Origin of the sequence: Demequina sp. B12 (assembly GCF_028823635.1) — a bacterium.
Lineage (GTDB): Bacteria > Actinomycetota > Actinomycetes > Actinomycetales > Demequinaceae > Demequina.
The window spans coordinates 57,672-173,014 of record NZ_JAPEHU010000004.1 but is presented as its reverse complement, the minus strand read 5'-3'; the positions used below and the strand labels follow the sequence as shown (position 1 = coordinate 173,014).

Annotated in this window: 104 protein-coding genes, 4 tRNA genes and 1 pseudogene (2 of these 109 cut by a window edge); 30 read left to right on the top strand and 79 right to left on the bottom strand. The window is 64.1% G+C overall.

The annotated features are described in order from the left end of the window. Positions 1–2,640 carry the 5' portion of a transcription-repair coupling factor gene (gene mfd, locus ON058_RS10185; protein ID WP_274668939.1) on the bottom strand. It extends 900 nt beyond the left edge of the window, so the window shows 2,640 of its 3,540 coding nt (coding positions 1–2,640); it begins with the start codon at positions 2,638–2,640; its stop codon lies beyond the left edge, outside the window. A gap of 57 nt (positions 2,641–2,697) precedes the next feature. Here mfd and ON058_RS10180 point away from each other — a divergent pair, with 57 nt between their 5' ends. From ON058_RS10180 to ON058_RS10155, 6 genes are all read left to right on the top strand, one after another. Beyond that, positions 2,698–4,182 carry an adenosylhomocysteinase gene (locus tag ON058_RS10180; protein WP_274668938.1) on the top strand — a complete coding sequence of 495 codons (1,485 nt, stop codon included), beginning with the start codon at positions 2,698–2,700 and terminating at the stop codon, positions 4,180–4,182. 9 nt (positions 4,183–4,191) lie between these two features. Beyond that, positions 4,192–5,499 (top strand): amidohydrolase family protein, encoded by a 1,308-nt coding sequence (locus ON058_RS10175; RefSeq protein ID WP_274668937.1) that lies wholly within the window; start codon positions 4,192–4,194, stop codon positions 5,497–5,499. After that, positions 5,496–5,933, top strand: a complete 438-nt coding sequence (locus ON058_RS10170) for a cupin domain-containing protein (protein ID WP_274668936.1) — start codon at positions 5,496–5,498, stop codon at positions 5,931–5,933. Before ON058_RS10175 ends, ON058_RS10170 begins: the two co-directional genes overlap by 4 nt. 71 nt (positions 5,934–6,004) lie before the next feature. Next, positions 6,005–6,904, top strand: a complete 900-nt coding sequence (locus tag ON058_RS10165; RefSeq protein ID WP_274668935.1) for an ABC transporter substrate-binding protein — start codon at positions 6,005–6,007, stop codon at positions 6,902–6,904. A 12-nt stretch (positions 6,905–6,916) separates the two neighbouring features. Continuing rightward, positions 6,917–7,780, top strand: a complete 864-nt coding sequence (locus ON058_RS10160) for an amino acid ABC transporter permease (protein WP_274668934.1) — start codon at positions 6,917–6,919, stop codon at positions 7,778–7,780. Continuing rightward, positions 7,777–8,511: an amino acid ABC transporter ATP-binding protein gene (locus tag ON058_RS10155; protein WP_274668933.1), complete on the top strand. Its 735-nt coding sequence runs from the start codon at positions 7,777–7,779 to the stop codon at positions 8,509–8,511. Before ON058_RS10160 ends, ON058_RS10155 begins: the two co-directional genes overlap by 4 nt. Positions 8,512–8,678: 167 nt before the next feature. Here ON058_RS10155 and ON058_RS10150 read toward each other — a convergent pair whose 3' ends face one another. The 9 genes from ON058_RS10150 to ON058_RS10110 all read right to left on the bottom strand — a co-directional run bounded on the left by ON058_RS10150 (position 8,679) and on the right by ON058_RS10110 (position 20,306). Beyond that, a complete protein-coding gene (locus ON058_RS10150) occupies positions 8,679–11,228 on the bottom strand; it encodes a glycoside hydrolase family 65 protein (protein WP_274668932.1) in 2,550 nt (849 codons plus the stop codon). After that, the gene (locus ON058_RS10145; protein ID WP_274668931.1) at positions 11,225–11,965 is read right to left on the bottom strand and encodes an HAD family phosphatase; all 741 of its coding nucleotides are present in this window, start codon (positions 11,963–11,965) and stop codon (positions 11,225–11,227) included. Before ON058_RS10145 ends, ON058_RS10150 begins: the two co-directional genes overlap by 4 nt. Before the next feature lie 152 nt (positions 11,966–12,117). After that, a complete protein-coding gene (pth, locus tag ON058_RS10140; RefSeq protein WP_274668930.1) occupies positions 12,118–12,690 on the bottom strand; it encodes an aminoacyl-tRNA hydrolase in 573 nt (190 codons plus the stop codon). Between the two features lie 159 nt (positions 12,691–12,849). Continuing rightward, positions 12,850–13,461 (bottom strand): 50S ribosomal protein L25/general stress protein Ctc, encoded by a 612-nt coding sequence (locus ON058_RS10135; RefSeq protein WP_274668929.1) that lies wholly within the window; start codon positions 13,459–13,461, stop codon positions 12,850–12,852. Between the two features lie 154 nt (positions 13,462–13,615). Then, a complete protein-coding gene (locus ON058_RS10130) occupies positions 13,616–14,695 on the bottom strand; it encodes a glycosyltransferase family 1 protein (RefSeq protein WP_274668928.1) in 1,080 nt (359 codons plus the stop codon). After that, complete coding sequence (locus tag ON058_RS10125; RefSeq protein WP_274669099.1) at positions 14,695–17,184, bottom strand: sodium-translocating pyrophosphatase; 2,490 nt, start codon at positions 17,182–17,184, stop codon at positions 14,695–14,697. Before ON058_RS10125 ends, ON058_RS10130 begins: the two co-directional genes overlap by 1 nt. Before the next feature lie 315 nt (positions 17,185–17,499). Continuing rightward, a complete protein-coding gene (locus ON058_RS10120; protein ID WP_274668927.1) occupies positions 17,500–18,480 on the bottom strand; it encodes a ribose-phosphate diphosphokinase in 981 nt (326 codons plus the stop codon). Further along, a complete protein-coding gene (glmU, locus tag ON058_RS10115) occupies positions 18,477–20,042 on the bottom strand; it encodes a bifunctional UDP-N-acetylglucosamine diphosphorylase/glucosamine-1-phosphate N-acetyltransferase GlmU (RefSeq protein WP_274668926.1) in 1,566 nt (521 codons plus the stop codon). The genes ON058_RS10120 and glmU overlap by 4 nt, the downstream gene beginning before the upstream one ends. Positions 20,043–20,231: 189 nt before the next feature. Next, a tRNA-Gln gene (locus ON058_RS10110) sits at positions 20,232–20,306 on the bottom strand. A gap of 98 nt (positions 20,307–20,404) precedes the next feature. Here ON058_RS10110 and ON058_RS10105 point away from each other — a divergent pair. Both ON058_RS10105 and mscL read left to right on the top strand, forming a co-directional pair. Then, positions 20,405–21,004, top strand: a complete 600-nt coding sequence (locus ON058_RS10105) for a TetR/AcrR family transcriptional regulator (protein WP_274669098.1) — start codon at positions 20,405–20,407, stop codon at positions 21,002–21,004. Between the two features lie 64 nt (positions 21,005–21,068). Beyond that, positions 21,069–21,458 carry a large conductance mechanosensitive channel protein MscL gene (gene mscL, locus ON058_RS10100; RefSeq protein ID WP_274668925.1) on the top strand — a complete coding sequence of 130 codons (390 nt, stop codon included), beginning with the start codon at positions 21,069–21,071 and terminating at the stop codon, positions 21,456–21,458. A gap of 42 nt (positions 21,459–21,500) precedes the next feature. Here mscL and ON058_RS10095 read toward each other — a convergent pair whose 3' ends face one another. From ON058_RS10095 to metG, 5 genes are all read right to left on the bottom strand, one after another. Further along, positions 21,501–22,430, bottom strand: coding sequence for a 4-(cytidine 5'-diphospho)-2-C-methyl-D-erythritol kinase (locus ON058_RS10095; protein ID WP_274668924.1), 930 nt, complete (start codon positions 22,428–22,430; stop codon positions 21,501–21,503). Between the two features lie 48 nt (positions 22,431–22,478). Continuing rightward, on the bottom strand, positions 22,479–23,321 hold the full coding sequence (gene rsmA / locus ON058_RS10090; RefSeq protein ID WP_274668923.1) for a 16S rRNA (adenine(1518)-N(6)/adenine(1519)-N(6))-dimethyltransferase RsmA: 843 nt from the start codon (positions 23,319–23,321) through the stop codon (positions 22,479–22,481). Between the two features lie 3 nt (positions 23,322–23,324). Beyond that, entirely contained in the window at positions 23,325–24,113 is a 789-nt protein-coding gene (locus ON058_RS10085; protein WP_274668922.1) for a G5 domain-containing protein, read from the bottom strand. A gap of 157 nt (positions 24,114–24,270) precedes the next feature. Beyond that, positions 24,271–25,107 carry a TatD family hydrolase gene (locus ON058_RS10080; protein ID WP_274668921.1) on the bottom strand — a complete coding sequence of 279 codons (837 nt, stop codon included), beginning with the start codon at positions 25,105–25,107 and terminating at the stop codon, positions 24,271–24,273. Beyond that, complete coding sequence (metG, locus tag ON058_RS10075) at positions 25,104–26,900, bottom strand: methionine--tRNA ligase (RefSeq protein ID WP_274668920.1); 1,797 nt, start codon at positions 26,898–26,900, stop codon at positions 25,104–25,106. Before metG ends, ON058_RS10080 begins: the two co-directional genes overlap by 4 nt. A gap of 306 nt (positions 26,901–27,206) precedes the next feature. Between metG and ON058_RS10070 the strand changes: the two genes are divergently transcribed. Next, positions 27,207–28,685, top strand: a complete 1,479-nt coding sequence (locus ON058_RS10070; protein WP_274668919.1) for a hypothetical protein — start codon at positions 27,207–27,209, stop codon at positions 28,683–28,685. Between the two features lie 14 nt (positions 28,686–28,699). Here ON058_RS10070 and ON058_RS10065 read toward each other — a convergent pair whose 3' ends face one another. Together ON058_RS10065 and rsmI are read right to left on the bottom strand one after the other, a co-directional pair. Beyond that, entirely contained in the window at positions 28,700–29,566 is an 867-nt protein-coding gene (locus tag ON058_RS10065; RefSeq protein WP_274668918.1) for a M15 family metallopeptidase, read from the bottom strand. Then, positions 29,563–30,402: a 16S rRNA (cytidine(1402)-2'-O)-methyltransferase gene (gene rsmI / locus ON058_RS10060; RefSeq protein WP_274668917.1), complete on the bottom strand. Its 840-nt coding sequence runs from the start codon at positions 30,400–30,402 to the stop codon at positions 29,563–29,565. Before rsmI ends, ON058_RS10065 begins: the two co-directional genes overlap by 4 nt. A gap of 99 nt (positions 30,403–30,501) precedes the next feature. Here rsmI and ON058_RS10055 point away from each other — a divergent pair, with 99 nt between their 5' ends. Beyond that, positions 30,502–31,980 carry a dolichyl-phosphate-mannose--protein mannosyltransferase gene (locus ON058_RS10055; RefSeq protein WP_274668916.1) on the top strand — a complete coding sequence of 493 codons (1,479 nt, stop codon included), beginning with the start codon at positions 30,502–30,504 and terminating at the stop codon, positions 31,978–31,980. 73 nt (positions 31,981–32,053) lie between these two features. Here the strand turns inward: ON058_RS10055 and ON058_RS10050 are convergent, their stop codons facing one another. Further along, entirely contained in the window at positions 32,054–32,455 is a 402-nt protein-coding gene (locus ON058_RS10050; RefSeq protein ID WP_274668915.1) for a rhodanese-like domain-containing protein, read from the bottom strand. Positions 32,456–32,652: 197 nt separating this feature from the next. On the opposite strand from ON058_RS10050, the gene ON058_RS10045 reads away from it, so the two are divergent. After that, the gene (locus tag ON058_RS10045; protein ID WP_274668914.1) at positions 32,653–33,285 is read left to right on the top strand and encodes a DUF4395 domain-containing protein; all 633 of its coding nucleotides are present in this window, start codon (positions 32,653–32,655) and stop codon (positions 33,283–33,285) included. 98 nt (positions 33,286–33,383) lie between these two features. Here ON058_RS10045 and ON058_RS10040 read toward each other — a convergent pair whose 3' ends face one another. Then, positions 33,384–33,821 (bottom strand): Lrp/AsnC family transcriptional regulator, encoded by a 438-nt coding sequence (locus tag ON058_RS10040; protein ID WP_274668913.1) that lies wholly within the window; start codon positions 33,819–33,821, stop codon positions 33,384–33,386. A gap of 168 nt (positions 33,822–33,989) precedes the next feature. Here ON058_RS10040 and ON058_RS10035 point away from each other — a divergent pair, with 168 nt between their 5' ends. Beyond that, entirely contained in the window at positions 33,990–35,105 is a 1,116-nt protein-coding gene (locus ON058_RS10035; RefSeq protein WP_274669097.1) for an ornithine cyclodeaminase, read from the top strand. 52 nt (positions 35,106–35,157) lie between these two features. Here the strand turns inward: ON058_RS10035 and ON058_RS10030 are convergent, their stop codons facing one another. After that, entirely contained in the window at positions 35,158–36,786 is a 1,629-nt protein-coding gene (locus ON058_RS10030) for an HNH endonuclease signature motif containing protein (protein ID WP_274668912.1), read from the bottom strand. 140 nt (positions 36,787–36,926) lie between these two features. Here ON058_RS10030 and ON058_RS10025 point away from each other — a divergent pair, with 140 nt between their 5' ends. Then, positions 36,927–38,141 (top strand): AI-2E family transporter, encoded by a 1,215-nt coding sequence (locus ON058_RS10025; protein WP_274668911.1) that lies wholly within the window; start codon positions 36,927–36,929, stop codon positions 38,139–38,141. A 90-nt stretch (positions 38,142–38,231) separates the two neighbouring features. On the opposite strand, the gene ON058_RS10020 is transcribed toward ON058_RS10025, so the two are convergent. Further along, positions 38,232–39,215 (bottom strand): FKBP-type peptidyl-prolyl cis-trans isomerase, encoded by a 984-nt coding sequence (locus ON058_RS10020; protein ID WP_274668910.1) that lies wholly within the window; start codon positions 39,213–39,215, stop codon positions 38,232–38,234. Positions 39,216–39,528: 313 nt separating this feature from the next. Between ON058_RS10020 and ON058_RS11145 the strand changes: the two genes are divergently transcribed. Next, on the top strand, positions 39,529–39,939 hold the full coding sequence (locus ON058_RS11145) for a helix-turn-helix domain-containing protein (protein ID WP_369334910.1): 411 nt from the start codon (positions 39,529–39,531) through the stop codon (positions 39,937–39,939). Here the strand turns inward: ON058_RS11145 and ON058_RS10015 are convergent. The 9 genes from ON058_RS10015 to ON058_RS09975 form a co-directional block, all read right to left on the bottom strand. Beyond that, positions 39,930–41,405 (bottom strand): UvrD-helicase domain-containing protein, encoded by a 1,476-nt coding sequence (locus tag ON058_RS10015; RefSeq protein WP_274668909.1) that lies wholly within the window; start codon positions 41,403–41,405, stop codon positions 39,930–39,932. The genes ON058_RS11145 and ON058_RS10015 overlap by 10 nt on opposite strands. Further along, a complete protein-coding gene (locus ON058_RS10010) occupies positions 41,398–43,179 on the bottom strand; it encodes an ATP-dependent endonuclease (protein ID WP_274668908.1) in 1,782 nt (593 codons plus the stop codon). Before ON058_RS10010 ends, ON058_RS10015 begins: the two co-directional genes overlap by 8 nt. 11 nt (positions 43,180–43,190) lie before the next feature. Further along, the gene (locus ON058_RS10005; RefSeq protein ID WP_274668907.1) at positions 43,191–44,531 is read right to left on the bottom strand and encodes a Shedu immune nuclease family protein; all 1,341 of its coding nucleotides are present in this window, start codon (positions 44,529–44,531) and stop codon (positions 43,191–43,193) included. 5 nt (positions 44,532–44,536) lie between these two features. Continuing rightward, positions 44,537–47,641, bottom strand: coding sequence for a type I restriction endonuclease subunit R (locus tag ON058_RS10000; RefSeq protein WP_274668906.1), 3,105 nt, complete (start codon positions 47,639–47,641; stop codon positions 44,537–44,539). Further along, on the bottom strand, positions 47,634–48,881 hold the full coding sequence (locus ON058_RS09995; protein WP_274668905.1) for a restriction endonuclease subunit S: 1,248 nt from the start codon (positions 48,879–48,881) through the stop codon (positions 47,634–47,636). Before ON058_RS09995 ends, ON058_RS10000 begins: the two co-directional genes overlap by 8 nt. Continuing rightward, a complete protein-coding gene (locus tag ON058_RS09990) occupies positions 48,878–49,894 on the bottom strand; it encodes a virulence RhuM family protein (RefSeq protein ID WP_274668904.1) in 1,017 nt (338 codons plus the stop codon). Before ON058_RS09990 ends, ON058_RS09995 begins: the two co-directional genes overlap by 4 nt. Continuing rightward, positions 49,894–50,364 carry a hypothetical protein gene (locus tag ON058_RS09985; protein ID WP_274668903.1) on the bottom strand — a complete coding sequence of 157 codons (471 nt, stop codon included), beginning with the start codon at positions 50,362–50,364 and terminating at the stop codon, positions 49,894–49,896. Before ON058_RS09985 ends, ON058_RS09990 begins: the two co-directional genes overlap by 1 nt. Then, positions 50,361–51,929, bottom strand: coding sequence for a type I restriction-modification system subunit M (locus tag ON058_RS09980; protein WP_274668902.1), 1,569 nt, complete (start codon positions 51,927–51,929; stop codon positions 50,361–50,363). Before ON058_RS09980 ends, ON058_RS09985 begins: the two co-directional genes overlap by 4 nt. A 153-nt stretch (positions 51,930–52,082) precedes the next feature. Next, positions 52,083–52,158, bottom strand: a tRNA-Ala gene (locus tag ON058_RS09975). A 178-nt stretch (positions 52,159–52,336) separates the two neighbouring features. Here ON058_RS09975 and ON058_RS09970 point away from each other — a divergent pair. From ON058_RS09970 to ON058_RS09960, 3 genes are all read left to right on the top strand, one after another. Beyond that, on the top strand, positions 52,337–52,978 hold the full coding sequence (locus tag ON058_RS09970) for an HdeD family acid-resistance protein (protein WP_274668901.1): 642 nt from the start codon (positions 52,337–52,339) through the stop codon (positions 52,976–52,978). Between the two features lie 213 nt (positions 52,979–53,191). Then, complete coding sequence (locus ON058_RS09965) at positions 53,192–55,450, top strand: glycoside hydrolase domain-containing protein (protein WP_274668900.1); 2,259 nt, start codon at positions 53,192–53,194, stop codon at positions 55,448–55,450. Beyond that, a complete protein-coding gene (locus ON058_RS09960; protein ID WP_274668899.1) occupies positions 55,447–56,790 on the top strand; it encodes a glycosyltransferase family 4 protein in 1,344 nt (447 codons plus the stop codon). The genes ON058_RS09965 and ON058_RS09960 overlap by 4 nt, the downstream gene beginning before the upstream one ends. 97 nt (positions 56,791–56,887) lie before the next feature. Here the strand turns inward: ON058_RS09960 and ON058_RS09955 are convergent, their stop codons facing one another. Genes ON058_RS09955 through glp form a run of 3 tightly spaced genes read right to left on the bottom strand, consistent with a single transcriptional unit; the run spans position 56,888 to position 59,827 of the window. Beyond that, positions 56,888–57,988, bottom strand: a complete 1,101-nt coding sequence (locus ON058_RS09955; RefSeq protein ID WP_274668898.1) for a hypothetical protein — start codon at positions 57,986–57,988, stop codon at positions 56,888–56,890. A gap of 52 nt (positions 57,989–58,040) precedes the next feature. Next, a complete protein-coding gene (locus ON058_RS09950) occupies positions 58,041–58,616 on the bottom strand; it encodes a GNAT family N-acetyltransferase (protein ID WP_274668897.1) in 576 nt (191 codons plus the stop codon). Positions 58,617–58,621: 5 nt separating this feature from the next. Further along, positions 58,622–59,827, bottom strand: a complete 1,206-nt coding sequence (gene glp / locus ON058_RS09945; RefSeq protein ID WP_274668896.1) for a gephyrin-like molybdotransferase Glp — start codon at positions 59,825–59,827, stop codon at positions 58,622–58,624. A 110-nt stretch (positions 59,828–59,937) separates the two neighbouring features. On the opposite strand from glp, the gene ON058_RS09940 reads away from it, so the two are divergent. Next, the gene (locus tag ON058_RS09940) at positions 59,938–60,561 is read left to right on the top strand and encodes a 5-formyltetrahydrofolate cyclo-ligase (protein WP_274668895.1); all 624 of its coding nucleotides are present in this window, start codon (positions 59,938–59,940) and stop codon (positions 60,559–60,561) included. A 10-nt stretch (positions 60,562–60,571) separates the two neighbouring features. Next, positions 60,572–60,757, top strand: a pseudogene (locus tag ON058_RS09935) (FmdB family zinc ribbon protein); the annotation flags it as partial. Positions 60,758–60,808: 51 nt separating this feature from the next. Here the strand turns inward: ON058_RS09935 and ON058_RS09930 are convergent. From ON058_RS09930 to manA, 8 genes are all read right to left on the bottom strand, one after another. Further along, positions 60,809–65,029, bottom strand: a complete 4,221-nt coding sequence (locus ON058_RS09930; RefSeq protein ID WP_274668894.1) for a hypothetical protein — start codon at positions 65,027–65,029, stop codon at positions 60,809–60,811. A 226-nt stretch (positions 65,030–65,255) separates the two neighbouring features. Then, entirely contained in the window at positions 65,256–65,810 is a 555-nt protein-coding gene (locus ON058_RS09925) for a hypothetical protein (RefSeq protein WP_274668893.1), read from the bottom strand. A gap of 66 nt (positions 65,811–65,876) precedes the next feature. Continuing rightward, a tRNA-Arg gene (locus ON058_RS09920) sits at positions 65,877–65,949 on the bottom strand. An 84-nt stretch (positions 65,950–66,033) separates the two neighbouring features. Beyond that, positions 66,034–67,017 carry an aldo/keto reductase gene (locus ON058_RS09915; RefSeq protein ID WP_274668892.1) on the bottom strand — a complete coding sequence of 328 codons (984 nt, stop codon included), beginning with the start codon at positions 67,015–67,017 and terminating at the stop codon, positions 66,034–66,036. Positions 67,018–67,147: 130 nt separating this feature from the next. After that, the gene (locus ON058_RS09910) at positions 67,148–67,834 is read right to left on the bottom strand and encodes a C40 family peptidase (RefSeq protein WP_274668891.1); all 687 of its coding nucleotides are present in this window, start codon (positions 67,832–67,834) and stop codon (positions 67,148–67,150) included. A 158-nt stretch (positions 67,835–67,992) separates the two neighbouring features. Next, entirely contained in the window at positions 67,993–68,697 is a 705-nt protein-coding gene (locus ON058_RS09905; RefSeq protein WP_274668890.1) for a metal-dependent transcriptional regulator, read from the bottom strand. Continuing rightward, positions 68,694–70,025 (bottom strand): UDP-glucose/GDP-mannose dehydrogenase family protein, encoded by a 1,332-nt coding sequence (locus ON058_RS09900; protein WP_274668889.1) that lies wholly within the window; start codon positions 70,023–70,025, stop codon positions 68,694–68,696. Before ON058_RS09900 ends, ON058_RS09905 begins: the two co-directional genes overlap by 4 nt. A gap of 10 nt (positions 70,026–70,035) precedes the next feature. After that, positions 70,036–71,208 (bottom strand): mannose-6-phosphate isomerase, class I, encoded by a 1,173-nt coding sequence (manA, locus tag ON058_RS09895; protein WP_274668888.1) that lies wholly within the window; start codon positions 71,206–71,208, stop codon positions 70,036–70,038. 41 nt (positions 71,209–71,249) lie between these two features. On the opposite strand from manA, the gene serC reads away from it, so the two are divergent. Beyond that, complete coding sequence (gene serC / locus ON058_RS09890; RefSeq protein WP_274668887.1) at positions 71,250–72,374, top strand: phosphoserine transaminase; 1,125 nt, start codon at positions 71,250–71,252, stop codon at positions 72,372–72,374. After that, positions 72,371–73,234, top strand: a complete 864-nt coding sequence (locus tag ON058_RS09885) for a CAP domain-containing protein (RefSeq protein WP_274668886.1) — start codon at positions 72,371–72,373, stop codon at positions 73,232–73,234. Before serC ends, ON058_RS09885 begins: the two co-directional genes overlap by 4 nt. Before the next feature lie 22 nt (positions 73,235–73,256). Here the strand turns inward: ON058_RS09885 and ON058_RS09880 are convergent, their stop codons facing one another. Both ON058_RS09880 and ON058_RS09875 read right to left on the bottom strand, forming a co-directional pair. Next, positions 73,257–74,216, bottom strand: coding sequence for a DUF3027 domain-containing protein (locus ON058_RS09880; RefSeq protein ID WP_274668885.1), 960 nt, complete (start codon positions 74,214–74,216; stop codon positions 73,257–73,259). A gap of 9 nt (positions 74,217–74,225) precedes the next feature. Further along, positions 74,226–74,609 carry a cold-shock protein gene (locus tag ON058_RS09875; protein WP_274668884.1) on the bottom strand — a complete coding sequence of 128 codons (384 nt, stop codon included), beginning with the start codon at positions 74,607–74,609 and terminating at the stop codon, positions 74,226–74,228. A 170-nt stretch (positions 74,610–74,779) separates the two neighbouring features. Between ON058_RS09875 and ON058_RS09870 the strand changes: the two genes are divergently transcribed. From ON058_RS09870 to ON058_RS09860, 3 genes are all read left to right on the top strand, one after another. Further along, positions 74,780–75,472, top strand: coding sequence for a hypothetical protein (locus ON058_RS09870; protein ID WP_274668883.1), 693 nt, complete (start codon positions 74,780–74,782; stop codon positions 75,470–75,472). Between the two features lie 152 nt (positions 75,473–75,624). Beyond that, positions 75,625–75,918 carry a WXG100 family type VII secretion target gene (locus ON058_RS09865; protein ID WP_274668882.1) on the top strand — a complete coding sequence of 98 codons (294 nt, stop codon included), beginning with the start codon at positions 75,625–75,627 and terminating at the stop codon, positions 75,916–75,918. A gap of 50 nt (positions 75,919–75,968) precedes the next feature. After that, complete coding sequence (locus tag ON058_RS09860; RefSeq protein ID WP_274668881.1) at positions 75,969–76,238, top strand: DUF4031 domain-containing protein; 270 nt, start codon at positions 75,969–75,971, stop codon at positions 76,236–76,238. Positions 76,239–76,371: 133 nt separating this feature from the next. On the opposite strand, the gene groL is transcribed toward ON058_RS09860, so the two are convergent. The 3 genes from groL to ON058_RS09845 all read right to left on the bottom strand — a co-directional run bounded on the left by groL (position 76,372) and on the right by ON058_RS09845 (position 79,160). Then, positions 76,372–77,997: a chaperonin GroEL gene (gene groL, locus ON058_RS09855; RefSeq protein ID WP_274668880.1), complete on the bottom strand. Its 1,626-nt coding sequence runs from the start codon at positions 77,995–77,997 to the stop codon at positions 76,372–76,374. A gap of 238 nt (positions 77,998–78,235) precedes the next feature. Continuing rightward, positions 78,236–78,871: a LytR C-terminal domain-containing protein gene (locus ON058_RS09850; RefSeq protein WP_274668879.1), complete on the bottom strand. Its 636-nt coding sequence runs from the start codon at positions 78,869–78,871 to the stop codon at positions 78,236–78,238. Positions 78,872–78,881: 10 nt separating this feature from the next. Continuing rightward, positions 78,882–79,160, bottom strand: coding sequence for a DUF3263 domain-containing protein (locus ON058_RS09845; RefSeq protein ID WP_274668878.1), 279 nt, complete (start codon positions 79,158–79,160; stop codon positions 78,882–78,884). Positions 79,161–79,283: 123 nt separating this feature from the next. Between ON058_RS09845 and ON058_RS09840 the strand changes: the two genes are divergently transcribed. Then, positions 79,284–79,964 (top strand): uracil-DNA glycosylase, encoded by a 681-nt coding sequence (locus ON058_RS09840; RefSeq protein WP_274668877.1) that lies wholly within the window; start codon positions 79,284–79,286, stop codon positions 79,962–79,964. A gap of 2 nt (positions 79,965–79,966) precedes the next feature. Here ON058_RS09840 and ON058_RS09835 read toward each other — a convergent pair. The 4 genes from ON058_RS09835 to ON058_RS09820 all read right to left on the bottom strand — a co-directional run bounded on the left by ON058_RS09835 (position 79,967) and on the right by ON058_RS09820 (position 83,259). Next, positions 79,967–80,039, bottom strand: a tRNA-Thr gene (locus tag ON058_RS09835). A gap of 86 nt (positions 80,040–80,125) precedes the next feature. Beyond that, on the bottom strand, positions 80,126–80,941 hold the full coding sequence (locus ON058_RS09830) for a thioredoxin domain-containing protein (RefSeq protein WP_274668876.1): 816 nt from the start codon (positions 80,939–80,941) through the stop codon (positions 80,126–80,128). A 21-nt stretch (positions 80,942–80,962) separates the two neighbouring features. After that, positions 80,963–81,493, bottom strand: a complete 531-nt coding sequence (locus tag ON058_RS09825; RefSeq protein WP_274668875.1) for a MauE/DoxX family redox-associated membrane protein — start codon at positions 81,491–81,493, stop codon at positions 80,963–80,965. 122 nt (positions 81,494–81,615) lie between these two features. Beyond that, entirely contained in the window at positions 81,616–83,259 is a 1,644-nt protein-coding gene (locus ON058_RS09820) for a serine/threonine-protein kinase (protein ID WP_274668874.1), read from the bottom strand. Between the two features lie 162 nt (positions 83,260–83,421). On the opposite strand from ON058_RS09820, the gene ON058_RS09815 reads away from it, so the two are divergent. Both ON058_RS09815 and ON058_RS09810 read left to right on the top strand, forming a co-directional pair. Further along, positions 83,422–84,567, top strand: coding sequence for an ABC transporter ATP-binding protein (locus ON058_RS09815; protein WP_274668873.1), 1,146 nt, complete (start codon positions 83,422–83,424; stop codon positions 84,565–84,567). A 155-nt stretch (positions 84,568–84,722) separates the two neighbouring features. After that, positions 84,723–86,051 (top strand): DUF4032 domain-containing protein, encoded by a 1,329-nt coding sequence (locus ON058_RS09810; protein WP_274668872.1) that lies wholly within the window; start codon positions 84,723–84,725, stop codon positions 86,049–86,051. 11 nt (positions 86,052–86,062) lie between these two features. On the opposite strand, the gene rlmB is transcribed toward ON058_RS09810, so the two are convergent. The 5 genes from rlmB to ON058_RS09785 all read right to left on the bottom strand — a co-directional run bounded on the left by rlmB (position 86,063) and on the right by ON058_RS09785 (position 90,154). Continuing rightward, a complete protein-coding gene (gene rlmB, locus ON058_RS09805; RefSeq protein ID WP_274668871.1) occupies positions 86,063–87,016 on the bottom strand; it encodes a 23S rRNA (guanosine(2251)-2'-O)-methyltransferase RlmB in 954 nt (317 codons plus the stop codon). Between the two features lie 74 nt (positions 87,017–87,090). Continuing rightward, complete coding sequence (cysS, locus tag ON058_RS09800; protein WP_274668870.1) at positions 87,091–88,506, bottom strand: cysteine--tRNA ligase; 1,416 nt, start codon at positions 88,504–88,506, stop codon at positions 87,091–87,093. A 9-nt stretch (positions 88,507–88,515) separates the two neighbouring features. Next, positions 88,516–88,995 (bottom strand): 2-C-methyl-D-erythritol 2,4-cyclodiphosphate synthase, encoded by a 480-nt coding sequence (gene ispF / locus ON058_RS09795; protein WP_274668869.1) that lies wholly within the window; start codon positions 88,993–88,995, stop codon positions 88,516–88,518. Further along, the gene (locus tag ON058_RS09790) at positions 88,992–89,675 is read right to left on the bottom strand and encodes a 2-C-methyl-D-erythritol 4-phosphate cytidylyltransferase (RefSeq protein ID WP_274668868.1); all 684 of its coding nucleotides are present in this window, start codon (positions 89,673–89,675) and stop codon (positions 88,992–88,994) included. Before ON058_RS09790 ends, ispF begins: the two co-directional genes overlap by 4 nt. Further along, on the bottom strand, positions 89,672–90,154 hold the full coding sequence (locus ON058_RS09785; RefSeq protein ID WP_274668867.1) for a CarD family transcriptional regulator: 483 nt from the start codon (positions 90,152–90,154) through the stop codon (positions 89,672–89,674). Before ON058_RS09785 ends, ON058_RS09790 begins: the two co-directional genes overlap by 4 nt. 156 nt (positions 90,155–90,310) lie before the next feature. Here ON058_RS09785 and ON058_RS09780 point away from each other — a divergent pair, with 156 nt between their 5' ends. Next, positions 90,311–90,781 (top strand): hypothetical protein, encoded by a 471-nt coding sequence (locus ON058_RS09780; protein ID WP_274668866.1) that lies wholly within the window; start codon positions 90,311–90,313, stop codon positions 90,779–90,781. A gap of 199 nt (positions 90,782–90,980) precedes the next feature. On the opposite strand, the gene pstB is transcribed toward ON058_RS09780, so the two are convergent. The 6 genes from pstB to ON058_RS09750 all read right to left on the bottom strand — a co-directional run bounded on the left by pstB (position 90,981) and on the right by ON058_RS09750 (position 97,102). Beyond that, a complete protein-coding gene (gene pstB, locus ON058_RS09775; RefSeq protein WP_274668865.1) occupies positions 90,981–91,760 on the bottom strand; it encodes a phosphate ABC transporter ATP-binding protein PstB in 780 nt (259 codons plus the stop codon). Between the two features lie 25 nt (positions 91,761–91,785). Then, on the bottom strand, positions 91,786–92,745 hold the full coding sequence (gene pstA / locus ON058_RS09770) for a phosphate ABC transporter permease PstA (RefSeq protein ID WP_274668864.1): 960 nt from the start codon (positions 92,743–92,745) through the stop codon (positions 91,786–91,788). Continuing rightward, a complete protein-coding gene (gene pstC, locus ON058_RS09765; protein ID WP_274669096.1) occupies positions 92,745–93,665 on the bottom strand; it encodes a phosphate ABC transporter permease subunit PstC in 921 nt (306 codons plus the stop codon). The genes pstA and pstC overlap by 1 nt, the downstream gene beginning before the upstream one ends. A gap of 170 nt (positions 93,666–93,835) precedes the next feature. Continuing rightward, on the bottom strand, positions 93,836–94,972 hold the full coding sequence (locus ON058_RS09760; protein ID WP_274668863.1) for a phosphate ABC transporter substrate-binding protein PstS: 1,137 nt from the start codon (positions 94,970–94,972) through the stop codon (positions 93,836–93,838). A gap of 325 nt (positions 94,973–95,297) precedes the next feature. Then, positions 95,298–95,993, bottom strand: a complete 696-nt coding sequence (locus tag ON058_RS09755) for a response regulator transcription factor (RefSeq protein ID WP_274668862.1) — start codon at positions 95,991–95,993, stop codon at positions 95,298–95,300. After that, positions 95,990–97,102: a cell wall metabolism sensor histidine kinase WalK gene (locus tag ON058_RS09750; protein ID WP_274668861.1), complete on the bottom strand. Its 1,113-nt coding sequence runs from the start codon at positions 97,100–97,102 to the stop codon at positions 95,990–95,992. Before ON058_RS09750 ends, ON058_RS09755 begins: the two co-directional genes overlap by 4 nt. A gap of 143 nt (positions 97,103–97,245) precedes the next feature. Here ON058_RS09750 and phoU point away from each other — a divergent pair, with 143 nt between their 5' ends. Then, on the top strand, positions 97,246–97,905 hold the full coding sequence (gene phoU, locus ON058_RS09745) for a phosphate signaling complex protein PhoU (RefSeq protein WP_274668860.1): 660 nt from the start codon (positions 97,246–97,248) through the stop codon (positions 97,903–97,905). 91 nt (positions 97,906–97,996) lie between these two features. Here phoU and ON058_RS09740 read toward each other — a convergent pair whose 3' ends face one another. The 8 genes from ON058_RS09740 to ON058_RS09705 form a co-directional block, all read right to left on the bottom strand. Continuing rightward, positions 97,997–98,740, bottom strand: coding sequence for a phosphoglyceromutase (locus ON058_RS09740; protein ID WP_274668859.1), 744 nt, complete (start codon positions 98,738–98,740; stop codon positions 97,997–97,999). An 80-nt stretch (positions 98,741–98,820) separates the two neighbouring features. Next, positions 98,821–99,900 carry a beta-propeller fold lactonase family protein gene (locus ON058_RS09735; RefSeq protein ID WP_274668858.1) on the bottom strand — a complete coding sequence of 360 codons (1,080 nt, stop codon included), beginning with the start codon at positions 99,898–99,900 and terminating at the stop codon, positions 98,821–98,823. 96 nt (positions 99,901–99,996) lie between these two features. Then, the gene (locus ON058_RS09730) at positions 99,997–100,308 is read right to left on the bottom strand and encodes an Lsr2 family protein (RefSeq protein WP_274668857.1); all 312 of its coding nucleotides are present in this window, start codon (positions 100,306–100,308) and stop codon (positions 99,997–99,999) included. 101 nt (positions 100,309–100,409) lie between these two features. Then, on the bottom strand, positions 100,410–100,634 hold the full coding sequence (locus tag ON058_RS09725) for a hypothetical protein (protein WP_274668856.1): 225 nt from the start codon (positions 100,632–100,634) through the stop codon (positions 100,410–100,412). Continuing rightward, positions 100,634–102,097, bottom strand: a complete 1,464-nt coding sequence (gene lysS / locus ON058_RS09720) for a lysine--tRNA ligase (RefSeq protein ID WP_274669095.1) — start codon at positions 102,095–102,097, stop codon at positions 100,634–100,636. Before lysS ends, ON058_RS09725 begins: the two co-directional genes overlap by 1 nt. Before the next feature lie 125 nt (positions 102,098–102,222). After that, complete coding sequence (gene nadC, locus ON058_RS09715) at positions 102,223–103,092, bottom strand: carboxylating nicotinate-nucleotide diphosphorylase (protein WP_274669094.1); 870 nt, start codon at positions 103,090–103,092, stop codon at positions 102,223–102,225. A gap of 112 nt (positions 103,093–103,204) precedes the next feature. Then, positions 103,205–103,681, bottom strand: a complete 477-nt coding sequence (locus ON058_RS09710; protein ID WP_274668855.1) for a riboflavin kinase — start codon at positions 103,679–103,681, stop codon at positions 103,205–103,207. A gap of 30 nt (positions 103,682–103,711) precedes the next feature. Then, on the bottom strand, positions 103,712–104,239 hold the full coding sequence (locus ON058_RS09705; RefSeq protein ID WP_274668854.1) for a flavin reductase family protein: 528 nt from the start codon (positions 104,237–104,239) through the stop codon (positions 103,712–103,714). 103 nt (positions 104,240–104,342) lie between these two features. On the opposite strand from ON058_RS09705, the gene ON058_RS09700 reads away from it, so the two are divergent. Next, positions 104,343–104,909: a PadR family transcriptional regulator gene (locus ON058_RS09700; protein ID WP_274668853.1), complete on the top strand. Its 567-nt coding sequence runs from the start codon at positions 104,343–104,345 to the stop codon at positions 104,907–104,909. Positions 104,910–104,929: 20 nt separating this feature from the next. Here ON058_RS09700 and ON058_RS09695 read toward each other — a convergent pair whose 3' ends face one another. The 10 genes from ON058_RS09695 to ON058_RS09650 form a co-directional block, all read right to left on the bottom strand. Then, positions 104,930–105,805, bottom strand: coding sequence for a PfkB family carbohydrate kinase (locus ON058_RS09695; protein WP_274668852.1), 876 nt, complete (start codon positions 105,803–105,805; stop codon positions 104,930–104,932). A gap of 11 nt (positions 105,806–105,816) precedes the next feature. Further along, on the bottom strand, positions 105,817–107,169 hold the full coding sequence (locus ON058_RS09690; protein ID WP_274668851.1) for an NtaA/DmoA family FMN-dependent monooxygenase: 1,353 nt from the start codon (positions 107,167–107,169) through the stop codon (positions 105,817–105,819). A 98-nt stretch (positions 107,170–107,267) separates the two neighbouring features. Then, positions 107,268–108,098, bottom strand: a complete 831-nt coding sequence (locus tag ON058_RS09685) for an ABC transporter permease (protein WP_274668850.1) — start codon at positions 108,096–108,098, stop codon at positions 107,268–107,270. After that, complete coding sequence (locus ON058_RS09680; RefSeq protein ID WP_274668849.1) at positions 108,091–108,885, bottom strand: ABC transporter ATP-binding protein; 795 nt, start codon at positions 108,883–108,885, stop codon at positions 108,091–108,093. Before ON058_RS09680 ends, ON058_RS09685 begins: the two co-directional genes overlap by 8 nt. Then, a complete protein-coding gene (locus tag ON058_RS09675; RefSeq protein WP_274668848.1) occupies positions 108,885–109,994 on the bottom strand; it encodes an ABC transporter substrate-binding protein in 1,110 nt (369 codons plus the stop codon). The genes ON058_RS09680 and ON058_RS09675 overlap by 1 nt, the downstream gene beginning before the upstream one ends. A gap of 96 nt (positions 109,995–110,090) precedes the next feature. Further along, complete coding sequence (locus ON058_RS09670; RefSeq protein WP_274668847.1) at positions 110,091–111,785, bottom strand: L-aspartate oxidase; 1,695 nt, start codon at positions 111,783–111,785, stop codon at positions 110,091–110,093. Between the two features lie 55 nt (positions 111,786–111,840). Then, complete coding sequence (panD, locus tag ON058_RS09665; RefSeq protein ID WP_274668846.1) at positions 111,841–112,308, bottom strand: aspartate 1-decarboxylase; 468 nt, start codon at positions 112,306–112,308, stop codon at positions 111,841–111,843. Beyond that, positions 112,305–113,180, bottom strand: coding sequence for a pantoate--beta-alanine ligase (panC, locus tag ON058_RS09660; RefSeq protein WP_274668845.1), 876 nt, complete (start codon positions 113,178–113,180; stop codon positions 112,305–112,307). Before panC ends, panD begins: the two co-directional genes overlap by 4 nt. Next, positions 113,177–114,061, bottom strand: a complete 885-nt coding sequence (locus ON058_RS09655) for a Rossmann-like and DUF2520 domain-containing protein (RefSeq protein WP_274668844.1) — start codon at positions 114,059–114,061, stop codon at positions 113,177–113,179. The genes panC and ON058_RS09655 overlap by 4 nt, the downstream gene beginning before the upstream one ends. Next, on the bottom strand, positions 114,054–115,343 hold the 3' portion of the coding sequence (locus ON058_RS09650; RefSeq protein WP_274668843.1) for a PH domain-containing protein. 399 nt of this gene lie beyond the right edge of the window; 1,290 of the gene's 1,689 nt are visible here — the last part of the coding sequence; its start codon lies off the right edge, out of view — the gene reads right to left on this strand; the stop codon is at positions 114,054–114,056. The genes ON058_RS09655 and ON058_RS09650 overlap by 8 nt, the downstream gene beginning before the upstream one ends.

The following is a 115,343-nucleotide window of genomic DNA, read 5'->3' as shown; positions in this document are numbered from 1 at the left end:
TTGCTTTTCGCTCATCTGACCGTGAGCCACGGCAATGCGTGCCTCCGGAACGAGTTCGCTGAGACGTTTCGCGGCAGACGTGATGGTCTTCACCGAGTTGTGGATGTAGAACACCTGGCCGTCGCGCAACAGTTCACGCCTGATCGCGGCCGCCACCTGCGGGTTCTCATGCGGTCCCACATAGGTGAGGATGGGGTGACGCTCCTCCGGCGGCGTCGCCAGCGTCGACATCTCACGGATGCCCGTCACCGCCATCTCCAAGGTGCGCGGGATGGGTGTGGCCGACATTGCCAACACATCGACATCAGTGCGCAGAGCCTTCAAGGTCTCCTTGTGTTCCACACCAAAGCGCTGTTCCTCATCAATGATGACCATTCCCAGGTTCTTGAAACGCACCTGGCCGGTGATCAGCCTGTGTGTACCAATGACCAAGTCCACTGAACCGTCGGCCAGCCCCTCGATGATCTCTTTCGCTTCCTTATCCGTCTGGAAACGCGACAGCGCCTTCACGGTGACGGGGAACTGCGCAAAACGATCCGTGAACGTGTCCACGTGTTGTTTCACCAACAACGTGGTGGGGCACAGCACCGCCACCTGAGTCCCGTCCTGAATGGCTTTGAACGCGGCCCGCACCGCAATCTCCGTCTTTCCAAAGCCCACATCGCCGCACACCAGACGGTCCATGGGCACGGAACGCTCCATGTCCCCCTTGACCTCATCAATGGTGGACAACTGGTCCGGGGTCTCCACAAACGGGAAGGCCTCTTCCAGTTCGCGCTGCCATGGGGTGTCCGGAGCAAACTCGCGGCCCGTGGTCGCCATGCGGGCGCTGTAGAGGCGAATCAGTTCGGCAGCGATCTCCTTCACTGCCTTGCGCGCACGCGTCTTGGTCTTGGCCCAGTCGGAGCCACCCATCTTGTTGACGGAGGGCGCTTCACCGCCCACATACTTGGTGACCTGATCAAGCTGATCGGTGGGAACCGAAAGGCGGTCCGCCGGTCCACCGCGCTTCGACGGCGCGTACTCAATCACCAAATACTCACGTTCAATGCCGCGCACATTACGCTTGGTGAGTTCCACGAAGCGACCCACACCATGAGCCTCATGCACCACAAAGTCACCGGTGCGCAGCTGCAGCGGATCCACCGCATTGCGCCTGCGGCTGGGGACCTTCACCTTGGGCCCCGCGGCCACCGCGGCACGCCCCGTCAGGTCCGCCTCGTGCATGACCAAAACGCGGTCGCCCTCGCTGAAGAATCCCGCACCCGTGATCTGCGGCACCACGGAGATGGCGCCCTCGATGGGCTCATACTCGGTCTGGACGCGGGCAGGGATGTCGGCATCAGCCAACTGCTCCGCAAGCCGATGCGCGGAACCCGTTCCCGCGGCCGTCACGACCACATGCCAGCCCTCGTTCAGGCGACGACGCAGCAGGTCGAGTGCCTCCCGCAGGCGACCACGGTGCCCCTCAAGGTCGTGCAAGGCGGTGCCCGCGGCATCGGCCCCACCGAAGGGCCCCATGGTGCTGACGGTGATGCCTCGCTCGTCGGCGGATTCACGCAACTGGTCCAGGCTCAGGAACGAGCCTTCGGAGGGCTCCAGCGGGCTGTCCGCCCCGGCCGCTGCCGACACCCAGGCTGCCGCCAGGAACTCGTCTGCCGTGCGGGCCAAGTCCTCCGCCCTACGAGCGAGTCGTTCGGGTTCCACCAACAGCACGCGCGTGTGGCGCGGCAGGACCTCCGGGAGCGGCTGCAGTCGCTCCACGAGTAGCGGAATCAGGGACTCCATGCCCTCGACTGCCTGACCGTCCGCGATGCGGGTCAGCATGTCCGCGGCAGTAGGCAACGTGTCCACCAAGGCACTCGCCTTGGCACGCACCGTGGGCGTCAGCAGGAGTTCACGGCACGGCGGCGCCCACAGGCGCTCTACCGGCTCCAAGGACCGCTGATCCGCGATGGAGAAGGACCGGATCGCATCTACCTCATCGCCAAAGAACTCGATGCGCACCGGGTGCGGATCGGTGGGCGCGAATACGTCCACGATGCCGCCACGGACCGCGAACTCGCCGCGCCGCTCCACCATGTCCACCCGCGTGTAGGCGGCGGCCGCGAGCGCCTCCGTCAACTCGGTGAGGTCGCGCTCCTCCCCCACGGCGACGTGGACGGGTTCCAGGTCTGCCAGCCCCGCCACAAGTGGCTGCAACAACGCACGGATCGGAGCCACCACGAACTCAAGCGGCGGCAGTCCCGCTTCCTTCTGGACCTCCTGGGGATGCACCAGGCGGCGCAGGGTGGCGAGCCGGCGTGCCACGGTGTCCGAGCGTGGGCTCAGGCGCTCGTGGGGAAGCGTCTCCCAGGCGGGCATGACGGAGATGCGCGCCGGATCGCGGAAAGCACTCAGGGCGGCGGCGAAGGTGTCGGCGTCCCCGCCGGACGCGGTCACGATCAGCACGGGTCCGCCGTCAGGGTCCCCAGCGGTGACGCTTTGCGCCGCGGCAATCGCGGGGCCAGCGGACGCGGGTGCGGTGAGGTGCGCTCCATCACCAATCGACGGCAAGGTCAGGTGCTGCAGCAGGCTGCTCAGTGGCTGGTTCACGCTTCTCCAGGCATGCCAAAGGACCGGAATTTCCGGCGTGCTCATCCTACGTTCCCAGGTGCGAAGCGTGTGCGTCAGGCCAGGGAACTTAGACTTGTGGATATGACCGATGCGCGCAGCGATGCGGAGCGACTGCTGCGTCGCTTCGCCTCCGACACCAACCTGCTCATCGCCGGACGACCCATGCGAGTCGCCGGTGAAGGGCCCGTGGCGGAAGCCCTCACCGGCATGCTTGCGGCGATGGGTGCCCGCGTCGACGTGACTGACGCCCCGGCCCACGCGGAGCGGGACCTCACCCGCGACACGGTCGTATTCGACATCGACACCGGCGCCATCACCATGGGCGGTGAGCCCACAGGCGGGCGTGGGGACGCTGCAGGCCGCCTCGACTTCGCCGCCGCACACATGCCCGTCTCCACCGCGATTGCCGCCGAACTCGCCCAACAAGGGACGGTGCGCGGCCTGTCGGTCGGGGTGTCGATGACGCTCGAGCCCAAGACTGCGAACTTGGCCCTGCTCTTGGCTCAGGCCGGCGCAACGGTCGCGGTGTACGCCCACCCGGACGAAACCGACACTGCCGTGGCACAGGCACTGCGTGACCGCGGGGTACCCGTCGACGCATCCGCCGAGGTCACCCCCGCGCAGGAGCTCGAGGCCGCGCTGCAGTTCATTGACCGCGGCTTCGATGTGCTGGTCGACGACGGCTCGCACATCACCCGCCTATCCCACGAACACCGCCCCCATCAGGTGAGCCGCTGGATAGGCGCCACCGAAGAAACCACCAGCGGACTCGCCCCCTTGCGCCATATGCAAGACGCGGGAGTGCTCGCCACGGGGGTGATCGCTGTGAACGACGCCATCACCAAGACCGGCTTCGACAACCGCTATGGCACCGGCCAAAGCTGCGTGCTCGCCATCGCAGACCTGTTGGCCGATGCCGGGGTATCTGTCCGCGATCAGCCCGCCCTGGTCATCGGGTATGGGCCGGTGGGAGTAGGCGTGGCCGCGCATCTGCGGGCACTCGGCGTGGACGTGTCCGTCAGCGAGATTGACCCGGCCCGAGCGTTGCTGGCACTCCACGACGGCTTCCGCGTCGACACCGCCGATGCCCTGGCTGAGGGAGCGCTCGTGGTGTCCGCAACCGGATGGCCGGCAACGGTCAGCGCAGACCTGACGGATGCCGCAGCCGCCGTCGCAGTCGCCGGCGGCGTGCCCGGCGAGATTGCCTGGCACGGTGCGCTCACACCCGTCGCACCCCATGTGGAACGCACCGCCACCGGAACCCTGATCGTGGACCGTGGCGGATGCATCAACGTCACCGCCGCAGAAGGCAACCCCATCGAGATCATGGACCTGTCTTTTGCGACCCAACTCGCGGCCATCGCAGAAGTAGTGCAAACCCGGCCCACCGTCGGTGTCCACCCCCTGTCAGACTCGGCGGTCACGCACGTCGCCGCCACCGCAGCCCACGTACGTGGCATCGCACTCGAACCTGGCGCGACCCGCGCATCGGCCGGAAGCACGGACTGGCGTTCCCCGCGCTACACCGTTGGCCGCCCACCCTTCCCCTCCCCTGACGGCTCTTAAGGAGAACCGATGGCAACGTTCCCCGTCACGCTGTACTCAGCGGACCTTGTCCTCCCCATCACCGCCCCACCCATCCTGGACGGCGCGATCGCGGTGCGCGGCGAACGCATCCTGCACGTAGGCGAACGCTCCTGGGTTGAAGCGTCCCTCGCAGAACGCGGCATCCCCGTCGAACATGTGCGCTGGCCCGGCGTCCTCATGCCTGGACTCGTCAACGCCCACACACACCTGCAGTACACCGGCATGGCGGAAGTAGCGACCCGCCAGTACAACGGGTTCGAAGACTGGGTCACCGGCTTCAACCCCGTGTACGCCCGCGCACACGACTGGGCTGCAGACGCGGCTGCCGGTGCGCAGATGATGATCGCCGCAGGCGTCACCGCTGCCGCGGACATCGTGACCAACCCTGAAGCCGCCACCGCGCTCCACGACGCTGGGCTAGCAGGAATCGCGTACTGGGAAGTCATCGACTGGTCCAACGACGAATGGCGCAAGCACGGCCGCGCAGAAGTTGAAGCAGCCCTGGACTCCATGCCCGACCGTCCCGGCTCCGGGCTCAGCCCCCACGCCCCGTACTCGCTTGAGATTGTGCCGCTGCTGGAAATCCCGGACATCGTCCGCGAACGTGGCCGCCGCATCCACATCCACCTAGGCGAATCCGGCATTGAACGCGAGTTCGAAGCGGACCTGGGGCCCTGGCAGTCACAAGGTCTGGGAAGCCTGCGAGAACTGCGTCAAGCGGGCTACGGCACCTCCGCCACGGACTACGTGGACCACTTGGGCGTGTTGGGGCCCGACTGCCACGTGGCACACGGCGTCTACATGTCCGAACGCGACCGCGCCATCCTGCGCGCACGCGGCACCACCGTGGCTCTGTGCCCCCGCTCCAACGAGATCATCGGCCTGGACAACCCACCCATCGCCGCCTACCTACGCGAAGGCAGCCCCATCGCAATCGGCACAGACTCGCTGTCCTCATCCCCGTCACTGGACCCCATGGGTGAAGTCGCGACGCTCATGGCGATCGCACGCAACCAGGGCTACTCCCACGACGACCTCGCGGAACGCCTCCTCACCGCCGCCACCTTGGGCGGCGCACACGCCATGGGAATCGACGAAGGCCCCCGCCGCACCGGCTACCTCGCAGTCGGCGCCATGGCAGACCTCGCGTTCTTCGACGTCCCCGTGACAGACATCCCGTCCACCATCCAGACACTCGCAGAAGCAGGCGACGGCCACACCGCCGCAACCGTCACCGCCGGCCGAGTCCGCCACACCACCGAACGGTTCCGCACCGAAACAGGAGTAACGGGATGAACGCCACGCCAACCACAGCATCGGCCCTGGGCCTGAAACCCCACCCCGAAGGTGGATGGTTTCGCCGCGTCTGGACCGGCGCCGTCCCCGTGGACACCGCCGGCGGGATCCGTCCCGCAGCCACCTGCATCCACTACCTGCTACCGCCCGGTGAAGAATCCGCCTGGCACGTGGTCAGCTCCGACGAACTTTGGCTGTGGCACGGTCCAGGCACGCTCGAACTGCGCCTGGGCGGCGAAGGCCAGCAACCGGCCGATGCTGTGGAAACCTTCATTCTGGGCCCAGACCTCACGGCTGGCCACGTACCCATGGCCGTCGTACCAGCGGGAACGTGGCAAGCCGCACGCCTCGCGGCGAGCGACGAGGTGCTCGTCAGTTGCGTGGTCAGCCCCGGATTCGACTTTGCCGACTGGGCGCTCGCCGCTGACCGTTAGACTTAACGGCGCTATCAGGGAGCGATCAGCGTCGACCCCGCTCCGCCTCACCTGAACAATCTGGAGAAAGCATGACTGCACGCACCCTGAGCCGCGCCTCCCTCGTGGCCGTCGCCGTGTCCGCCCTCGCACTCGCCGGCTGCTCGTCGGCCAGCGACGCTGACACCTCGGCAACCCCCACCGACGCCGCGACCGGAACCCCCGAGTCGACCGCGACCTCGACCGTCACCGGCGAAGCGCCCCTGGACACCGTTACCGACGGAGTCCTCACTATCGCTACCGGAAACCCCGTCTACCAGCCCTGGATGGTGAACGACGACCCCGCCAACGGTGAAGGCTTCGAGTCCGCTGTGGCATACGCCGTGGCAGAAGAGCTCGGCTACACCCCCGAGCAGGTCGTCTGGGTCCGCACGTCCTTCGAGTCGGCCATCGCGCCCGGCCCCAAGGACTGGGACATGAACATCCAGCAGTTCTCCATCACCGACGAGCGTAAGAACGCCGTGGATTTCTCCTCGCCGTACTACACCACCACCCAGGCGATCATCGCGGACGCCGACTCGACGCTTGCTGGCGCCGACACTCTCGCAGACCTCGCGGGCTACAAGCTGGGCGTGCCCTCCGGCACCACCAGCTACACCGTCGCAGAGCAGGAGATCGGCAAGGACGCCCTGGCCGTCTTCAACTCCGCAGAAGACACCGTCGCCGCCTACAACTCGGGCCAGGTTGACGCGTTCGTCATCGACCTCCCCTCCGCGTTCTACCTGACGGACGTCGAACTCGACAACGCGATTGTCGTGGGCCAGGTCACCTCGCGCCTGTTCGGCGACGACTTCGGCTTCGTCCTGCCCAAGGACTCGCCCAACACCGAGGCCGTGACCGCTGCCGTTGACGCACTCGACGCAGACGGCACCCTCGCTGCCATCGAAACCGAGTGGCTGTCGACCGCGGTCGACGTGCCCGTCCTCAACTAACAGGATCGCCGCATGACGGATGGAGCGCCGCAGGCGCATCAGGTCAGTGAGCTCGAGCTCGAACGTCGCCACTACCGGAGCAACGCCTCCCGGCGCTCCATCCTCATCGCGGTGACCTCCACGGTGGCCTTCGTGGCCGTCGTGTGGGTTGTCCTGGTCAACACTCCCGGCTGGGAGGACGTGAAGTACACGTTCTTCAACTGGGAAATCGGCAAAGACGCCTTCCCCTCGATTCTCGAGGGCCTGTGGCTCAACATCCGGGCGTTGTTCTTCGCCGCGATCGGTGTCGCCGTGTTCGGCACCCTGCTGGCGGTCCTACGTTCGCTGCGCGGCCCGGTCTGGTTCCCGCTGCGCGCACTCGCCACCATCTACGTCGATATGTTCCGCGGCGTACCCGTGCTCATCGTGCTGTTCCTGGTGGGCTTCGGCATCCCCGCGCTCGACATCTTTCCCCGCATGGACGCCGCCGTGTGGGGCACCATCTCCATCACGCTGTGCTACTCCGCCTACGTCGCTGAGGTGCTCCGCGCCGGCATCGAATCCGTGCACTCGTCCCAGCGCATTGCCGCGCGCTCGCTTGGACTCAGCCACGGAAAAACGCTGCGTATGGTCGTCATTCCTCAGGGTGTGCGCCGCGTGATTCCCGCCCTCATGAACGACTTTGTGTCGATGCAGAAGGATGTGGGCCTGATCTCCGTGCTCGGTGCCGTGGACGCGATCCGCGCCGCACAGATTGAGGTCGCTGCGACGTACAACTTCACGCCATACGTGATCGCAGCACTGCTCTTCATCGTGATCTCCGTTCCTCTGACCCGCCTGACCGACTACGTCGCCGCGCGCATGAACAGCCGCGAGCAGATCGGAGGCGTCGTATGAGCGTCCTCGACGTCCGCAACGTCTGGAAGAGCTTTGGTGACAATGCTGTGCTCCAGGGCGTGGACCTGACCCTCAACAATCACGATGTCGTGGTGTTGATCGGGGCCTCCGGCTCCGGCAAGTCCACCCTCCTTCGCACCATCAACCTCATCGAGCGTGTGGACGACGGCCAGATTCTGCTGTCCGGCGACGACATCACCGACCCCCGCATCGACACGGACGCCGTGCGCGCGCGCATCGGTGTGGTGTTCCAGCAGTTCAACCTGTTCCCCCACATGCGGGTCATCGACAACGTCACCCTCGCGGCCCGCAAGGTCCACGGAGAAGACGCTGACTCTGCCCGCGCACGCGGAACCGAGCTTCTGGAGCGCTTTGGCTTGGGCGAGAAGCTCCGCGACTACCCCGACCGACTCTCCGGCGGCCAGCAGCAGCGTGTTGCGATCGTGCGCGCCATCATGACGGACCCGGAACTCCTGCTCCTGGACGAAATCACGTCCGCGCTGGACCCCATGCTGGTCGGCGAGGTGCTCGACTTGGTTCGCGGGCTGAAGGACGCCGGCTCCACGATCCTGATGGCCACCCACGAGATGGCCTTCGCTCGTGAAGTCGCGGACCGCGTGGTGTTCATGCACGGCGGCAGGATCATCGAGGCGGGCACCCCGGAAGCGATCTTCGACAGCCCTCAGCAGCCGGAAACCCAAGAGTTCCTGGCACGCGTCACCCACCGCTAACAGCATCGGCGATGGCCGCCACCAGAGTGCACCTCTGCGCCCTCCCTCTTCCGTCAAATGGCTCCATTTAGCTGTTTTAGCTCACTAAAACAGCTAAATGGAGCCATTTGACGCGTACGGCGGCGGCGGGGCGGGGGCGGGCAGGTAAGCGCGGGCCGCCGCCACGTTTACTGCGGGTGCAACTGCCCTGACTCCGGGAGCTCAAACTCAGAGGTCTCGGCGATCTCCGTGGGCAAGGACGGCGTGATGACCGTTCCATCGGCACGCACCGTCCCGTGGAAGGCCTCCGCATCGGGGGCGCCCGGAATGCGTTCCCCCTGACCGTCCAACGGCACCTCAAGTTCCGACAACTGAGTCAGGCTGTGGCGCTCACCGCGGACATCAATAGTCAGGCCGGGGCCTTCCTCGATCGCGAACGCGATGGACTCTTCACGCACAGTCACCTTCACTCGGGTGCCTCGCTGCGTGAGCCGGAACGTCAGCGACGTCCAGCCCTCAGGCAGGCGGGGATCAAAGCGCAGCACGTCGCCGTGGTCGCGGAAGCCACCAAAGCCGTACACCAGTGCAGACCACACGCCACCGGTCGACGCCGTGTGGACGCCATCGGCGGCGTTGTCGTGAAGGTCTCCCAGGTCCACGTACAGGCTGTCCCAGAAGTACCGCAGGGCAAGCTCGTGGTAGCCCACCTCGGCCGCGATGATCGACTGCACCACGCCCGACAGAGTCGAGTCACCCGTCGTGATCGGGTCGTAGTACTCGAAGTCCTTGCGTTTTTGCTCAGGTGTGAAGTGCTCGCCTTGGAGGAACAACGCGAGCACCACATCGGCCTGCTTGAGAACCTGGAAGCGGTAGATCACCAGCGGGTGGAAGTGCAGCAGGAGCGGCCGCTTCTCCGGTGGGGTGTTCGCCAGGTCCCAGACCTCGCGCTCGTTGAACAGCGCGTCCTGCGGGTGGATACCCAGGAGGTCATCCCACAGCACGGCCATGCCGTCGGCAGCACGCGTCCATTCGGTGACCTCGTGCTCGGTGAGGTTGAGGCGGGCCACCATTTTGTCGTGCTGTTCGGGCCATCGGTCCTTGAGTTTCTGCACGGCTTGGGCGGCGCAGCGCAGATTGAAGCGGGCCATCACGTTGGTGTACAGGTTGTCGTTGACGACGGTGGTGTACTCGTCGGGGCCGGTCACTCCGTGGATACGGAAGGACTCCCCCTTGCCTTCCACCTTGCGCCAGAACCCTAGGTCCGCCCACATACGTGCGGTTTCGACAAGGATGTCGATGCCGTTGCGCGCCAGGAACTCGTCGTCGCCGGTGGCGCGCACATACTTGTCGATCGCATAGGAGATATCTGCGTCGATGTGATACTGCGCGGTTCCTGCCGCATAGTACGCCGATGCTTCCTCACCATTGATGGTGCGCCACGGATACAACGCGCCGTGCTGAGCGAGTTCACCGGCACGGCGCCGGGCTGCGGGCAGCATCTGGTAGCGGTAGCGCAGCGCGTTGCGGGCAATGATGGGCGACGTGTATGTGAAGAACGGCATCACATACACCTCGGAGTCCCAGAAGTAATGGCCTCCGTAGCCGGAACCTGTCACACCCTTCGCGGGCACTCCCAGCCCGTCACCGCGGGCGGCGGCCTGCGCCAGCTGGAACAGGTTCCAGCGCACCGCCTGCTGGATGTGGTCGAGTCCTTCGACTTCGACATCGGACCGGTTCCAAAAGTCTTCGAGCCAGCCGCGCTGGTGTTCGAACTGTGTCTCGACACCCTCGGCCTGGACACGGTCCAGGGTGCGGTGGCAGCGGTCGGCGAGTTCCCGCGGCGGGACCAGGCGGGACGTGTGATAGCTGACGACTTTGGTCAGGCTGAAGGTCTGGCCGGGTTCCATTCGGGTGCGGAACACATGCTTGGCGTAGTCAGGATCCACCTCCTCGACCATGTCGTACTTGCCGTCGTAGTCCACGGTGTGTTCCATCGCGGCGGCGAGAGTCATGTGGGAGTTCTTCGCCTTGTACCCCAGGACAACGCGGGGGCCATCGGCGTGCTGCAGACGCGGCTCCAGCACGCGTTCTTCCAAGTTGGAGCCTTTGCGCGGGTCAAGCATTCCGGAATGCACCGGTGTGGCACGGTACTCGTCGAGTCCCGCTTGGCGGTTGAGGAGTTGGGAGGACAGCGCGATCGGAGCAGCCGAATCCAGCAGTTCCACCTCGTAGGTCATGACAGCCAGGTGGCGCTGGGAGAACGACACCATGCGTCGCGACCGGACTCGCACGCGGTTACCTGAGGGTGTACGCCACAGCAGTTCGCGGGTGATGACGCCTTCGCGCATGTCGAGCACGCGTTCGTATTCGATGAGGTCAGCGGTGGACAACAGCAGCGGCTCGTCGTTGACGTACAGACGGATGATCTTGGCGTCGGGGACGTTGACGATGGTCTGCCCGGTGCGCGCGAATCCGTAGGCCTCTTCTGCGTGCTGGATGTCCCAGGTCTCGTGGAAGCCGTTGATGAACGTGCCGTGGGCGTGCGCGTCGTGGCCGTCTTCGACGTTGCCGCGCAACCCCAGGTATCCGTTGCCGACCGCGAACAGGGTCTCGGTCACACCCAGGTCATCCTTGGAGAACTCGTTCTCGATCAGTCGCCACGGGTCGACGGGGAACCTGAGCCGGTCCATGTAGTCCGGAGCCGAGGTGTCTCCGTTGCCACGTTGTGCCGCCTTCATGCCATCAACTCCTCAAGGTCGTCCACCACAATCTCGGCGCCACGCGCCAGTAACTCGTCCGCGCCCGCTCCCCTGTTCACGCCAACGACCAGACCGAAGTCGCCAGCCGCGCCCGCCTCCACTCCGCTGAATGCGTCTTCGATCACCACGGCATCGGCCGTCTCAACGCCGAGCCGCTGGGCGGCCAGGGTGAACATGTCCGGGGCGGGTTTGCCCGCGATTCCTTCTGCGGCGACCGTGTTGCCGTCCACGACCACGGGGAAGTACGTGCTGAGGGCCGATGCCGCCAAGACTTCCGTGGCGTTGCGTGAGCTGGAGACGACGGCCATCGGCACGCCCGTGTGGGCGAGGTGGAGTACGAGGCGGAGCGACCCTGGGTAGGGGTCAACGCCGTCGCGCCGCAGCACCTCCATGAACGCGTCATTCTTCACGTTGCCGATGCCGCACACGGTCTCGGTGCCGGCAGTGTCGGTCGGTTCTCCCCATGGCAGTTCCACGCCGCGCGACCGCAGGCATGCGTCCACTCCGTCATAGCGGGGCTTGCCGTCGACGTACGCAAAGTAGTCGGCATCGGTGTACTGCGGGGTGATGCCGTGGCGGTCAAAGTACTGAGTGAACATCGCAGCCCACGCCTTCATGTGGACCTCAGCGGTGGGGGTGAGCACCCCGTCAAGGTCGAACAGTGCTGCGGCGTAGGTGCGGTCGGGGGTTGCGGGGATGGTCCACTGGGCGGTCATGCTTACTCCCTTGAGGTTCGGGATAGGGCACGGTCACAAACGGGTGGGCTAGCCGCACGCTAGGTGTGGCAGGAACCCTCGGTACTACCTGCTTCGATACTAATGACGCTCATGGGGGTGCTGTCCATTCCCGTGAGTTTGTTTGGCTGTTCTTAGCGTGGCGAGTGGAAGTATTGCTGCGCGGCCTCGAGTCCGTCCGTCACGACTGCTTCGGCGGCGTCTGCGGCGCGCGAGATCAGCAGGTCGAGTTCTTTGCGTTCGGCTGCGGAGAACGGCTTGAGCACAAAGGTTGCCGCATCCATGCGGCCTGGAGGACGGCCGATGCCCACCCGGATCCGTACATAGTCTGGGGTGCCCAGGGCTTTGGTGATGTCTTTGAGGCCATTGTGTCCGCCGGAGCCGCCGCCACGTTTGATTTTGACTTCTCCGAACGGGATGTCGAGCTCGTCGTGGACGACGACGACATCGCGCGGGGCTACGGACTGGTAGTTGGCGAGTGCATGGACGGGCCCGCCGGAGACATTCATGTACGACATCGGTACCGCGACCACGACCGCTTCACCGCCGAGCCGCACGGTTGCGGCGCGGGTGCGGGACTTCTTGTGCACGCTGAGCGACGCGCTTCCGCGGGACGCGAGTTCGTCTGCGACCATCTGGCCGATGTTGTGGCGGGTTCCCGCATAGTTCTCACCGGGGTTACCCAGTCCCACGATCAGTGCGCTCACGTTGTCGCCTTTCTTGTCCTTGCTAGTGTCCCGCGACCATCCGAGTCTTGCGAACAGCGACATCGTTGACCCTCCAGATTCGAGTAAGAAAGCGCATCGCGCCCGCCACCGATGGTGACGGGCGCGATGCGGTACAGATCAGTGTGAAGCGGGAAGCGCTTACGCCTCTTCGCCCTCGGCAGCGGCCTCTTCGGCGCTCGCTGCGGCGGGAGCCTCGTCCTCGGCAGCGGCGGTGCGCGGAACCGAGATGTGGATGATCAGCAGTTCGGGGTCACCAGCAAGCTCGGTGCCCTTGGGCAGCTCGAGGTCGGAGGCAACCTTCTTGTCGCCCTCTTCCATGCCTTCGATGTTGACGGTGAGGACCTCGGGCAGGTGGGTGGCCTCGGCCAGCACCTGGAGCGATGCGTTCTCGAGCACGTGGATGGTGCCGGGTGCGGACTCGCCTTCAACGTGGACGGGCACGTCAACGGTGATCTTCTCACCCTTCTTGACGAGCAGCAGGTCAACGTGGTCGATGACGGGCTTGATGGGGTCGCGCTGGATGTCCTTGGCGACGGCGAGCTCTTCCTTGCCGTCGAGCTGGATCGCGAGCAGTGCGTTGGGGTGCTTGAGCGCCATCATGGTCTCGTGACCGGGCAGCAGCATGTGCACGGGGTCGGTGCCGTGACCGTAAAGGACGGCGGGGATCTTGCCAGCAACGCGAGCGCGGCGTGCCGAGCCCTTACCGAATTCGTTGCGCGCCTCTGCGGCGAGCACCAGCTTGTCAGCCATGGGGTTCTCCTTGGGAGTGATCAGTGTGTGGAGCCAGGCAAGGCAGGCATCAACAATCACACTGCCGCGTCGATCACGCCAGCGCCCTGATGGGCCTAGCCTCGCCGTGGAACTGGAACAGGATACCTGTTGTGGGGTCCGTTGGCGAGTTCGGCTATGAGGGTTCGGCTTTGGCGATCAGGCTTGCGCCAGGAAACCAGCGTTCCAGCGCAGCCACGAAGCCCTCTTCGAACTGAGTGTCGTCGTGGCGTTCGCGCAGCCAGCGCGCGAAGTTGCCACCCGCGGCGGCGTCGAGTTGTGCGCGGCAGCCGTCGGAATCGGTGACTGCCCGAGTGAGGAGTTGTTCCGCTTCCCGCACATCCGCGTACAGCAGGGGGTACTTGTCTGGCAGGAGCGCACGTGCCCAGGGCAGATCGGGGAACACACCCACGGCTCCCGCGACCATCGCTTCGACGTACTCCAGGCCGTAGGACTCGTCCTGCGCGGTGGCAAGAAACGCCGTGGTGCGGGCGAGCCGGTAGTAATAGTCCTCACGGGTCGCGGTCAGCGGACCCACCCATGCCCACTCTTTGCGGGACAGGCGGATAGCGCGTTCGGAAATGAGGTGGGACTCTTCCAGACGCATCTCCACCTGGATGGGTGTGTGGCGACGGACGCGGTCCACGACGTCCAGGAACAACTCTGGCCGCTTGCGCGGCGACAGTCTGATGGCGGGGTACAGCACGACCGGGGTGTGGGGAGTTTCGCGTGCTTGCACGTGGTTGAGCCGGATACCGAGGTTCGCCCAGTCGATGCGGGCTTTGTCGGCGACCGCGGGCACAGTGGCCGATGCGACGATCTCGCTGATTTCCGTGGCGGTTCGGCGTGAGTTCGCGAACGTGGGGAACAGTGCGCACGACAACGCGAGTGAGAGTCGCTGCACGGGGTGGGTGAACTGCGTGGTGTTCCACCACACAAAGTTCACGATGCTTGGTTCGATTCCGCCCACGGACAAGGTTCGCCAGACCGAAGGCGACGTCACGACATCCATGTTGATGACGAGTGTCCGGCGCGGGTCGACCAACTCGAGCGGCACTACTTCAAAGCCTTCCCCGCGCTGCGCTCGTGGTCCCACGAGCGCAGCGCCAGGAAAGAGTCGCAAGAGCCGGCGCACCAGCGTCGCTCCTGCATCGTGGCCCGCAACCCTGCCATCGGCAACGGTGATGCCGTCACAGATGATTGCGAGCCGGTCCATTAGTGAGCCTCCTCCAGTGAAGCCTTCTTGGCTTCTACGTCAGTGTCACCTGAGGCTGTGCGAGCCGCAGCGTCATCACCATCCGTAGAGGGCGAGTCAGTGGTGACCTCGTCTTCGTCGTCGCCGGTCAGGCTTGCCTTGATGCGCATCCCGTAGAAGGAGCGGTGGACGAAGAACACAGAGACGGCGAAGAAGCCAGCCGCGAGCCAGTACACGAGGGCCTGGTTGCCTTGATGGGTGAGCCCCACCGCGAGCTCCACGGCAAGCAACCCGAACAGGGTCGTGAACTTGATGACTGGGTTCAGGGCCACAGACGAGGTGTCCTTGTAGGGGTCACCGACGGTGTCACCCACAATGGTGGCCTCATGCAGCGGCGTGTTCTTTGCATGAAGATCAACTTCCACGATCTTCTTCGCGTTGTCCCATGCGCCACCTGCGTTCGCCATGAAGATGGCCTGGTAAAGACCAAACAGTGCGATCGAGATCAGGTAGCCGATGAAGAAGTACGGCTCCACGAACGCGTAGGCCAACGTGGCGAAGAACACCGCGAGGAAGATGTTCAACATACCCAACTGCGCGTACTGGGTGCAGATCTCCACAACCTTGCGCGAATCCTCGGTGGAGGCCTTCGTGACACCGTCGAGCTTGATGGTGTCCTTGATGTACTCCACCGCACGGTACGAACCCGTCGTGACCGCCTGGATTGAGGCGCCAGTGAACCAGAAGATGGTGGCACCACCGGCAATCAGTCCCAGCAGGAACGGCGGGTGGACCAGCGACAGGTTCTCGATGCCGGTGGTGAGACCGTCCGTGAGCGAAATGATGATCGAGAAGATCATGGTGGTGGCGCCCACCACGGCAGTTCCGATCAACACCGGCTTAGCGGTTGCCTTGAAGGTGTTGCCGGCGCCGTCGTTCTCTTCGAGCATGCGCTTGGCAGGCTCCCACTCCGCGCGGATTCCGAAGTCACGCTCGAGTTCCGCATCGATGCCATCGATGTCCTCGATCTGCGACAGTTCGTACACGCTTTGCGCGTTGTCCGTCACGGGACCGTAGGAGTCAACCGCAATCGTGACCGGACCCATTCCCAGGAAGCCGAACGCCACCAGACCGAAGGCGAACACTGCCGGAGCCAGCATGAGTTCTTCCAGACCCATGCCGGAGATAAGGAACGATGCGCCCATGAGCGCCACGATCGCCATGCCCAGCCAGTAGCCAGAGAAGTTACCTGCCACCAGGCCGGACAGGATGTTCAGCGATGCGCCGCCTTCACGCGAACTCTTCACGACCTCGCGGACGTGGCGGCTGGAGGTGGACGTGAAGACCTTCACCAGTTCCGGGATCAGAGCACCGGCGAGAGTTCCACAGGACACGATGGTCGACAGCTTCCACCACATGCCGTCCTGCATGTCACCGATGACCCAGTAGGCGCTCAGGTAGGTGGCGACGATCGACACCACGGAGGTGAGCCACACCAGCGACGTCAGCGGGTGTTCGAAGTTCATCCGGTCAGCATCGCGGTACCGGGCCTTCACCCAGGCATCATTTGCCAGGTAGGACGCGGCGGAGGCGAGAAGCATCGCCGCACGCACCACAAAGATCCACACCAGCAAGGCCGCCTGGGTTGCCGGGTCGTGCACCGCAAGCAGCAAGAAGGTCACGAGTGCCACACCTGTGACGCCGTACGTTTCGAAACCGTCGGCAGACGGGCCTACCGAGTCACCTGCGTTGTCGCCCGTGCAGTCGGCGATGACGCCGGGGTTACGCGCATCGTCCTCCTTGATCTTGAAGGCGATCTTCATGAGGTCTGAGCCGATGTCCGCGATCTTGGTGAAGATACCTCCCGCGATACGGAGGGCGGCGGCACCAAGAGACTCACCGATGGCGAAGCCGATGAAGCAGGCTCCCGCGATGTCACGCGGCAGGAACAGCAAGATGACGAGCATCATCAGCAGCTCGAGGCTGATCAGCACCATGCCGATGCTCATGCCGGCCTTCAAAGGGATGCGGTGAACTGCCAGCGGCTTGCCATCGAGGGCAGCGAAGGACGTGCGGGAGTTCGCATAGGTGTTGACGCGGATACCGAACCACGCCACCGAATACGAACCCGCCATACCGATCAGGCTGAAAGCGATCACCGTGGCCGTGCGACCCCAGGCGAAACCCACGAGGACGCCGTAGTACAGGACGATGACGGCCGCGATCACGAGCCACAGCATCATCAGGAACTTGCCCTGCTGAATCAGGTACGCCTTGGAGGTGGCGTAAATCAGTTCCGACACCTTGCGCATGGACTCATGGACGGGAAGATTACGGATCTGGCGAAGAACGGTGACGCCGAAGGCGAGGCCGAGCACCGTGATCGCGAGTCCCACCATGAGCAATACCGTCCCGGACATGCCCGAGGACGTGGTGACTCCACCGAGTTCAGGCAGTGCGAGGCTAGCCTCACCGCCGTCGATGTGCCCACCGGTACCGCAGCCAGACAAGGCAAGTGCACTCGCGCCCGCGAGTGCGAGAGCGCCGAGTTTCCTTCTGGCCGGACGCCGCGACACACGCGGCGCACTGGTAAGTTGTTGATTCCACCTTTGGAACATTATTACCCCTGCAACGTAGCGACTTTGCTGTCGCATCGCAGGCTAGGGCCGCCGCACGCAACCCAAGGGTGACCAAAGGCCTAGGCGCCCATCCCCCACCACGCATCGTCCCTGGTCACAAGCACCACCACAGGCCCAGCGCGGCGTTACACGCACGAATGCCGCCACCCCGTGAGGGATGACGGCATTCGTGTCAGTACAGAAAACTCAGACGTTGCCCTGGAACAGGCTGGTCACCGAACCGTCGTCGAAGACCTCACGCACCGCACGCGCCAGCAGCGGCGCAATCGACAGCACCGTGAGGGAGTCAAACTTCTTGTCCTCATCGATGGGCAGCGTGTCCGTGATGACGACCTCAGAGATACCCGAGTCACGCAGACGCTCCACCGCAGGACCGGACAGCAGGCCGTGAGTCGACGCCACGATCACTTCCTTGGCGCCATTCTCAAACAGTGCCTCTGCAGCCTGGACGATGGTGCCACCGGTGTCGATCATGTCGTCCACCAGCACACACGTACGGCCCTGCACCTCACCGACCAGCTCGTGAACCTTGACCTGGTTAGGAACGGACGGGTCGCGACGCTTGTGGATGATCGCCAGCGGCGCACCCAGGTGGTCGGACCACTGATCTGCGAGACGCACGCGGCCAGCATCGGGCGACACAATCGTCAGGTTGTCGGGAGCCACGCGGGTCCGGACGTACTGCGCGAGCAGCGGCATGGCCCACAGGTGATCCACGGGGCCATCGAAGAAGCCCTGAATCTGCGAGGTGTGGAGGTCAACCGACATGATGCGGTCCGCACCCGCGGTCTTGAACAGATCTGCCATGAGACGAGCCGAGATGGGCTCGCGGCCCTTGTGCTTCTTATCCTGACGGGCGTAGCCGTAGCAAGGCATGATGACCGTGACCCGCTTGGCCGACGCACGCTTGAGCGCGTCCACCATGATGAGCTGCTCCATGATCGCTTCATTGATCGGGGCAGCGTGAGACTGCAACACAAACGCGTCGGCGCCACGGACCGACTCACCAAAGCGCACATACAGCTCGCCATTGGCGAAGGTGTACGCGGTGGTCGGCAGCAGCTCGATACCCATCTCCTGGGCTACGGCCTGGGCAAGCTCCGGGTGGGCACGGCCTCCGGCCAGCACCATCCGCTTCTCGCTCGCATGCGAGATCTCTGAGCTCATGACTCTCCTTCAGTCTTCTTGTTGGCCGCAGCACGCTCGACGCGAGCGCCCTCCGACAGTCCATCATCGTGAGTGCGAAGTGCTTCCTGTGCGGCGGAAGCGGACTTGGTCCCGGGGCGACGGTCGAGTACCCATCCCTCAACGACCTGCTGGGGCGAACTGTTGCGTCCCAACGCTCCGGCAGGAACATCGCGCCGGATCACGGCACCTGCTCCCGTATAAGCACCATCGCCGATCTCCAAAGGAGCAATCAACGAGTTGTCGGAGCCGATGCGCACGTGACTTCCGATAGTGCTGTGGTGCTTGTTCACGCCGTCGTAGTTCACGAAGATCGTGGCAGCGCCAATGTTCGAGTGCTCGCCAATGGTGGCGTCACCCACGTAACTCAGGTGGGGGACCTTGGAATGAGCGCCAATGGAGGCGTTCTTCGTTTCGACAAATGCGCCGATCTTGCCATCCGTGCCGAGGTGTGTGCCCGGTCGCAGGTAGGCAAAAGGCCCGACCGTCGCGTCTTCATCAATGACGGAAGCCGAGCCATGAGTGCGGATGACAGTGGCGCCAGCGCCCACCTGTACGTCCGTCAAAGTCGTGTCAGGACCGACCGTGGCACCGGAGGCCACCACAGTTGCGCCCTTGAGCTGAGTACCAGGAAGCACCGTGACATCCGCCGCCAACTGCACGTCAGCATCGATCCACGTAGTCGCGGGATCCTGAATGGTGACGCCTTCGCGCATCCAGCCAGTGACGATGCGCGCGTTCAGTTCACGACCCAACTGCGCCAACTGCACACGGTCATTCACGCCTTCGACAGCACCGGCCTCGGGGGCCACAAACGCGTGAGTACGTCCACCCTCGCGGCGTGCAATCTCCAAGACGTCCGGGAGGTACATCTCGCCCTGAGCGTTGTCCTGACCGATCTGTGCCAGCGCACCACGCAAGACCGCGGCATCAAACACGTAGATGCCGGAGTTGATCTCATCGATCTCGCGTTCAGCCTCAGAGGCGTCCTTGTGCTCCACGATCGCGAGCACCTCATCCGTGCCAGCGTCCCGCACCACACGGCCGTAACCCGTGGGATCGGGAACCTTCGCGGTCATCACCGTCACGGCCGCGCCAGCGTCGGCGTGAGAGTCAACGAGCGCACCCAGGAGCTCACCGTCCACGAGCGGCACGTCGCCACTCGTCACAACGATGGCGCCCTCCGCTTGGGTGTCCAGGACGGCGGTGTCACCGACGGCACCCGCGGCAACCTGCGCAGCGACAGCAGTCGCGTCAAGAGCGGACAAGCCGCAAAACGCTGCACGTCCAGTGCCTGGAATGTCGTCTTGGTCAGCGAGGAGGGCATGTGGCGCGATCTGTGAGATGTGACCGGCTACCTTGTCGCGCTCGTGCCGCACCACCACCACGACCCGCTGAGGATCGAGCTCGTAGGCAGCTGCAAGTGCATGGCCCACCAACGATCGGCCAGCGATCGAATGGAGGACCTTTGGGGTAGCGGACTTCATCCGGGTGCCTGCCCCGGCCGCGAGAATCATCACGGCGGCGGGTCGAATCCGACTCACCGGACCCCCTTCAGGTCTGGGCGAAAGATGGTGACGCCTACTCTACCTGCCGCGAGCCCGCCTGCGCTTCCTCGCATCGGCCCTTTCCTGGCTCAGGATGCCGAACACGGGACTGGCGGACACCACCCCAGACATGCCACACGGCCCGGTCCAGTGATCGCGAAGACGCGTCACCGGCCGGGCCGTGAATGGCTCCGCCCACAGGATTCGAACCTGTACTGCGAGGCTCCAAAGGCCTGCGTGCTGCCGTTACACCAGGGCGGAACGTGGACCATCAATGATGCCACGGTGGACCAGTCTGCCAGGATTCACGGCACACTAGAAACGTGACCGAAGAATCTCGTAAGCCTGTGCGCGCCCGAATGACCGCAAAAGAGCGTCGCGAACAGCTCCTCACGGTGTCCCGCACACTGTTCGCCGAGCGAGGCTTTGAAGGCACCTCTGTGGAGGAGATTGCGGCACGAGCAGACGTCTCAAAACCCGTGGTCTACGAGCACTTTGGCGGAAAAGAAGGTGTGTATGCGGTCATCGTGGACCGCGAAGTCGAAGCACTTCTGGGTGCGCTATCCGGGGCACTGTCGGAACGCGGTCACCCGCGCCAACTCGTGGAACGTGCGGCGCGAGCACTGCTCGATTACATCGAATCTTCCCCTGATGGATTCCGGATTTTGGTGCGCGACTCCCCTGTCGCCCAATCAACCGGAACGTTCTCGTCACTCATCGGCGACGTGGCCAACCAGGTCGAGTATCTCCTGGCCCACCAGTTTGTGAAGCGTGGCCTTGATCCCGCCACCGCGCCGATCTACTCGCAGATGCTCGTGGGCATGGTGGCGCTCACCGGACAGCACTGGGCAGAGGTACGCGAACCCAGTAAGGACGAGGTCGCGGCTCACTTGGTGAACCTGGCGTGGAACGGGTTGTCGAACTTTGAACGTGATCCCGTGATGCCGCCCGTCGACTAGGGGGCTCTACCAGCCTATTCTCGTCTCACAAGCATCCCCGCTTATCAAAGTGAGAAGAGGAATCATGCTCCAGGGTTTCAAGGAGTTCATCACCCGCGGCAACGTGGTCGACCTTGCGGTCGCCGTTGTCATCGGCGCAGCATTCACTGCGATCGTCACCGCCGTGGTCGACGGCATCATCACCCCGCTGATCGCCGCAGTATTCGGAGAGCCCAACCTGGCCGCCGTGGGCAACTTCGAGGTCAATGGCGCACAGTTCAGCCTGGGCCTAGTGCTCGACGCACTGTTCACGTTCGTGTGCGTGGCGGCCGCGATCTACTTCCTGATCATCGTGCCCATGAACAAGCTCGCTGAACGTCGCAAGAAGTCCGACGAGGTTGTCGAAGAAGCCGGCCCGACCGAGGTCGAGCTGCTGATGGAAATCCGCGACGCACTCGCGCGGGACAAGAACTAACCTGACGCCCCTACCGGGCGTCGCTATCAGGACGTGGCCTCGTCACGTCACGATGGTGGCGCCCGGCGCAGGGGCCGATGCGGTGAGCACCATGTGCGCAACCTCAGCCGCCCGTAGGTGGGCGGCAATGGCCAGCGCGTGTTGGCGCGAACGCCCCAGGGCCGCCACGGTGGGCCCGGAGCCCGACACGATGACTCCTAGCGCTTCCGCCTCATGCGCAGCCTCCATCACCCGATGCAGATGTGGGGCATTCGTGAGCGCAGCCGACTGCAGATCGTTCGACAGTGCGGCACCGAGGCGTTCGGCATCTCCCGCCATGAGAGCCGCCATCAGTTCACGATTGATGTGTGGCTCCGCAGCGGGACGCGCGCCCGACTCCACTTCAGCGTCGAACGTCGCATACGCCTCCGGCGTGGACAGTCCGTGGTCCTGCGTAGCGAGAACCCAGTGAAACTCGCCGCGCACCATCGCTGGCGAGAGGTCGCTGCCGCGGCCTAGACCTACCGCTGTGTGGCCGTGAAGGCTGAACGGCACGTCCGCACCCACCCTGGCCGCAATCTTGTGGAGCTCGCCACGCCCCGCACCCAACTCCCAGGCCTCCGCGCACGCCACCAAGGCTGCTGCAGCATCGGCGCTTCCGCCGGCCATGCCGCCCGCGACAGGGACTCCCTTACGCAGGTGCAGGTCGGCGCCGTAGTCCACACCAAAGTAGGCGCGCAGTTCAAGCGCCGCCTTGACCGCGAGGTTGTCGGGGCCTGTGGGCACACCAGAAATATCGATTCCCAAGGCGCGCGGTGCCTCCACCGTCACCACCAGCGCCGAATCCTCCCGGGGAGTGGCCGTCACCGTCTCGTACAAGTCCACGGCCTGGAACACGGTTGCCAACGGGTGATATCCGTCGTCTCCCAGGGGTCCCACGGCCAGTTGGAGGTTGATTTTTCCTGGCGCGCGGACGGACACGGAACGACTCATGCGGATAACTCTCCCAGACTTCGGGCCGATGCGCGGCCTGCGCAGCGACTAGGAGCGGAGGGCTTCGGCGATGCGAGTGAAGTCGTGAATGTCGAGCTGTTCGCCGCGAGTGAGTGGCGCAATGCCAACAGATGTCAGGGCTTCTTCTGCGGCAGCGGCGGATCCGGCGATACCGGAAAGCGCGCCCCGCAGTCCCTTGCGACGCTGCGCGAAGGCCGCGTCGATCACCGCGAACACCTCTTCACGGCTCGCCGTGGTGGTGGGGATGTCCCGCCGCTCCATCAGCACGAGCGCGGAGTCCACTCGCGGCACCGGCCAGAACACTGCGCGCTTCACATCCCCTGCCCGGCGAATGTCGCAATACCAGGCGCCCTTCGCGGATGGGATGCCGTAGGTGCGCGACCCCGGTCCCGCGGCCAACCGGTCAGCGACCTCCGCCTGCACCATCACGAGGACGCGTTCGAGGGTGGGGAAAATCTCCAAGAAATGCAGAATCACCGGCACCGACACGTTGTACGGCAGGTTGGCGACCAACGCCTTGGGCGGCGCGGGAAGCGAGTCCACTTTGAGCGCGTCTTGGTGGATCACAGTCAAGCGGTCAGCGGCCTCGGGGGCACGTTGCGCCACCGTGTCCGGCAGGGCCTTCGCCAAGATGGGATCGATCTCCACCGCCGTGACGTGTGCGCCCGACTCCAACAAAGCCAGAGTCAACGACCCCAACCCTGGGCCTACCTCGACGACATGGTCGCCAGCGTCCACCCCAGCAATGCGCACAATCCTGCGCACCGTACCGGCGTCCACCACAAAGTTCTGTCCCCACTTCTTGGTGGGAGCAGTCCCGAGGGATTCCGCGAGCGTGCGGATGTCCGACGGGCCGAGGAGTTCGGCCAAGGTTTAGTACCAGCCGACGCTCTGCGAGTGGCCCCATGCCGAACACGGCGAACCGTAACGGCCCTTGATGTACGACAATCCCCAGCTGATCTGGGTAGCAGGGTTGGTCGCCCAGTCCGAACCGTGCGACGCCATCTTGGAACCAGGCAGCGCCTGCGGGATTCCGTGCGCACCGGATGACGGGTTCGTGGCGTTGGAGTTCCAGTTGGACTCCTTGGTCCACAGCGCGTTCAAGCACTGCCACTGGTCACCGGTCCACCCCTGCGCGGCCGCCATCTCCTGGCCGATCGCGCGGTTGGTACCGGCGTTCGAGGTCGACGTGGGGATCGACATGGCGCCCACGGACACGACTTCATCCACGGGTTCTTCGACGACCACGGTCATCGACTCGGAACGCTCCACCTCAACGCCGTCCTTGAGCGTGACTTGGTACGACACCACAGCGGTGCCGTCCTGGCCTTCGGTCACCACGGACTCGTTGCCGGACAACGTCGAGTAGTCCTTTTCTTCGACCGAGCCGTGCTCGATCGTGACCTCTTCGGTCTGGGTAACGACACGGAGGTCAGCACCAGTGGCTTCGACCGGAGCGACAGTAGCGTCAGCAGTCGCGATCGAAGACTGGGAATCGGGGGCAGCCCAGGCGTTCACACCTACAGAGGCGAACGACCCGACTGCGAAAGCGGTCAGTGCGACACCAGCTCCCACGGTGCCCACGGTGCGGCGGCGGAAGCGGGACTTGTAGCGCGTCTCGCGGCGTCCGCCAGGGGCGGGCGTATTGCGTCGGTAGCTCAAACTTTCGGTCCTTTCCTGCTCGTTACGGTAGCGCCCTTGCGGTAACGAAACCATAACGACGAACGCCCCTTTATCTCACAGCGTCCCGCAAAGATGCCACCCCAAGTGATCTGCGTCACACTTCTGCGAACGTCAGCCAGAGTGTGAGAATGGAGATCTACCAGGGGCCATACAACTGACTTGAGGTTTCCGACACTGTTGCGCATACCGTCGCGAGGTCCGTCTCCAACACCTCCGCGACCGTGCGCGCAGTCAAAGCCGCGAGCGCCGGATGGTTAGGCGTGCCGCGGTGAGGGTGGGCTGTCAGGAACGGCGAGTCCGTCTCAATCAGCACCTGGCTCAGGGGCGTCACCGCAAGCGCCGCGCGCAGGCCGCCGGCATTCTTGAACGTCACTGTGCCCGCATATGACAGGAACCAGCCGCGCTGCACCGCCAACTGAGCCAGGCCGGCATCCCCAGAGAAGCAGTGGAACACCGTCTGTTCCGGGGCTCCATCGCGATCCAGAACCTCCAGGACCTCCGCATGGGCGTCCCGGTCATGGATCTGCATCGGCAGGCCGAGTTCCTTCGCCAACGCAATGTGGTCGCGGAACGCCCTCACCTGGGCATCCACACCGTCAGGACCGGTCCGGAAGAAATCCAGGCCCGTCTCCGACACCACGCGAATCCGGTCAGCTCGTGCCAGATCAGCGATGCGCTCGAAAGCAGCGTCGTACTCGCCCACCGCATCCAGGCGCGCGGCCTCATTGGGATGAATGGCGACGCCACCCACCATCTGGGGGTACCTCTGTACCGCGTCAACGGTCCACTCGGCAGACTCCACCTCACAGCCGACCTGCACCACCCGGGTGACGCCCGTCGCCGCAGCATCGGCCAACCTGTCCTCAACGGACCGTGGCTCGTCCCCTGCGGGGTACTCCAGGTGGCAGTGGTTGTCGACCAGAGGCGCAGGAAGCGGTGCCGGCGCGGGCGGCCACTGGCCGGCGCGGGTCACGCGTCGTCGCCGTCCATTCGCGCAAGTTCCTCTTCGACAATGGAATCGTCGAGCTTCACGAACACAGGCGAAGGCTGCGCCACCGGAGTGCCGGGCACTACCGCGCGGCGAGCCCACGTGTCCTTCACACCCGAGTAGTCGCCCTGGATCACCGGGTAGTGCCGGTCAGCCAGATCGAGGTCCTCGACTTCATTCATCTGCGGCATGGGCGCAAAAACTCCGGTGCCGCCGAAGGTCTCGTGAACCTTCTGAGCCGAGTGCGGCAGGAACGGCGACAGCATGGTGTTCGCGTCAGAGATCAACTGCGCGGCCACACCCAGGACCGTCTTCATCCGCTCGGGGTTTTCGTTCTTGAGCTTCCACGGCGCAGTGTCGGCCAGGTACTTGTTGGCCTCGCCCACCACACGCATCGCCTCAGTGATGGCGGCCCGCTGGCGCTGCGCACCAATGAGGTCGCCCACCTTGCCGAACGCAGCACCGGACTGTTCCAGCGCGGCACGGTCAACGTCCTGCAGGTCGGTCAGTTCGGGAATCTCTCCCACGTTCTTGTGCAGCAGCGACGCAGTACGGTTCACCAGGTTGCCCCAGCCCGCCACCAACTCATCGTTGGTACGGCGCTTGAACTCCGACCAGGTGAAGTCTGAGTCGTGGCTTTCGGGACCGGCGACGGCAATGAAGTAGCGCAGCGCATCGGGCTGATAGCGCGCCAACATGTCGCGCACGTAGATCACGTGGCCACGGCTCGAGGAGAACTTCGCGGACTCCATGGTGAGGAACTCGCTCGACACCACTTCAGTGGGAAGCTGCAAGTCACCGAACTCACTGATGTTGCCGCCCTTCGAGCCACGCCCGTTGGCAGCGAGCAGCTCGCCAGGCCAAATCTGCGAGTGGAAGGTGATGTTGTCCTTACCCATGAAGTAGTAGGACAGCGTCTCCGGATCATTCCACCACTGGCGCCACGCATCGGGCTCACCTTCGCGGCGGGCCCACTCGATCGACGCCGACAAGTAGCCGATCACCGCATCGAACCACACATACAGACGCTTGTTGGGGTTGGACTCCCAGCCCTCAAGCGGAACGGGGATACCCCAGTCAATGTCGCGCGTCATCGCGCGCGGACGCACATCCTGCAACAAGTTCAGGGAGAAGTTCAGGACGTTGGGACGCCAGCCGTGACGTGCGCCCAGCCATTCAGTCAACGGCCCCGCGAGCGCTGGCAGATCGAGGAAGAAGTGCTCGGTCTCGATGAACTTGGGAGTCTCACCGTTGATACGGGAAACAGGGTTCTTTAGTTCGGCGGCATCAAGCTGGTTGCCGCAGTTGTCGCACTGGTCGCCGCGAGCGCCGTCAGAGTCACAGATGGGACACGTACCCTCGATGTACCGGTCCGGCAGCGTGCGACCGGTCGAAGGCGAGATGGCGCCACGGGTGGTCTTCTCAATCATGTAGCCATTCGAGTGAACAGCCTTAAACAGTGCTTGAGCGACCTTGTAGTGGTTGCCGGTGGTCGTGCGGGTGAACAAGTCATAGGACAGGCCCAGCGACACCAAGTCTTCAACAATGACCCGGTTGTAACGGTCTGCAAGTTCCTGAGGATTCACGCCTTCCTGGTCCGCCTGAACCAGGATGGGGGTGCCGTGCTCATCGGTGCCCGACACCATCAACACGTCGTGCCCTTGCATTCGCATGTAGCGGCTGAAAACGTCGGAGGGGACGCCAAAACCGGCAACGTGGCCAATGTGGCGAGGACCGTTGGCATACGGCCAAGCGACAGCGGAGAGAATGCGTGACATGCGGACCATCCTAGTGACCGCTGCGCCGGGACAGTGCGGGCACCGTCTCCGTGCGGCAGCCGCGCCGGCGCTCCCGCCGCTGTGTAGCATCGTCCCGACTGTCCGTTCCGTGTCACACGTGAGCCTGGTGATGCATCACGACGGACAGCGACGCACAGGGGGAAGGTCGCTCGAGACAGCGGCGAAGGCTCGATCCTCAGAGTTCAAGCTGAAGGACACTCACACATGGCTCACGCCGGCTCAGATGCACCGCCGCTTCACACCACACCGCCACAATCCACCACAGTGCGGCACACCTTTGACCGCATGACACGGGGCGACTATGTGCGCGATGCCGTCGCATTCGTAGCCCTGACTAGTGCGACTCTCTTGCCATGGGATTCACATTCCCTCTTGGGAGACCGCTCGGTGCTCAACACGGCTCTCATGGCCGCCTGCATCGTGTTGAGCGTCCTGTCCCTCACGACCACGTATCTGCACCGTTCGGGTGTTGTTCCCCACTGGAGCACCGGCGCGGTCATGCTGACGCGCGCCGCAATGAATGTGCCCCTCGTCCTCATGGTGGCTGTCTCTATCGCGATTGATGTGGCCGGTGACTCCTGGATTGCCACAGGGATGGGGATCGGCATGGCACTCGCCTTTGCGGGTGCGCTGCTCGCGGCCCAGCCCAGGCAGGCGGAGCTCAACGACCTGCCGGACCCCACCAAGCCCGCGCGCATCAGCCTCATCACGGCCCGCGTCATCACCACCGTCGGGGTCGTGATCACGGTCGTAGCCTTCATTTTCACAATCTCGGCCATCTCTGGCGACTGGGGCGACTACTTGTCCGGTCGTTACCAAGCCGCTGAGGTGTTCACGGCGTTCCTATTCGTGCTGGCGTCGATTGTGCTTGCACTCCCCTCGTGGCGCGCATCGGCTGCGGGCGGTCTCGCCGTCGTGGCGTGGGCAGGCCCGGCCGCGGCTATGGGCGCTGTTCAAGGCATCCTCTACGACATCGTGCCTGAGACCTTCTACATCGACACCAGCCAAGTCTTCGAGACAACGCACATGGGCGCCTACGGCTTGACCTTGTTCCTCGTCGCCGCAGGAGCGCTCTACGCCTCACCGGGATTCCGCGCAGCGACCGGACCAGTCGAAGCACCACGCATGTACGTGGCTGCCGTGACGTATCTGCTCGCGGCATCGGCGATCATGCTCGGCTCCTTCAGCATCACTGTGCTGTTGTCCCAGGGAATGAACGTCCCGTGGTGGGCGATCATGGTCGACCTCGTGACCTGCACACTCATTGCCGGCCTCTTCGTCGTCGCCGCGATCGCCGCCGTGGTGGTGCCCACACGCAGTCGCATTCCGGTCGCCGTCATTGTGGGCGTGGCACTCGTCTTGGGGCTGATCGCGACAGCAATCATGCTGGCTGTGCCGTACGTGACCCCCAGCCGGCAATACGTAATCCCCATGGTGGCCGTCCCCATCATCGTGGCGCTCGCCGTCACTGTTCCCGCGCCCATGCGTCGGTTCTACTCCGAAGCGAAGGCCGCACGCCCACCCGCCTCAGGCCTGGACCCGCACATGGTGGCTGCGGCACACTCGCCGGCAACGCCAGCAGAGCAACTGCAGTGGATCGCAGCCAACGTGCCAGTGCTCCGGCCTGCCGTGGCAGCCAACCCCGCTACCTACGACGCACTGGTGCAGTGGCTCGCCGCACTGGACGACCCTGCCGTCAACGAGGCGCTCGCCCAGCGACAAGAGGTACCGGTCAAGCCCCGCGCATCCGGCGCAACTTCCTAGTTCAGGTGGTCGGGCTAGTCCAGGTAGTCGGGCGCTGCCGGCAGGCCAAAGAACTGTTCCATCGTCTGACCCGACTCCACAAGCGCTGCAGCAAGGTCCACACCCACGTAGCGCACGTGCCACGGCTCGTACCGGATCCCGGTGGTGGCCTCCAGTCCGACGGGGTAGCGCACCACGAAACCAAACTCGTGGGCGTGATCCGCAATCCATCGCCCAGCGGTCTCATCTGCAAAGCAGGTCTTGATGCGGCAGGCCGCGCTGGCGTAGACATCGGCGGCGAGGCCCGTCTGATGTTCGGAGTAGCCGGGCCGTAACGAGCCGCGGTCCGTGATCGCTGTACCGAACTCAGCCTGGTACTGGCTGTGGAGATAACGCTGCTCGCTGTACGGCCGGTAGGCGTTGGAAATCGAGAACGACGCACCCGCCTGGGCGGCGGCGGCACGCATCTGCTCCATTGCTTCGGCTGCCTCCGCCACCATCTGCACGCCACCCACGCTGGTCATGCCAGTCGGGACATAATCGAGCGGGTCCAGCGGACGCGCCTTGTTCACCACGACCCACAGAGACGCCGGATCGTCCAGGCTGTGCTGACTCCACGGCTTCTGACTGACCTGGGGCACGGGCATCGGCGCGGACGACACCTCGCCTGCGGTCACCGCATCGATCACCGGAGCGGATACCGTGACCTGAGTGTCCGTTGCGAGATCGAGAGCCTCAACGGCATCGCCGAAGACTCCGGCCACGGACCCCCCATCCAGGACAGCGTCATGCGTTCTGGCAGCGGCAGTTCCGGCGAGCACCGCCACCACGACCACAAGGCCCGTGGCCCAGGGGAAAGGCCGCCGATGTTTGCGCACATGTGAGGGACGACCCCGAATCATTGCCGGTCGCCTCGCGCAGCAAGGACCGCGTTGTAAAGTTCGCGACGCGGAACGCCAGCGGTCGTGGCGAGGTCAGCGACAACATCCTTCGCGCGCTCCCCCTCCGCGACCCGGCTAAGCGCCTCGTCCACCAGCGACTCCACCGTTGGCGCCTGTGCGGCACGCCCCGCCACAGTGATGACGATCTCGCCCTTGACCCCCGCATCGGCCCACGAAGCCAACTCCCCCACGGTGCCGCGTCGGGTTTCCTCATACGTTTTGGTGAGTTCACGCGACACCGCAGCAGGCCGGTCACTGCCCCACGCATCGGCCATTGCGGCCAAGGTAGCGGCCACACGGTGGGGCGCCTCAAAGAAGACCATGGTGCGTGGCTCGGTAGCGAGCGCCGTCAGCGCCCGGGCCCGCTCGCCGTCCTTGCGGGGCAGGAAACCCTCAAAGCAGAACCGATCGGTGGGCAACCCGGACAACGCGAGCGCGGTCAACACCGCGCTGGGGCCAGGCAACACCTCCACCGTGACGTGGGCGCGGGCGGCCGCTTCCACCACGCGGAAGCCCGGATCGGACACCGTGGGCATCCCAGCATCTGAGACGACGACCACCCACTGGCCAGACTGGGCGCGCGCCACCAAGTCATCGGCCCGGTCGCGCTCATTGTGGTCATGAACGGCGATGAGTTCCGCCGTCACCGACACGTCCAAACGGCGAGCCAAATCGCGCAACCGTCGCGTGTCTTCGGCCGCCACCACATCGGCGCCACTGAGGGCTTCACGGAGGCGAGCCGATGCGTCTCCCGCGTTGCCAATAGGGGTAGCAGCGAGGGTGAGGCGACCGGTCATGTCACCAGCGTCGCACAGCGGCCCCTCCCGCGCGGACACACCACACAGTAGGCTCCCACTGTGATGGTCGGATTCTTATGGCGATGGCGCGTAACTCTGATGGCTTCCATCGTGGGCGTCGTAGCCGCGGTGATGCGGTTCGGAAACCTGGGCTACCCCCAAGCGCTGGTGTTCGATGAAGTCTTCTATGCGCGCGGCGCTTACTCCCTCATCACCATCGGCTATGAAGGCGAATGGGGCGGCGAGAACCAGGACTTCGCGAATGGCGACTTCTCACAACTGACATCCGAGGGCGACTACGTGGTGCATCCGAACATCGGGAAACTGATGATCGGGTTCGGCATGAAGCTCTTTGGGCCGTCCGCCTACGGGTGGCGGTTCATGGCGGCGCTCGTGGGAGTCGCGACCGTGCTGATGATCGCGTTCATTGCGCGCCACTTGCTGCGCTCCACGCTGTGGGGTTTGGTAGCGGGACTGTTCTTGGCCGTCGATGGCGAACACGTGGTGCTGTCGCGGACGGCGCTGCTGGACATCTTCTTGACGTTCTTTGTAGTGATGGCCTTTGGCCTGTTGATCGTGGATAGGCACGTCACCTGGCGAAAAATCCAGGCAGCCGCCGCGCGGCAACGAGTGGAGCTCAACCTGGGGGTGGGGTCTCTCATTCCTGGCGCCGGCCCCAACACAGGCATCCGCTGGTGGCGGTGGGCTGCACTGGTGGCATTCGGCTTGGCCGTGTCCGTCAAATGGAACGGGCTGTACTTTGCGGCGGCGTTCCTGATCTTGTCCGTGGCATGGGATTGGTACGACCGCCATAAGGCCGGCTACGAAAACTGGTTCATGGGTGGCTTCGTTCGCGCCATCCCCGCATTCTTTGCGACCCTGATCGTGATCCCCCTGGTCTACCTGGCGTCATGGATCCCGTGGTTCCAGGCGGACAAGTCATGGGGACGCCACTGGGCAGAAGATCACCCGGGCGAAGGCTTCACGTGGTTGCCCGACTCGTTGAACTCGCTGGTGCACTACCACCAGCAGATGTGGGACTTCCACCGCGGCCTCGACTCTCCTCACAACTACGAGTCGAGCCCCTGGGGATGGCCGCTGCAACTGCGTCCCACCGCGTTCTACTTTGAAGACGTCACCGATGTGGACTGCGGGGCGGAACGATGCGTGTCCGCCATCCACGCCATCGGCCACCCGCTGCTGTGGTGGGTGGGCGCGGCCGTACTGCTGTACGCACTGTGGCGCATCTTCCGGCATCGCGACATGCTGGCACTCACCGTCACCGCGGGCTACCTGGCCGCATGGGTGCCGTGGCTGCCGTTCGCCGAGCGCACGATCTTCACCTTCTACACCGTCACCATGGCGCCGTTCTTGGTTCTGATGGTGGTGTGGGCGATGAAGCGACTGGCGCAACCGGCACGGCTTCACGGTGCTTGGTGGCCACCGGGCGCGATCATCTGCGTGGTGTTCGTGGCCGCAGTGTTGGTGGTCGCGGGCTTCTTCGCGCCTATCTGGACGGGTGAGCCCATTCCGTTCCGCTACTGGCAACTCCACATGTGGTTGCCTAGCTGGGTGTGACCCCAGCCAGGCAACCGTGGTGTTCGTGGAGCGCGACGGCTACTGGTTCGCTGCGGCTACTGGTTCGCTGCGACTATTGGGTGATGTCGAGCCCGGTGGACGAGGCCGCGTCGGTGAGCCCGCCCGCATCCTGAACAGTCAGCCCTTGGGCTTCCATCACGGACGCCGCCTGGGCAGACCTGTTGCCTGAGCGGCAGTAGACAAGGTAATCCTCGTCCTGGTCCAGGCCTGCGATCTGGGCGTCGAAGTCTGCGGACTGGAGGTCGATGTTGACCGCGCCCTCCAGGTGTCCTTCCGAGAACTCGGCGGGCGTACGGACGTCGATGATGACGGTGTCCGCGTCGAGGGCGAGCGCTTGGTCGGCGGCATCAGCGGAGGGAGCGCAGCCTCCCAGCGCGACCACGACCGCGGCGCCGATGCCGGCACCCAGGACGCGGAGCCGTGCCGAGGGCTTGTGCTGACGACCGGTGGCCATCAAGCGTGGCCGGGGCAGCGCTGGTCTGCGGGAACGCCCTGGAGCGCTTCTTCGACGTGCTGGCCGCAACCTGCCCAGGTGGGCTTACCGCATACATCACATGACACTCGTGCACACATAGGTGGTCTCCTTCGTAGTTGACGGTGGTGGTCGTTGTTGACTCGCAAACAATATACCCCCTGGGGTATCTTTGCGCAATGACGTCCCACTCTCCCCAGCCTCCCGCATCACCACGCGAACCGCAGCACCCGCAACGCCCACACGGCAGCGCCGCCTCCCACCTGGACCACGAACCTCCCACTATTGGCCAGTGGGTGGACGGTCTCACGGTGCCCGTCATCAACGAACGCGCCGTGCGCGCATCGGCCGGAATCCTGTTCCTCGCGGGCTTCAGCGCCTGGATGTGGGCCATGACCACAGGGACGTTGCGACCCATGCAAATGTTCGGCGTGTTCTTCGCGTTCGAGATGATGACGCGTCTGTTTGTCGGCACCGCCTGGACCCCCACTCTGATGATGGGGAGCTGGTTGACGCGCCGCCAACGCCCCGAATGGGTCGACGCGAGCTCCAAGGTCCTTGCCTGGCGTATGGGCCTAGGAATGGCGCTCGCCGGATGCTTCGCGCTGGGATGGCTGGGACTGCCTGCCGCTGTGGCCCTCACACTGTGCGGCCTGTGCCTTGCGCTGCTGTACGCCGAGACCGCATTCGGGTTCTGCCTGGGGTGCGCCCTCGCGCAGCGGTTCGCCCGCACCAAACCTCACCACTGCGCGGGCGATACCTGCACCTACACCCCGCCCGCACGCGGCACCCAACACTCGGTGCACGACTAGCGCGCGGGGGCCTAGCACTCGGTGCACGACTCACGCACCTCACTACACGCGCGACGCTCGTGGGCGCGGGCTAATGGGCCCGGCCTAGCGGGCGCGGGCTAGTGGGCGCGGCGCTCAATCAGCCGCGACAGCACGATCGCCGAACGCGTCGAGTCCACCTGCTGCGGAGACCTCACCTTCTCCAGCGCCCGCTCCAAGTCCTGCGGGTCCTTTGCCCGCAACGTCACGATGGCATCGGCGTGACCGGTGACCGTCGTCGCTTCAATGACTTCAGGAATGTCCTTGAGGATGCGGGTGAGTTCGGATGGCCCCACGATTCCGCGACAGAACAGCTCAACGTACGCCTCCGTGCTGTGCCCGACGGCCTCGGGGTCGGTCAACACCGTGAACCCGCGAATCACGCCATCCGCAACCATGCGGTCCACGCGCCGCTTCACCGCCGACGCTGACAAGCCGATGCGGTCCCCCAGTTCCGCATACGGGGCGCGCCCATCCGCACGCAACAAGTCCAGCAGCTTGCGATCCAAACCATCCATGAGCCACGCCCCTTCTCTGCGCATGACGCTCGATTCCTGCGCTTACTCTTTGATGCTCGCACGGATCCCGCGCCGAAGGCCAGGTAAGTGCTCACATTCCCTGAGAACCTGGAAGTCAAGGAGGTGACCACCACATACCGGCACCGCGACGCAGAAGGAGTAGTCCCCATGGTGATGCTTGTTGACGTTCCCCGTATGAGCGCATGGATCCGTGACACTGGCGCTGACAAGGCCATCGCGGACATTGCTGCGCGGCTTGAACGCGATTACGCCCGCTGGAACCAGTTCGACAAAGTGGAGCGCATCGCCGCACACTCCCCGATTGGCGTGATCGAGCTAATGCCGATCGCCGACGCCGACCGGTATGCGTTCAAATACGTCAACGGTCACCCCTCCAATCCAGCACGGGGCCTGCAAACCGTCACGGCCTTTGGCGCATACGCGGATGTCCACACGGGCTATCCGATCCTGATCGCCGAGATGACGCTGCTCACCGCGCTACGCACCGCGGCGACGTCTGCCATGGTCGCCCGTCACCTGGCCCGCCCCGATTCGGAGGTCATGGCGTTGCTCGGGAACGGCTCCCAAAGCGAGTTCCAGGCGCTCGGCATGCGTGCGGTCATGGGCATCAACCGGTTGCGAATCTGGGACACCGACCCCGGGGCCATGGACAAGGTCCAGCGCAACTTGGAACCCCTGGGATTCGAGGTGGTGCGCGCCACGAGCGCCGAGGACGCCTGCCGCGGCGCGGACATCATCACCACCGCGACCGCCGACAAGACGCTGGCGACAATCGTGCACAACGACTGGGTGAAGCCCGGCATGCACCTGAACGCGATCGGCGGCGACTGCCCCGGCAAGACAGAGCTCGACACCGACATCTTGCGACGTGCCAGCGTGTTTGTGGAGTACGAGCCGCAAAGCCGGATCGAGGGCGAGATTCAGCACCTCCCCGCCGATTTCCCCGTGACCGAAATGTGGCGCGTCATCACCGGCGAGGCGCCCGGCCGCACCAGTGCCGAGCAGGTCACTGTGTTCGACTCCGTGGGATTCGCGCTGGAGGACCTGACGGCTTTGGCGCACCTGACCGATGCCGTGGGCGGCACACCGTATGCCGGAGAGCTGGACTTGGTGGCGGAGCCGGAGGACCCGCGCGACTTGTTTTCGTTGATCGGCATGGGCGGAGTCGCGGCTACGGCTGCAAGCTCGGCTGCAGACTCGACTACAGAGTCGACTGAAGGCTCTGCTGCGGTCCAGCGCGTGGGCGCGGCCACCGGACGATAACCGCACACGGGCACCGCGGAGAACGGTCTCACCACCATGACTTCCGCCGCAACTACGCGCTGAGGGCTGGCTCGCGCGCGAACGGTCCATCGATCACGGGGTCCCAGAGGTCGGATTCGCCTATCCACTCGGGCATGGGTTCGGTGGCACGCACTTGCTCTTCCCAGTAGCGCACGAGTGCGCGCTCTTGCTCCGTGGGCGGCCCGCAGGACTCCCCATCAGGCCCGCCAACGTACACCCCATCGGGCGCACTACCAGGTCGCGTACCGGGTTCTGGTCCGGGCGGTTCGGGCGGCGCCACATCTAGCGCGGGTCCAGCTAGCCCGAGCACGTCTGGCGCAGGTACGCCTGGCGCAAGTACGTCGAGCGCGCGCCGGCCACCTTCGCTCACCTGGCGGGTTGGGTCGATAGATGTCGGTGGAACGAACTGCACCGATGTGGGCGTGGCACGGATGCCCCAACTTTGCCTGTGGATGTCGTGGTGGCACCGTGTACACAGCATTACTCCGTTGCTGATGTTGGTAGTGCCGCCGTGTTGCCACCAGTCGATGTGGTGGGCTTCGCAGTGTTCCGGCGGGGCATGGCATTTGGCGCAGCCGCCGTCCCTTTCGAGGAGCGCCAGGCGTTGGGCGCGGGTGAACATTCGGACGCGCCGGCCTTGGTCGAGGATGTCGCTTTCGCCACCCAACACTTGGGGGATCAGTCCGGCATCCGCGGTGAGTCGGCGCAGCTCTCCGACCGACACGGGGGCATCGATGCCGTCAATGCTCCCCAAACCCGTTCCAGACAGGAGATCGGCCAACCCCATCCGCACCACCACGGTCGTGCGTACACCGGAGGCATCTTTGTGGTCGCATCCCAGGGTGTGGCGCGACATCTCTACCAGGGCATCGGCTCTCATCTGCCCCACGGTCCGCTGGTCCATCGCGGATGGGTCTTGGCCACGGCGTGCCCGCATATCCCGTGTCACGATCTGTTCGAGCACCGTCAGCACTGGCGCCGCACTCACCACGTCGAGGCGCCCGTGGAATGTCACGACGCCTTGGTGGTCTTCCTTGAAGGCGAAGTAGCGGTCGTCATGGTTCTTACGTTCGCGACGCTCGCGGGCAGCATCCGATGCCCGAGCGATGGCACGGCTCACGATCCGCCGCACCTGGTGTGCGGCAAGGCCCGTGGCCTTCGCCACCAGTCGCTCCTCAAGATCCAGCAGGGCGGCGGTGTCGACGTGTTCGGCAAGCTCGGTGAGGGCCGAGCAGATCAGCCCCGCGGATTCGACCGACAAGTGCCCCTCCACTTGGGCACGCGCCACGTGGGGATAGCGTTCGCGTTGACGTGGCGCTCCGGGCCCCGGCGTCTCCGTCTCGATGGCGTCGAAAGCGGCACCCGCGTCAATCGCGCGGCGTGCCGTTGCCTTGGACGCGCCCCGCACTGAGGCGACCATGGAGGTGGCATCGCCGTGGCCTTCGCGCCGGGCAAAGCCGCCGCCGGGCGCATCGGCTGTGGAGCGACGTGCCACTTCCCCAGCCACACGCGAACCCAGAGCGCCCACCACTCGTTCGAGCCGCGCCACCGCTTCCTGGACGTCAAGCAACTGGTCACGGGTGACACCGGCAACATCCGCACCTGCAAGCACGCGAACGCGCGCTGTCACAAGGTCGATCTCAGCGGTGTCGATGGCCATGTTGCTACTCAACCATCGACCCCTGACATTCCGCCCAGACCGTCCACGACCACCACAAAAGCCCCACGGCGACGGGCGCCTGACCACAACATCGGCCCGCTTCACCTCCGCATGGGCCGGGCACTGGCACGATGGGTGCCATGAGCGACGCCAACGTCACACGCAGCCCACGGTCCGGCCACACGAAGGTGCCGTCCGCGGTGGTGCATGCCGCCCAGTCTGTGCAAGAGGAACGCAATGACGGTACGCCGCCGCGGTGGGTCAACAAGTTTGTGTGGATGAGCGCCTGGAAGGTCGTGGTGGTGGTCGTGCTCGCCGCGCTGGGCGTGTCCATCGTGATGGAGTTGCGTCACCTCCTGGGCATTCTGCTGATCTCCTTGTTCTTTGCATTGGCGATCATTCCTGGCGTGGAGGCGCTGGTCCGGCGTTTCCACATGAAACGTGGTGCGGCGGTGGGAATCATCTTCCTGTCAGCGCTAGTCGCGATGATCCTCATGGTCGCGTTCCTCATTCCCGCGATCGTGCAGTTTGCGTCTGCTGTGAGCGCGCACTTCACGGAATGGCTGAGCAACCTCAACACGTGGGCGTCGGATTACTTTGGCGCAGACATCATCGACACGGGCGCCGCAGAAGAAGCAACCGCACCAGTCCTGAAAGCCATTCAAAGCTGGGGCGACAACGTCCTCGGAATCTTGTCCTCCGGCCTGGGCCTAGTGTTTGACGTCTTCACGATCTTGACGTTCACGTTCTACTTTGCCGCAGACTTCCCGCGCCTGTTGCGCACCATCATGCGCCGCATGCCCCCGGAGCGCCAGAAGGTCGTGGGCTGGGTTGCCCGCACCTCGATCGAACAGACCGGCGGCTACTTCTACTCACGCTTGCTGCTCATGATCGTGTGCGGCACGGGCGCATTCTTTGTGATGCTGCTGGTGGGAATGCCGCTCGTGTACGCGTTGCCGATGGCACTGTTCATGGGTTTTGTGTCCGAGTTCATTCCGTTCATCGGAACGTACTTGGGTGCGATCATTCCGTCACTCGTGATGCTCGCCGTCGAGGGTTTTGTGCCCACGCTGATCCTGGTGGCGTACGTGATCGTCTACCAGCAGATCGAAAACTACATTCTCAACCCGCGTTTGTCCTCCAAGACCATGGAACTTAACGGTGCGGTCGCGTTCGGTGGCGCCATGGCAGGTGGTGCGATCGCCGGACCCATGGGCGCCTTCATGGCGCTGCCCGTCGCCGCACTGTTCACCGCCATCGCGAAGAACACCGGACGCACCTACGACGTCGTCGCAGAGCTCGAAACAGCCGAGGACGAACAGGGCACCACGGACAAGGACGCCGCCACCGCCTAACTCAAGGCAACAACAAGAAGGGCCGATGCCCGGGGGCGCCATACGGCACGTAACCCGGGCATCGGCCCTTTTGTTGGTCTTGCGGAAGTGTTACAGCACGCCCAGGATGTCCACGACGAACACGAGGGTGGAGCCGCCGGGGATCGAAGCGGAGTCTTCGTCGCCGTAGCCCATCTCCGGGGGGATCACCAGGAGGACCTGGCTGCCGACGGTGTGGCCGGCAAGGCCTTCGGTCCAGCCTTCGATGACGCTGGTGAGGGAGAACTCGGCGGGGGTGCCGCGGTCCCAGGAGGAGTCGAACGAGGTGCCGTCGCTCCACAGCCAGCCGCTGTAGTTCACGACCAGGTAGTCGTCGCTTTCGACAACGTCGCCTTCACCTTCGATGAGGGTTTGGGACACCAGTTCGGTGGGCGCATCAGCGTCGGGGATTTCCACGGACGGTGCGCCGGAGTCGTCGAGGGTGACGACGGGCAGGCCGTCCACAGGGTCGACTGCTTCGCCTTCGGCCTTGTCGAGGACGGTGTTGATCGAGTCGATCGTCACCGCAGTGAACGAGGACACCTGCACGGCTTCGCCGGTTTCGGCGTCGGTGGTTTCATAGGTTTCGGCGAGGATGAGCTGGCTGCCCACGGTCTTGCCGATCAATGCGTCGTAGAGCGCCGGAGCCATGGCCCCGTCAACGAGCTTGTAAGCCTGAGTTCCGCCCGACGAGTACGTGTCGTAGGCCACGGCACCGTCTGCACCATCAAAGCCGATGAAGTGCAGGTTGATGTACATGCCGTCTTCCAGCACTTCACCGTCACCTTCGGACACGACGCGCTCCACGGTGGTGGACACTTCGAGGCCGTCTTCGAACTCGAGTACGGGCACGCCGTCCTCGTCTTCGTTCCACACGATCGAGTCCACTGCCGCGATGTCTGCCTCGGTGGGCTCGGGAGCTTCCGTGGCGGTGGCGGAGGTGGTGGGTGACACGGTCGACTCGGCGTCGCCTTCAGCGTCTGCGGAGCATGCGGTCAAACCCAGCAGGGCTGCGATGCCGAGCGCGGCAACGGCGCTCTTGTGAGAGGTCCTCAAAGGATTACTCCTAGCGTTCCCTCGGTCCGAGGGTCAGGTGGCGTCCAGCCATACGTGACCGGACGGTGGTCATAGTCGTCTAACCCATGGGATTCCCAGAAGGTTCCCACGGCACACAAACTCCCAGCATTCTGTCAGGTTTGCGAAGAGTGTGGGGAAACAGCGGTGAGGGCCGATGCTGGGGTGGGCCGATGCCGGACGGGCTTCAGCCGATGCTGGGCCGGGGTTCGGAGGGCGGCGCCCCCAGGCGGTGGGCCACGTGGTATTCACCAGAAACGACGAAAGCCGCCCGATCGACAGGCGGCTTTCATGAGTGGACCTCTCTGAGTGGGAGTCCGGAAAATGCTCACCCCTGTTGGAGCCGGGTCGCTGGGCTCCCGAGCCCGCGACTCTCGCGCAACCACGAAGCCGATCTCAGGTGCAACGTCGTCTGGCCCCCGAGGAGCAGCTAGAGGTCGTACGGCTGTATCAGGCAGGGAAGACGATCAACGCAGTTGCCCGGGAGTTCAAATTGCACCGCACGACGGTGACCGCGATTCTCGATCGCCACGACGTGCCGGTCCGGACGCACTTCATGACCAGTGAGCACGTGAGCCAAGCTCACGCGCTCTACGACTCTGGGCTCTCACTCGCCACCGTCGGGGCGAGGCTGGGTTTCGACGCCGCAACAATCGCAAGCCAACTCCGCAGAGCCGGGGTCCGCATCAGGAGCCCTCATGAATGATCGAAAGTCTCAACTTCCAGATCGATCGCTGAACGGGCTCCGATGATCGTGATGGTCTTGCGCGCCCGCGAGAGTGCGACGTATAGATTGCGCGGGTCGGTGAACTGCGACAGATCCGCGATGATCACGTGATCGTATTCAAGACCCTTCACGAGGAGCGTTCGCGACGCGATTCGGGCATGACTCCGCCTGCCCTGTCGCCTCAGGCGCTCACGCACCCGCCCGAGGTTCTCCAGCGGAGTCTCGGCGTTCTCCGCCGACATGTGGATCGCCTGAAGCGTGTCATTCCACGCCTCCCACCTGTAGGTCTTGATCGAGTCAACCGCGCTAAGCTCCCGCGCGACTAGTCCAAGTTCCGCATAGGTGGGCGTCACCCGCAGGCGCTCTAGAGCCTCAACTGCCGGCTGAATCTCAGCTCTTGCAAGACCCGATAGTGACTGATTGCGCTCAAGTCGCCCCAGGACCGTCGAGTCTAGGTCGGCATAGCCGATCGTGCAGGCCTTGGTGAACCGAGCGAGCCACAGTGCGAGGTGAGGATCTCCTTCGAGCGGAATACCCGGGATCCCTCTCGCCGCGTTTCCACCGATCTGTTCACGCATGAAGTTGCCGTTGATGTCTTCCATGACCGAGTACGAGCCACCGAGCCGACTCGCGTGCCTGGCTACCGTACGTGGCCACTTGTCGAGTAGCACCACGGTCTCATCGAAGTCGCGATGGCTATGGGCAGCAGCAGCCAGCGCAGCGACGCTTGTGTCACCGCTCCACTGGAGTCCGGGAGTCGAGAAGACTCCGAAGTCAACTGTGGAGCCGTCTTGGAGTTCCGCACGAAGCTTGAGGAGCCAGTCCCCGAGAGGCTCATTGTGGCCTCGCCAACGTTGCGGACTAACATCGATTTCGAACTCTGGAAAGCGTGGGAGAACATCTGACTCCCAGTCTGCGAGCACGCCTGCGAAGCCGAATATGGCCTGCAGACGGTCACCCAGCACGATCGTCTTTGGAACCGCCGATACGATCGCCAGTACAAACTCATGATGGGTGAGGGTGCAATCCTGATACTCGTCCACGAAGACGTACTCGAAGCTCAACGAATGGACCTCGGCTACTGCCAACGCTCGCGCCGCACGAGACGCTCCTCCCACGTAGTGCTCCGACTCGGACCAGTCGGGCGTATCCGACACGACGACGTCAGCGAGAGTCGGATACGCGCGCACGAGCGAGAACGCCCAACTTGTAATGGTCTCGACTCGCGCCATGCCGCTTGGCACTCCGAAAACCTTCAGTCGCCGACGGATAGCGTCGACGCCAGCGTTGGTGTGGGTAAGGACTAGCGAGCGATGACCCCGCTCTGCCGCAACCGCGACGGCGGACGCGAGGAGGTGCGTCTTTCCCGCTCCAGCGGGCATCTCAACCGATGCCGGTGCCGACTCAAGCAGTGCCCCGGCCTGTGCCCGTAGAACGTCATCCATCGGCGGCGTCTTCTTGGCCCTGCGCGTCCTCGTCGCTGGTATCGCCACTGTCTACTGCAGCGCCTGGTACTACTGGCGCTGCTGGATAGCAGAACGCATAGATTTCGTTGAGGCGCTGAATCGTTGCTTCTAACGCTGGTTGGGTGCGGTACCCGAGCAACCATTCGCCAAGGGCACGACCATCTTCGACTTCCTTGAACCACTTTCTCTTGTTGGCGGCAGTCGCAACTCTGTCCCGCGCCTGCTCGAGCGTGATGCCTTGCGCCTGCCAATCGGCGGCGTCGAGAGAAGTCACACGATTCTCAGAGTGGTCGACGTTGAGATCATCGAGGACCGTGCTCTCCGCTGCTCGTCGCTCCACCCCAAGCGCAATGAACTTCGACAAACCTTTCCAGCTGAGCCCGGAACAGGCTTGGTCCTCGATGCTGTTGCCCGGCTCCCAGCGGACAATCTGCACTCCGGCGTCGAGAGCCTCCTGCACAGCGACATCGACGCTTGGGTCATCGGCATCCATGAAGCCGGCGACGGCATATCCCAGGCTATGGAGCGCGGAGGCTTTGGGGGCCACTTCTGATCCGCCCTGCGCGTCCTGAATCGCGACGCCCTCGCCCGCCGACGTAGAAAGTCCAACCGAGGAGCGCGCTTCGTCCCAATCGTCGAGGCAAGCAAGCAAGACGCCGTGCTCAGTTTTGCCCTCAGCGACCACGACGCGACGGGCAAGCAGTGACGACGGGCGGGAACGCCGTAGCCGCTGAAGCACGGCCGTCGAGCCGGACAACGTTGTGACAGTTACGACTCCGCTGTCTGACTGCACGGTCGCGAGGTTCTCGGTCTTCGCCTGCTCCACCACGACAGGCGAGTGCGTGGTGACTAGAACCTGAGAGTAGGCATCATCGTCCCGGAGGTACTGGAGCAGCCGAACTGCTCGGTGCGGCTCGAGGCCCTCCTCAAGTTCGTCAATCACTGCCACCGACCGCTCGCCTGAAGCCAGCTGTTGTACCGCCAGGCTCGCGAGCCTGCGGCTGCCAAGTCCAAAGCTTGCGAGCGGGATGGCGCCTTCGTAGAGCGCGAGTCCTGCCCCCATTGATGAGCGAGAAGTGTCGAGGCCTGGCTTTATGTCTGAGAAGCGGCCGCCGCCGATCATATTGGCGCGCTTCTGGACCTTCTCGGCGAGGTCGGACAGCGGTGAGCTCTCGTGATCGACAATTGCTTGCTGAGCCGCACGTGACGCTGCTGCGAGTGCGTCGCGGTCAGCTCCGTCACGCTGTGACATTCGACCAAGCGCTGAAGCGCGGCTCCATCGCAACTGGGCATCAGTACGGTCGTCAACCTTGAACGTGGAGAAGTGCCGTCGCTGGGCGGAGGTGAGTAGCTGAGATTGACCGTCGACTCTTTCAACAGACCAGTGCGGCTCGAGCGAGTCATCGATCGTGAGGACGGCGATGAGCGCCGGCGTATGAGTATCGTCGGGATCTTGATGCAGCGCTCCGGTGCTATCGACGCCACTCAGCCACAAGCCGAATGCAGTGTCGCGCTTGAGTGCGTCCGGGAGGCCAACGAGAACCGCCTGAATCCTGATCGTCTGCGATAGGTCAACTCCGAAGAAGTCAGTGTCGGACACCGGGATGCTCCATCGGTCCCCAAGAAGCCAGTGAACGGCCTCGAGGATGGTGGACTTGCCGCTGTCACCGGGGCCTATCAGTGCGACCAGACGCTGGTCCATCGGCAGCGTCCAATCGAGCGCCTTGACGCCTCGGAAGTTCTCGATGGTCAATCGCTGGATTCTCAACGCGAATCCTCCCCCTCAGAAGCATCATCGCTGGCGCCGAGGAAGTCTCGGAGTTGGACCATGCGTTCTAGAACTTCGTCGTAGGTGATGATGGTGACGTTCTTCGAGTTCTCACGGATGAGAGACAGCGACTTCTGCTGGTCTAAGTCAGGTGCTGCAGGAACTCTTCCCGCTACGACGAAGCAAGCAACACTGTGAGACTCAAGATCCCACTGCCGCGAGTTCGCCTTGAGAGTCAGGAACTCCTGCGTCGCATGGTAACGCTGGTCCAATACCTGGGTGATCGCACCGCTCAACTCGCGAGACGCCGGATAGACACCTGATCGATAGGCAGTCTTGGCGAGCAACTTCGTGTCCGGCCGCTTGATCTCCACTAGGGCGATGTTGTTGGTCAACGAATGCCGGACAAGATAGTCAGCTATCTTCCCGGATGCACCGTCAATCCCCGTCCCACCAACGTTCGCCCTTGACTGAATGCGTACCAGTGGCGCACCGAAGACCTGTTGCAGAGCGAACGCGTTGTCGTCGAAGAACTGCTGCCATTTCTCTTCCGTAAGACGCCGCTTGAGCATAGACCGGAACGAATCGATCAGGCGATCAAGATTGACGAGCTCGACATCTTGCTGCAGCTGCTTCAATTTCACCGGGCTAACAGTTCCGAGTACTTCGCTCGGCCTCGACGTAAGGGAGTCGACGATCGACTCGCCGTCCGCTGCCGACACGATCGCCTCACCAGCCGCCTCGCGCTCCACGAACTTGGAGTGCGCATGGCGACCTCCCTCGTATTTGCCGGGCGGCAGACCGAGCGCATCCTTGAGAGCGTCCTGCGTGACCGCAGTCTTCACTCGACTGGTGGCGTCTTGCGATCGGCTGATCACCCTCATCAGCTCACTCCAAAGAGCGTCAAACTCCGAGAGCGGAATCCGGAAGGTGTCGCCGTCGACGCCCAGGTCGCCCGAAAGGCTCAACCTAATCGCACGGCACTTTGAGTGCTTCTCGATCATCCGCACGAGACGGTTGGCGTCCTTCAGGAACCCGAGGCCGTATCGCGGATCCTTCACTAGGCCGGGTGGCAGTAGTTCAAGGGCCTCCGCAAGGTCCGACGGAACTGTCCTAAACTCGATCTCGATGCTCTTGATTTGCTCGTACTTTGGCTCTCCACACCTCTCGTGACCCTCGAGCGTGTTCGTCGGGTACACAGTGAGCACCGCGTCATTCGGCGCGAAGTCGGCAACCTTAACCCCAAGCGGGCGAAGGAAGCCTCGCTCGACACCGTTTTCGACCACCTCGGATTCGAGCTTCTGCTCGTCGTCGTGGGTCATACCGAACCTGGCCACGATGATTACTCTGCCTTCCCTAGTCCGAAGAACCGTTCGAAGTAGTTTCCGAGCTTCTCAATGACACGCTGCTTCTTCTCCCCGTGTCCCCCGTCCGGACTGAACCGGGAGACCGGCGGCAAGACTCGGGTGATCGCAGTGCCGGTGGTGCGGAGCGCGCCGTCGCGGAAGGCGGTTTCGACAAACACACGGGCCTCGTCGGCGCGCAGGCCTTCGTCCGCGATGATCGCCTCGAGTTCTGATTCGCGTCGCGCTGCGATGAAGGCTTGCCATTCGTCGTCGACGGTTCCATCGCCGCTGACCCTTCGCACAAACTCTTCGATCAGGTCGCGTTTGTTACGTAGCGAGGGGCTGGCGTCCACGGCACGCGAGATTTCGGCTTGTACTTCTTTGTCGTCGCCGTCGCCGTTGCTGGCCCGGTACTTGTCGACCAGCATGAGGATGTAGTCCACGTTGATTTCGACTTGTTTGATCAGTTCGATCTCGAAGACAACGTCGTCGTTGATGACTTCCTTGTCGGCGTCACCTACGCGCCGGTACTCGGCGTAGAGGTCTAGGTAGTCGCTGCGGTAGTCCTGGCTTTGGCGGGGGGTGAGGATCTCGTTACCCGCGAACTCGTCGAATGAGGTCAGGATGTTTGCCAGGCGCAGGATGGCGCCGTAAAGCGCGATGAAGTCCTTCTGGGCAGCTTCGCCGATGATCTGCTGTCCGGGCGGGAAGCGGTCCAGCAGTTCAATGACCTTGCTGGCGTACTCCGTGTAGTAGTCGCCGTAGGGCTTGAGCAGGACGATGCCGCGAGCGTCTTTGTTGCCAAACAGTTCTAGAGCGCTGTTGGTTTCTTCTTGGAGGTCACGGAACGCGACGATGTTGCCGTAGGTCTTGACGGAGTTGAGGATGCGGTTGGTACGGGAGTATGCCTGGATGAGGCCGTGGGCTCGCAGGTTTTTGTCCACGAACAACGTGTTCAGTGTGGTGGCGTCAAATCCGGTGAGGAACATGTTGACCACAATGACCATGTCGAGTTCACGGTTCTTGAGCCGTTGCGAGAGGTCTTTGTAGTAGTTCTGGAACTTGTCCGCACTGGTGTCGTAACTGGTGCCGAACATGCCGTTGTAGTCGTTGATGGCGATCTCAAGTTGGGTGCGCGCATCACGACTCAAAGCGAGGGCGTCGAAGGATTCCTCGGCAAGGCTGGTGTCGTCCGGGTTGTCGTTGGCGCCGTAGGAGTAGATCATCCCGATCTTGAGCCGCCGCTCCGCCGGCAAGTCCTGCTGCGCGTGGTTGAAGGCAAAGTAGTACCGCGTTGCCGCTTCGATGGAGCTGGTGGCGAAGATGGCATTGAAGCCGCGGACTCGCTTGCGTTCGCTGATGGCGCCGGCTTGTTTGCGGGTGCGTGTGGAGGCGGGAACGTTGGTGACTACGGAGTGTTCGTAGCTGATGGCGCGCTTGGTTTTCTGGTCAAAGTGTTCCAGCGTGTACTTCACGATTTCACTGATGCGTTGGGAGGACAGCAGCGCACGCTCGGTGTCGATGGCAGGAACTTGGGCGTCGGCTACGTTGCCTACGCGGATTGACTTGACGTAGTCGATGCGGAACGGCAGCACGTTCTTGTCGGTGATGGCGTCCACGATGGTGTACGTGTGGAGTTTGTGGCCAAAGGCTTGTTCGGTGGTCCGCATGCCTGGGCTTCCGCTGGACCCTGCGTTCGCGGCGAAGATGGGTGTGCCGGTGAAGCCGAACAGGTTGTAGCGCTTGAATGCCTTGGTGATCGCGGAGTGCATGTCTCCGAACTGGGAGCGGTGGCATTCGTCGAAGATCAGGACATTGTGCCCCGAGTAGATGCTGTGCCCTTTGTTTGCGCTGACAAAGTTGGCGAGCTTCTGAATGGTGGTGATGATGATCCGTGCGTTTGGGTCCTCGAGTTGCTTCTTCAGCACCGCGGTTGAGGCGTTCGAGTTCGCCGAGCCTTTCTCGAACCGGTCGTACTCGCGCATGGTTTGGTAGTCGAGGTCTTTGCGGTCCACAACGAACAGCACTTTGTCCACGCTGTCCATCTTTGATGCGAGCTGCGCGGTTTTGAACGACGTGAGGGTTTTGCCTGAGCCGGTGGTGTGCCACACATAGCCACCTGCCGCGACGGTCCCGAGCGGCTTGCTGTTGCCTGGCGTGGTGGACACGTCGATGCGTTGCAGGATGCGTTCGGTGGCGACGATTTGGTAGGGCCTCATGACCAGCAGTAGGCGGTCGGCGGTGAGGACGCAGTAGCGGGTGAGGATGTTCAGCAGGGTGTGCTTGGCGAAGAAGGTTTTCGCGAATGACGTGAGGTCCGTGATCGGCTTGTTTTGGGCATCGGCCCACCAGGACGTGAACTCGAAACTGTTGCTGGTTTTACGTCCCTTGCCTGGCTTCGAAGCCTCTTTGAGGTGGGCGTTGCGGGTGGTGTTGGAGTAGTACTTGGTGCGGGTGCCGTTGGTGATGACGAACAGTTGCACGTACTCGAACAGTCCGGAGCCTGCCCAGAAGCTGTCGCGTTGGTAGCGGTTGATTTGGTTGAACGCTTCGCGGATGTCCACGCCGCGGCGTTTGAGTTCGATGTGCACCATGGGCAGGCCGTTGACTAGGACGGTGACGTCGTAGCGGTTGGCATGGTTGGCGCCGCCTTCGCCGCGGTCTACCTCGTACTGGTTGATGACTTGCAGACGGTTGTTGTGGATGTTCGTCTTGTCTAGCAGGGTGATGTTTTTGGTGGTGCCGTCGTCGCGTTTGAGGACTTGGACGTGGTCTTCTTGGATGCGGACGGTTTTCTCAACTATGCCGTCGTTCTTGCCGGCAATGCTGGCGGCGAAGAACCGTTCCCATTCTGAGTCAGTGAAGCCGATGACGTTGAGGGCTTCCAACTGGGCGCGCAGGTTGGCGACGAGTTGAGCCTCTGACGTGATGGGCAGGTGTTCGTAGGCCTGGGTTTGCAGGAGCCGGATGAACTCTTGTTCGAGGGCGGACTCGGATTGGTAGGCGGCCGATGCTGCTGGCTCCGCTTCATACTCGGCGACCACGGTGCTTTCTGAGGACACCGCGATGGGGTCGTACTTGCGTGCAGGTGCCTCAGTCACGACCCGCCTCCTTGAAGGTCAACAGCTTGTCGCGATAGTACTCATACTGCTTGCGCCGAGCCGCGAGTTCCGCAGGGAGACCAACACTGAGGTCGTTCACCAGCGCATCGAACTCGTCAAGCTCCGAAGCGATCCGACGCTGCTCATGCAGCGTCGGCAGAGGGACCAAGATCTTCCCAAGGTTTGTTCGGGAAATGCGCTGCCGAGTGCCGCCGCTCTGAAATGCGAGCATCTGCTTCCGGACGGGATGCGAGTTCAGCGCGTGCATGACATACCGGGGAACTACATCGCTTCTGCTCGATCGAAGAATGGCGACATCCACCACCGTTGCGGCCGCACCAACTCCGTCGGGTACCTGACACGCGCGGCCCAATGGCGACGGCATCCTCGCGATCAGAATGTCTCCAGGTTTCAGCAAAGTGCAGTTGAGCCGGGCAGCCTGGTCCTGCCGCATCCATCGGTCACTGCGGTCCCGAAACTCTCCAACTCCAACATCGGCGAGCTGCGTTAGGCGCACTTCCCCGCTAGGGTCTTGGTCCTTCGATTCGACCCAATCGCCATCTCCGAAGTAGCCATCGCCAGCGAGTTCCGCGATAGGGAGACCTAACGGCGCGGTGGCATCCGCCGCCTGGATCAACTGATCACGGTAGTGGGCATACTGCGTCCGCCGAGCCTCCAGCTCCGCCTCCAGCTCCGCCTCTAGCGCAGTGAACTTGTCCAAGATTCGCACGATCTCGCGCTGCACCTCAAGCGGCGGCACCGGTACCCGGACCTTGTGTAGTTGCTTGGCCGAGACATCAATCACCTTTGTGCCGGTCGCAAGCGCACGTTTCTGTTTGGCGAACCCAGGAGATTGAAACCAGTAGGACAGGTACTTGGGGTCCAGGCTGTGCCGAATGATCGTTGCGTGGCCCCCTGTCACGATTGGAGATGAACCCAGCCAGGCGACGGCTTTGCAGACATCGTCGATGTTCTCACTTGTGTTGGTGATGATGATGTCCCCCGGCTCAGCAGTAGCGAGCCGCGCCGCCGTCTCAGGAGCTACATAAGACAACGTGGTCTCGGTCCACACCCCGTAGCGGGTGTAGATCTGACCGTAGTGGATAGCGCCCACACCTTCATCGGTGAGCACCGACTTAGGCATTCCGTTCCCACGAACCAAAGCTGCGATGTCACCAAGCGGCTTGAACTCCACGCCATCAGGACAGTGCTCAGCAATCAGGTCATCGATCCGGCTCACTTGTTGCCCCCTTCGATCCGGCGCTCCGCGTCTTTCACCGCGTCCAGGTAGGCGCGTTCTACGGCGGCCTCCGAAGCATCGGCTGTATGGCGGAAGTCCTCATACGCCTGCTCGGCAACCTGCTTGGCCTGCGCCTGGCTGACGGTGCCCGCGTTGTCCAGAACGTCCGCATCCATGGCGGTGAACATGCGGTCCAAGTGTTCCAGCCAGTCCTTCATGTAGGTGGGCTGGTGGCTCATGGCCCTGAACTCGGCCGCATCAAAGTATGCGGAGACCAAGCGGTTGAGGCGCTTCAGTTCAGCCTCGGTCAGGTAATTCTTCGCTACCGAGACCTCCGACTTGTGGGGCCGTTCGCCCTTGAAGTTAGTCAAGCCCATGTGTGGCTGAGAAGCATCGGCGCGCTCCGCCACCACCTCCGCGGCAGTATGACCGTGCGCAGCAAAGTGGAACTTGTTCTGCACCACACTGAAGAACTGCTTGGTGTCCTGCGCAGAAGGGTCGTAATCCACGCTCGTGGCATACAGGTCAAGCAGTTGACGGTGCATGACCTTCTCGGAACTGCGGATATCCCGAATGCGCTCCAGCAGTTCACGCCAATAGATGCCGCCACCCAACTCTTTGAGCTTGGCGTCATCCATGGTGAAACCCTTGACCAGGTACTCACGCAGACGGTCCGTGGCCCAGATGCGGAAGCGCGTAGCCACCGCACTCTTGACGCGGTAACCCACAGAGATGATCGCGTCCAGGTTGTACAGGAGCACAGAGCGCTTGACCTGCCGGGCACCCTCGGTTCGAACTTGTAAGGATTCCTTACTAGTTGCCTCAGCGCTGAGTTCGCCCTCGTCGTAGACATTGCGCAAGTGCATCGTGATGTTCTCGCGCGAGGTCTGAAACACGTCAGCGATCTGCTGCTGGGTCAGCCACACCGTGCCGCCCTCAACCTGCACCTCAATGCCAGGAGAACCATCCTCGCGTTGGTACAGGACAATCTCGCCGTTCGCGCTTTCAGTCATCAGAACAAGTCCTCAAGCTGCCCGTTCTCCCCCAGGAAACGGACCTTGCCCGGCATGCGGTCATCAACGGACGGCCCCACCGGGAACTCCACGAACGCCCCGTACAGGTAACCCAAATCACGCCGGAACCCTTCCAAGCGTGCGATGTCGTTGTCGCCGTCGCGACCCCACTTCTTCGCTTCGACCACCAGCACGTTGTCGTCCCCGCCGCGCCGGTGGACCACGATGTCCGGGAACACACGGCCCGTGCCCTGCGCGTCGCTCAGCACCTTGCGTGCGGACCCACCGCGGTCCCTGTTGTACTCGCAATCCACGTGATAGCCGGGGAACTCCCGCTCCAGGTAGACGGCCAAGCGGTGGGTCAAGGACCGTTCGCTGGAATCCCACAGCAAGAGATCGCGGTCCTGTTGCAGCACAGTGAGATAGGCGTTGCGGAATCCCTCCCGCACCTGCTCCGCGTCCATGGTCACTCGGTTCCCCCCTCAAGATCCGCGACGATCGCGTCGATCGAAGTCCTGAGCTCCGCCTGGCGGGCCACGATCTGGGCGATCTCCGCGTTCAGTTCAACAATGTCCACTTCTTCGCGGGTGTCCTCCGCCTCTACATAGCTGGACACGGCGATGTTGTAGTCGTTGTCACCAATCGCATCGTTGCCCACCAATGCCGCCATGTGTGCCACGTCCTCGCGCGCAGCGAGCGTGTCGAGCACAAACTGCTGGTGCTTGGACGTGAGGCGGTTCTTGTTGCCCACACGGGTGAACTGTTGTGACGCATCCAAGAACAGCACCGAGTTGTCCCGCTTGGACTTCTTGAGCACGATGATGCAAGTCGCGATCGTGGTTCCAAAGAACAGGTCTGGCGGTAGCTGGATGACGGCATCCACATAGTTGTTGTCGATCAGATACTTGCGGATCTTTGCCTCGGCACCGCCGCGGTACAACACACCGGGGAACTCGACGATCGCCGCAGTACCGTTCACGGCCAGCCACGACAAAATGTGCATGGTGAACGCCAGGTCCGCCTTGGACTTAGGAGCCAACACCCCCGCCGGAGCAAAGCGCTCATCGTTGATGAGCAGCGGGTTGGCGTCCCCCTCCCACTTAATCGAGTACGGGGGGTTGGAGACGATCGCTTCAAACGGCTCATCATCCCAATGCTGAGGGTCCAGCAGTGTGTCACCGTGGGCGATGGAGAACTTCTCGTAGTTCACGTCGTGAAGGAACATGTTGATACGCGCAAGGTTGAACGTAGTCAGGTTGATCTCCTGACCGTAGAACCCACCCACGTTCTCAGTACCCAGCACCTTCGCGAACTTCAGCAAGAGCGAACCAGAGCCCGCCGCCGGGTCATACACCTTGTTCACGCTGGACTTACCCGCAACCGTGATGCGCGCAAGGACCTCCGAGACCTCCTGCGGCGTGTAGTACTCGCCACCGGACTTGCCTGCCTGGGAGGCATACATCTGCATCAGGTACTCGTAAGCATCCCCAAAGAGGTCAATGGAGTTGTCCCCAAAGTTCCCCAACGGCAACTCCCCAATCGCATCGAGCAGCTTCACCAGCTTCTCGTTGCGCTTGGCCACCGTGTTGCCCAGCTTGGAACTGTTGACATCTAGATCGTCGAACAACCCCTTCAGATCGCCCTCACTGTCATGCCCCAACGCAGAGCCTTCAATGTCCTTGAAGATGCTCTCAAGCGTCTCGTTCAAGTTCGGGTCGTGGGGGGCGTTGCGGCGGACGTTCTGGAACAGTTCCGAGGGCAGGATGTAGAAACCCTTCTCCCTCACCGTCTCCTCACGCCCAAACTCCGCTTGGGCATCGTCCAGATGCGCATAGTCAAACGACGTGTCCCCCACCGCGTGCTCTCCACGGTTCAGATACGCCGTCAAGTTCTCCGAGATAAACCGGTAGAACAACATGCCCAGCACGTACGTCTTGAAGTCCCAACCATCCACACTGCCGCGCAGATCATTCGCGATGCGCCAGATGGTCTTATGAAGCTCAGTCCGCTGCGCTTCCGTAGTCGTAGGGGTCAAGGTCAGTGCTCTCCTTCGCGCGCGCCCCGACAGTTCCTGCGTGGGGTGATGAAGCAACGCTACCGACAAGCACTGACACGGCACGGCTGCCGTGCCGTGCATAAGTAAAGGCCGGAACCTGACGGTTCCGGCCTTGGCAGATAAGAAAAATCTTGGTGGAGCTGAGGGGAATCGAACCCCTGACCTTCTCATTGCGAACGAGACGCGCTACCAACTGCGCCACAGCCCCAGAATGCTCAGACAGATTACCACTTGGGACGCTACCGCCACACAACCCCTGCCCCACCGCCACAAGCCGTCAGGCGCCTCCCCACCACACACCCATGGCCACCTACGCGCCTCCCGGGTCGCATCGGCCGCCGCCACTAGGCTGACGGTAGGCCCCACGGACACTCCAGGAGGAACTGATGTCGATGCCGTTCAACGATGATCTTGCGATCGATCCGGAGCAGTTGACCCGCCGTGCGGTGAACGCTGCACGCATTACGATGGGTGTACTGGGCGGTGTGGGTGTTGCCATCGGTATTGCGCTGTTGGTGTGGCCGGGCAAGTCGCTGTCAGTGTTGGCGGTCTTTGCGGGCATCTTCTTTGTGGTGACCGGCATGGTGCGCACCGCGACTGGGATCTTCTCCCGTGACGTGTCCAGCGGCTTCCGCATTCTCAACATGATCGTGGGCATCTTCTTGCTGCTGGGCGGCGTGCTGATGCTGAAGAACCTGGCGGCGGCCACAGGTGTGCTGACGCTGATCGTGGTGATTTTGATCGGCATGGGCTGGATCATTGAAGGTGTGGCGACGCTCGCGCAGGCGGGCCGTTCACAGCATGCCACCGGCGCGTACATTCGCGGCGGCCTGGGCATCTTTGCTGGTTTGGTGGTGATTGTGGTGCCGTCGTGGAGCGCGCTGGCGCTGGTGGTGATGACCGGTGTGACATTCATCCTGATCGGCATCGTGGGCCTGGTACAGGCGTTCGCGTTGGGCAGGAACCTTCCCAAGGTGGGCGAGTCCAGCAACGCTGCCGACCCCCACCACACGGTCATCGACGGCTAACCACGGTGATCGAGGGCTAACCACCTCACCGCTTCTGGTCTTTCTTTGGAGGGCCGATGCCCGGGCCGCCATACGGCGCTGCACCTGGGCATCGGCCCTTCAGTGCGTTAAGCGAACCTTCACACTCCCGAAATGCGCTTGGAACGCGAGCCGCCTACCGTCACAGGCATAGGGTGACGGCGCATCCTCGCCGGCCCCGCACGGGAGGTGCGCATGTTGGACCATGTGGATCCGTTCATCGGTGTGGATGTCACGGACTTGCCGCCACGGTCTGGGTTGGCGGCCACGTGGTGGGCTCCCAAGCCGCTGATCGGCAACACTCATCCGGGGGCAACGCATCCGTTGGGGATGGTGAGTGCAGCCGCCTACTCGGGGGCGTACCCCACGGGTTACGGCCTGTACGACCTGTCAACGGAGGGCGTGCCGGAGCAGATTCACCAGTCACTCGTCGCCAGCGGCTTCACCCATTTTCAGCAGTCCGGAACAGGCGCTATCCGCAAGTACTACAACTACATGCGCGTGACCCCCATGCTGGAGTCGCTGGACGCCCTGGGGCGCACCTGGGCGCTGTCCGATGAGGAAGCCACGCCCGGCTGGTACCGAACGCGCCTGGACTCCGGTGTGGTCGCGGAACTCACGGTAGGCCCCAAAAGCGCCGTCCACCGCTACACCTTTCCCGCCCACCCGGACGCGCGCGTGGTGGTGGACATGTCCATGGGCGGCCTGGCCATTCCCTATGGCGCGACCGTCCCACTGCGCGCCCACCTGGAGTCCGTGGAGCCCGGCGTGGTGCAAGGCGAGATCGTGGTGGAAGGCGCCCCGCTGGCCGTTCACATCGAATGCGATGTCGAAACCTGGCGGCAACTGCTGTGGTACGACCGCCGCCTCATGCCCGGCGGCTCCACCCTGGCCTTCGATCACATCCGGCCCACCACCTTGCGGCCGTTCGGATTCATGTGGGCCGGCCCCACCACCGAAGGCCAGCAGGTGGAGCTGCGCATGGGGTTCTCGCTGCGGGGTGTGGAACAGGCGCGCAAGAACCTGGAACGTGACTGTGGCGCGGCTGCTCCCGCATTCGACCGCCGTGTCACGCAGACGCGCGCCGCCTGGGACTCCATGGTGAACCGCATCCACGTCCACACCGACAACCGCGAGCGCCGGGAAGTGTTCGCGACCGCCGTCTACCACTCGCTGATCAAACCGTCGTTTGCCGCGGACGAAAGCCCGTTCTGGCCCACCAAGGGTCCATGGGTGTTCGACATCTCGACCATGTGGGACATCTATCGCACCCAACTGCCGTTGCTCACGGCACTGGCGCCCGAGCGGGCTGTCGAGTTAGCGAATGCGCTGCTCACTATTTGCGAGCAAGAGGGCAACTTGCCTATCGGCTACCGGATGGCGCGCGGCTCGGACAGGTTTGGGCGGCAGGGTTCCGCGTTGGCGCACACCTTCCTGGCGGACCTGGCGCGGCTGGGCGTGCCCGGCATCGACTGGGAATGGGCGCTCGTGCACTTAGCGGCAGACCTGCGCCGGACCTACGGCGAGGACTACCTGCTGCGTGGAGTCACGCATCCCATCAGTCACACCTTGGACTTGGCGTACGGATACTGGTGCACCACCGCGGTCGCACGCCTGGTGGGGGACGATGCCCTGGCGGCAGAGTTTGAGCGCTTGGCCCAGCATTGGACGTCCGCATTTGGGGACGATGGCATGCTCGTGGACTCGACGTTCTACGAGGGCACCGCCGCGAACTACTCGTTCCGGCTGCTGCACACGATGGCGGAGCGGATCGCCCTGGGTGGTGGTGATGAAGCGTTCGTGGCCCTTCTGGATCAGTTCTTTGGGATGGGGGCCGATGCCGTGGCCCAGCCGGGGGTCAACCCGTCCGCGGAGGAGATGGCGCAGGGTTACGCGCTGGCACGTTTTGAAGGGCTCAACAATGAGCCCGACATGGATGCACCGTGGGCGTACCACTATGCGGGCCGGCCCGATCGCACTGCGGAAGTTGTCCACGCGATCGTCAACCAGCAGTTCGGGACGGGCCGAGGCGGCCTGCCCGGCAATGACGATTCTGGGGGCTTGTCCAGTTGGTATGTGTGGGCGTCGCTGGGGATCTTCCCGGTCGCGGGCCAGTCGGTGTTTCTGATCCACCCGCCGTCCTTCCATTACGCGACCGTGGCGATGGCGCACGGCACCCTCAGCATCGATACCTCGGGGTTTGTGGAACCCGTCCCGGGCGGGCCGGTGCAGTACATCCAATCCGCGAGCTTCAACGGCCAGCCCCTGACCGCCGCGTGGATCGACGCCGCCTCACTGCATGAAGGCGGCAGGCTCCACCTCACACTCGGCCCACAACCCAGCGACTGGGGCCACGCACACCGCCCCCCGTCGTGGACCCCACCCAGCCCAACGCCGCCCAGCCCAACGCAGCCCACGGCGGACTCCTCAGCCGGATCGGAGGTCACGTCATGACCGCTCCTCAGCCCCAGCATCGGCCCGGGTCCCTCCAGCAGACCCAACCCCAGCGTCGGCTCGTCATCGTGGTGCGTGCGGATCCTGTGATTTGTGGCCACTCGGGAGAGGCACGCAACCTCGCGGAGGTGGCGCTCACGCGCGGCTTTGACGATGTCCGGATCCTGACGTGGCCGCTGGAACGGCTGGAACAGACTGGCCTACCGTTGAAGCCCCTCGACACGGTGTTGCCGTACTCGCCTGGCATCACGGTGGAGCGTCCCGGCCCTGTGGGCGGATACAAGATTCCGGACGGCCGCTACCAGGCTGGCCTCACCGGGCGCCTCATCGAGCTGTTCACGGACGGCGTGCCCACCGTATGCGTGTCGCTCTACCTCTCACCGCACACCATCGCCGTGACCGACGCTGTGCGAGCAGCCCACGCCACCGGGCTCCCGGTGAACGTCACCACCATTGCGGAGGCCGTTGGGTCCGACGTCACCGATGTGGTGCGCGCGTGCGTCGAAGACGACCGTTTTGGCGCCGCCGCACACGTCTTGTCCAGCTACTTGGCTCAGGACCACTGCGTCGCGGTGTCGGAGTACACCAAGCAAGTCATCGTTGAAGCGGCCGCATCCATCGACGCCAAGCACAGCACCACATTTGCCGCCCAGTGCGCCGCACGAGTGGGGGTCTCCTACCCCGCCATCGACACCTCGGCCTATACCGCCCTCAACCCAGCCGTCACGGCGACCATGCTCCAAGCCCGCGGCCTCACCCCAGGCAGCTACATCCTGTTCCTGTCCCGTCTAGGCGCCGCCAAAGGGGTCGAGGACCTCATCGACGGCTACGCGGCATCCATGACGCAACACTCAAGGCGCCTCATCATCGCCGGACGAGGACCCGATGCCGCCCACCTACGCGACTACGCCGCAGCATCGGCCGCTTCCCACCGCATCACCTTCTTGGACGACGTGGGCGATGAAGAAAAGCCCCACCTCATGGCCGGCTGTGCCGCGTACGTCCTGCCGTCCAAGCCGCGCCCGGAGTTCACGGAGACGTTCGGCATCGCCCTCGTGGAGAACATGCTCGCCGGGGGCGGGCCCGTCATCACGTGCGCGACCGGCGGCATTCCGGAAGCGGTGGGCGGCACGGCGTTGATGGTGCCTGTGGATGCACCGCACGCGATCGCGGGGGCGCTCGATGAGGCTGTACTGGGGATGTCGGACGCTCAACGCGCCTCACATCGCGAGCGGGCACGGCAGTTTGGTCTGCAGTTTGACCGCGAGCGGGTTTTTGATCGGCTCATGGAGTTCGCGGGCCAGACCCGGCTCACCGGCAACCTCCCCGCGCACCGGTAGCCACCCCTCCCCCCCCCCCCCGTTCACCGTCAAATGGCTCCATTTGGTTGTTATAGCTAGCTAAAACAGCCAAATGGAGCCATTTGGCGGGAAAGCTTTAGGCCGAGGCGCGGCGGCGACGCGCAAGGATCGCGTCCAGAGCCGCAGTCGTGGTGGCGGCTTCCGTCTCGGGCTCGCTCGCCGCAACACCTGCGGTAGCGACGCCCGTAGCGGAGGTAGCAACACCGGTCGCGAGGGGAGCCGATGCGGCAGCGTCCTCCTCGCGAGCCTGACCCCAACGACGGGCACGGGCAAGTGCTGCGTCATAGTCCTGGGTAGAAATGGGGCGGGCTTCACGCTGACGCACCGTGGGCTTCAACGTGTATGACGGGGCTGGCATTTCGCGCGGCGACCATGCGGCCGACTGTTCCGCCGCTCGCTTACCCGTCGACGATGCGGCGGGCTTGTCCTCGGCGACAGGGGCCGGGGCCGTGAGCGGGGCCAAGTCTTCGGACGTCACGATGCGAATGGCCTGCGTGGCGACATCTGACGGCTCGACTTCCAGGCCGGCGGCACGTTCACGGCTCACCACACGCAGGGCCTGCGTCGCGGTGGCGGCGGCTTCGACCTCGCGGGACACCATCATGATGCGTTCGTCCGCCTTGCGCTGGGATGCGGCGGCACGAGCTCCCGCACCCAGAACACCCGCCAGCATTCCGGTCGACATGATGCCGATAACCGGAGAAGCGGCAGCAAAAGCAACAAAGCCCCAGCTCACCAGGGCAATCACCAAGGCGCCACCTGCGACAACGAGGCGGCGGCGCGCCTGTGCGGCACGCTCCGCCAGCACAGCGGCGCGGTCCCGGCGCACACGGAGGCGTTCACGCTGGGCAAACACGGCAGCCTGGTCAAGGGGGCCTGCGGGGCGGGACTGAGTCTCGGCTCGACGGGTCGCGACACGGGCTGCGGCCTGCTCGCTGACCTGCTGGGCACGCACGGCACCCGTGGAGAGGAGCGGCACCTGTCCGGAGTCGGTCGAGGGGCGGGTCGCGGCCTTCTCTAGGCGCTCGGCAGAGGATTTCACGACGCGCATTTGAGCGCTGTAACGGTCCTCTGTCCGGACAAGGGCGTAGTCGCCGCGCTCCTTGATGCGCTGCGGAAGAACGTATGCCACCACCAAGCCAAGGGCGATGATCGCAAGAATTCCGACGGGCACCATGGGGACGACGGTACGGCCACGCGCGCATGGAAGCGTGCAGGCGCGCGGCGTGTCAGTGGCCTTGCCCCCAATATCGGCCCACCCGGGGCTGGTCTTGAGTCCGAGCAAAGATCAGGTGGTCCCGCCACTGCCCGTCGATGAACAGATAGGAGCGCCGCATTCCTTCCTCGGCGAACCCCAGTTTGCGGGCGACAGCAACAGATCGTTCGTTCTCGGGACGCACCGCAATTTCGAGCCGGTGAAGCCCACGGTCGAAGGCCATCGATGACAGCATCGCGACCGCCGTGGGGACGATGCCCCGCCCCGCATGCCCTTCGTCGATCCAATATCCGAGCGACCCCCACCGCGCAGCGCCCCACTGGATGCCATAGATCGACACCCTCGCCACCAAATCACCATCGAAGGTGGCGACCGCGGGGTACCCCGTGTCGTTGCGCCATTGTTTGCGGTCCCGGCGCACGATCGTGGCGAAGGAAGCCGATGCTGGGGCACTACCGGGAGGGGTGGTCGCCTCCCACGGCTGGAGCCAGCGCCGGTTGCGCTGGCGGATGTCGATCCAGTCGAGTTCGTCTCCGCGTGACAGCGGCCGAACTTCCAGGGGCCCCCGCGTCAGTGTCTGTGGTCGCATCGGTCTTACCAGCGAGAACAGTGGATGCGCATGCCGGTCTCGACATGGCCGGTTTCTGGTCCGGTCCACGCGAGGGCGTCGGCCTGGGCGAGCGCATCGAGGGTGAGAGACCCGTCGCCGAGCGCCTCCGCGATGCGTCCCCCGTCGTGACGGGTGATGCGTACGGGAGTGGCGGTCACGGCACCTTCGGTCGCGGTCCACGGCTCCCCCACGGTCGCCATGTAGGTGTCGCGCTCACGTTGCGCGTACCCACACATGTCCCGTAGGGCGGGCCACACGCATGCCTCAAACCCGACCACGGCTGCTGCGGGGGTGCCCGACAGCGACACCACGGGAATGTGACGGTCACCCATGTCGATGGCTCCCAACCCTTGGCGGCCACCGGGAGAGAGCGCGACGTCAACCAACTCGAACGAGCCCAGGCGCTGCATGACCTGCGGCACGGTGTCACGGGGGCCGCCCGACAATCCACCTGTGGTGAGGAGCACGTCGGCACGGACCAACTGATCCTCGATCGCACGGCGTAGCGCCAAGGGTTCATCCGGCACCGGTCCCACCCGGAACGCCTGTGCACCGGCTTCCCTCACCAGGCCCGCCAACACGTGACTGTTCGCATCCGGAACACCGCCGCCCGGCCGGCGAGCGCCCGGATCAATGAGCTCATCACCCACGGAAAGGATCACCACGCGCGGCACGGGATGCACCGTGAGGCGGGGACGACCCAATGCTGCCGCCACCCCCACTTGGCGCGGCCCCAACTGCGTGCCCGCGTCGACGACCACGGTTCCTGCGCGCACATACGCGCCTGCGCCCGTCACGTACTGGCCGCTGTCGACCGCACCAGAGATCGCGACGCGCGCCACCCCCAGGTCCGTCCGCGAGGACGGCACCACAGCATCGGCTCCCCGCGGCAGCGGCGCGCCCGACGGCACCCGGGCGGCTGTTCCAGGGACGTGGGTGCGAGGTGATCGATCATCGAAACTCACGTCGTGGGAGACCACGAGGGTGGTGGACTCGCTCTGCACATCCGCACTGGCCACCGCATAGCCGTCACATGCGGCCACGGGAACGGCGGGTAGGTCGCGTGGGGCGATGATGTCCTCGGCGAGGGTGCCGCCCACCGCGTCGGCGATCAACACATCGAGAGCAGGGTTGCGTGCGAGCGCAGCACTCACCGCACGCTTATGGTCGGTGAGGCTTCTGACAGTCACGATTGGCATTGTTGCGCCCCCAGCCTGCCCGAGCAAGTGGCCGCGCTGTTCGCCGTTGGCGTGACGCTGGCGATACCGAACGTTTACGAAAACCTGACACAATGGTGGGCATGACCTCGCAGCCGAGCCATAGTCACGTCGAAGCTCCTGAGGACGCCAAAGCGCACTTGCGGGCGTCGGTACGGAAGGCAAGGCTCCACCGCTCCGTGCGTCGCAATGAGGAACTCGCGCTCCAACTCCGCGATCAGGTCCTCCAACTGCCCTCCATTCAGGCAGCAAGCTGTGTCTCTGTCTACGCCTCACGGCCCCACGAGCCGGGAACCTTGCCCCTGATCGAGGCCCTCCACGAACGTGACATCACCGTCCTGGTGCCGTGCCTGGGTGACGGACTTCAGCGCGGATGGGGTGTCTACGTCAGTTCCGACGACCTAGTAGAACGCGCTCCGGGCCGCCCTCCGGAGCCGTCCGGCACGTTCCTGCCCAGTGAGGCGCTCGCCCAGGCCGATGTCGTGGTGGTGCCCGCGCTTGCCGTCGATCAGTACGGCACGCGCTTGGGCCAAGGTGGCGGCTGGTACGACCGTGCCCTGGCCCAAGCACGTCCGGAAGCGCCCGTGGTGGCGTTGACGTTTACCTCGGAGTTCCATGTGGACGGCACCCATTTGCCGCGCGAGTCTCACGACCGCCCCGTGAACGCCGTCATCACGCCACAAGGGATCACCTCGTTGCCCGCGTAGAATACGGCCCATGCCCACGTACTCGTATGCCTGTCGCGACTGCGACCACCGCTTTGACGAGGTGCAGTCGATTCACGACGACGCGCTCGTCACCTGCCCCGCCTGCTCTGGATCGCTCCGCCGCGTGTTCGGCAACGTGGGTGTGACGTTCAAGGGTTCAGGCTTCTACCGGACGGACTCGCGGGCCGCCGCCAAATCCAAGTCCTGACCGGACAGTCCAAGTCCTCACCGGACGCGCGGCCACCGTTTACCAGTGCGGTGGCTTCTCCCGCAGGATGTCGTCATCACGCGACCCTGAACTGCCCCCACCCCAACCGGCGTCTTCGTCTTCCCACGCACGCGTAGGAATCAGCGGTCGGTCAGCACCGGCGGCACGGGCCGATGCGCTCGTGGGCTTCACCACTGGCTCCGGCTTGGCAGGCTGCGGGTCATCGGCGTCCTCAGTTTCGACGTCCTCGGTATCGAAGTCCTCAGTCTCGACATCCTCAGCTCCGGCGTCAGGGTCGGATTCTGGATCCGCCTCTCCGTCTGCGTCTCCTTCGGAGTCCTCTGGCTCGCCGTCGTCAACCGCGGCCGCATCGGCATCCGGTTCTACGTTCTGATCGACTTCACCGGCTTCGCCGACCTCGCCGACCTCGCCGGCCTCGTCCTGCTCCTGCACGGTCTCCACCTCAGCCTCAAAGTCGAAGGGCACAGAAGCCGCATCAATCGCGGACTCCACCATCATGGTGCTCAGTCCCAAGGTCATCGGTTCTGGTTCTGGCCGCTGTGGCACTGCTTCGGGCTCCACCTCCGGGTAGTCCACCGGTGGCTCTGGCAGGTCAAGGTCCAGGCTTCCCTGTTCGACTTGCGGGCTGGGGTCGTTCTCCGGCAATGCTGCACGGACCTGGGCGGCCGCGGAGTCGGGGTCCATAAACACGTCGAGGGTCCACAACGGCACCACGGTCCAACCCAGTCGCTCCAGTTGAGAGCGCTGCCACCGGACCCGGTCACGCAACGACACTGACCCCGCGCTGGAAGCCTCGTCTGTCACGATCGCCACGCTGTAGTCACGCTCGTGTGGCCCCGCTACCACCATGGGGATAGCGTCAGTGGCTTTGCCGTAGCGCACACGCACCTTGTAGCCCTCGTGGCGCAAACGCTGCGCAACATCGGCCAACAACCAGTCACTGGGGGCGGGCTCTGGACGTTCCGGCGCCACAGGAGCTGACGCGGAGACCCGCAGCAACTCACGGAAGTCCTCCACGCCACTGGCGGCGGAAGCACCGCACTCCCCTAGGTCGTCCACGCTCAGCGTCGAGAAGATCGTGACGTCCTCACGCGAAGCCACCAGAGCCTGGACCACGGCCTGGCGACCCCACGGCTCGGACAACGCGCCCAGATGCGGAGGCAGGTTGCCGTCCTCGTCGCGGGCGTAGCCCAACGACACCACAACTTCGTGTGCGGCCATCCCCGCGACTTCACCCAACGGCTCAATCTCTACGGCAGCGGACAGCTTCGCGGAACGCGCCTCGAGTTCCGCACGCACCGCCTCGGCATGCACCACAGATCCCGTGACGATCGCAAGGCTGCGGTGCTTGCCCGCCGCCATCCGCTGCTCGACGTACGCGGCCACCGCCCTGACCTCCGCAGCGGAGGTGGAGGCGCCAGGCTGCTCGCCTGCAGCATCGGCTACTTGTCCGGAAGCGGTGACCCACTCCACGCGCAACGTACCGGCGCCGTGCGCCGCAGGCTGGGTGGGCAAGGCACGCCCGTACGCAATCTCGCTCAACACCGTGCTGACACGGGGATCGCGCGGCTGAGCCATGGCATGCAACGTGACCTGCGGCAACAGCGTCGCGAGCGCCGCGATCGCGGACCGGGTTGCCGCGTGCGCGTCGCCCAACACCACAACCTGCTTGGCGCGGGCGAGCGTGGGCACCAACTCGGCCAAAGCGAGGGATTCACCCGCCACCACCACTGCCACATCAATGGACAGCGAAGACGGCGCCAGGTGCGAGACCTGCTCGGCCTTCGCCAACACCACGGGACGCAACGACGTCACCAACGGCGCAAAGTCGCGCCACAACTCCTTGTACGAGGCATCCTTGCCCTCCACGAGGGCGGCAAACAGGTCACGTGCCATATCAGGGTGGCGCGCAATCGCACTCCGACGCCGCTCCGCAGCGGCCCGCATCAGCGGACCCACCCGCGCAGCAGAGAAATCCAGATCTCGCTTACGGAACTCCTCGACAGCAGCACCGATGGCGCCGTACTCCGTCAACGTGGGGTCCGCCATCACGATGCTGTCAAACGCGGCAGCCCACCAGGCGAACTCCAAGTCGCGGCGAATCTGCACACCCGACGCATCACGCGCACGCAAGTCAGCGACCAACGCGGCAAACCCGCCGCTGTCGACATCAATGTCGAGGTCGTCGACATCGGACGACTCAAGCGAACCGGGCACGCCCAGCGCGAGACGATCAAGCGTCTCGACCAGTTCCTCCCACGAATGCGTGGCGAGGTCATCAACATCGGCGACGGCCGCAACCACGTCAGCGATGGTGTCCCACTCCGCCTGCGCCTTTTCGATGCGGTCGATGAAAATGTCGTAGTCGTCAGGAACCACGGGCCAGCCGCCAGCGGAACAGTGGGACCGCCACCGCAGTGCAAGATCGTGAGCCTTCACCAGGTCTTCGTGGATGTGCTCCTTGCCGCGACCCGGGCGCAGCAACTCCACCGCGCGACGCATCAAGGCACGGCGGTCCCGCCGCGGAATGTCCACATACTTGGGTGAACTGTGCGGCGCGGATGCCGCCACCAGGTCGTGAAGCGAACGGTGGAACACAGCCGGCGAAAATGTCTCAAGGATGCTGCGCAGGTCAGCGAACATCTGCACCTGATCAGCCCACACCGCCAACGAGTTCGCCTCGTCAATACCGGTCTCGTGGGCAGCGATCGCTGCCTCAGAACGCAGCTTGGGAACGGAACGGCCCAAGAAAGTCGCAAGCGCCTCATCGAGACGCGCGCCCTCACTTTCCTCAGCGTGCCCTGACCACCACGGCTCCGTGTCGTCATCGCGTGTCACCGCGGCGGCAGCATCGGCCTGCTTCGCGACAGCCGCCTCGTCGGCGTCCTCGGGTGCCAACGCCCGTGCGATTGCCGCGGACACGGAAGCGAAACCATGATCCGCGACGATGGCGCCAGCATCGGCCCCCAACCGCGTCGACGTCTGCGGCGCCGGGTCAGCGGTCGTGATCCGCACAATGGCCTGGACCGACTCGAAGGCGCTCACGCCCCACGGACGGTACGTCCGGTGCAGGGCATCGAAGCGACGGTGCAAGTCGGCACGGGCACGCACCAGCGCCTCACCCGACGTGCGAACAGCGGCATCGTCCACCTGCGGGGTGCCCATCGTGATCGCTTCCAGAAGCCGCGAACGCGCACTGGTGTTCCACGCCGCTTCCGTACCGTCCACGACGATGTCGCCAGCACCCCACTCCGCAAGCTTGCGTCCCACATTGTGCAGGGCCCGGTCCTGACCACCCACGACAGCGACGGTCCTGCCGGAGGCCGCCCCGTCGGCAGCGATCGCGGCCGCGATACCAATCGCATCCGAACCGGGAGGGGTTCCCAGGAACACGTCTCGACCGGTCGCAATCAGATCCAGCGCCGCGAACGTCACGTCATCAAGATCGCCGATGCCACGCTCGCCGAACGGGTCCCGGTCGCCCTTGGGGAAAGCCGGGAGCGGTTCGCTGAGGGTGGCGAGAGCGTCGCGGTCCCCTGCGGCAGCGGCCAGGATGGGTGAGGCGCCGATGACGGAGTCCAGGTCATCAAGGTCGTCGAGGAGGCGCTGCTCGGGGTCGTCGTAGGCGCCCAGGATGAGGCGGTTGCGCACCTCGAGTGTGTCCCCCAGGAGGTCGCTGCGGTCACCGACCGCGTCCCACAGCGGACGTGGGTCAAAGTCGCGTCCCGGGGTGATCTGCGGCAGCGCCGGCGGGTTCTCCCAGCCGGCTTGCGCGGCCCGCTCACGCAGGAGGGACACGATCACGGGGTTGATCCAGATCTCGTTGCGCAGCGTGATGTGCAGGTCACGTTCGCGATGCCGGTCCAGTTCCACGGCGCGCAACAGGATCGGCATCTCAACGTCGTGACTGGCTTCGCGCCAGCATGCGGTGCCCACAGCGAGCGCGGCTGTCCAGGCGCCGGTCGCGGCCTTGACTCGTTCAGCTTCGTCGATGATGGCGCGGCCCTTGGTCAACGCGCCTTCGACCGCTTGTTCTTCGCGGACCAGCGAGGTCAACGCGGTGGGGCGTGCCGCGAACAGTTGCGCAAGGCCTGAGGGGTGGGAGTGGCGCAGGTCGATGAGGTCCGCCTGGGTGGCGACCAGGTCTCGCAGCGGGGACACAGTCGCGCGCGCTTGGAGTTGCTCTCGCCACTCTTGAAGTGCGTCCGCGACTAGGGAGCGCCCGATGAAGTCCACCACTGTCCTACGGTACCTAGGACCACGGCTCAGGGTGGACCACCACGCCGCTCCCAGAACCGTCAAATGGCTCCATTTGGTTGTCTTAGTTCACTAAAACAACCGAATGGAGCCATCTGAGGAAAAATCCGGACAGTGCGCGCCCACTTAGTCAGCCGACGCGCACCGCTGGAGGAGATTGTGAGACCACAGTGGCCTCTACGTCAAAACGGACGCAAGAGACCTGAATCTAGCTCGATGGAACGAACTCGTGGGTCCACACCTCGGAGCCGTCAGGGTTGAGGTACGTATAAATGATGCGGGGGTCTTCGGTGATGCCAAAGGCCTCCATCTCAGGGAACGCCGCCGAGTCCGTGAGTTCCTGGAAGGTCTCCAAAGTGGACTCGAAACCGTCGGCAGCAACCGCAGGGTCAACCTCGTCGGCAAAGGTGTAGATGTACTCGACCGTGCCGGGGTGAGTCGCCTCAATAGCGAAGTCGAGGTACACGTCCTCTGTGCCCGCAAGCATCGTGTCGGCGTTCTCCTGCAACGTCGCTACGAACTCGTCAAGCGCTTCACTGGACGATGCTGCAGCGTCACTGTCAGACGAGCCTGCACCACTGTCGGCGGAGTCAGTTGACTCTTCCGTGGTCTCAGCGGTGGATTCCCCTGCCGTGGCCGTGGACTCCACCGTGGACTCGGTGGTGGGTGCAGCGTCGTCAGCGTCGGACGAGCAGCCCGCGACGCCGAGCGTCAGGACGGCCAAGCCCACAATGGCGGCGGTGCGGTGATGACTGATCAACATGGGTCCCCCTAAAAGACTCGCGGTAAGTCGACATCGCCACACTACAGAGTCTCAGGGCCGGTGGAGTGCGCCTGGGCAGATTCGAACTGCCGACACCCGCTTTAGGAGAGCGGTGCTCTATCCCCTGAGCTACAGGCGCGTGGGGCGCCTACCAGGGTACCCGGTACGGCGCGACACACCGGTCACCGCCGCTTGCGGGATGACCCTGGCGGCGGGGCGGGGCTTACCAGCGTCCGGCGACGTGTTCCTCGATGTGGGTGCGATACACCTGTTCCAGGGCGTCAAGGAGCGTGGAGTCGAGTTCCGGCAGGGAGCCGGCATCGGCGTTGTTGGCGGCCTGCGCCACGCTGGTGGCGCCGGGGATGATGGTGGTCGCGCCCACGGTGGCGATCCAGGCAAGCGCGAGCTGAGCGGTGCTCCACCCGTCGGGCGTGAGGTCCGCGACCTCACGGGCCGCGCGCACGCCTACGTCGTAAGGCACGCCCGAGAACGTCTCACCGATGTCGAAAACCTGGCCGTCGCGGTTGTAGGTGCGGTGGTCGTCGGGTGCAAACGTGGTGGCCTCGTCGAACTTTCCGGACAGGAGGCCCGATGCCAGGGGGATGCGGGCAATGATCGCGACGCCTTGGTCCTGGGCTTGGGGAACCACGGCGTCGAGTGGTTTGCGGCGGAAGATGTTGAGGATGATCTGGATGCTGGCGAGGTCTGGCTCCTGGAGGGCACGCAACGCCTGGTCGCAGGTCTCCACGGAGACACCCCAGCGCGAGATGCGCCCTTCTTCCACGAGCACCCGTAGCGCTTCATACGTGGCGGGGTCGTCGTAGACCTCCGTGGGCGGGCAGTGCAGTTGGACGAGGTCGAGCGTGTCGACCCCAAGATTTTCGCGCGAACGATCGGTCCAGCGACGGAAGTTGTCGAGAGTGTAGGCCTCCGCGACGTGCGGGTTGGCGCGCCGTCCCATCTTGGTGGCGACGGTGATGCGGTCACCGGCGTGGTCCGCCATAAAGCGGCCCACAGCGAGTTCTGAGCGTCCGTCGCCGTAGACGTCGGCGGTGTCGAAGAACGTCACTCCGCGGTCGACTGCGGCGCTGAGGATGCCCGCTGCCGTGTCGGCATCGACGTCTCCCCAGTCGGAGCCGAGCTGCCAGCAGCCCTGCCCCATGACGGAGACGGAACGGTTCAGTCGGGAAGCGTCATTGACTCGCATGAGATCACCATACGCGGACCCCATCAGTTTTTACAAACACTGTTTGAAAACTACGGATGGTCGGAAAACGACAACGGGGCACCCCCCCCCCGGGGGGGGGAGGCGGCCGTTGCGACAAAACGAGGCGGCGTTAGCCAGTCACGCGCACGTACGTGGGGTTCGACTGCCAGATCGGACGGAACTGGATGGTCTTACCGGGACGCGGTGCGTCGATCTGCAGGTTCGGGCCTGCGTAGATACCCACGTGACCGGGCGTCACGATGATGTCGCCAGGCTGCGGGCTCGACACGCGAGTACCCACGTTGTAGTAGGCGCCGGACGAACGCGGCAACGAAATGCCGAGCTGGCCGTACACGTACGAGGTGAAGCCCGAGCAGTCGAAGCCGGACGGCGACGAGCCACCGGAGACGTAGGGCACGCCCACGTACTTCGAGGCCTCAGCGATCACGGCAGAACCAGAGATCGCTGCCGACACCGACGCCGAGTTCGATACCTCACGCGCACCGGACGAGTTTGACGTCGAGGTGCCCGAGTTGGACTCGGTGGTGGTCGTGGTGGGCGGAGGCGTGTAAACGGGCTCCGGGTTGGCCGAAAACTCGACGTCAGGGGTGTCGACGTCGTAACCGGCCTCATCAGCTGCCGTGACCGAAGCGGCGATATCTGCCGCGGCGGCGTCCTCAATGGTCGCCGACTCTGCCAACGGGTTGCTGGGGACGATGTCTTGTGTGACGAGGGCCGCCGCAGCAGCTCCCGTGAGGGGCACCACAACGAGCGCAGCGCCGGCCGTAGCCGCAACCGCACGCGTCCTGGCGCGCATGTATCCGTACCTCAAGATGCTGTGTTCCTTCCGCGCGGCTCTCATTCCAGCGCGTCGATGTTCCCGGCTCTCCTGCCGCCTTGGAGGGAACTCCAAGTGCCATCAGCAGGGGGACCTGACGAGGTCATGTCCTCTCTAGTGCTAGTCGCCCATGTTACCTAATCGTGACGATTTACCAAGTCGACAACTCCAAAGACGTGCCGAGCAGCATCCACGCTGAGCTCGAGCGACTCGTCTCCCACCGTTGTCACCACATGCTTCTCAGAACGTCGGATCCGCACCGTCGCCCCAGGCACAAGGCCAATTGCAACCGCTTGATCCAGGAAGCCATGAGCCGCTTGAGGCCCCTCCCCGATCCGCGTCACAGTGAACTTGGTCACTTCAGAAATTGCGACAGATTCCATCGACACCACGGGCCGCTCCACCGAATCTGAGGACTCTGCAAGCCCCAACTCCCCCAGTCCGGGGATGGGGTTTCCGTAAGGCGATACCCGCGGGTCGTCGAGCATTTCGACGAGCCGCCGCTCCACCCGGTCACTCATCACGTGCTCCCACCGGCACGCTTCCTCATGGACATAGGGCAAGTCCAGCCCAATGACATCAGTCAGGAGTCGCTCAGCGAGGCGGTGCTTACGCATCACGCGCGTCGCGAGCTCCAGTCCCTCTGGCGTGAGTTCAAGGTGACGGTCAGGCGTAACAACCACGAGACCGTCGCGCTCCATGCGTGCCACCGTCTGCGAGACCGTGGGACCGGAGTGATCGAGTTGCTCCGCGATGCGGGCACGCATCGGGACTACGCCGTCCTCGATCAACTCGTAGATGGTCCTCAGGTACATCTCTGTGGTGTCAATCAGATCAGTCACTGCGAGTGCCTTCCCATGCCCCGGTACTGCCAACCCGCATTGATCCACTCTTGCGCCGGCAAGCAGTTGCGACCGTCGATGATGCGGGCCTCGTTCACCACCGCCTTGACCGTTGCCGGGTCAAGGTCGCGGAACTGCTTCCACTCAGTAGCAACAATCACCAGGTCCGCACCGGTGCACGCCTCAATGGGATCGTCCACATACGTCAGGGTGGGCCACACGCGGGCAGCATTCGCGTTCGCTTCCGGGTCGTGGACACGTACCTGCGCGCCACGCAAATGGAGAGTGCCCGCAACGTCCAGCGCCGGCGAATCACGAATGTCGTCACTGTTGGGCTTGAAAGCGGCGCCAAGAACCGCCACAGTGGCGCCGCTCAAACCGCCCACGAGGTCGTCAGCGAGCGTGACTGCATGCTCGCGGCGCCGCATGTTGACCCCGTCAACTTCCCGGAGGAACATCAGCGCTTGGTCCACGCCCAACTCGCTGGCGCGCGCCATGAACGCACGAATGTCCTTGGGCAGGCATCCCCCACCGAAGCCCAAACCAGCGCCCAAGAACTTACGCCCGATGCGCTCATCGTGACCGATCGCGTCGGCAAGGTCCCGGACATCGGCGCCAGACGCTTCACACACCTCTGCGATGGCGTTGATGAAACTGATCTTGGTCGCCAAGAAAGCATTGGCGCTGACCTTGACCAACTCCGACGTAGCGAAGTCCGTCACCAAGAACGGCGTGTCGCGGTCAAGCATGTCGGCGTAGACCCGGCGCGCGACTTCTTCTACCGTTCCCGGCCGATCGCGGTCCACACCCAGAACGATGCGGTCGGGACGCAGCGTGTCCTCGACCGCGAAGCCCTCACGCAGGAACTCGGGATTCCATCCCAAGTAGACGTCTTCGCCTGCCGGGGCAATCTCTCGCAAACGGTCCGCAAGACGCTGAGCGGTTCCCACGGGCACCGTCGACTTGCCAAAGATCGTGGCAGGACGGTCGAGCATCGGCCCGAGCGTCTCAATGACCGCTTCAACCTGACTCACGTCCGCCGCGTACTCACCCTGCTTCTGTGGAGTACCCACACCAACAAAGTGGACATCGGCAAACTCTGCGGCGACGGAAGCATCTGTGGTGAACCGTAGGCGGCCGGAGTCCACGTGTTTGCGCACGAGTTCCGGCAGACCGGGTTCGTAGAACGGAAGTTCCCCGCGCGACAGGCGGGCAACTTTCTCAGGATCAATATCAACGCCGACAACCTCGTGCCCCAACTCAGCCATTCCAGCCGCGTGGGTGGCACCCAGGTACCCCGTACCAAAAACGGAAATCCGCTCGCTCATGCGCTCCAGATTAGCCCGCGTGTGTGACAGGGCGCTCCGTCTCATAGGGAGTGCGCGCAACAACAGCACCCCCGTCGACCGAAAGTTCCAGTTGACCGAGGCTGTCTCGGACAAAAGCTGCCTGCCCGTGAGTCAACGTCAACTCGCGACCACCAGCAACCAGATGGCATTCACCACGCACACACAGGACGATGCGCGGTCCGGCCGCCACGTTCACTCGCCCGTCGTTGATGATGGTGAGTGCGAACTCGTCTGCGGGAGTGATCAGGTGCCGTGCTGCCCCGTCGAAACGCACCTGCGGCCCCACCGGATCGCAGGCTTCCGGGTTCAGGAGGTCAAGCAGCAGCGGGACGTTGACCGTCTTTGGCGTAAGGCCGGCGCGGACCACGTTGTCAGAGTTGGCCATGATCTCCAGGCCCATGCCTGACTGGTACGAGTGCAGCACTCCTGCGCCCACAAAGACGGCGTCTCCCGGCTCCAGCCGCACCGCATGCATACCGAGCGCCACGATCGCACCCGCATCGCCTGGGAAGTGGCGGAGTGCCCGGGCAGCAGCAGCGAGCGAGCTCGACGGGTCTGCGTTCGCTCCGAGGCGCGCGAGCGCCTCCAGCGTTTCTTGATCGACCCCGCCCGACAACGCACCTCGGATGAAGTCGCGAACGTCTCCCGAGTTCTCAAGGGACGATGCCAGGCCCAGCGCACGACCCGTCTTCAGCGCCCGCAGATCGGAAGCGGTGGCCTCGATAGGCCGCACGCCAGACAGCACCTCCATGCGCGTGATCGCCACCACCATCTCTGGCTTGTGGAACGGGTCGAGGAAGTGATGAGGCGCGCCGCCAGTGCCGCGCTGTTCACGTGCAAACCCCTCACGCGCCTGTGCCAGCGTGGGATGAACCTGGATCGACAACGGCTTGCCAATCGACAGGACCTTCAACAGGTAAGGAAGGCGGTCGCCCCAGCGCTTGACCGCCCGCGCACCCAGCATCGACTCGGGTTCGCGGGCGATCGCTTCATCAAGCGCACACAGCGCCCCGTCCATGTCGGCCTGCGAGGGACCGGAGTCATGTGCACCCCACCAGGCCTCCGCGACTGGCCCGCCGGTGGGCTCGACTTCGAGCATTCGAGGAATGTCGTCGTGGGTCCCCCACGCATAGTCACGAAGTACTGGACTGATCAGATGCACAGGCGCAAGTCTGCCATTGGGCGCACCACTACGCTGTAGCCATGTCGACTGAACTCACTATTCCCGCTGAGTTGCTGCCCGCCGACGGCCGTTTTGGTTCGGGACCGTCACGCGTGCGGGACGCTCAGATTCAGGCCATCGTTGACGCCCAGCCCACGGTCTTGGGCACATCCCACCGCCAGGCGCCGGTGCGCGGCGTGGTGGGCGACGTGCGGCGCATGCTCGCGGAGCTATACGAGCTGCCCGATGGCTACGAGGTTCTGCTCGGCAACGGTGGGTCTACGTCGTTTTGGGATGCCGCGGCTTTCTCTCTTGTGGAACGCAAAGCGCAGCACTGCACCTTTGGTGAGTTCGGTGCGAAGTTTGCAGAAGTCACACGATCGGCCCCGCACCTCGACGACCCCGACGTCGTGAACGCTCCCGCGGGTCAGATTGCGACACCGCGTTTGAGCGACGGCGTCGATGTGTACGCGTGGCCACACAACGAGACCTCGACGGGTGCGATGGCGCCGGTCCAGCGTCTTGCAGGATCCGAGGGCGCTCTGACAGTGATCGACGGCACGTCGGCTGCGGGAGGCCTGGCGCTTGACGTGACCCAGACGGACGTCTACTACTTTGCGCCACAGAAGAGCTTCGGTTCCGATGGCGGAATCTGGTTTGCGTTGGTGTCGCCGGCCGCGATCGAACGTATTGAACGCATCGCCGCGAGCGGGCGTTACATTCCGGCTTCGCTCGACCTCAAGACCGCGGTCGACAACTCGCGTAAGGACCAGACCTACAACACGCCTGCGGTCGCGCCCCTGGTGATGATGCGCAACCAGCTGGAATGGATGCTCAGCAATGGCGGCATGGACTTCACGACGGCCCGTACCGCGGAGTCCGCACAGCGCATCTATACCTGGGCAGACGCAGTGTCCGCTGCTGAGGCATTTGTCACAGTTCCTTCCCAGCGTTCCCAGGTGGTCGCTACGGTCGACCTGACTCCACCGGTAGACGCATCATCGCTCGTCTCGACGTTGCGCGCTCACGGTGTGGTCGACATCGACCCTTATAGGAAGCTCGGGCGCAACCAGATTCGGGTGGGGATGTTCCCCGCCGTCGATCCGGATGACGTCACCGCGCTGACACGTTGCCTTGACTGGCTTTTGGAGAGAACGCTGACATGACGCCCACGCAAGAGGACACCGGGACCCGACCCGCACGCCGATTCCCCCTCAGTGCCCTCTTGCTCACAGCTCTTCCCGTCGCAGTTGTTGCCACCACCGGTGCTGCCGCTGGCGCCTGGCAGGGCAACACAGTCGTCGAGGCCGGCTCCGCTGATGCTGTGGCGCAGGCCGTCACCACGGCCGATGCGTCAATCGAGTCAGTGACGGCAGGCTCCGATGCGCTCGGCGCTGACTACGGCATCGCAGTGCCGCAGGTCTCCGTTTCTCTGCCCCCAGAGCCCGTCGTGACCCCCGCCCCGGTTGCTGCTAACAGCACCGGCGGCAACGCATCGACTGGCAGCAAGGCCTCGACTGGCGGCAGTGGCAATACCTCCGCGGGCACGAGCGGTGGCTCTACGTCGTCTGGCTCCACGAAGAGCGCTCCTGCAACGCAGTCGTACACCTCATACTGCGCTTCCCCGTCGAGCCCGTTCTCGGCTAGCAGTCCGCAAGGCATGCTCGCGGCCGCGAACCAAGAACGCGCGCGGCTCGGAATCGCACCTTTGTCCTGGTCGGGTTCACTGGCATCGGCGGCGACCTCGTGGTCCCAGACGATGGCAGCGGAAGACTCCCAGACCGACGCTCTCATCGACGCCATGCGCCACAACCCCAACCGTCCTGCGGGCGGGGAGAACGTGGCAGTCAGTTACGCCTCGCGCGGGCACTCCCAAAGCGCCGCAGCGGCGAAGGCGCACTATGAGTGGATGTACTCCAACGGCCACTGCTTGAACATCATGAACCCGGCCTGGTCTGTCATGGGCGCTGGCATGGCGGTCACAGCCGACGGCAACACCTGGTACTCGACGGTCAACTTCCAGTAGACCGCGGTCCCTGGGCCACGTCCTAGTTCGCGGGGGATTCCTCGGCGGGAGCGTCTTCTGCGGGCGCCTCAACGGCGGAAGCACTCTGGGCGGAGGCCTCGGGCGCAACCTCAGTCTCTGCCGTGACGACAGACGTGGGCTCAGCCTCGAGGACGGCGTCGCCTTCCGGCTCAGGCGCGGCAGCATCGGCCGATGCTTCGGGAGCGGCGTCCTTGTCCGGCGCGGCTTCCTCAACGGTGTCTTCCGGCGTCTCCAGTGTCAGCGACGCCACGGCGTCCGTGTCGAAAACGGGGTCCGGGTCAGGCCACTTGGTGCCTTGGCGCTCGATGTCCGTCTGCGAGTGCGCCCCGCAACCGTGATCGACAGAGACAACCTTGCCGTCCGAGGGCGACCACTCGTTCGAGCACGCACCAAAGGTGGTCCGTAGCGAACCAGTCAGCGGGATAAAGAAGGCGCAGGTCGAGCACGGAGAAGCCGATGCCACGGCGCTAGAAGCGGTGGGACCGTGAGAACCGCGGTACCAACGTTCCGCAGCACCGTTGCGGCCCTCAGGTGCCAAGACACGCTCGCGCCCCAACCCCAACTCCCAGATCTCCAGGGCGTCCTCGTCCTCACCGTGCAGCTCATAGCCAGGCTCAAGCCGGACGTCCTCGACAATCTTGGGCAGCACCATCGAAGGCTCAAGGTCACCGGGACGAATCCGGTCCGCCCACGGAATCCATGCGGGCGCCAACAGAGCATCGTCCGCAGGAACCAAGTGAGCCTCGCACACGGCGGCCTCACGGCCACGCGGCGCGCGGGACAGCGTCACAGCCCAGACCCAGCCACGGTAGCCAGGCATGGCGCATGCGAACTGGTGGGTGACGAGGCGGTCCGCCACATCATTCACACCCAGGTACTCGCCCACCCACACGGCATCCTCGGCGACCTCAACTGCGACATCACGCGCAAGGTCGACAGCCTTGTCCAGAACTGTGTCCATGAAACTCGATCACGCCTCCAGTTGATCGGCGACAGCCCGCAGGACGGACGCCACCTTCTTGCCCCGAGCCTGGTCCGGGTAGTGACCCTTGCGCAGCGAGTTCGACACCCCATCAAGCATCTTGATGAGGTCTTCGACGATGACCGTCATCTCGTCAGGCTTCTTGCGCAGCCCCTGCGACACCGACGGAGCGGGATCGATCAGCGTGACCGACAGCGCGGACGGGCCACGGCGGCCATCCGCCACCGAGAAGTCCACACGGGTTCCCTGTCGGGGAGCGGTCACGCCTGCGGGGAGCGCAGAGGCGTGCAGGAACACCTCACCGCCATCGTCACTGGCGATGAAGCCGAAACCCTTGTCTGCGTCGAAGAACTTCACACGACCGGTGGGCACATCAACCTCACTGAAAATCTCTGGCGCCGCGAGTTCGGCGCACCCTCAGTCTAGCTGTCATCCACAGGAGCACTCTGAGTCCTGGGGCACGGTTTGCCAGCGAGCCAATCCAGGTAGCACACTGGTGACAAGCAGGACTGACGTACGAGGCATAAAAGTGAGGTGGCGTAGTGCCGGTTCCCGAGTGGCTGGTTCCTGCCTTTCAACGGTCCGCCATCGCAGCGGGAGCGACAGCTTCCGCCTCCACTATCGACGCAGCGGCGGATCGCCTGATCGAGCGCTGGACCGAGCCAGATCGCCGGTTCCACAGCATCGGCCACCTGATCGACCTTCTCCAACGCGTCGACGAGCTTCAGCAAGAAGCCGCCCGGCCTCACCTGGTGCGCCTCGCGGCCTGGTATCACGGCGCAGTGTTTGACGCCGAGGAGCGGGCCGCAGCCAAAGACAGTCGACTCGGCGAGAACGAGGCTGCTAGCGCCGAGTACGCGCGCGAGGAACTGACCGCGCTCGGCGTTGACGAGAAGCCGGTGGAGCAGGTGGTGGCGCTCGTCCAAGGCCTGGAACGTCACAGCCCTTCACTGCGCGACCTGGACGCAGCAGTCCTGTCCGACGCAGACCTCGCTGTCCTCGCCACCGAACCTCAGCGCTACAAGGTCTACACCGACCAGGTCCGCCAGGAGTACGCACACGTAGCGCCGCTCGAGTACTTGGAGACGCGTCACCGCATCCTGAAGCGACTCATGGCCCGCGACAGCATCTACCTGTCACCGCTCGCCAGGGGCTGGGAACGACAAGCACGCGAGAACGTGACCGCGGAACTGTCTCGTCTTGAACGCGACATAGCCGCAGCATCGGCTGCCTAACTCCCCCGCCACTGCGCGCCCCGGGTGGCGCGGCTTTCCCCAGGTCCGCGTCCGGCGCTCAGCTATCCCCAGATGCAAGGCCGGACCGGCGCCGCGCACTCACCTCTCCCTACCGTCATAAGGGTCAACAACCCGACCGCAAGGAGAACCACATGAGTCAGTTCAACGTCGACAGCGCCCAGGTCGCCAGCGCCGCTTCACAGGCGCACGTCACCGGAGAGTCCATTCGCGCAGAGGTCTCGGCAATGATGGGCCACCTCACCGCCTTGGAGGGCACCTGGCAGGGCAACGCATCTGCGGCTTACGCCGTCGTCCTGGACCAATGGCGCGGCGCCCAGGCCCAGGTGGAAACCGCTCTGGAGTCACTCTCCACAGCGCTCAACCAGGCCGCACAGACCTACGCTACGGCGGAAGACACCGCGTCCCGCCTGTTCAGCGCACGCTAACTGACGCCCGCTGCAACGAGCCCGGGCCTGCCACGCGTAGGCTCGGGCTCGTGACCGTGCTCATCGACCCGCCGCTGTGGCCCCGCCACGGCAAGGTGTGGGGCCACATGGTCTCTGATCAGTCCCTAGACGAACTCCATGCTCTCGCCCGCGCGGCTGGCATCCCAGCCCGCGCCTTCGATCGCGACCACTACGACGTCCCCGCAGAGCTACATCCCACGTTGCTCGCGCTCGGTGCCGAACTACTCGACGCACGTGAACTGGTCCGCAGGCTCCGCGACTCAGGACTGCGGGTCACCGCCGCTCAACGTCGCCTGTAGCCGCGGGTCTATGCCCCGCGTGGGCCCCGCGCGCAACGCACACATCTCGCCACACCCCCGGAACGCAACGAGACCCCCAGGGCATCAGCCCTGGGGGTCTCGTGTCAGTCAGCGCGAACGCTGGCGGTGAGGCTTAGAAGCCCATGCCGCCCATGTCGCCGCCGCCGGCCGGCATGGCCGGCTCGGGCTCGGGGATGTCCGCCACGACAGCTTCGGTCGTGAGGAACAGAGCCGCGATCGACGCAGCGTTCTGCAGAGCGGAACGAGTCACCTTGACCGGGTCGTTGACGCCAGCAGCAAGCAGGTCCTCGTACACGCCGGTTGCGGCGTTCAGGCCGTGGCCGGTCTCGAGTCCCTTGACCTTCTCGACGACAACGCCACCCTCAAGGCCAGCGTTGACGGCGATCTGGCGCAGCGGAGCCGTGATCGCGGACTCGACGATGCGAGCACCAGTGGCCTCGTCACCTTCAAGCTCGAGCGACGGCAGCGAAGCGGTACCAGCCTGGATCAGGGCAACGCCACCACCGGCGACGATTCCCTCTTCCACAGCAGCCTTAGCGTTGCGGACAGCGTCCTCAATGCGGTGCTTGCGTTCCTTGAGCTCAACCTCGGTGGCCGCACCGGCCTTGATGACGGCAACGCCGCCAGCCAGCTTGGCGAGGCGCTCCTGGAGCTTCTCGCGGTCGTAGTCCGAGTCGGAGTTGTCGATCTCGGCACGGATCTGGTTCACGCGGCCAGCAACCTGGTCCTCGGAGCCTGCACCGTCAACAATGGTGGTGTCGTCCTTGGTGACGACGACCTTGCGTGCCTGACCCAGCAGTTCCAGACCGGCGCTCTCGAGCGAGAGACCCACGGACTCGGAGATGACCTGGCCACCGGTGAGGATAGCCATGTCCTGCAGCATTGCCTTGCGACGGTCACCAAAGCCAGGAGCCTTGACAGCCACAACCTTCAGGTTGCCGCGCAGCTTGTTGACGACCAGAGCGGCGAGTGCTTCGCCGTCCACGTCCTCAGCGATGATCGCGAGGGGCTTGCCCGCCTGCATGATCTTCTCGAGGATGGGCAGCAGGTCCTTGAGGGACGAGATCTTCGACTCGACGAGCAGCACGTAAGCGTCTTCGAGGACGGCTTCCTGGCGCTCAGCGTCGGTGACGAAGTAAGGGTTCAGGTAGCCCTTGTCGAAGCGCATACCTTCGGTGAGCTCAAGCTCAAGACCGAACTGGTAAGCCTCTTCAACGGTGATGACACCTTCCTTGCCGACCTTGTCCATGGCCTCGGCAATGAGTTCACCAATAGCGGGGTCACCGGCGGAGATACCAGCGGTAGCAGCGATCTGCTCCTTGGTCTCGATCTCCTTGGCGGACGCGAGGAGCTCCTCGGTCACGGCGGCGACAGCCTTCTCGATGCCCTTCTTCAGCGCGATCGGGTTGGCGCCAGCGGAGACGTTGCGCAGACCCTCGCGCACGAGTGCCTGAGCGAGCACGGTGGCGGTGGTGGTGCCGTCACCCGCGACGTCGTCAGTCTTCTTGGCAACTTCCTTGACGAGCTCGGCGCCGATCTTCTCGTAAGGCTCCGACAGCTCGATCTCCTTGGCGATCGACACACCATCGTTCGTGATGGTGGGAGCGCCCCACTTCTTCTCGAGCACAACGTTGCGGCCCTTGGGGCCGAGGGTGACCTTCACGGCGTCAGCGAGGGCGTTCATGCCCCGCTCCATACCGCGACGGGCCTCCTCATCGAAGGCAATCTGCTTTGCCATAGGTGTGAATCCTCTTTCGATGACGGTGGCTTGCTAGTCGCCCGCGACGGACGATGCCATCCGCGCCGTTCACGTCACGACGAGGAGAGGCATCTCGACTGCGAAGCCGAATTCTCTTAGCACTCTCGGGTAGGGAGTGCTAAAGCGATTCTGGCACTCTCCCCTGCCGAGTGCAAACCACTGCCACCGTCTGTTCACCCAGGGCGCACAAGCAGAGCCCCTGCGTCAGACTTCGGGATCACCCAGGGTTGGATTCCAGCAGAACCTCAATCTCAGCGCCACCTGGCGTTCCGCCGCCCTGGACAGCGTCGATACCCAAGGTGTCGGCGATGTCCTGAGCTGTGTCAGCCAAGGCATCGTCCCCGTAGACAACGGTGTTCACACCGTTCGGGATCAGCGACGAAGAGATGTTGTTCGCAGCAAGGTTGGTGTACCCAACCGCTTCAAGCTCGGCTTGCTGTTCACCCGCAAGGCCCTGGATCCCGGCACCATTGCGGACGTGGACCTGCGCACCGTATTCGATGACAGGCTCCGGTTCCGGAGACTCCGTGGGAGTCGGGGTGGGAGAACTCGAGGGCTCGTCAGAAGGCGAGGTCGAAGGATCAGACGACGGCGACGTCGTGGGCTCGGCTGAAGGATCTGCAGAAGCCGTCACCGTGACTGAAGGCTCCGCTTCATCGTCACCGCCCTGGCCCAAGTTCCACAGGATCATCGCGATTCCGTAGGCCACAAGGCCCGCGATCACGAACGCGATCAGGGGAGGAAGCACCTTCGACCACCATGGCCGGGGCGCACGGTGGACGCCAACCGGCCCAGAGCTCTGAGCAAGATGGTCGAACTCGTCAGGTTCAAACACTGGTGCATCCTTTGCCACGCGTCACACCCTAACCTGCACTCGTTGAGGTCCATGCACGTGCCGACCCACGCCTACGCGAGTCGCGCAAACGTTGGAGTCTCGTCACTACCATCGGGGCGTGTTCGAGTGCCGCAGGCGATTCGAGTAGCGCCCCCAGCACTTGGTAGTAGTGAGTGGCTGACATCGACAACTCGTCACGAATTGCGTCTTCTTTGGCACTTGCTGACGACCACCATCGGCCTTCCATCGCAAGGACCGCCTTGTCTTGGGCGGACAGCATGGACTGCGTGCCGTCAGCACCCGTCATGTCAGCCTCCGCCCGTGAATGTGGCCCCCAGCGTAATCGGTGAGATACACAGGTGTCATTCTCCCGCTCCGACGGGTCCCCAGGCTGGGGAAAACATGCGCGGGCGAGGCTAGGGTGGCACGCATGACGTTCGTGTGGGACCAGTCCATCGCTTCCGACTGGCGCCCCATCTTGGAACCGTTGGCACCCACGTTTGCTGGCATCAGTGCACACCTCGAGCAGGAAGCCCAAGCGGGACGCGCCTGGCTTCCGGAGCCCTCCACCGTCATGCGCGCCTACACCACGCCTCTCGCTGAGGTGCGCGTCCTCATCGTGGGTCAAGACCCCTACCCCACCCCGGGCGACGCCGTGGGACTGAGTTTCTCCGTTGCACCCGGACATCGGCTCCCGCCATCCCTGCGCAATATCGCGCGTGAACTTCACGACGACACCGGTGAGTTCCTGCACGACGGCGACCTCAGCCACTGGGCGGAGCAGGGAGTCCTGCTGCTCAACCGTGTCCTCACCGTGCGGGCGGGGAAAGGACAAGCGGGAAGCCATCGCGGCATCGGCTGGGAACAGGTCACGGAAGCCACGATTGCGGCGTTGGGGAAACGGAGCGGACCGCTCGTCGCAGTCTTGTGGGGGAACGATGCGCAGTCTCTCGCACCGCTGCTCGGCGACATCCCTGTGGTGGCGAGCGCCCATCCCAGTCCGCTGAGCGCACACCGGGGGTTCTTCGGTTCGCAGCCGTTCTCGCGTGTCAACGCCGCACTCCAAGCGCAGGGCGCGCCACCCATTCGGTGGGGGTCAGGACTGCTGTAGAGAGCTGGCAGCGGGACTTGAACCCGCAACCGCCCGATTACAAGTCGGGTGCGCTACCAATTGCGCCATGCCAGCATGCGACGCGCAAACGCCGCTCCACGAGGATACCGGCTCCGTAGCCTCAAGGGCACGAAGCCGGTATCCCTCACGGGTGGAAACCCTTACGACAGGCTCTCCAGGTGCGCGCGCAGAACGCCTGCCTGCATGAACGGCACCTCGGTCTGCGGAACCATGGCGCCTTCGTCGAAGGTCTGGCCAGCTTCGGCGATGTGGATCGACGGGGTGCCGGACAGTCCGTCCTGCGAGGAACGGTCGCTTGCCGCAATCACCCACTTGTTGAAGTCGCCGTCTTCGAACTGAGCGGCAACGCCCTCGGGGACACCTGCGTCGATCGCGATCTGCTCGATCTGCTCGTCGGTCAACCCTTCAGTGTTCTCAGCGGGCTGGTTCAGGTAGAGGGCCTCGACGAAGTCAAGGAAGGACTCGGGCGCGCGGTCCGCAACCGTCGCCGCCGCGTTCGCGCTACGCGTCGAGTACTGCGTGCCCAAGGAGTAACGGTCAAGGATGGAGATGGGGTGGTAGTACAGGGCAATCTCGCCGGACTCGCGCAGTTCGCTCAGGTCTTCACCGTTGGTCTGCTCAAACTGGTGACAGATGGGGCACATAAAGTCGAGGTAGACGTCCACTCGCGTGACGTCGTCAGGGACGTCCTCGCCCACCACTCCAGCGGTACCGACAGCGATGCCGCCGGTCTCATCCGAACCTGCGGGCAGCACAGCGCCAGACTCATCGAGGCCGGGAACCTTGCCCGAGTTCACGATGAACATCACCAGGCCCGCGAGAACCAGCACCACGACGCCGACCACGGCGGCGATGATGACTCCGGTCTTACGTTCCTGCGCCCGCACCTGCGCCTGCGCCTGTGCGCGAGCGGCAGCGGCCTTGCTGTTGCTGGACTGCTGATTCTTCTTTGCCATGGGGCTTTCCTTACCTCAGGGTCATTCGTGCGTATCGACGGACTCGGTGAGTTCGTCTGCTTCTTCTGCGGACGGCGCGGGTGCCACCCAGGAGTCTAGAGAGAACTTCGAGCGCGGCCAGATCACCAGGAACAAGCCGAGCGCAATGAATGCTGCGCGTTCAAGGAGGTGAGCGCCGTACGTCGCGGTGCCTTCTTCCACTTCGCCGCCGCCACCAAAGCAGCCACAGTCAATGGAAAGACCGTTGGCCCACGCCCAGATCACGCCAAAGGTGAAGGCGGCCATGAACACCAGCCAGGCGCCGGCAGCCCACCGCGTGTACAGGCCCAGCAGTAGCCACGCCGCGAGCGCAAGTTCCACAAACGGCAGCATGGTGCCCACGAGGGGCACGACCGCTTCGGGAAGCAGTCGGTAAGCGCGCACCGCAATGATCGATTGCGGGATGTCTTGCATCTTGGGGATCGCGGCGGCAATCAGGATGCCTGCCATGCCCAGTCGCACCAGCAGCGACAGCCATGGCTGCGCCACACGGAAGCGGTCCGCGAACGTCATTGATCTGACTCCCTCACCCATTGCGAAGCGGTTCCGTCACGGAACCGCTGTCGTGGCCCCAACGTACAGGGTCACACCATTGTTCCCTGCGGGTGGCCACTTCACCAGGGCCGATGCTGTTTTTAGGCTCCGGGGGCGCGCGGCAGTGGCCACCACAGTGGTGGTGCCAGCAGGTAGACGGACAGCACGACGACAGCGAGTCCCACGAGCGACACGACCACCCATGCCGTCACTGGGCCCCGCGACGGTGCCACCATGGAAGCCAGCCGATGCGCACCTTCACGAGTGAGTTCTGCCCACGGACCCCACCACATAGCGATCGCTGCCGCCACGCCTCCAGCGAAGAGCGCGGCGGCTTGACCCCAAGTCGTGGCTTCAACGCTCGCTCCGGCCAGGTCCTGACTGGTCACGAGCCACCAGCCCAGCGTGCCGACACCTACGCCCACCACACCCGCGAGGATGATCGCAGGCAAGGCTTCACCGGCTGCCCTCAACACGTGCCACGGCAGGCCAATGGTCTGGAGGGCCGCGTCGCCGCGTCGCGGTCCGCGCTTGGCACGGGAAACCGCGATGGCAAGTGCCCGTCGTTGGATGGCACGCGCCAAGATTGCGGCCAGCGCCATCACCAGGAACGCCACAAACGGCGCGAGAGCCGCAGTCGATGCAGTAGCCGCTGCCAAGGCGGCGATCATCACCTTGCGACGCGGCGCCGGGGGAAGAAGCTCATCCGTAGTGGGTGCCTCATCCTCGTCGCCAACCGCCCCCTCATCGCCCACGACGTCGCCGTCGAAGTCCGGGTCATCGTCAGCCCCCACACGGGAGTCAAGCATCTCCGTCGCATCGGCTCCCTCTCCCGACTCCGTGGAGCCAAAGGCCGCCGCGTCGAAGGTCTCTGGGCTGCGAGGGCCGGACCCCATCACCGCAGTCGGGGCAACCGCAGCGACCGCCGTCGCCGGAATCTCGTCCGGCACCGGCAACACCACCGTGGCTCCGCGCAACGCCGCCACCACATCGCGCGGCCCTGGGCGCGCCGCAATGTCGCGCCCCAACGCAGCCTTGACCGCATCGGCTCCCGGAACGTCCGGCAGCTCCACCTGCGCCTCAAGCGTGCGCGAAATCGCACCGGTGCCCGAGCCAAACGGGGCCTTGCCCGTCATCGCATACGCGACCGTGGCTGCCCACGACCAGCGATCCGCGAGTGCCCCGGGCTCCTCACCGTCGATCACCTCAGGCGCGACATAGCCTGCCGTCCCCGACACCAGCCCGTCCCGCGTGAGACGACTATCGGTTTCCCGATGCGCCAAACCAAAGTCGATCAACACCGGACCCTCAGGCCCCATCATGATGTTCGACGGCGTCACGTCACGGTGGATCGCACCTGTGGCATGCACGGCCTCCAACGCCGACGACGTCCGGTCAGCGAAGTCCGCCAACGCCTTCCCCGCCAGCGGGCCATTGTCCTGAACGTAGTCCCACAAGCTCACCCCCGGGATGTACTCAAAGACCACGAAGGTCTCGTCCCCGTCGAGTTCGGCATCCAAAATGGCCGGAACCGCGGGGTGATCCATCGACTGCAAGGCCCGCACCTCGCGCGCCAAACGCTCAGCGGCAACATCGTCCGCCTTCGCGTCCACCAACTTCAGCGCAGCCTCGCCACCCCCGTCGTCCACCACCTTGTAGACCGCCCCGGAGCCGCCCCTGCCCAAGTGATCAACAATGGTGTAGCCGCCGATCTGTTCACCAACGTCGCGCGCCACTCCTGCCATGGCTATCACGCTACAGCCAGGCCGGTTGGATGAGGGCAAACCATGTGAGAAGATATGTCCAACTTCAGCAACACCTGCTGGAGTTAGTGTCATTGTGGACACCACACCGGCACTCTTCACCACGGATCGTCTGGCACGTACCTGCCAGTGAAGGGACCTTTCATGGCCACCGTTACTTTTGACAAGGCTTCGCGTATTTACCCGGGCACCGAGCGCCCGGCTGTCGACGCTCTCGAGCTCGACATTGCTGACGGCGAGTTCCTCGTCCTCGTCGGCCCCTCCGGTTGCGGTAAGTCGACCTCGCTGCGCATGCTCGCAGGCCTCGAGGACATCGACGCCGGATCCATCTGGGTTGGCGACCGCGACGTCACTCACGTGCAGCCCAAGGACCGCGACATCGCCATGGTGTTCCAGTCCTACGCGCTCTACCCCCACATGACTGTGGCCGACAACATGGGCTTCGCCCTGAAGATCGCCAAGGTCGACAAGGCAGAAATCCGCCAGCGCGTTGAAGCTGCCGCGAAGATCCTTGACCTGACCGAGTACCTGGACCGCAAGCCCAAGGCTCTGTCCGGTGGTCAGCGTCAGCGTGTCGCCATGGGTCGTGCCATCGTGCGCCAGCCGCAGGTGTTCCTCATGGACGAGCCGCTGTCGAACCTCGACGCCAAGCTCCGCGTCCAGACCCGTACCCAGATCGCTGCACTGCAGCGCCGCCTGGGCACCACCACCGTCTACGTGACCCACGACCAGGTCGAGGCACTGACCATGGGTGACCGCATCGCAGTCCTCAAGGACGGTCTGCTCCAGCAGGTCGGCACCCCCCGCGACATGTACGACGCCCCCGCGAACGTCTTCGTTGCAGGCTTCATCGGCTCGCCCGCCATGAACATCGGCACCTACTCGGTCAACGGTGGCTTCGCCCAGATCGGTAACGGCCAGGTCGCACTGAACCGTGAGGCTGTCGCAGGCCTCAAGGCCGAAGACCACAACAAGGTCGTGCTGGGCTTCCGCCCCGAGTCGCTCGACCGCGTGTCGCCCAACACCGAAGGCGCCTTCCCCATCACCGTCGACGTCGTCGAGGAACTCGGTTCGGACGCCTTCGTCTACGGCTCGATCCCCTCCGGCGCTCCCGGCGCTGGCGAGATCCACTTCGACGCCGGTGACTCCGAAGTCATCGTCCGTATCGACCCCCGTGACGTCCCCGCCAAGGGCGACGCTGTGTGGGTCAAGATCCGCGAGGGCGAGCAGCACGTTTTCTCGTCGGCATCGGGCGACCGTCTGTCGGGCGCAGTCCACACTGCCAAGTAAGCATCCCTGCACCAGGCGCGACGCCTGAAGCAGACACCACTGAAGGGGCGGTCCACACGGGCCGCCCCTTCAGTGTTTTCCCCGCCAACGCAAGGCTTCCACCTGGTCCCCCATCACGGCAGGAACACGGGACCTTGCCCGCCTACGATGGACACATGGCGCTCAACATCACCGGCGCGGTGAACCCTGAACTGTTGGACCTGCCCTGGTCGACTCCGCTCGAAACCTGGCCGGACGACACTCTCGCAGCACTGCCCCGCGGAATCTCTCGTCACGTTGTCCGGTTCGTGCGGTTCAACGGCAGAGTCCTCGCAGTGAAAGAAACGGTCGGGCCGATCGCGCACCGCGAGTTCGACATGCTGAAGGAGCTGGGCCGCATGGGCGCGCCCTGCGTCACCCCGTTCGCCGTCGTCGACGGCCGTGTCGACGCCGATGGCAATGAACTCGCTGCCGCACTCGTCACCGAGCACTTGCAGTTCTCCCTGCCGTACCGCGCGCTCTTCAGCCAAGCTCTGCGCTCCGACACCCTGGACCGGCTCACCGATGCGCTCGCAGTACTCCTGGTACGCCTGCACCTGCTGGGCTTCTACTGGGGCGACGTCTCCCTCTCGAACGCCCTCTTCCGGCGCGATGCAGAAGCATTCTCCGCCTACCTCGTCGATGCTGAGACGGGAGACCTCCACACGCATCTCACCCCCGGGCAGCGTGCGTACGACATCGACCTTGCACGCACCAACATCATCGGTGAAATGTTCGACCTCCAGGCCGCCGAGGAACTCGACGACGCGGTGGATCCGCTCGAACTGGGCGACCGCATCGAAGAGCGCTACAAGGAGCTGTGGTCCACGCTCACCGGCAAGGAAACGTTCAAAGACAACATTCGGTACCACGTTGCCGAACGTGTGAAGGCGCTCAACGAACTAGGCTTCGATGTCGCCGAACTCGACATGACCCAGACCGGCGACGGGCGCGAGCTATCCATCCGCCCCAAGGTCGTGGATGCCGGGCACCACTCCCGCAGGCTCCTGCGCCTCACCGGATTGGACGTGCAAGAAAACCAGGCACGGCGCCTGCTCAACGACCTCGACGAGTTCCGTGCCGTCTTCAGCCCCGATGAAGACGAGTCTTTCGTCGCACACGAATGGCTTGCACGAGTCTTCGAACCCACCGTGCGCGCGGTGCCACGAGAGTTCCGTCGCAAGTTGGAACCGGCCCAGGTGTTCCACGAGGTCCTGGACCACCGGTGGTTCCTGGCAGAGAAGCGCTCCGATGTGACGATGCCCGAAGCAGTCGCGTCCTACGTCAAAAACGTCCTGCCCAACCGACCCGACGAGCAGGCAGTTTTGGGCCAAGCCATCGGCGCTGAAGGTGACGCCGAAACGGGGACAGAAACTCGAGCCATTCAGGCCTGGCAGTTACCCCGCTCGTCCCCGCGCATCACCACAGGAACCATCGACACCGGCACCAGCACGGAGAAGCGGTAGTGCGCTGCGTTCTAGCCGCGCTGGGACGCCTCATACAAAGCGATTGACGCGGCGACCGACGCGTTCAGGGACTCCGTTTCGCCACCAATGGGAATCGACACAATCTGATCGCACGTCTCCCGCACCAGACGCGACAAGCCCGCACCCTCCGCGCCGGCCACGATCACGAGCGGGCCATCCAACAGTTCCGACTGGTGAAGGTCGACCTCGCCGTGCGCGTCCAAACCGATCACGAACAGCCCGGCCTTCTTGTATGCCTCGAGCGCGCGGGTCAGGTTGGTGGCCCGTGCCACAGGAAGACGTGCCGCAGCACCCGCGGACACCTTCCACGCCGCCACGGTCACACCTGCAGCACGCCGCTCGGGCACCAGCACACCGGTAGCGCCAAAGGCAGCAGCGGAACGCATGATCGCACCCAAGTTGCGCGGATCCTGAATGCCGTCCAGGGCGACGATCAACTGACGGCCGTCCGCCTCCAACAAGTCCTCAGGCTCCGCATACTCGTACGGCGGAACCTCCAACGCCACACCCTGGTGAGGGCTACCTCCAGCGAGCGTGTCCAAAGTGGTCCTGGGAACCTCACGCACCTCGATGCCATGCTCCACGGCCAGTGACACGATCTCCGTCACCCGGTCATCAGCATCGATGCGGTTGTACACGAACAGCGCCAACGCCGGCATGTGCGACCGCAACGCCTCGACCACACTGTTACGTCCTACCACCAGCTCATGGGACGTGGACGTCTTGTCCCGCGGACCGGCGCGCCTCACCTGCGGACGCTTCGCGGCCTCAGCCTCTGCGCGCTTCTTAGCCTTATACGCCTTGTGGTTGGGGCGGTCCTCTGCCCGAGGGGTAGGGCCCTTGCCCTCAAGCGCCTTGCGTCCGTGACCGCCAGTACCGACGGTTGCGCCCTTCTTAGAACCCGCGTTGCGAGTGGCGCCGCGGCGCTTCGAGTTTCCAGCCATGAGACAAGGGTAGTCGCCGCATGGCGTGACAGGCTCATCTGCGGCGCCCCGCGCCACCGATCAGCCGACCGAGACTAGTCCTGCAGCGACCAGCGTGCGCCGTCAGCACCATCCTCAATCACAATGCCCGCAGCACCCAAACGGTCACGGATCTCGTCCGCCGTGGCCCAGTCCTTGGCCTCACGCGCAGCCGCACGAGCGGCAATGTCGGCCTGCACCAGTGAGTCCAACGCCGTCATAGCAACCGAGGCACCGTTATCCGACGTTGCCCAGCACTCAGAAGCCGGGTCAAGACCCAACACGTCCAGCATTGCGCGCACCGTCACCAGCGCCTCCGACACCGCGGCCTCGTCCCCCGACGTCAACGCCGCATTACCGGCACGGACCGTCTCATGAACGTGAGCCAACGCACGCGGCACAGACAAGTCATCATCCATCGCCTCGACGAAAGGCTCAGGGAGAACGGCGCTCGCCACGGCATCGGCCGTCACCGCGCCCACACGATCAGAAGCCCGCTGAACAAAGCCCGACAGACGCGCCCACGTGGCAGTCGCGTCCTCCATCGTCTGCTCGGAATACTCCAGCATGGATCGGTAATGCACCTGCGCCAACGCCAACCGCAGCGCCGCCGCGGGGTAACGCGACAACACCTCCGACACCAACAAGCCATTGCCCAATGACTTCGACATCTTCGCGCCCGACTGCGTCACCCACGCGGAATGCATCCACACGTTCGCAAAGTCGTAGCCGGCGCCGCGAGACTGCGCCTGCTCGTTCTCATGATGCGGGAAACGCAAGTCCAGACCGCCACCGTGAATGTCGAACGCGTCACCCAAGAAGCGCCGCGCCATCGCCGAGCACTCAATGTGCCAACCAGGCCGTCCCGGACCCCATGGCGAGTCCCACGCAGCCGTCTCCGGCTCACCAGCCTTGCGGGCCTTCCACAACGCGAAGTCACGCGGATCCCGCTTGTCATCCGAAGGAGCGTCCGGCGCAGGCGTCAAATCCTCAAGCGCCTGACGCGTCAACGAGCCGTAATCCGCATACGAACGCACATCGAAGTACACCGAGCCGTCCTGCTCATACGCGTGGCCCAGCTCAATCAGACGCTCCACGAGCGCAAGGATCTCCGGGATGTGGCCCGTCGCACGCGGCTCTGCCGCCGGTGGCAACACCCCCACCGCAGCGTACGCCGCCTGAAACTCACGCTCATGCTTCAGCGCCCACGCCCACCATGGCGTGCCAGCATCGGCCGCCTTTGCGAGCGTCTTGTCATCAATGTCCGTGACGTTGCGCACCATCGTGACCGTGGTGCCGTTGCGTTCCAGCCAACGCTGCAACACATCAAACGCGACTGCGCTGCGCAGATGCCCCACGTGCGGCGAACTCTGAACGGTCGGTCCACACAGGTAGATGCCCACCTTCCCAGGCTCGAGCGGCACAAAGTCACGCTCGGTGCGGGTGGCGGTATCAAAAAGGCGCAAAGTCACGCAGCCAGGCTACCGGGACTGTGCAGGAACAACCAGCGCGGTCGCGATCGCAGCCACACCCTCACCACGACCCGTCAAACCCAAACCATCGGTCGTCGTGGCGCTGACAGTCACCGGGGCGCCGATGGCCTCACTCAGTACGGCCTCCGCCTCTGCCCTGCGAGGCGACAACTTTGGCCGATTGCCGATCACCTGAATCGCGACATTGCCAATCTCAAACCCTGCGACGCGCACACGCTTCGCGGTTTCGGCAAGCAGTGCGGTACCCGCGGCTCCCGCCCATTCGGGCCGGTCCGTACCGAAGTTGGACCCCAAGTCACCCAGGGCTGTCGCGCTCAGCAACGCGTCACACGCGGCATGTGCCGCCACATCGCCGTCCGAGTGACCGCTCAGCGGCGTCTCCCCTGGCCAGGTGAGACCCGCGATGGCCAGCACCCCGTCACCGCCAAAGCCGTGAACATCCACGCCAATACCAGTCCGCGGAATCATGCATCCTCCATCAAGCCTGCGACATGCACAGCAAGTGCCACGTCCAGTGGCCGCGTCACTTTGAAACCCCGCTCATCACCAGGCACCTCCACCACGGTGAAGCCCGCAGCCTTCGCCAACTGGGCGTCGTCCGTGGCCCCTGTCACGCCACTCGAATGTGCCGCCAACGCCGCCTCCACCGTCAACACCTGCGGCGTCTGCACCGCACGCAAACCCTCACGATCCACGGTGGCGCCCAGTTCAGGGGCCGATGCCGTGGCCGGGTTGTCCGCACCAACTTCCACCAACGTGTCCACCACCGGAACCACGGGAACAGCCCCGTCTGCACCTGCCCGCACGGCGTCGATCGCGGTCTGCATCACGCTCGCGGGTTGGAAGGCGCGGGCCGCATCATGAATGAGCACGATGCTGGACCCCTCCGGCAACGCCGCAAGCCCCCTCGCCACTGAGTCTTGACGGGTGCTGCCGCCGGCCACCACTGTGACGTCAGGCAAAGCCGCACGGAACTCATCAAGGTGGGAGGCGGGAGCTGTCACGACGATGGCATCGGCCACCTGCCGGACCGTGTCCGTCGCCCATACGACAAGCGCCCGCCCCTGAATAGGGACGAGCGCTTTGGGCACCTCAGCACCAAGCCGAGATCCGGAACCGGCGGCCGTGATGACCGCCGCAACAGTCACGAGGCGAGAACCTGGTCCAAGCGGGCCTCAGCGGTCTCTTCGTCGCACTTCTCGGCAAGCGCAAGCTCGCTCACGAGAATCTGACGAGCCTTGTGCAACATGCGCTTCTCGCCAGCGGACAGGCCCTTGTCGGTGTCGCGGCGCGAAAGGTCGCGCACCACTTCGGCAACGCGAATCACGTCACCCGAAGCAAGCTTCTCGACATTGGCCTTGTAGCGGCGCGACCAGTTGGTCGGCTCCTCTACGTAGGGCTCACGCAGGACATCGAAAACCTTCTCCAGGCCTTCCTTGTCAACCACGTCACGGACGCCGACCAGGTCAACGTTCTCCGCAGGCACCTCAATAGTGAGGTCACCCTGCGCCACCTTGAGCTTGAGGTACGTCTTCTCCTCGCCCTTGATGACGCGCTTCTTGATGTCCTGGATTTCAGCCGCACCGTGGTGCGGGTAGACGACGGTCTCGCCGACGGCAAAGTTCATGTGAAATGAGCCCCTTCGTGTCGGAACGATTCTACCACCGGGCCCGTTGCATTAACAGGGGCATTCATCCGGGGCTGGGAACGACGCGCCGTTCCCGGCATTCACGCGCGACCAGTATCCTTATTTTCGTCCCCGTCCCCGTGAAAGGCCCACGCAGTGAAGCACACCGTCCCCGCCGCCATTGCGACGACCGCTCTGGCAGCCGCCGCACTCGCCGGATGCTCCTACGTCAACCCCATCACTACCCACGAGAACTACGCGGCCTCAGACGGCACGCAGGTCATCGCGGGAGATGTTGAGGCACTGAACCTGATCGTGATTGCGGAGGCTGTCGACAGCCCCGCCACGATGATCGGCACCCTCGTGAACAGTGGCGACGAAGACATCGACCTCGTGGTCACCTTCGACAACGCCACCACCACACAGTTGTCCGTTGCCGCTGGCGAGACCATCAAGCTCAGCCCCGAAGACGGCGACACCGAGGTCTCGGGTACTGCAACAGCGCAGCCGGGCCTGCTCGCCACCGCCACCTTCGACGTCATGGGCGGCCAGAGCTACTCCAAGGACGTTCCGATCCTCGATGGCACGCTGCCCGAGTACCAGGAGCTCGTCGACTCGATCGGCTAACCACCTCCCCGCTCGCCGCCCCATCCGCGTCAAATGGCTCCATTTGCCTGTTTTAGCCGGCGATAACAGCGATTTTGTTCCACTAGGAGCCCCCTGACGGGGTAGGCGCGGAGAAAGCGCGTGTAGGACGATGCTGGAGACAGCAAAAGGGCGTCGCGACCGGTGAGGTCGCGACGCCCGTCTTCCAGAGAAGGAAGTTTTACCCGAAGCGGCCCGAGATGTAGTCCTCGGTGGCCTTCTCCGACGGCGTAGCGAACATGACCTTGGTGTCATTCATCTCGATCAGCTTGCCGGGCTTGCCCGTGCCAGCGATGTTGAAGAACGCGGTACGGTCAGACACACGCGCGGCCTGCTGCATGTTGTGGGTCACGATCACGATCGTGTACTGGTCCTTCAACTCAGCGATCAGGTCCTCGATCGCGAGCGTAGAGATCGGGTCCAGAGCCGAGCAAGGCTCATCCATCAACAACACGTCCGGCTTGATGGCAATGGCACGCGCGATGCACAGACGCTGCTGCTGACCACCAGACAGTGACGAGCCAGGCTTGTCCAGACGGTCCTTGACCTCATCCCACAGGTTCGCGCCACGCAGCGAGGTCTCAACGAGCTCATCGGCCTCGGAACGGGAGACACGCTTATTGTTGAGGCGGAAGCCAGCGAGCACGTTCTCCGCGATCGACATGGTCGGGAACGGGTTGGGACGCTGGAAGACCATACCGACGTGACGGCGCACCGTCACCGGGTCCACGTCCTTGCCGTACAGGTCGACGCCGTCCATGAGCACTTCACCCTCGACGCGGGCGCCGGGAATGACCTCGTGCATACGGTTCAGGGTCCGCAGGAACGTGGACTTGCCACATCCCGACGGGCCGATGAAGGCGGTGACGGACTTGGGTTCGATCGACAGTGACACGTCTTCGACCGCCAGGAACTGGCCGTAGTAGACGTTCAGGTTGTTGATGTCGATGCGCTTAGACACAGAATGCTCCGATCTTGCTCGGCCCTTAGCGGCCGCTCTTCGGGGAGAAGTACTTGGCGATGAGGCGGGCGATGAGGTTCAGGCCCATGACGATGAGAATGAGGACGAGTGCGGCGCCCCAGGCGCGATACTGAGCGATCTCCGCGACACACGTGGCGGTGTCACACGGCAGGAGGCCCTTTTCGTACTCGGAGATGATGTACACCGGGAGCGACATCATGCGCCCCTCAAACAGGTTCCAGTTGAGTGAGTCGGACACACCTACTGCCACCAGCAGCGGCGCTGTCTCACCGATGACACGCGCAATCGCGAGCGTGACGCCCGTGGTGATACCCGCGATCGAGGTACGCAGCACCACCTTGATGACTGTCAGCCACTTGGGCACACCCAGCGCATACGACGCTTCGCGCAACTCGTTCGGAACCAGCTGCAGCATCTCCTCGCTGGAACGCACCACGACCGGAATCATCAACACAGACAACGCAATCGCACCCACGATGCCGAGCTTGGTGCCGGGCCCCACGGTGATGGCGAACAACGAGTATGCGAACAAACCGGCGACGATGGACGGGATTCCCGTCATCACGTCAACGAAGAAGCGGATGCCCTTCTGCAGCTTGCCCTTGCCGTATTCGACCAAGTAGATGGCAGTCAACAAGCCCACCGGCACCGAGATCACGGTCGCAGCGAGCGTCATCATCAACGAACCCGTGACAGCGTGAGCGATACCGCCGTACGGTGCCTCCGAACCGAAGACACCACGCATGGTCTGGTTCAAGAACTCCAAGTTGAAGCCGGCATCGGCCCCCGCAGCATCGGACACAAAGAAGCGGTCCATACCCTTGATGACCACCGTTGCCAGCAGCCACACCAACGGAATGACAGCGAGCACGAATGCCGCATACATCGTGATGGTCATCACGCGGTTCTTGACGCGGCGTGATCGCGAGATTTGGCCCAAGGGGCTCTCTACGGTCGTAGCCATTAGTTCGCTCCCGAGAATTCGCTACGGCGCGACACAATCCAACGCGCAAGCATGTTGACGAGCAAGGTGATGACAAACAGCGCCAGACCCATCGCGATCAGGGAGTTCACACCCATCGAGTTCGCTTCTGGGAACTGCAGCGCAATGTAACCAGCGACCGTGTTGTGCTGATTCGGTTGCAAAATGTTGGGCGAGAACGTCAGTCCGGGACTGATGATCATCAGCACCGCCATCGTCTCGCCGAGCGCACGACCCAACCCCAGCATCGTCGCTCCGACCATTCCGGAACGGCCAAACGGGAACACGGCCATCTTGATCATTTCCCACCGCGTGGCGCCCATCGCGAGCGCCGCTTCTTCGTGAAGGGTGGGGGTCTGCAGGAAGACCTCACGGGACACGGCGGTGATGATCGGCAGGATCATGATGGCCAACACAATGCCGGCAGCCATCGCCACTCGGCCAGTGAAGATCTCACCAGACTCCGGCGGCGCAAAGATCGGAATGAAGCCTAGGTAGTCCGCAAGGAACTGGAAGAACGGTTCAAGGAACGGCACCAAAATCGCGACGCCCCACAAGCCGTACACCACGGACGGCACCGCAGCGAGCAGGTCAATCAGGTAGCCGAGCGTCTGCGCGAGCCGTCGGGGCGCGTAATGCGAAATGAACAACGCAATCCCGATCGACACCGGGGTAGCAATGATCAGCGCGATCGCAGACATCACCAAGGTGCCGTACACCAGGTAGCCGATGATCTGCATCAGCGACTGACCATTGTCAGGCTTGATGAAGGAGACCGTTTCACCAAGTTCCGCAGACGACATCGTGAAGGCAGGCCATGCCTCCACCAAAAGGAACGTCGCAACGGCTGCCAACGTCACAAGAATCAGCGCACCGGCACCGGTGGACAGTCCCTTAAAGATCCGGTTGGCCGCTGCGCCAGGATGCGTACCGTAGTCGCTTTCCGCTGGCTCAACGCCAGTGGACGACGGGCTCGTGGTCACGTGTAGGTCTCCCTCAATTGTGTGATCACTGGAATGGAAGTGGTGGACTCACCCTAACGGGTGAGCCCACCACCATGGGGGCCTAGTGCTTAGGCGTTCGCTGCAATGCCGTCCAAGATCGCGGTGATCTGGGCGGACAGTTCAGCGGTCAGCGGGGCGGAGCCTGCGGCAGTGGCCGATGCCTGCTGGCCAGCTTCCGAAGCAACGAACTTCTCGAACTCGGTGACCAGCGTGCGCTCGGTCTCGTCGTCGTACTGCGAGCAGACGATGTGGTAGCTCACGAGGGTCAGCGGGTAGGCCGAGGAGTCGGTCGTGGTGCGGTCGATCTCGTATGCGAGGTCGTTCTCACCGTTGGCCTCTGCCGACAGCGGCGAAGCAGAAACGATGTTCGCGGCTGCCTCAGGCGAGAACGGCACGTACTCGTCGCCGACCTTGATGGCGACGGTACCCAGCGAACCGGCACGCGAAGCGTCGGCGTAGCCAATCGAGTTCGCAGTGGTGGTCACGTTGTCGACAACAGCCGAGGTGCCGTCAGCACCCACGCGCTGTGCGGAGGTCTCGGGGAACTCCTTGGAAGCCTCGTACGGCCATGCGCCGTCCGATGCCTGCTCAAGGTAGTCGGTGAAGTTCTCCGACGTACCGGACGAGTCCGAACGGTGCACCACGGTGATGGTGGAGGAAGGCAGCTCGACGCCCTCGTTCTGCGAAGCGATGGCCTCGTCATCCCAAGTGGTCACGGTGCCATCGAAGATGCCTGCAATGGTGGCAGCGTCAAGGTTGAGCGAGTCAACGCCGTCGATGTTGAAGATCACTGCAACAGGCGAGATGTACATGGGGAGGTGGTAAGCGCCACCGTCACCGTCGCACTGCTGCACGGCCTGCTCGTACTCGGAGGCGTCAAGGAGACCGTCCGAGCCGGCGAAGGGAACAGCACCCGACAGGAACTGCTCGATGCCGCCACCGGAGCCGACGGGGTCGTAGCCCACCGTGACCTCAGCGTTGGCGTTCTGGAACTCTGCGCGCCAGGCGTCCATCGCGGACTCCTGCGACGAAGCACCGGCACCCTGAAGGTTGCCGGCGATGGTGACAGTGGAGGTCTCCTCAGTGCCAGCGGTGGCGGTCGAGGTGGACTCTGCGGACTCGGTGGGCTGCTCGTTCGAAGGCGAGCAAGCGGCGAGAGCGAAGGTGAGCGCAGCGGCCGATGCGACGGCTCCGGTGCGGGTCATGATCTTCACAGTGGTGGTCCTCACTTGTTTGAAGTCTTAGGGAACTTCCGGCCTTGTGCCGGACATCAACCAACGTAGGGACGGCAGGTAACGGGACCTAGGGGTAAAACTGAAGTTCCGATGAACGTTAGGTAAACACGCTTGGGAGGTGGGCGCCACTGGGAGCGGCCCGGGTGGGGTCCGGTAGCCCTCTGCCACCCCACGCACCCATCGCTGACCTATGCCAGCATCGTCCCTAGTGGAAAGAAACGGTGGTCTTAGTCAACTAAAACCACCAAATGGAGCCATTTGACGGAGAAAGAGGCGGCGGAAAGGGGGCGGCGGGCTAGCCCTCGAAGGTGTAGCCCACTCCACGAACCGTCTGAATCAGCACGGGGACAGACGGATCAGCTTCGATCCGGCCGCGCAAGCGCTTGATGTGGACATCGAGCGTCTTGGTGTCGCCAAAGTAATCGGCACCCCACACCCGGTCGATAATGACCTGACGTGGCAGCACACGTCCGTGGTTCTGCGCCAACAAGTACAACAACGCGAACTCTTTGGGCGGCAGGTTCTGCACCTCATCGCCACGTGTGACCGACAGGCGCTCCGGGTCCATCGTGAGACCCGCGACGGTGAGCCGTTCGGGCTCGTCCGGGATATCCGTGGATCCAGCTCCCTGACGGCGCAACACCGCGCGAATGCGTGCCACAAGTTCACGCGCGCTGTACGGCTTCGTCACATAGTCATCCGCACCCAGCTCGAGGCCAATGATCTTGTCGACCTGATCGTCTTTGGCCGTCACCATGATGATGGGGACGTTGGAACGCTCGCGGATCTCGCGGAACACCTCAGTACCTGACATGCGCGGCAACATAAGATCGAGCAACACCACATCGGCGCCATCGCGCACAAAGGCGTCAACTCCCTGCTGGCCATTCTCTGCGAGAAGGACTTCAAATCCTTCGCGACGTAGCAGGTACTTCAGGGAATCACGATACGACTCCTCGTCTTCGACGACAAGGATGCGCGCCTCGGTCACTGTTCCTCCCGGTGGATGGTGAGACGGACGGTAAAGGTAGAACCCACAGTGGGCTTGGACCACACATCAACAACTCCGGAGTGCTGGAGTACGACGTGCTTCACAATGGACAAGCCGAGACCGGTACCACCGGTCTCGCGAGAACGAGCGGGGTCGGCGCGGTAGAAGCGCTCAAAGATTCGCTCCTGGTCTTCTGACGCAATGCCGATGCCAGCGTCGATCACCTTCACGACCGCGACATCGTCCTCGGCTGCGAGGGAGACGGTGACGTGTGCGCCAGGCTCCGAGTAGTTGATGGCGTTTTCGACCAAGTTCCGCAACGCCATCACGAGAAGGTCGCGGTCGCCCATGATCGTGGGGCGTGCGGACACGTCGGCACCCACCTCAAGGCCGCGTGCTTCTGCCGTGACATGCGCGCCCTCGACCACTTCCTCGATGACTTCTGCGAGCGGAACTTCCTCGAACTCCAGGACGGACTCGCCACCTTGGATACGGGAAATCTGGATGATCTCGTGGATCAACTTGGTGAGGCGGCGGGTTTCCTTGCGGATCTTCTTGGCGAAGTCCCGGACCATCTCGGTGTCGTCCGCGTTGTCCTCGATGGTCTCCGCCAGCAACGACAGCGCCCCGACCGGGGTCTTCAGTTCGTGGGACACGTTGATGGCGAACTCGCGGCGCGTCTGTTCGGCGGCACGCTGCTCGGTGTTGTCGTTGGCGATGGCCAGGGCCAGGTCGTGTCGCAACGGGGTGACGCGCACGTGAACAATCGACGACACTCCCAGCACGCCACGGCTCACCACAACCTCGTCCTCGACGGGTGCGTCTGCCGCCCACGCGGCCTCCGCGAGATCGGCAACGCCGGGGTGTAGCGCGCCGTCCGGACGCGCAACTCCCAAGGCCGCAGCCGTGGGGTTCGAGAATGCAGACCGACGGTCCCGGCGCACAATGACCGTGCCCGACTGCAATGCAGACAGCACTTCCCTGGTGCGGTGTGGAATCAGCGTGCCGGCCTGAGCCACCGCCTTTTCGCGGCGCAAGAAGCCCAGTCCCACCACAGCAGCGCCAAGCACGAAACCAGCAGCAACGGCAAGCCACATCTCGGGGGTCATATGGCCACAGTATCGACGGCTCAGGGAGTTCACCGAAAGTTTCCCTCACGTCACCGGATGTTTACCGCGTGTCTGTCGCTTCGCATCGTCCCCAGCAACGGGGAGTGACAGACTAGGGTGCGACGCGACACTGAAGGAGAGTCATGCGCACGCTGTTCACCGCAGAGATGTCGGAACTGGCCGACGACCTCATCCAGATGAGCCGCCACGTGGAGTCCGCAATTACGCGCGCTTCCGAGGCCCTGCTCACACAAAACGTAGACCTTGCCCAGAAGGTGATTGCTGACGACGCCAAGCTCGACGAGCTGGAAGCCACCGTAGACGAGCGTTGTGTGCTGCTGATCGCTCAGCAGCAGCCCGTGGGTCTTGACCTGCGCACCATCATCTCGTCGCTGCGCATCTCCGCGTCGCTTGAGCGCATGGGAGACCTTGCTCAGCACATCGCCGAAAGCGCACGCCGCGCCTACCCGGAATCCGCGATCCCCGAGGGCCACCTCGAGATCATCACGGGTATGACGGAAGCCGCCAAGCGCGCGGCCGGTGAAGTGGTGACTCTGCTGGAGGACCGTGACCTGAACGTCGCGGCCGGCATCGTTTCCGACGATGACGAACTGGACCAGTTGCACTCGGCGTCGTACAAGACGCTGCTGGAGAGCGGCTACACCGGTTCCGTTCAGGAGACGTTGGACATCGCGCTGATGGCGCGGTTCTTTGAGCGCTTCGGTGACCACGCGGTCTCCGTGTCCCGCCAGATTGTGTACTTGGTGACGGGCGACCACACCGGATCGCGTTCGCACTTCTAACGCAGATGCCCGGCGCTCGCCTGGCATGCATGAAGGCCCCCAGCCACTGTGGCTGGGGGCCTTCATTCGTTGCGGCTAGTGCCGCGAAACGTTACTTCTTGCCCTGGTTGGCGACTGCCTGAATGGCAGCGGCCGCGGCATCTGCGTCGAGGTAGGTTCCACCAGCCGTGACGGGCTTGAGGGTTTCCTCGTCGAGTTCGTACACCAGCGGGATGCCGGTAGGAACGTTGACGCCCACGATGTCGTCATCGGCGATGCCGTCGAGGTGCTTGATGATGGCACGCAGCGAGTTGCCGTGTGCGGCGACCAGCACGGTCTTGCCGGCCTTGAGGTCCGGAACGATCTCGCCTTCCCAGTAGGGCAGCGCACGCTCAAGCACGTCCTTGAGGCATTCGGTCTGCGGCACGGGCTCGCCCGCGTAGCGGGGGTCGCCGGCCTGGCCGAACTTGTTGTCTTCCGAGATCACGGGCGGCGGCACGTCGTAGGAACGGCGCCAGGTCATGAACTGCTCTTCGCCGAACTGTTCGAGGGTTTCGGCCTTGTTCTTGCCCTGGAGGTCTCCGTAGTGACGCTCGTTGAGGCGCCAGTCACGCTTGACGGGGATCCAGTGACGGTCGGCGGCGTCCAGCGCCAGGTTCGCGGTCATGATGGCGCGACGCAGCAGCGACGTGTGAACAACGTCAGGCAGGACACCTTCAGCCTTGAGCAGCTCGCCGCCGCGCTTGGCTTCGCCCCAGCCCTTTTCGTTGAGTTCGACGTCCACCCAGCCGGTGAACAGGTTCTTTGCGTTCCACTCGCTTTCGCCGTGGCGAAGCAGGATCAGTGTGTAGGTCATGGATTTAGCCTAGCGCCGTTCCCTACCGTGGTCAGTGGGACCTTGGTGCCTCCCGTGTGGCGGGCCGATGCTGGGGTCAGTTACGCGCGGAACGTGCCTGAGCCGCGGTGACCGATGGCGAAGGCGGGGCTGGGGAGAGCGGCTGCAGCATGCGCGAGCGTGACGACCTGGCCGACTTCCTGTTCGGGATCGAGGGCCTCAACATCCGCAAGAGCGTAGGCGCGGACTTCGTGGCCGCGCTCCGCGCCCACGTGCAGCGTGTCACCGTTGATGGCGAAGTGCCTCGGCCAGTGGCCGGCGTCGAACGCCGTGCGGTAGTTCAAGTGCCCTTCTGGGGACAGGTCGTGAACCGAGATGACGTCAGCGCCCCTGACCCCGGTCAAGAGGAGCGAGTCGTGAAGGATCAGGTGGGACGGGTAGTTCTGGTCTGCGGTCCGAGGCGGCGCGGTGGTCACGTCCTGAATGTCGATGGCCTCTGCTTCGCCGGCGTGGGCGTCCCATCGCAGGGTGACGAGGGTGCCGGTCAGTTCGCACGCCACATAGATGAGGTCACCGTTCACCACGAAGTGGCGAGGACCTGAACCGCCCGGAAGCCGGGCAGCAACGCCGTGGTTGTCGAGGAGCCCGTCCGGTCGCAGCGCATAGCGGCGCAACTCATCGGTGCCGAGATCGGCGACCAGCACATGGTGTCCACCTGGGCCGAAGCCAGCGAAGTGGGCATGCGGAGCGTCCTGCCGGTCTGCGTTCGGACCAGATCCTTGGTGAGAGAAAACCTGTGCCGGTGAGTCGTCGGTGAAGTGCCCGTCCTCTCCCACCGACACCACGGCAAGCGTGCCGGACGTGTAGTGACTGACGTAGAGCGTGCGTGCATCGGCTGCTATCAGCACGTGACAGGCACCCGCGCCGAGTGTTGCTACGGAACTCACGACGCGCGGCGCTGCTGGCTCGCTGACGTCGACCGCATGGACGACGGATTCGTCTTCCTCGCTGACGGCGTACAACAGCGGAAGCGAGGGATGCAAAACCATGAACGACGGCGCGGGAAGCTCTAAGGCAAGCGCCGCATCCTGAGGCGTCTGTCGCCAGATACCTTCTCCGACACCCGTGGGCGAACCCAGTCCCGCCTCGGGGTACGTTCCCCACCAGACGTTGTCAGTCATGTCTCCCTCTTCCCTGTCGCGTCGCCTCACCGCGGCGACGAAAGACGGCCCCGGCCCCATCCAAGGGACCGAAGCCGTCACTCACATCAACTCGACTTAGTTCGCCTTGGCGTAAGCCTCGCGAACCTCGGCAGAAATGCGGCCGCGCTCGGAAACGGCGTACCCATTCTGCTTGGCCCATGCGCGAATCTTGGCGGTGTCCTGACCACGACCCCGACTGGCGCTACGACGGTTCGAGGTCTTACGGGCAACCGCTGTCCACGTCTCGAACGACTGGCGCAGTTCCTTCGCGTGAGCGGAGGAAAGATCAACTTCATAGTTCACGCCGTCGAGTGAGAAATTAATCGTCTCGTCCGCAGGACCACCGTCGACGTCGTCGACGAGGATAACCTGAACCTTCTGTGCCATCAGACTTCCTTTCCTAAAAGAGTGTCTTCAGCGTCACACATTTCCAGCATTTACGTCAACCGCAGGAATACCATTGTGGAAAACGAATGCCGGAACGAGATTCAGTCCTGGCTTTCTCCGTCGGAGGCCGCGCTACGCACGTCGGCATCCGGCACCGCATTGGTTTCGCTCTGGGCACGCTCCGCAGACTGCTCCGCATCTGCCTTTGCTAGCGCAGCACGTTCATTACGGTCAGCCCTCACCACAGCACGCATCGCGAACCAGAACACCAGCCCCACCCCAATGGAGGGAATGATGCCAATCGCTACGGCCTGCCAGGTGGGCATCAGACGTCGCTCGGCTTCACCAACGGGAAGGTAATCGTCTCGCGAATACCCAAACCGGTGAGCGCCATGAGAAGACGGTCCATACCCATACCCATACCTCCGGCGGGAGGCATGGCGTACTCCATCGCGGTCAGGAAGTCCTCGTCGAGAGGCATGGCCTCATCGTCGCCTTGAGCAGCCATGCGCGCCTGCTGCTCAAAACGTTCGCGCTGAATGACCGGATCGACCAGCTCCGAATAGGCCGTGGCCAGTTCGAAGCCGCGTACGTACAGGTCCCACTTCTCCACGACTCCTTCGAGAGAGCGATGGTCACGCGTCAACGGGCTGGTCTCTACCGGGAAGTCACGCACGAACGTGGGCGCAGTCAGGTCGTTGCCGACATAGTGCTCCCACAGTTCCTCGACCAACTTGCCGTGGTTCACACGCTTGGGGTCAACGGACACGTCGACCTTGTCGCACCAGGCCTGCAGCTGCTCGACCGAAGCTTCCGGGGTGACCTCTTCACCCATCGCCTCCGACAACGAGCCGTACATGGTGAGTTCAGTCCACTCGCCACCCAGGTCGTACTCTTCGCCGTCCGCGAGAGTGACCGTCGTGGTGCCGAACACGTCCTGCGCGGCGCCCTGAATCAGCTCGCGTGTCAGCGTCGCCATCGTGTTGTAGTCGCCGTACGCCTCATACGCCTCAAGCATCGAGAACTCCGGCGAGTGCGACGAGTCAGCGCCTTCATTACGGAAGTTCCGGTTAATTTCGAAGACCTTCTCCACACCGCCCACGACTGCGCGCTTGAGGAACAACTCCGGCGCGATCCGCATGTACAAGTCAATGTCATAGGCGTTCATGTGCGTCACAAACGGACGCGCTGCGGCACCACCGGGCTGCGTCTGCAGCATCGGCGTCTCGATCTCAATAAACCCGCGCGAATGGAGAGACTCCCGCAGCGAACGCATCACATGTGCACGGTTGCGAACCGTGTCACGTGCAAGCGGGCGCGCAATGAGGTCCACATAGCGTTGGCGCACTCGCGACTCTTCCGACAGTTCCTTGTGCAGCACCGGAAGCGGACGCAGCGCCTTCGCGGCAATCGACCACTCGGAAACAAACACGGAAACCTCGCCGCGCTTGGACTTAATGGCACGACCCTTGGCAAACAGGTGATCGCCCAAGTCAACATCGGCCTTAAACGCGGCGAGCGAATCCTCGCCCACCTCAGCCAGGCTCACCATGACCTGGAGGCGCTCGCCGGCGCCATCCTGAATAGCCGCAAAGCACAGCTTGCCCGTATTGCGCACAAAGACCACACGCCCGGCAACCGCCACCGTGTCCTCGGTCTCCTGACCGTCGTCAAGGTGGGAGTAGTCACGCTTCACATCAGCGATCTCGTGAGTGCGGGGCACCGACACGGGGTACGCCTGCCCGCCTTCCGCGATCAGGCGGTCGCGCTTCTCGCGACGCACACGCATCTGCTCGGGAACGTCCTGGTCGGGAGTGGAGGTGGTGTCATTCACGCCCTCTAGGGTACCGGCGGACACGCCTCGCGCATTCGCGCAGCACCCACGAGCACTGCGGCACCGCCGCCAGAACTTCGCTACGCCAGGTCGAGACCCAAATCAATGATGGGGCTGGAGTGAGTGAGACCACCCACCGACATGTAATCAACCCCGGTCAGCGCCACGTCGCGAGCGGTATCGAGCGTCAGCCCGCCCGTTGCTTCGAGCCGCACCTTGCCCACCACTGACTCCCGGGCACGGATAGTGGTCACGAGCTCACGCATCGGCTCCGGCGCCATGTTGTCGATCATGAGGAAACGCGCGCCGGCCTCAAGCGCCTCAAGCGCCTGCGCCTCCGTCTCCACTTCCACCTGCACTGGCACCCCGGGGAACTGGCGAGCGATCGCCACCACGGCATCGGCCACCGAACCCGCGGCCACGATGTGGTTGTCCTTCACCATCGCGCAGTCATACAAACCAAAGCGCTTGTTGGTTCCGCCGCCGCAACGCACGGCGTACTTCTCCAACTCCCGCAACCCCGGAGTGGTCTTGCGCGTATCCAGGACGGCAGCGCTGGTGCCCTCCAGAGCATCGGCCCAACGCCGGGTGTGAGACGCCACCCCGGAGGCTCGGGACAAGAAGTTCAAGATCGTGCGCTCAGCGATGAGGACCACGTGTCCAGAACCGGAAATCGACGCCACCGCCGTGCCTGCAGCGACCCGGTCACCGTCGGACACATGTACCTCAACGGAGGGGCGCTTCACATTGAGACGGTCAGCGACCTGCGTCAGGGTCTCAGCGATCACTGGCAGGCCGGCGATCACTCCCGCCTCACGCATCACAATGTCCCCGGAAACGATTGCCGCGGCATCGATGGTGGCCTGCGTGGTGACGTCACGGCCAGGATCATCACCCAAGTCCTCGTCGAGGGCCTGCGCTACCGCGCCGGCAAGCCAAGACACCGACAGCGGTCGGTCTTGGGGAAGATCTTCAGGGTGAGTCGCAGCGGAGTGTTCAGTCACGGCTTACAGGGTACGCGCGCTTCATGAGAGCCATGGAGGGCCGCAAGTCCCACGGGACTCACCAACACTCCAAGTCGCGGACCGGCACGCCGTCGTACGACTGCGCATTCAACGCCGCAAACAGCGCGCGGCACCGTTCCAGGTCCGCGAGCGCCTGCTGGACCATCACTTCGGCGCCGTCGTAGCGTTCCATGGGGCGCATTCTGAGCAGAAGGTCTACGACGAGGCGTTGGCCGTACAGGTCGCCATCGAAGTCGATCAGGTGGACTTCCAGCCGGCGGGAGAGGTGGTTGCCGAAGGTGGGGTTTGAGCCCACGCTCATGACAGCGGAGCGCAGCACGGGGTCGTGTTCCACGTGGACCACCCCGGCGTAGATCCCGTCTGCGGGCAACTGGTGTGTTGGGCAGTCGATGTTGGCGGTGGGGAAGCCCAAACCGGTGCCTCTTCCCTGTCCGTGGACGACGGTCCCGGACAGGCCCGTCATGCCGTCCACCGGCGGTGGTGAGGCTGCAGAGGGGTCGTGTGCCCACACCATGATGCGCTGTCCTCGCTCGCGTAGGCGGCGTTACGAAGCCGCGGCGGTGCGTGCGGGCTGCTCGGGGTGTTCGATGGCGCGGTACTGACTTTGGTGAAAGACCAGCGGGCGCACCTGGGAGAACACTTCGACGTCCACGATTTCGTATAGCGCGATCTCGTGGTCGCCGCCGTCGAAGCGGCTGTGGGGTCGGCAGGACAGCCACAGTGCCGCCCCCTCCAAGAGGAGTGCGCCGCCCGGGGTGTCCGTCCAGCGGTGACCGGCAAAGCGGTCGCCTTCGCGGGATGCAAGGCGTCGGCTGAGGTCGCCGTGGTGGTCAGCGAGCACGCTCATCCCCAGCTCGGGTGCGGCGGAGAGGCGGGGCCAGGTGCGGGAGGTGCGAGCCGCGCTGACGGCGACAAGCGCGGGGTCGAGCGAGACGGAAGTGAACGAGTTCACTGCCATGCCCACGCGCTCGCCACCGATGGACGCCGCGAGCGCGACGACTCCGGTGGGGTAGAGCGAGAAGGCTTCGCGGAGTGATCGTGCGTGGTCCTGACGTGCTGGCGGGGACACCATGGGAACCATCCCTTTCGTTAGTCAACTTTGACTAATAACCAATGTACTAGTGCTGTGCGATTCGAGCAATGAATGTGGAGCGGCGTGCCGGTAGCATGACCGCATGTCAACGACGCGACTGGTTGTCCTGGGGGCCGTCAAGCAGTTCCAGCCGGTACACGGCTACTTCCTGCGTCGAGAACTCATGACCTGGATGGTCGACCAATGGGCGAACATCCAACCCGGGTCCATCTACAACGCCCTGCGGGCCCTCGAAGTCGACGGATACATCGTCGAAAGCGGCACCGAAACCGAAGGCAAACGCCCCGCCCGCACCACCTACTCGATCACCCCAGCGGGAGAAGTAGAACTCAACCGGATGCTTCGTGACCGCCTGTGGAATGTCGCCCCCTTCGACACCCAAGCCATCATGACCGTCGCCTCGTTCATGTTCCTGCTGAGCCGCGACGAAGTCATCAGCGGTCTGGAACACCGCATCGCCAAGTCCGATGCGATCATCACATCCAACGGCTTCAACGTGGAAGACACCCTCAGCTCGGAAACTACCCCCGACTACGTGCGAGAAATCTTCGACCTCTCCACCGCCCGCCTCAGCGCAGAAAAGACCTGGGCAAACGCACTCCTGGAAAGACTCCGCGCAGGCGAATACACCTTCGCTGGCGAAGAGTAGACCGCCACGCCACAAGGACATCAGTCCCCACGCTCCATGAGCGCTGCCACGGCCTCCGGGCCAATGTCCGCAGTGTTGGCACCCGCCGACAATGCCGTCAACGCGCCAGCGGCCGACCCCCGCCGGATCGCCTCAGGCATCGGTTCCCCCGCCCACAACGCCGCAGCAAGGGCACCACAAAAGGCGTCGCCAGCACCCGTGGTGTCCACGGGAACAATGGGGAAAGCCGGAAACGACTCCATGTGATGCCTGCGGTGCCAGGCAGCACCACGCGCGCCCAACGTCACAATGACATCCTGAACGCCAGCGGCCACCAACGCCGCAGCACCCCCAAGCGCCTCACACTCCGACTCGTTGACGACGACGACGGAGGCGTGCCGCACCAGGCCCAAGGCCTCAGCGTGCGCGGGTGCCGCATTGAGCACCGTCACAGCGCCACTCGCCTGCCCCGCCTCCAACGCCGCACCCGCGACCTCAAGCGGCACTTCAAGAGGCACCACCACCACACTCGCCCCAGCGACCGCAGCCCGCGCATCCGCAACAGACAACTTGCCGTTGGCCCCCTGGGCCACCACGATCGAGTTGTCGCCATCCGGGAAGCTCAGAATGTGCGCCACCCCTGTCGCAGCATCGGCCGCCCGCACCAAAGCCCCCTCCACTCCAGCCGCACTCACCGCCTGCTGAAGCAAATCTCCGTCAGCGTCTGCCCCGACCGCCGCGCACAGCACGGTCGGGGCAGCGCTCTTCGCCGCCGCGATGGCCTGGTTGAGACCCTTGCCGCCCGCGAATCGGCCCGCATGCTCACCCAACAATGTCTCGCCCACCTGAGGGGGACGGGCCACAGAGACAACGCGGTCAACATTCGCACTACCGACAACGACGACAGGACCAGGCATCGCGACTCTCCTTAGGAGTTCCGGTACGTAGCGCCGGGGTGAGACTTGGGCAGAGCCGGCGAGGAGGCGCCCGTGAGACGCTCGCGCAAGGTGGTGACCTCCTGGGAGGGAGAGGCGATCACACCACGCTCCCGCAGTAGCGGCATCACGTGCTCTACAAAGTCCTCCGTGGAAGCCGGTGGGATCACCGGCGCGAAGAGGAAGCCGTCCAAGTCCGCACCCTCAGCGAGCGCACACATGGTGTCGGCAATCTGTTCCGGTGTGCCCACCACCGGGCGGGCACCCACACCGTGGGCGTGCCAGTCACGCAACACATCCCCCACGGTCTTGCCCGCGAAACGCGCGACCTGGGTCTGCGACAGTTCCGTCGACAAATCTGTCATGGGGGTGTCGTGCGGGTACTCCGACAAGTCAAGCCCGGTGAACCAGGCGTACGACGCCACGGTGACGTCCGGCGTTTGCGCGTCCGCAACGGACGCGTATTTTGCTTGCGCCTCTTCCTCAGTGGCACCCACGACTGCAGCAAAGGCCGACATGATCTTGACGCTACGCGGATCGCGACCGTTCGCCGCGGCCTGTTCACGAATAGCTGCGGAGTGCTCGCGCAACTGCTCCACCGACCCCGACCCTACAAAGATTGCCTCACCGTGCTTGCCGCCAAACGCGCGCCCAGCAGGCGACGCCCCCGCCTGGAACAGCACCGGGGTTCCCTGCGGGGAACGCGCCGTGTTGCCGAACCCATGGGAACGGAAGTACTTTCCTTCGTGCGCAATGCGGTGCACCTTCGCAGGATCAGCGAACCGGCCGTCCTTGTCCCGCTCCAAGGCGCCCTCATCCCAGGCGCCCTCCCACAGCTGATAGACCACGTCCATGAACTCATCGGCCATCACGTAGCGCTCGTCGTGGGCAACCATGTCCACACCGAACGCCTGTACGGCGGTGTCAGCAGTTCCAGTAGTCACCACATTCCAGCCGATGCGCCCACCAGACAGAATGTCCAAGGTCGCCATCCGTCGGGCAAAGGAGTACGGGGGCTCCAGCAGGGTCGATCCCGTCACGACCAGCCCCAACCGCTCGGTCTCGCCGATCAGCGCAGCGATCACGATCGCCGGATCCAGGCGCGGTAGGTCCAGTCCTTCCACGGTGCAGACTTCCGGCCGTTCGCCGTTGACGTCGGCCCAGCCCCAAGCATCGGCCAGGAACATGAAGTCAAAGCCTGCCTCTTCTGCGAGTTTTGCGTTCGCACGCCAGTAATCCAGGGAGTCGAACTCGGAGCGGCGGTTGTCGGGGTGACGCCAGGTGGCGGTTCCGGAGTCGTTGGCTTGGGCGTTTTCGAACAGTCCCAGGCTGAAGCGCTTAGACATGAGAGGACCTTTCCTTCAGGGTTCGTGGGTGTGGGAGGGGTCGACAGATTCCGCCCACGCCATCGAGGGGCGCGGCGGGATCTGTCGACAGAGTGTGGTTAGCGGGCGGTGACGTCGTCTTCGCTCCACCACAGGACGCGCTTGCGCACTACTGCGTGGAGGATGACGAGCATCACACCGGTTTGAGCGAGCAGGGTGATCGCACCCCAGGTCACTGCGAGGTTGGCTTGTGCGGCGGACGTGGTGACAAGCGAGCCGAGCCCGGCCTGCTGACCGGCCGCCACAAACTCGGCGACGGCGGCACCCACGACGGCCATGGGCAGGGCGATGCGCAAGCCAGCGAACACGTACGGCATACAGCCGGGCAGGCGCAGGAACCGGAACACTTCTAGGCGGCTGGCATGCAGGGTCTTCATCACGTCAAGCGCACGCTGGTCCACGTTGCGCAAACCTGCCAGGGAGTTCACCAACATGGGGAAGAACACCACCAGGCCCGTCACGATGTACTTGGGGATCATGCCGAACCCGAACGCCACCACCAGCGCAGGTGCGATTGCCACGATGGGGGTCACCATGATGATGACCACGAGCGGCATCACGGCACGTTCCACGATGCGGAACTCGGCCATCACGACGGCGAGCGCAAACCCGGCGAGGATTCCCGCTCCGGCACCCACCACGATCTCTTGCAAGGTGATGAGGAAGTTCGACCAGTACATGCCGGCGTCGTTCACCAGGCTCGACCCAATGTCGCCAAGCGTGGGCAGGACGTAGGGGTTCGAGAAGGCGACCACCTGCCACAGCACGGCAACACAGGCGAACATCACCGTGGTTGGCAGCCAGGCACGCCAGTGCATCCAACGTGGCACCTTGCGGGAAGCCGATGCGCGAGAGACACGAGCGACACGGGAGACAGTCACATCAGACATGAGCCACCTCCATCTGGTCGCGCAGGACCTGACGAACGTGGCCTTCGAGGTCACGGAACTCGTCCGTCGCGTAGGTGGCTTCGGTGCGAGGCCGCGGAAGGGGCACATCGATGATGGCTGCGATTCGCCCCGGGTGGGCCGCCATCACGACGATCCGGTCCGACAGCATGATTGCTTCTGGCACGGAGTGGGTGACGAACATGACGGCCTTGCGGTTGGACTGCCAGAAGTCCACGAGCGCGAGGCGCTGAAGGTCGCGGTTCATCTCGTCGAGTGCGGAGAACGGCTCGTCCATCAGCATGATGGCGGGGTCAAACACGAACGCACGTGCGATCGCGGCCCGCTGCTGCATGCCTCCGGATAGCTGCATGGGATACTTGTTCATGGCCTTTCCCAGGCCGAACATCTCCAGGAGTTCCTTAGGGTCGCGCAGGTCGCGCCCTTCGTTACCGGACTTGTTGATTTGTAGCGGCAGCGTGACGTTTTCCAGCACCGTGCGCCACGGCAGTAGCGCGGGCGACTGCGGCACCAGACCAATCTTCTTTTCTGCCGATGCGGCTTTGACGCTTTCGCCGTCGACCGTGACGTCGCCGGAGTCAGCGTCGACGAGGCCCGCCACGACTTTCAGCAGTGTGGACTTGCCACATCCGCTGGGGCCGATGACGGACACGAACTCGCCCATACCGATGGAGAGCGACACGTCCGACAGTGCGGGCACTGCTTGCCCGTCGACGTGAAAGGACTTGGAGACGTGCCGTACGCGGACGCCTCCGTGAGCGGCGGCCATCACTGGTGGGCCTCCCAGATGAGCTCGCCGTCAGCGTAGAGGTCAGCCACCAGTGACTCGTCCATCATGTCCGTGATCTCTGGAAGGGAGTCCACGAGTGCGTATTGGAGGATGAGGTCGCGCTCAGGCTCCCACAGGGCTGCCTGCTGCACTCCGGGAGCGCCACCTTCGGAGGTGCGGACCCATGCGGACTCGACTGCCCAGGTACGTGCCAACTGTTCGCGCGGGAAGGCTGCACCTTGGTCGCCTTCCTCGGCGAGCCGGGCGATGGTGTCGATGCAGGCGTCGGTTTCGTCGAGGCAGTACTGCAGCGCTTTGAGGGAGGCGCGCATGAAGTCGGCAGCGACCTCGCGGTTCTCCTCGAGGAAGGCAGTGTTGACTTCCATCACGTTGTAGGTGCCTTCCACGCCCAGGTCGGAGGGCAAGAACTCGCTGAACGGGAGTTCCGCTGCGCGCAACGCTTCCGGCTGGTTCGAGGCGTAGCCGACGATCGCGTCGACCTGTTCGCGCACCACCACCGTGGGGTCGTAGTTGGTCATCTTGATCTGCTCGACCTGGTCCATGTCGACGCCGGCAGCATCGAGCATGCCGATCGCGATGGGCGTGAGGTTGATGAAGTAGCCCAGTGACCCACCTTCGAGGTCGGTGAGGCTGTCCAGCTTCTCGTTGCCAAAGATGGAGAAGGGCGGGGTGGTGCCGTACGTGGCGACGGCTGTGAGGTTGTCGCTGTTGGCGGCAGCCAGCATCACGTCAGAGGCAGATCCGAGTGCAGTGAACTGGGCTTGGCCGGAGGACACGAGCTGCTGGCCGTTGGCACCTGAGGCGTTGATCTCGACGTCAAGGCATAGGTCGTCGAAGTAACCGAGTTCCTCCGCGAGGAACACGTCGAGCTGGCCGGCGGAGGCAGAGTATCCGTAGCCGGAGATGTAGGTGATGGTGCCGGCCTCTTGGTTGCGAGTGCAGGCGTCGGAGACGTCAGCTGCGCCTTGCGCAGATGACGTTGCTTCCACGTTCGAGCCGCATGCAGTGAGCAGCACTGCGGCGGCGAGAGCGGTGGAAACCGTGCTGGCACCACGGAAGCGATGGCTTCCCGGGGACGTGTGAGCCATGGGTATTCCCTTCGTCTACCAATCACCGTTGACTGGTGGAGCGAAGGTAACATAGTCAATGTTGACTAAACAAGTCTCAACTATGTAACGACGCGACTAGCCCAACTCAAGCGGCGCATGCACCACGTTCAGATCGCCATCCGCATTCAGGTGAGCCGCCACCCGCACCCGCCAGTGCAGGTTGTCCGTCTCCGGAAAGTCCTCACGCACGTGACCGCCGCGGGTCTCCTGCCGCTCCAAAGCCACCGCCACCAGGGACGATGCTGTCGCCAAGACGTTCGACGACTCCCACTCAGCGATCTGCGGAGCACCCGACGCCGCCGGTTCCGTCTGATAGCGCTGGCGGATCCTCGCTAGCTTCTCCCCTGCCCGAGTCAAGCCCTCCGCATCACGCAACGGGCCCGCTCCGCGCTGGGTAATCGTCTGAATCTGAGTCCTCGTCGCTGCTGGCACCAACGCCGTAGGACCAGGCCTGTCGACAGGTTCGTGCTGCCGTACCGTGCCACTGGCAACTGTCGCCGCAGCATCGGCCGCCGCACGCTTGCCAAACACCAACCCCTCCAGCAATGAGTTCGACGCCAACCGGTTCGCCCCGTGCACGCCCGTGCACGCCGCCTCACCAATCGCATACAAGCCCGCCTGCGTTGAGCGCCCCCGCAAATCCGTGAGAATGCCGCCCGAGTGATAGTGCTGGGCCGGAGCCACCGGGATCAGGTCATGCGCCATATCGACGCCCTGCTCCGCAAGTCGCTCAAAGATGGTCGGGAAACGGTCCTGCAGGAAGGCGCCGCCCAGATGACGACAGTCGAGGAACACGTTCTCCGAGTCCTCCTCTTCCATCATGGCCACGATGCCCCGGCTCACCACATCGCGCGGAGCCAACTCGGCCATCGGATGACGCCCCACCATGAACCGCTCACCATCGGCATTCAGCAGGTAAGCCCCCTCGCCGCGAACCGCCTCAGAGATCAACGCTTGCTGACCACGCGCCGCGGCCCCCTGCCACAACACCGTGGGATGGAACTGCACAAACTCCAAGTCCGCCACCGCAGCACCCGCACGCAGCGCCGCAGCCAAACCATCACCCGTCGACGAGGTCGGATTCGTCGAGGCACGGAACACCTGGCCAATGCCACCGGTGGCAATAATCACTGACTTCGCCAATGCGGCACCGACGCCATCACGGGAACCCTCACCAATGATGTGCAACGTCACCCCACAAACCGGGCCAGGGCGACCATCAGCATCCGGAGCAGCCGTGAGGAGGTCGACGACCATCGCATGCTCGATGACCTCGATGCCCGGATCGTTGCGCACCGTATCCAGATGAGAAATGAGCGCCCGGGAAATCTCCGCCCCCGTGGCGTCGCCGCCTGCATGGGCGATGCGATCCCGATGATGGCCACCCTCACGTGTCAACGTGATCCCACCATCGGGGCCCGTGTCGAAGTTCGCGCCGCGACCCACGAGTTCACGCACCCGGTCAGGCCCCTCGGTGACCAGCGCACGCACCGACTCTTCAGAACACAGCCCCACGCCCGCCGTGAGGGTGTCCTCGAAGTGCTCCTCAGGAGTGTCCTCAGGGTGCAGCGCCGCCGCAATACCGCCCTGTGCCCACACTGTCGAACCCGAACTCAGCACACCCTTCGTGACCACCAAAACGCGATCCACCTTGGTGCGCAGCTCCAAAGCTGCTGTGAGGCCCGCGATGCCCGAGCCCACCACAATGACATCTGCATTGATAGTCCAGCCCGGTTCTGGGGCAGCCAAACGCCGCACGAACGAAGTCATGAAGACAACCTAGTGCCGCCCCACCCGGGACAGACACCCGATGGTCCCTGGCCCGCTACTGGTCGGTCTTGTACGCATCCCAGCCACGCTGATGGAAATCGTGCACCGGCACACCGGACCGTTCCAAGCCATAACCGTCAGGAACGGAACCCGGATCGTCACATTCCTGGATGATGCGGTTCTCCGCATCAACAAACACCACATGCGGCTCAAACGTCCGAGCCTCAGCATCAGCGAGCATGCCGTAAGCGATGATGATGATGACATCGCCCGGATCCACCAAATGGGCCGCAGCCCCGTTGATACAGATCTGGCCGCTGCCGGGCTCTCCAGGAATCGCATACGTCGTCAGTCGGGCACCATTCGTGACGTCAACAACATCCACTTGCTGGCCCGGCAAGAGATCGGCATGCTCCATGAGCGTGGCGTCGATCGTGATGGACCCCACATAGTGAAGGTCCGCCTGGGTGACGGTGGCCCGGTGGATCTTCGCGATCATCATGGGCCGTTGCAGGGAAGTCACTGCAGTTCTCCTTCCGCGCCTACCGCACCCTCTGGAGGGCCGATGCGCGTGGTGACGTTATCAATCAGACGCGTGGCTCCCACATGGGCCGCCACAGCGATCACTACCTCTCCACGGTAGTCGCCCTGAACTTCGCTTGCGTCCGCGGGGTTCAACGCGGAGAAGTAATCCACCTCCACGCCCGCCGCCCGCGACAGGACCTCACGCCCCGCCGCCACGACGTCCGCGAGGCTCCGCCCCGCCTGAGCAGCAGCATCGGCCTCCTGCAAAGAACGCGACAATGCCAGGGCAGATTCCCGCTCCGAGGGTGACAGAAACACGTTGCGGCTGGACTGGGCAAGCCCGTCCGGATCCCTCACCGTGGACGCAGTCGCGATAGCAACCGGGAAGTTCAAGTCGCGCACCAAAGCCCGCACAGCAATGACCTGTTGCGCGTCCTTCGCACCAAAGACCGCCACCTGCGGTTGCGTCAGGTTCAGCAGCTTCGCCACCACCGTCACCACACCGTCGAAATGACCCGGACGCGCCGCACCCTCCAACACCGTGCCAATGACGCCAGCACTCACCGACACCACAGGAACACCAGCGGGGTACATGACCTCGTCACCGGGGGCGAACACCGCGTCGACACCCAGGGACTCAAGCAACGCACAGTCCGCCTCAAGCGTGCGTGGATACCGTTCGTAATCAGCGGCCTCATTGAACTGCAAGGGGTTCACAAAGATGGTGACCACCACCTGATCGCCCAGCTCTTGCGCACGCCGCACCAACGCCAGGTGTCCGTCATGCAACGCACCCATCGTCATCACGACCACTCGCGTGCCATGGTGCGGCACCGCCGCCAGCTCCTCCGCAGTCCGAGCAACAATCACGGTTCCACTCCCAACGCCGCAATCACATCGGCATACGCCGCGGGACTGATCCGGCCCCCGCTCAACGCAAGATCAGCGGTGGCGCGCGCCATCGCCCGGTACGCCTGCCGTGCCTCTGGCTGAGATCCCAGGGCAGCGATATGCGCCGCCACGGTCCCCGCGTCCCCGCGCACCACTGGACCCGTCAACGTCGCCACCGCCCCCGGTGCCTCACCCAACGCGTTGTCAACCGACGCATGCGCCAACGGGCCCAACACCCGTGCGGGATCGTCGACCCCGATGCGCGACAGCACGCTCGCAGATTGCGACAACGCCGTCACGACGTGGTTCGCCCCATGGACCAATGCCGCGTGATAGGCCGGCCGGTCCTCCTCCTCAACCACGACCGGCTCGCCTCCCATCTCCACCACCAAGGCTTGCGCAATGGGCAACAACGGAGCGGCTGCCGTCACCGCAAACGCCGCCCCCGTCATCCGGCTCAGGTCCAAAGAGGTACCAGTGAACGTCATCGCAGGATGGATCGCCAGCGGCATCACACCCTTCGCGGCGGCATCCGCGAGCGCACCCACACCCCAGCGCCCCGACGCATGAATCACGATCTGGCCCGCACGCCACACGTCCAGGTGAGCCAAACCTGCGGCAACAGCAGCAATCGAGTCATCCGGCACGGTCAGCAACACCACATCCGCTTCCCGCACGACGTCCTGGGGCTCCATCACAGGCACGCCAGGCAGCAAGGCGTCGATGCGCGACAACGATTCCTCCGACACACCCGTGGCGCCCACCACCTGGTGCTGAGCGGCCCGAAGCGCCGCCGCCAGAACCGCGCCCACCCGGCCGGCGCCAACAACGCCAACCTTGAGCCTGCCCGGCCTAGTCACGGAGACCCACCGCAGACATCCACTGCTCCGGGGTCTGATGCTTACGTCCTTCCGCAGCCCGCGCAGCCTGAGCATCCAGCAACGCGACAGCGTCCTCCACATCGAGGTGCCGCGCTACCGGCCTCACCGGACCATTCGTGGAGTGAACCTGGACATCAGCGACATGCCGGGCACGCTGTAACGGGCCCTGCGAGATTCCCAAGGACTGCGTGCGCTCGTGCGGCACCACACACACTTCACGAGTGAGCCATCCACGACGAATGAACAACGCCCGGTCCGTGGCACGCACCCCACGGTTGCGCCACTGCAGCGGGTCAAACAAGCGCGCACGCTGCGGAACTCCCGTGAAACCGCCATCCTCACCCGTGCCGGACAACGCCAGCGACACCGTGCCCGCAGGATCAGGATCGCCCAAGTCCGGCAACACCATCCACAATGCCGTCAACGCGTCTTGACGGTCGCCCACCGGAAGCAACGTTGAGACCTTTTCGGCCTCATCCTGGTACCCCGCAACATTGATGGTGACCTTCCACCAATCACGCTTACGCCACAACAAGCCCTGCTTAAACTTCACCGCCTGGATACGGCCGGGGGGCAACGTCTGACGGCGAGTCTCCGTCAACCCATGACGCAGACGAATGCCGTCCTCCGACAACGCAGCGCGGAAGTTGAAGCCAGAGTTCAACTCGTTCCACGCGTAACCACCCACCGCAAGCACCGCAGGAAGAATGGCCACCAAGCCACCACCGGTCGCGGCCAGCAGCGCTGTGAGCGACCCTCCCCCAGCAACAATGATCGAGATGATCACGATCACTGGAATCGACAACATCCACCAGAAGCCGGCAGACAACACAATCGACATCAGGAGGCGCTTGACCTCCACGTGATAGATCTCGCGCTCCGGGGTCTCCGCAACCTCTGCTACCCCACGCTCAAACGGACGCGCCACATCACGCAGCGATCCCGCGGCAGCGTACGTCGCAGCACCGCTGCTGTCGTCGCGCGGCACGTGACCATCCGGTGTCTGAACGACCGGGGCCTGCGTGCCCATGGCATCGGCCCCCGGGAACGGCGCCCCAGGCGCCACCCCCGCACCCGCGACCACCGCGTCCACAGACGCGTCCAGGCCCTGCGCTTTCGCGCGCTTCACGCCCGCCGCGAGCGCCAACAACTCATTGCGCATTGCCTCCGCATCCCCCAGCCGCATGAACTGCAACTCGATGCCGGACTCTGCGCCACCCGCAACCTCAATCTTGAGGGAAGCGAAACCAAAGATCCTCGC

Excerpts from the sequence above, each read along its gene's own strand:
- ON058_RS10150 (WP_274668932.1), bottom strand. The coding sequence starts at position 11,228 with ATGAAGGCGGCACAACGTGGCAACGGAGACACCTCGGCTCCGGACTAC.
- ON058_RS10045 (WP_274668914.1), top strand. The coding sequence starts at position 32,653 with ATGACGTCCCACTCTCCCCAGCCTCCCGCATCACCACGCGAACCGCAG.
- rlmB (WP_274668871.1), bottom strand. The coding sequence starts at position 87,016 with ATGGCTGGAAACTCGAAGCGCCGCGGCGCCACTCGCAACGCGGGTTCT.
- ON058_RS09970 (WP_274668901.1), top strand. The coding sequence starts at position 52,337 with ATGTCGATGCCGTTCAACGATGATCTTGCGATCGATCCGGAGCAGTTG.
- ON058_RS09810 (WP_274668872.1), top strand. The coding sequence starts at position 84,723 with ATGGCGCTCAACATCACCGGCGCGGTGAACCCTGAACTGTTGGACCTG.
- ON058_RS09915 (WP_274668892.1), bottom strand. The coding sequence starts at position 67,017 with ATGCGAGTCAATGACGCTTCCCGACTGAACCGTTCCGTCTCCGTCATG.
- ON058_RS10095 (WP_274668924.1), bottom strand. The coding sequence starts at position 22,430 with ATGAGTCGTTCCGTGTCCGTCCGCGCGCCAGGAAAAATCAACCTCCAA.
- ON058_RS10130 (WP_274668928.1), bottom strand. The coding sequence starts at position 14,695 with ATGGACCGGCTCGCAATCATCTGTGACGGCATCACCGTTGCCGATGGC.
- lysS (WP_274669095.1), bottom strand. The coding sequence starts at position 102,097 with ATGCGTGTGCGTCGCGAGAAGCGCGACCGCCTGATCGCGGAAGGCGGG.
- ON058_RS09785 (WP_274668867.1), bottom strand. The coding sequence starts at position 90,154 with ATGAACTTTGCCGTCGGCGAGACCGTCGTCTACCCGCACCACGGTGCG.
- ON058_RS09750 (WP_274668861.1), bottom strand. The coding sequence starts at position 97,102 with ATGACCCCCGAGATGTGGCTTGCCGTTGCTGCTGGTTTCGTGCTTGGC.
- serC (WP_274668887.1), top strand. The coding sequence starts at position 71,250 with ATGTCGACTGAACTCACTATTCCCGCTGAGTTGCTGCCCGCCGACGGC.
- ON058_RS09965 (WP_274668900.1), top strand. The coding sequence starts at position 53,192 with ATGTTGGACCATGTGGATCCGTTCATCGGTGTGGATGTCACGGACTTG.
- ON058_RS09710 (WP_274668855.1), bottom strand. The coding sequence starts at position 103,681 with ATGGTGTGGGCACACGACCCCTCTGCAGCCTCACCACCGCCGGTGGAC.
- ON058_RS10065 (WP_274668918.1), bottom strand. The coding sequence starts at position 29,566 with ATGATTCGGGGTCGTCCCTCACATGTGCGCAAACATCGGCGGCCTTTC.
- ON058_RS09705 (WP_274668854.1), bottom strand. The coding sequence starts at position 104,239 with ATGGTGTCCCCGCCAGCACGTCAGGACCACGCACGATCACTCCGCGAA.
- ON058_RS09950 (WP_274668897.1), bottom strand. The coding sequence starts at position 58,616 with ATGCGACCACAGACACTGACGCGGGGGCCCCTGGAAGTTCGGCCGCTG.
- ispF (WP_274668869.1), bottom strand. The coding sequence starts at position 88,995 with ATGATTCCGCGGACTGGTATTGGCGTGGATGTTCACGGCTTTGGCGGT.
- ON058_RS10165 (WP_274668935.1), top strand. The coding sequence starts at position 6,005 with ATGACTGCACGCACCCTGAGCCGCGCCTCCCTCGTGGCCGTCGCCGTG.
- ON058_RS09725 (WP_274668856.1), bottom strand. The coding sequence starts at position 100,634 with ATGCCCACCTGGCAGGCCGTAGCGATTGGCATCATTCCCTCCATTGGG.
- ON058_RS10015 (WP_274668909.1), bottom strand. The coding sequence starts at position 41,405 with ATGGATGACGTTCTACGGGCACAGGCCGGGGCACTGCTTGAGTCGGCA.
- ON058_RS10040 (WP_274668913.1), bottom strand. The coding sequence starts at position 33,821 with ATGGATGGTTTGGATCGCAAGCTGCTGGACTTGTTGCGTGCGGATGGG.
- ON058_RS09820 (WP_274668874.1), bottom strand. The coding sequence starts at position 83,259 with ATGGCAGGAGTGGCGCGCGACGTTGGTGAACAGATCGGCGGCTACACC.
- ON058_RS09675 (WP_274668848.1), bottom strand. The coding sequence starts at position 109,994 with ATGGCTCACACGTCCCCGGGAAGCCATCGCTTCCGTGGTGCCAGCACG.
- ON058_RS09940 (WP_274668895.1), top strand. The coding sequence starts at position 59,938 with ATGACCTCGCAGCCGAGCCATAGTCACGTCGAAGCTCCTGAGGACGCC.
- rsmI (WP_274668917.1), bottom strand. The coding sequence starts at position 30,402 with ATGACCGGTCGCCTCACCCTCGCTGCTACCCCTATTGGCAACGCGGGA.
- ON058_RS10105 (WP_274669098.1), top strand. The coding sequence starts at position 20,405 with ATGACCGCAAAAGAGCGTCGCGAACAGCTCCTCACGGTGTCCCGCACA.
- ON058_RS09845 (WP_274668878.1), bottom strand. The coding sequence starts at position 79,160 with ATGACGGGTGCTGACGGCACGCAGTCCATGCTGTCCGCCCAAGACAAG.
- ON058_RS10055 (WP_274668916.1), top strand. The coding sequence starts at position 30,502 with ATGGCTTCCATCGTGGGCGTCGTAGCCGCGGTGATGCGGTTCGGAAAC.
- ON058_RS10135 (WP_274668929.1), bottom strand. The coding sequence starts at position 13,461 with ATGGCTGACAAGCTGGTGCTCGCCGCAGAGGCGCGCAACGAATTCGGT.
- ON058_RS09955 (WP_274668898.1), bottom strand. The coding sequence starts at position 57,988 with ATGGTGCCCGTCGGAATTCTTGCGATCATCGCCCTTGGCTTGGTGGTG.
- ON058_RS09735 (WP_274668858.1), bottom strand. The coding sequence starts at position 99,900 with ATGACTGACAACGTCTGGTGGGGAACGTACCCCGAGGCGGGACTGGGT.
- ON058_RS10170 (WP_274668936.1), top strand. The coding sequence starts at position 5,496 with ATGAACGCCACGCCAACCACAGCATCGGCCCTGGGCCTGAAACCCCAC.
- ON058_RS09670 (WP_274668847.1), bottom strand. The coding sequence starts at position 111,785 with ATGACTTCGTTCGTGCGGCGTTTGGCTGCCCCAGAACCGGGCTGGACT.
- ON058_RS10025 (WP_274668911.1), top strand. The coding sequence starts at position 36,927 with ATGAGCGACGCCAACGTCACACGCAGCCCACGGTCCGGCCACACGAAG.
- mscL (WP_274668925.1), top strand. The coding sequence starts at position 21,069 with ATGCTCCAGGGTTTCAAGGAGTTCATCACCCGCGGCAACGTGGTCGAC.
- ON058_RS10070 (WP_274668919.1), top strand. The coding sequence starts at position 27,207 with ATGACACGGGGCGACTATGTGCGCGATGCCGTCGCATTCGTAGCCCTG.
- ON058_RS09700 (WP_274668853.1), top strand. The coding sequence starts at position 104,343 with ATGTCAACGACGCGACTGGTTGTCCTGGGGGCCGTCAAGCAGTTCCAG.
- ON058_RS09830 (WP_274668876.1), bottom strand. The coding sequence starts at position 80,941 with ATGGCAAAGAAGAATCAGCAGTCCAGCAACAGCAAGGCCGCTGCCGCT.
- ON058_RS10175 (WP_274668937.1), top strand. The coding sequence starts at position 4,192 with ATGGCAACGTTCCCCGTCACGCTGTACTCAGCGGACCTTGTCCTCCCC.
- ON058_RS09885 (WP_274668886.1), top strand. The coding sequence starts at position 72,371 with ATGACGCCCACGCAAGAGGACACCGGGACCCGACCCGCACGCCGATTC.
- ON058_RS09865 (WP_274668882.1), top strand. The coding sequence starts at position 75,625 with ATGAGTCAGTTCAACGTCGACAGCGCCCAGGTCGCCAGCGCCGCTTCA.
- ON058_RS09690 (WP_274668851.1), bottom strand. The coding sequence starts at position 107,169 with ATGTCTAAGCGCTTCAGCCTGGGACTGTTCGAAAACGCCCAAGCCAAC.
- ON058_RS10035 (WP_274669097.1), top strand. The coding sequence starts at position 33,990 with ATGGTGATGCTTGTTGACGTTCCCCGTATGAGCGCATGGATCCGTGAC.
- ON058_RS09840 (WP_274668877.1), top strand. The coding sequence starts at position 79,284 with ATGACGTTCGTGTGGGACCAGTCCATCGCTTCCGACTGGCGCCCCATC.
- ON058_RS10120 (WP_274668927.1), bottom strand. The coding sequence starts at position 18,480 with ATGAGCTCAGAGATCTCGCATGCGAGCGAGAAGCGGATGGTGCTGGCC.
- ON058_RS09900 (WP_274668889.1), bottom strand. The coding sequence starts at position 70,025 with ATGAGCGAGCGGATTTCCGTTTTTGGTACGGGGTACCTGGGTGCCACC.
- metG (WP_274668920.1), bottom strand. The coding sequence starts at position 26,900 with ATGTCACGCATTCTCTCCGCTGTCGCTTGGCCGTATGCCAACGGTCCT.
- ON058_RS09695 (WP_274668852.1), bottom strand. The coding sequence starts at position 105,805 with ATGCCTGGTCCTGTCGTCGTTGTCGGTAGTGCGAATGTTGACCGCGTT.
- ON058_RS10180 (WP_274668938.1), top strand. The coding sequence starts at position 2,698 with ATGACCGATGCGCGCAGCGATGCGGAGCGACTGCTGCGTCGCTTCGCC.
- ON058_RS09685 (WP_274668850.1), bottom strand. The coding sequence starts at position 108,098 with ATGTCTGATGTGACTGTCTCCCGTGTCGCTCGTGTCTCTCGCGCATCG.
- ON058_RS10030 (WP_274668912.1), bottom strand. The coding sequence starts at position 36,786 with ATGGCCATCGACACCGCTGAGATCGACCTTGTGACAGCGCGCGTTCGC.
- ON058_RS09910 (WP_274668891.1), bottom strand. The coding sequence starts at position 67,834 with ATGCGCGCCAGGACGCGTGCGGTTGCGGCTACGGCCGGCGCTGCGCTC.
- ON058_RS10145 (WP_274668931.1), bottom strand. The coding sequence starts at position 11,965 with ATGACCGCCCAGTGGACCATCCCCGCAACCCCCGACCGCACCTACGCC.
- ON058_RS09880 (WP_274668885.1), bottom strand. The coding sequence starts at position 74,216 with ATGGACACAGTTCTGGACAAGGCTGTCGACCTTGCGCGTGATGTCGCA.
- ON058_RS09825 (WP_274668875.1), bottom strand. The coding sequence starts at position 81,493 with ATGACGTTCGCGGACCGCTTCCGTGTGGCGCAGCCATGGCTGTCGCTG.
- ON058_RS10160 (WP_274668934.1), top strand. The coding sequence starts at position 6,917 with ATGACGGATGGAGCGCCGCAGGCGCATCAGGTCAGTGAGCTCGAGCTC.
- ON058_RS09680 (WP_274668849.1), bottom strand. The coding sequence starts at position 108,885 with ATGGCCGCCGCTCACGGAGGCGTCCGCGTACGGCACGTCTCCAAGTCC.
- groL (WP_274668880.1), bottom strand. The coding sequence starts at position 77,997 with ATGGCAAAGCAGATTGCCTTCGATGAGGAGGCCCGTCGCGGTATGGAG.
- ON058_RS09990 (WP_274668904.1), bottom strand. The coding sequence starts at position 49,894 with ATGACTGAAAGCGCGAACGGCGAGATTGTCCTGTACCAACGCGAGGAT.
- pstA (WP_274668864.1), bottom strand. The coding sequence starts at position 92,745 with ATGGCTACGACCGTAGAGAGCCCCTTGGGCCAAATCTCGCGATCACGC.
- ON058_RS09925 (WP_274668893.1), bottom strand. The coding sequence starts at position 65,810 with ATGTTGATCAGTCATCACCGCACCGCCGCCATTGTGGGCTTGGCCGTC.
- phoU (WP_274668860.1), top strand. The coding sequence starts at position 97,246 with ATGCGCACGCTGTTCACCGCAGAGATGTCGGAACTGGCCGACGACCTC.
- ON058_RS09730 (WP_274668857.1), bottom strand. The coding sequence starts at position 100,308 with ATGGCACAGAAGGTTCAGGTTATCCTCGTCGACGACGTCGACGGTGGT.
- ON058_RS09815 (WP_274668873.1), top strand. The coding sequence starts at position 83,422 with ATGGCCACCGTTACTTTTGACAAGGCTTCGCGTATTTACCCGGGCACC.
- ON058_RS09740 (WP_274668859.1), bottom strand. The coding sequence starts at position 98,740 with ATGACCTACACACTGATCCTGCTTCGCCACGGCGAAAGCGAGTGGAAC.
- ON058_RS09960 (WP_274668899.1), top strand. The coding sequence starts at position 55,447 with ATGACCGCTCCTCAGCCCCAGCATCGGCCCGGGTCCCTCCAGCAGACC.
- ON058_RS10050 (WP_274668915.1), bottom strand. The coding sequence starts at position 32,455 with ATGGCCACCGGTCGTCAGCACAAGCCCTCGGCACGGCTCCGCGTCCTG.
- ON058_RS09760 (WP_274668863.1), bottom strand. The coding sequence starts at position 94,972 with ATGACCCGCACCGGAGCCGTCGCATCGGCCGCTGCGCTCACCTTCGCT.
- ON058_RS10155 (WP_274668933.1), top strand. The coding sequence starts at position 7,777 with ATGAGCGTCCTCGACGTCCGCAACGTCTGGAAGAGCTTTGGTGACAAT.